The sequence below is a fragment of the Noviherbaspirillum agri genome (assembly GCF_054780595.1).
In genome coordinates this window covers 1-115343 of the sequence record NZ_BAAGWA010000001.1, presented here as the reverse complement: position 1 = coordinate 115343, position 115343 = coordinate 1, and the positions used below count along the sequence as shown (strand labels likewise).

General features: G+C 57.8%; 109 protein-coding genes and 3 tRNA genes (1 of these 112 running past the window's edge). 20 read left to right on the top strand and 92 right to left on the bottom strand.

The window, feature by feature from the left end; all coding sequences use genetic code 11:
- The 10 genes from flgK to flgB form a co-directional block, all read right to left on the bottom strand.
- Positions 1–79, bottom strand: partial view of a flagellar hook-associated protein FlgK gene (flgK, locus tag ACYVIA_RS00560; RefSeq protein ID WP_460836877.1) — the beginning only. It extends 1874 nt beyond the left edge of the window; the window shows 79 of its 1953 coding nt (coding positions 1–79); the start codon lies at positions 77–79; its stop codon lies beyond the left edge, outside the window.
- Between the two features lie 118 nt (positions 80–197).
- Positions 198–1136, bottom strand: coding sequence for a flagellar assembly peptidoglycan hydrolase FlgJ (gene flgJ, locus ACYVIA_RS00555; protein ID WP_460836876.1), 939 nt, complete (start codon positions 1134–1136; stop codon positions 198–200).
- Entirely contained in the window at positions 1136–2227 is a 1092-nt protein-coding gene (locus tag ACYVIA_RS00550; protein ID WP_460837618.1) for a flagellar basal body P-ring protein FlgI, read from the bottom strand. The genes flgJ and ACYVIA_RS00550 overlap by 1 nt, the downstream gene beginning before the upstream one ends.
- A gap of 70 nt (positions 2228–2297) precedes the next feature.
- Positions 2298–2969: a flagellar basal body L-ring protein FlgH gene (locus ACYVIA_RS00545; RefSeq protein ID WP_460836875.1), complete on the bottom strand. Its 672-nt coding sequence runs from the start codon at positions 2967–2969 to the stop codon at positions 2298–2300.
- Between the two features lie 30 nt (positions 2970–2999).
- Positions 3000–3782: a flagellar basal-body rod protein FlgG gene (flgG, locus tag ACYVIA_RS00540; RefSeq protein ID WP_460836873.1), complete on the bottom strand. Its 783-nt coding sequence runs from the start codon at positions 3780–3782 to the stop codon at positions 3000–3002.
- A gap of 69 nt (positions 3783–3851) precedes the next feature.
- Positions 3852–4595 (bottom strand): flagellar basal-body rod protein FlgF, encoded by a 744-nt coding sequence (gene flgF / locus ACYVIA_RS00535; RefSeq protein ID WP_460836871.1) that lies wholly within the window; start codon positions 4593–4595, stop codon positions 3852–3854.
- Positions 4596–4641: 46 nt separating this feature from the next.
- Positions 4642–6264: a flagellar hook protein FlgE gene (locus ACYVIA_RS00530; protein WP_460836867.1), complete on the bottom strand. Its 1623-nt coding sequence runs from the start codon at positions 6262–6264 to the stop codon at positions 4642–4644.
- Between the two features lie 26 nt (positions 6265–6290).
- Positions 6291–6968 (bottom strand): flagellar hook assembly protein FlgD, encoded by a 678-nt coding sequence (gene flgD / locus ACYVIA_RS00525; protein ID WP_460836866.1) that lies wholly within the window; start codon positions 6966–6968, stop codon positions 6291–6293.
- Between the two features lie 14 nt (positions 6969–6982).
- The gene (flgC, locus tag ACYVIA_RS00520) at positions 6983–7387 is read right to left on the bottom strand and encodes a flagellar basal body rod protein FlgC (protein WP_460836864.1); all 405 of its coding nucleotides are present in this window, start codon (positions 7385–7387) and stop codon (positions 6983–6985) included.
- Between the two features lie 2 nt (positions 7388–7389).
- Positions 7390–7809 carry a flagellar basal body rod protein FlgB gene (gene flgB / locus ACYVIA_RS00515; protein ID WP_460836861.1) on the bottom strand — a complete coding sequence of 140 codons (420 nt, stop codon included), beginning with the start codon at positions 7807–7809 and terminating at the stop codon, positions 7390–7392.
- A 187-nt stretch (positions 7810–7996) separates the two neighbouring features.
- On the opposite strand from flgB, the gene flgA reads away from it, so the two are divergent.
- From flgA to ACYVIA_RS00500, 3 genes are all read left to right on the top strand, one after another.
- On the top strand, positions 7997–8701 hold the full coding sequence (gene flgA / locus ACYVIA_RS00510) for a flagellar basal body P-ring formation chaperone FlgA (RefSeq protein WP_460836859.1): 705 nt from the start codon (positions 7997–7999) through the stop codon (positions 8699–8701).
- A gap of 125 nt (positions 8702–8826) precedes the next feature.
- Positions 8827–9132, top strand: coding sequence for a flagellar biosynthesis anti-sigma factor FlgM (gene flgM, locus ACYVIA_RS00505; RefSeq protein WP_460836858.1), 306 nt, complete (start codon positions 8827–8829; stop codon positions 9130–9132).
- A 5-nt stretch (positions 9133–9137) separates the two neighbouring features.
- On the top strand, positions 9138–9614 hold the full coding sequence (locus tag ACYVIA_RS00500; RefSeq protein WP_460836857.1) for a flagella synthesis protein FlgN: 477 nt from the start codon (positions 9138–9140) through the stop codon (positions 9612–9614).
- Between the two features lie 132 nt (positions 9615–9746).
- On the opposite strand, the gene motD is transcribed toward ACYVIA_RS00500, so the two are convergent.
- From motD to cysS, 34 genes are all read right to left on the bottom strand, one after another.
- Positions 9747–10580 carry a flagellar motor protein MotD gene (gene motD, locus ACYVIA_RS00495; RefSeq protein ID WP_460836855.1) on the bottom strand — a complete coding sequence of 278 codons (834 nt, stop codon included), beginning with the start codon at positions 10578–10580 and terminating at the stop codon, positions 9747–9749.
- Between the two features lie 37 nt (positions 10581–10617).
- Complete coding sequence (locus ACYVIA_RS00490) at positions 10618–11358, bottom strand: flagellar motor protein (protein WP_460836853.1); 741 nt, start codon at positions 11356–11358, stop codon at positions 10618–10620.
- Entirely contained in the window at positions 11340–12071 is a 732-nt protein-coding gene (locus ACYVIA_RS00485) for an RNA polymerase sigma factor FliA (RefSeq protein WP_460836852.1), read from the bottom strand. Before ACYVIA_RS00485 ends, ACYVIA_RS00490 begins: the two co-directional genes overlap by 19 nt.
- Positions 12072–12142: 71 nt before the next feature.
- Entirely contained in the window at positions 12143–12949 is an 807-nt protein-coding gene (locus ACYVIA_RS00480) for a MinD/ParA family ATP-binding protein (RefSeq protein WP_460836849.1), read from the bottom strand.
- Entirely contained in the window at positions 12942–14240 is a 1299-nt protein-coding gene (gene flhF / locus ACYVIA_RS00475) for a flagellar biosynthesis protein FlhF (protein ID WP_460836847.1), read from the bottom strand. The genes ACYVIA_RS00480 and flhF overlap by 8 nt, the downstream gene beginning before the upstream one ends.
- Complete coding sequence (flhA, locus tag ACYVIA_RS00470; protein WP_460836846.1) at positions 14237–16324, bottom strand: flagellar biosynthesis protein FlhA; 2088 nt, start codon at positions 16322–16324, stop codon at positions 14237–14239. Before flhA ends, flhF begins: the two co-directional genes overlap by 4 nt.
- The gene (flhB, locus tag ACYVIA_RS00465; RefSeq protein WP_460836844.1) at positions 16324–17523 is read right to left on the bottom strand and encodes a flagellar biosynthesis protein FlhB; all 1200 of its coding nucleotides are present in this window, start codon (positions 17521–17523) and stop codon (positions 16324–16326) included. Before flhB ends, flhA begins: the two co-directional genes overlap by 1 nt.
- Positions 17524–17709: 186 nt before the next feature.
- Positions 17710–18924, bottom strand: a complete 1215-nt coding sequence (locus tag ACYVIA_RS00460) for an EAL and HDOD domain-containing protein (RefSeq protein ID WP_460836843.1) — start codon at positions 18922–18924, stop codon at positions 17710–17712.
- A gap of 21 nt (positions 18925–18945) precedes the next feature.
- Complete coding sequence (gene cheZ / locus ACYVIA_RS00455) at positions 18946–19611, bottom strand: protein phosphatase CheZ (protein ID WP_460836841.1); 666 nt, start codon at positions 19609–19611, stop codon at positions 18946–18948.
- A gap of 1 nt (position 19612) precedes the next feature.
- Entirely contained in the window at positions 19613–20011 is a 399-nt protein-coding gene (gene cheY, locus ACYVIA_RS00450; RefSeq protein WP_460836839.1) for a chemotaxis response regulator CheY, read from the bottom strand.
- Positions 20012–20215: 204 nt separating this feature from the next.
- Positions 20216–21292, bottom strand: a complete 1077-nt coding sequence (locus ACYVIA_RS00445) for a protein-glutamate methylesterase/protein-glutamine glutaminase (protein WP_460836838.1) — start codon at positions 21290–21292, stop codon at positions 20216–20218.
- 102 nt (positions 21293–21394) lie between these two features.
- Positions 21395–22003 (bottom strand): chemoreceptor glutamine deamidase CheD, encoded by a 609-nt coding sequence (gene cheD / locus ACYVIA_RS00440; protein WP_460836836.1) that lies wholly within the window; start codon positions 22001–22003, stop codon positions 21395–21397.
- Positions 22004–22006: 3 nt separating this feature from the next.
- Entirely contained in the window at positions 22007–22894 is an 888-nt protein-coding gene (locus ACYVIA_RS00435) for a CheR family methyltransferase (protein ID WP_460836834.1), read from the bottom strand.
- Positions 22895–22933: 39 nt separating this feature from the next.
- Positions 22934–24505 carry a methyl-accepting chemotaxis protein gene (locus tag ACYVIA_RS00430; protein ID WP_460836832.1) on the bottom strand — a complete coding sequence of 524 codons (1572 nt, stop codon included), beginning with the start codon at positions 24503–24505 and terminating at the stop codon, positions 22934–22936.
- 651 nt (positions 24506–25156) lie between these two features.
- On the bottom strand, positions 25157–26875 hold the full coding sequence (locus ACYVIA_RS00425; RefSeq protein WP_460837616.1) for a methyl-accepting chemotaxis protein: 1719 nt from the start codon (positions 26873–26875) through the stop codon (positions 25157–25159).
- 129 nt (positions 26876–27004) lie between these two features.
- Positions 27005–27517 (bottom strand): chemotaxis protein CheW, encoded by a 513-nt coding sequence (locus tag ACYVIA_RS00420; protein WP_460836830.1) that lies wholly within the window; start codon positions 27515–27517, stop codon positions 27005–27007.
- A gap of 14 nt (positions 27518–27531) precedes the next feature.
- Positions 27532–29745: a chemotaxis protein CheA gene (gene cheA / locus ACYVIA_RS00415; protein ID WP_460836829.1), complete on the bottom strand. Its 2214-nt coding sequence runs from the start codon at positions 29743–29745 to the stop codon at positions 27532–27534.
- Positions 29746–29822: 77 nt separating this feature from the next.
- Entirely contained in the window at positions 29823–30188 is a 366-nt protein-coding gene (locus ACYVIA_RS00410) for a response regulator (protein ID WP_460836827.1), read from the bottom strand.
- Positions 30189–30252: 64 nt separating this feature from the next.
- Positions 30253–30798, bottom strand: a complete 546-nt coding sequence (locus ACYVIA_RS00405) for a chemotaxis protein (RefSeq protein WP_460836825.1) — start codon at positions 30796–30798, stop codon at positions 30253–30255.
- 57 nt (positions 30799–30855) lie between these two features.
- Positions 30856–31800: a flagellar motor protein MotB gene (gene motB / locus ACYVIA_RS00400; protein WP_460836823.1), complete on the bottom strand. Its 945-nt coding sequence runs from the start codon at positions 31798–31800 to the stop codon at positions 30856–30858.
- Between the two features lie 31 nt (positions 31801–31831).
- Complete coding sequence (gene motA, locus ACYVIA_RS00395; protein ID WP_460836821.1) at positions 31832–32692, bottom strand: flagellar motor stator protein MotA; 861 nt, start codon at positions 32690–32692, stop codon at positions 31832–31834.
- 198 nt (positions 32693–32890) lie between these two features.
- Positions 32891–33697 (bottom strand): class I SAM-dependent methyltransferase, encoded by an 807-nt coding sequence (locus tag ACYVIA_RS00390; protein WP_460836819.1) that lies wholly within the window; start codon positions 33695–33697, stop codon positions 32891–32893.
- Between the two features lie 29 nt (positions 33698–33726).
- Complete coding sequence (flhC, locus tag ACYVIA_RS00385; protein WP_460836818.1) at positions 33727–34293, bottom strand: flagellar transcriptional regulator FlhC; 567 nt, start codon at positions 34291–34293, stop codon at positions 33727–33729.
- A gap of 32 nt (positions 34294–34325) precedes the next feature.
- Complete coding sequence (gene flhD, locus ACYVIA_RS00380) at positions 34326–34643, bottom strand: flagellar transcriptional regulator FlhD (protein ID WP_460836816.1); 318 nt, start codon at positions 34641–34643, stop codon at positions 34326–34328.
- Between the two features lie 688 nt (positions 34644–35331).
- Positions 35332–35919: a phasin family protein gene (locus ACYVIA_RS00375; RefSeq protein WP_460836815.1), complete on the bottom strand. Its 588-nt coding sequence runs from the start codon at positions 35917–35919 to the stop codon at positions 35332–35334.
- 59 nt (positions 35920–35978) lie between these two features.
- Positions 35979–37694: an AMP-binding protein gene (locus ACYVIA_RS00370; protein ID WP_460836814.1), complete on the bottom strand. Its 1716-nt coding sequence runs from the start codon at positions 37692–37694 to the stop codon at positions 35979–35981.
- Between the two features lie 174 nt (positions 37695–37868).
- Positions 37869–39311, bottom strand: a complete 1443-nt coding sequence (locus ACYVIA_RS00365; protein ID WP_460836812.1) for a WS/DGAT/MGAT family O-acyltransferase — start codon at positions 39309–39311, stop codon at positions 37869–37871.
- Complete coding sequence (locus ACYVIA_RS00360) at positions 39311–41302, bottom strand: SDR family oxidoreductase (protein ID WP_460836810.1); 1992 nt, start codon at positions 41300–41302, stop codon at positions 39311–39313. The genes ACYVIA_RS00365 and ACYVIA_RS00360 overlap by 1 nt, the downstream gene beginning before the upstream one ends.
- Positions 41303–42453: 1151 nt before the next feature.
- Positions 42454–42547, bottom strand: a tRNA-Ser gene (locus ACYVIA_RS00355).
- Between the two features lie 99 nt (positions 42548–42646).
- Positions 42647–43897, bottom strand: a complete 1251-nt coding sequence (locus tag ACYVIA_RS00350) for an aspartate kinase (RefSeq protein WP_460836808.1) — start codon at positions 43895–43897, stop codon at positions 42647–42649.
- Between the two features lie 144 nt (positions 43898–44041).
- Complete coding sequence (gene tilS, locus ACYVIA_RS00345) at positions 44042–45421, bottom strand: tRNA lysidine(34) synthetase TilS (protein ID WP_460836806.1); 1380 nt, start codon at positions 45419–45421, stop codon at positions 44042–44044.
- 3 nt (positions 45422–45424) lie between these two features.
- On the bottom strand, positions 45425–46399 hold the full coding sequence (locus ACYVIA_RS00340; RefSeq protein WP_460836805.1) for an acetyl-CoA carboxylase carboxyltransferase subunit alpha: 975 nt from the start codon (positions 46397–46399) through the stop codon (positions 45425–45427).
- A gap of 41 nt (positions 46400–46440) precedes the next feature.
- Positions 46441–47091, bottom strand: coding sequence for a DNA-3-methyladenine glycosylase family protein (locus ACYVIA_RS00335; protein WP_460836803.1), 651 nt, complete (start codon positions 47089–47091; stop codon positions 46441–46443).
- Positions 47092–47096: 5 nt separating this feature from the next.
- A complete protein-coding gene (cysS, locus tag ACYVIA_RS00330) occupies positions 47097–48488 on the bottom strand; it encodes a cysteine--tRNA ligase (RefSeq protein WP_460836802.1) in 1392 nt (463 codons plus the stop codon).
- A gap of 239 nt (positions 48489–48727) precedes the next feature.
- Here cysS and ACYVIA_RS00325 point away from each other — a divergent pair, with 239 nt between their 5' ends.
- From ACYVIA_RS00325 to ACYVIA_RS00315, 3 genes are read left to right on the top strand one after another with little or no spacing between them, the layout of a single operon-like run.
- Entirely contained in the window at positions 48728–49306 is a 579-nt protein-coding gene (locus tag ACYVIA_RS00325; RefSeq protein ID WP_460836800.1) for a peptidylprolyl isomerase, read from the top strand.
- 22 nt (positions 49307–49328) lie between these two features.
- On the top strand, positions 49329–49817 hold the full coding sequence (locus ACYVIA_RS00320) for a peptidylprolyl isomerase (protein ID WP_460836799.1): 489 nt from the start codon (positions 49329–49331) through the stop codon (positions 49815–49817).
- Positions 49818–49841: 24 nt separating this feature from the next.
- On the top strand, positions 49842–50651 hold the full coding sequence (locus ACYVIA_RS00315) for a UDP-2,3-diacylglucosamine diphosphatase (RefSeq protein WP_460836798.1): 810 nt from the start codon (positions 49842–49844) through the stop codon (positions 50649–50651).
- A gap of 22 nt (positions 50652–50673) precedes the next feature.
- Here the strand turns inward: ACYVIA_RS00315 and ACYVIA_RS00310 are convergent, their stop codons facing one another.
- The 4 genes from ACYVIA_RS00310 to rnr form a co-directional block, all read right to left on the bottom strand.
- The gene (locus tag ACYVIA_RS00310; protein WP_460836796.1) at positions 50674–51360 is read right to left on the bottom strand and encodes a YceH family protein; all 687 of its coding nucleotides are present in this window, start codon (positions 51358–51360) and stop codon (positions 50674–50676) included.
- 10 nt (positions 51361–51370) lie between these two features.
- Positions 51371–52123: a serine O-acetyltransferase gene (cysE, locus tag ACYVIA_RS00305; RefSeq protein ID WP_460836795.1), complete on the bottom strand. Its 753-nt coding sequence runs from the start codon at positions 52121–52123 to the stop codon at positions 51371–51373.
- Between the two features lie 127 nt (positions 52124–52250).
- Entirely contained in the window at positions 52251–52991 is a 741-nt protein-coding gene (rlmB, locus tag ACYVIA_RS00300; protein WP_460836794.1) for a 23S rRNA (guanosine(2251)-2'-O)-methyltransferase RlmB, read from the bottom strand.
- A gap of 2 nt (positions 52992–52993) precedes the next feature.
- Positions 52994–55429 carry a ribonuclease R gene (gene rnr, locus ACYVIA_RS00295; protein ID WP_460836792.1) on the bottom strand — a complete coding sequence of 812 codons (2436 nt, stop codon included), beginning with the start codon at positions 55427–55429 and terminating at the stop codon, positions 52994–52996.
- Positions 55430–55576: 147 nt separating this feature from the next.
- Between rnr and ACYVIA_RS00290 the strand changes: the two genes are divergently transcribed.
- Positions 55577–55663, top strand: a tRNA-Leu gene (locus tag ACYVIA_RS00290).
- Between the two features lie 289 nt (positions 55664–55952).
- Here the strand turns inward: ACYVIA_RS00290 and ACYVIA_RS00285 are convergent.
- The 17 genes from ACYVIA_RS00285 to ndk all read right to left on the bottom strand — a co-directional run bounded on the left by ACYVIA_RS00285 (position 55953) and on the right by ndk (position 72212).
- Positions 55953–56489, bottom strand: a complete 537-nt coding sequence (locus ACYVIA_RS00285) for a phosphoribosyltransferase (RefSeq protein ID WP_460836791.1) — start codon at positions 56487–56489, stop codon at positions 55953–55955.
- A gap of 27 nt (positions 56490–56516) precedes the next feature.
- Entirely contained in the window at positions 56517–57815 is a 1299-nt protein-coding gene (locus ACYVIA_RS00280; protein ID WP_460836790.1) for an adenylosuccinate synthase, read from the bottom strand.
- A 4-nt stretch (positions 57816–57819) separates the two neighbouring features.
- On the bottom strand, positions 57820–58971 hold the full coding sequence (locus tag ACYVIA_RS00275; protein WP_460836788.1) for an ATP phosphoribosyltransferase regulatory subunit: 1152 nt from the start codon (positions 58969–58971) through the stop codon (positions 57820–57822).
- A 14-nt stretch (positions 58972–58985) separates the two neighbouring features.
- Positions 58986–59180, bottom strand: coding sequence for a DUF2065 domain-containing protein (locus ACYVIA_RS00270; RefSeq protein ID WP_460836786.1), 195 nt, complete (start codon positions 59178–59180; stop codon positions 58986–58988).
- Positions 59181–59192: 12 nt separating this feature from the next.
- A complete protein-coding gene (gene hflC / locus ACYVIA_RS00265) occupies positions 59193–60086 on the bottom strand; it encodes a protease modulator HflC (RefSeq protein WP_460836785.1) in 894 nt (297 codons plus the stop codon).
- Positions 60086–61378, bottom strand: a complete 1293-nt coding sequence (gene hflK / locus ACYVIA_RS00260; RefSeq protein ID WP_460836783.1) for an FtsH protease activity modulator HflK — start codon at positions 61376–61378, stop codon at positions 60086–60088. Before hflK ends, hflC begins: the two co-directional genes overlap by 1 nt.
- Positions 61379–61425: 47 nt before the next feature.
- On the bottom strand, positions 61426–62547 hold the full coding sequence (gene hflX, locus ACYVIA_RS00255; RefSeq protein ID WP_460836782.1) for a GTPase HflX: 1122 nt from the start codon (positions 62545–62547) through the stop codon (positions 61426–61428).
- Between the two features lie 27 nt (positions 62548–62574).
- Complete coding sequence (hfq, locus tag ACYVIA_RS00250) at positions 62575–62811, bottom strand: RNA chaperone Hfq (RefSeq protein ID WP_460836779.1); 237 nt, start codon at positions 62809–62811, stop codon at positions 62575–62577.
- A 121-nt stretch (positions 62812–62932) separates the two neighbouring features.
- The gene (der, locus tag ACYVIA_RS00245; protein WP_460836778.1) at positions 62933–64276 is read right to left on the bottom strand and encodes a ribosome biogenesis GTPase Der; all 1344 of its coding nucleotides are present in this window, start codon (positions 64274–64276) and stop codon (positions 62933–62935) included.
- 7 nt (positions 64277–64283) lie between these two features.
- Positions 64284–65432, bottom strand: a complete 1149-nt coding sequence (gene bamB / locus ACYVIA_RS00240) for an outer membrane protein assembly factor BamB (RefSeq protein ID WP_460836776.1) — start codon at positions 65430–65432, stop codon at positions 64284–64286.
- Between the two features lie 18 nt (positions 65433–65450).
- Positions 65451–66098 carry a tetratricopeptide repeat protein gene (locus ACYVIA_RS00235; protein WP_460836774.1) on the bottom strand — a complete coding sequence of 216 codons (648 nt, stop codon included), beginning with the start codon at positions 66096–66098 and terminating at the stop codon, positions 65451–65453.
- 16 nt (positions 66099–66114) lie between these two features.
- Positions 66115–67464, bottom strand: coding sequence for a histidine--tRNA ligase (gene hisS, locus ACYVIA_RS00230; RefSeq protein WP_460836772.1), 1350 nt, complete (start codon positions 67462–67464; stop codon positions 66115–66117).
- Positions 67465–67489: 25 nt separating this feature from the next.
- Positions 67490–68761 (bottom strand): flavodoxin-dependent (E)-4-hydroxy-3-methylbut-2-enyl-diphosphate synthase, encoded by a 1272-nt coding sequence (ispG, locus tag ACYVIA_RS00225; RefSeq protein ID WP_460836769.1) that lies wholly within the window; start codon positions 68759–68761, stop codon positions 67490–67492.
- Between the two features lie 5 nt (positions 68762–68766).
- Entirely contained in the window at positions 68767–69762 is a 996-nt protein-coding gene (locus tag ACYVIA_RS00220) for a helix-turn-helix domain-containing protein (protein WP_460836768.1), read from the bottom strand.
- Complete coding sequence (gene pilW, locus ACYVIA_RS00215; protein ID WP_460836766.1) at positions 69755–70555, bottom strand: type IV pilus biogenesis/stability protein PilW; 801 nt, start codon at positions 70553–70555, stop codon at positions 69755–69757. The genes ACYVIA_RS00220 and pilW overlap by 8 nt, the downstream gene beginning before the upstream one ends.
- On the bottom strand, positions 70552–71721 hold the full coding sequence (gene rlmN, locus ACYVIA_RS00210; protein ID WP_460836765.1) for a dual-specificity RNA methyltransferase RlmN: 1170 nt from the start codon (positions 71719–71721) through the stop codon (positions 70552–70554). The genes pilW and rlmN overlap by 4 nt, the downstream gene beginning before the upstream one ends.
- A gap of 65 nt (positions 71722–71786) precedes the next feature.
- The gene (ndk, locus tag ACYVIA_RS00205) at positions 71787–72212 is read right to left on the bottom strand and encodes a nucleoside-diphosphate kinase (RefSeq protein WP_460836764.1); all 426 of its coding nucleotides are present in this window, start codon (positions 72210–72212) and stop codon (positions 71787–71789) included.
- A 220-nt stretch (positions 72213–72432) separates the two neighbouring features.
- On the opposite strand from ndk, the gene ACYVIA_RS00200 reads away from it, so the two are divergent.
- Positions 72433–73125 (top strand): Bax inhibitor-1/YccA family protein, encoded by a 693-nt coding sequence (locus ACYVIA_RS00200; protein WP_460836763.1) that lies wholly within the window; start codon positions 72433–72435, stop codon positions 73123–73125.
- Positions 73126–73205: 80 nt separating this feature from the next.
- Here ACYVIA_RS00200 and rlmD read toward each other — a convergent pair whose 3' ends face one another.
- The 6 genes from rlmD to surE all read right to left on the bottom strand — a co-directional run bounded on the left by rlmD (position 73206) and on the right by surE (position 79040).
- On the bottom strand, positions 73206–74537 hold the full coding sequence (gene rlmD, locus ACYVIA_RS00195; RefSeq protein WP_460836761.1) for a 23S rRNA (uracil(1939)-C(5))-methyltransferase RlmD: 1332 nt from the start codon (positions 74535–74537) through the stop codon (positions 73206–73208).
- Positions 74538–74620: 83 nt separating this feature from the next.
- The gene (locus ACYVIA_RS00190; RefSeq protein WP_460836758.1) at positions 74621–75391 is read right to left on the bottom strand and encodes a 3'-5' exonuclease; all 771 of its coding nucleotides are present in this window, start codon (positions 75389–75391) and stop codon (positions 74621–74623) included.
- Positions 75388–76419, bottom strand: coding sequence for an RNA polymerase sigma factor RpoS (gene rpoS / locus ACYVIA_RS00185; RefSeq protein WP_460836751.1), 1032 nt, complete (start codon positions 76417–76419; stop codon positions 75388–75390). The genes ACYVIA_RS00190 and rpoS overlap by 4 nt, the downstream gene beginning before the upstream one ends.
- On the bottom strand, positions 76420–76965 hold the full coding sequence (locus tag ACYVIA_RS00180) for a peptidoglycan DD-metalloendopeptidase family protein (RefSeq protein WP_460836748.1): 546 nt from the start codon (positions 76963–76965) through the stop codon (positions 76420–76422).
- A 465-nt stretch (positions 76966–77430) separates the two neighbouring features.
- The gene (locus ACYVIA_RS00175) at positions 77431–78306 is read right to left on the bottom strand and encodes a protein-L-isoaspartate(D-aspartate) O-methyltransferase (RefSeq protein ID WP_460836743.1); all 876 of its coding nucleotides are present in this window, start codon (positions 78304–78306) and stop codon (positions 77431–77433) included.
- On the bottom strand, positions 78303–79040 hold the full coding sequence (gene surE, locus ACYVIA_RS00170; protein WP_460836739.1) for a 5'/3'-nucleotidase SurE: 738 nt from the start codon (positions 79038–79040) through the stop codon (positions 78303–78305). Before surE ends, ACYVIA_RS00175 begins: the two co-directional genes overlap by 4 nt.
- A gap of 116 nt (positions 79041–79156) precedes the next feature.
- Here surE and ACYVIA_RS00165 point away from each other — a divergent pair, with 116 nt between their 5' ends.
- The gene (locus ACYVIA_RS00165) at positions 79157–80137 is read left to right on the top strand and encodes an NADPH:quinone oxidoreductase family protein (RefSeq protein WP_460836736.1); all 981 of its coding nucleotides are present in this window, start codon (positions 79157–79159) and stop codon (positions 80135–80137) included.
- A 99-nt stretch (positions 80138–80236) separates the two neighbouring features.
- Here ACYVIA_RS00165 and ACYVIA_RS00160 read toward each other — a convergent pair whose 3' ends face one another.
- Complete coding sequence (locus ACYVIA_RS00160; protein WP_460836733.1) at positions 80237–82258, bottom strand: ATP-dependent DNA helicase; 2022 nt, start codon at positions 82256–82258, stop codon at positions 80237–80239.
- Positions 82259–82302: 44 nt separating this feature from the next.
- A complete protein-coding gene (locus ACYVIA_RS00155; RefSeq protein ID WP_460836731.1) occupies positions 82303–82503 on the bottom strand; it encodes a YdcH family protein in 201 nt (66 codons plus the stop codon).
- Positions 82504–82754: 251 nt separating this feature from the next.
- Here ACYVIA_RS00155 and ACYVIA_RS00150 point away from each other — a divergent pair, with 251 nt between their 5' ends.
- Positions 82755–83561, top strand: a complete 807-nt coding sequence (locus ACYVIA_RS00150) for a PP2C family protein-serine/threonine phosphatase (RefSeq protein ID WP_460836728.1) — start codon at positions 82755–82757, stop codon at positions 83559–83561.
- A 116-nt stretch (positions 83562–83677) separates the two neighbouring features.
- Here the strand turns inward: ACYVIA_RS00150 and ACYVIA_RS00145 are convergent, their stop codons facing one another.
- The 13 genes from ACYVIA_RS00145 to ACYVIA_RS00085 form a co-directional block, all read right to left on the bottom strand.
- Positions 83678–84349 carry a hypothetical protein gene (locus ACYVIA_RS00145; protein WP_460836725.1) on the bottom strand — a complete coding sequence of 224 codons (672 nt, stop codon included), beginning with the start codon at positions 84347–84349 and terminating at the stop codon, positions 83678–83680.
- 111 nt (positions 84350–84460) lie between these two features.
- Positions 84461–85558, bottom strand: coding sequence for a cell division protein ZapE (gene zapE, locus ACYVIA_RS00140; RefSeq protein ID WP_460836722.1), 1098 nt, complete (start codon positions 85556–85558; stop codon positions 84461–84463).
- A gap of 187 nt (positions 85559–85745) precedes the next feature.
- On the bottom strand, positions 85746–86144 hold the full coding sequence (locus ACYVIA_RS00135) for a hypothetical protein (RefSeq protein ID WP_460836717.1): 399 nt from the start codon (positions 86142–86144) through the stop codon (positions 85746–85748).
- Between the two features lie 15 nt (positions 86145–86159).
- The gene (gene lpdA / locus ACYVIA_RS00130; protein WP_460836715.1) at positions 86160–87587 is read right to left on the bottom strand and encodes a dihydrolipoyl dehydrogenase; all 1428 of its coding nucleotides are present in this window, start codon (positions 87585–87587) and stop codon (positions 86160–86162) included.
- A gap of 91 nt (positions 87588–87678) precedes the next feature.
- Positions 87679–88932, bottom strand: a complete 1254-nt coding sequence (gene odhB / locus ACYVIA_RS00125; RefSeq protein ID WP_460836712.1) for a 2-oxoglutarate dehydrogenase complex dihydrolipoyllysine-residue succinyltransferase — start codon at positions 88930–88932, stop codon at positions 87679–87681.
- Positions 88933–88992: 60 nt separating this feature from the next.
- Positions 88993–91848, bottom strand: a complete 2856-nt coding sequence (locus ACYVIA_RS00120; RefSeq protein WP_460836708.1) for a 2-oxoglutarate dehydrogenase E1 component — start codon at positions 91846–91848, stop codon at positions 88993–88995.
- Between the two features lie 223 nt (positions 91849–92071).
- A complete protein-coding gene (gene gltA / locus ACYVIA_RS00115; protein WP_460836704.1) occupies positions 92072–93385 on the bottom strand; it encodes a citrate synthase in 1314 nt (437 codons plus the stop codon).
- Positions 93386–93459: 74 nt separating this feature from the next.
- A complete protein-coding gene (locus tag ACYVIA_RS00110) occupies positions 93460–93729 on the bottom strand; it encodes an FAD assembly factor SdhE (RefSeq protein ID WP_460836699.1) in 270 nt (89 codons plus the stop codon).
- Between the two features lie 103 nt (positions 93730–93832).
- A complete protein-coding gene (locus ACYVIA_RS00105) occupies positions 93833–94543 on the bottom strand; it encodes a succinate dehydrogenase iron-sulfur subunit (RefSeq protein ID WP_460836695.1) in 711 nt (236 codons plus the stop codon).
- Between the two features lie 9 nt (positions 94544–94552).
- Positions 94553–96331 (bottom strand): succinate dehydrogenase flavoprotein subunit, encoded by a 1779-nt coding sequence (gene sdhA, locus ACYVIA_RS00100; protein ID WP_460836692.1) that lies wholly within the window; start codon positions 96329–96331, stop codon positions 94553–94555.
- A gap of 2 nt (positions 96332–96333) precedes the next feature.
- On the bottom strand, positions 96334–96702 hold the full coding sequence (gene sdhD / locus ACYVIA_RS00095) for a succinate dehydrogenase, hydrophobic membrane anchor protein (RefSeq protein WP_460836689.1): 369 nt from the start codon (positions 96700–96702) through the stop codon (positions 96334–96336).
- Between the two features lies 1 nt (position 96703).
- Positions 96704–97114 (bottom strand): succinate dehydrogenase, cytochrome b556 subunit, encoded by a 411-nt coding sequence (gene sdhC, locus ACYVIA_RS00090; protein ID WP_460836686.1) that lies wholly within the window; start codon positions 97112–97114, stop codon positions 96704–96706.
- Positions 97115–97251: 137 nt separating this feature from the next.
- Positions 97252–98043 carry a GntR family transcriptional regulator gene (locus ACYVIA_RS00085; RefSeq protein WP_460836681.1) on the bottom strand — a complete coding sequence of 264 codons (792 nt, stop codon included), beginning with the start codon at positions 98041–98043 and terminating at the stop codon, positions 97252–97254.
- Positions 98044–98335: 292 nt separating this feature from the next.
- Between ACYVIA_RS00085 and ACYVIA_RS00080 the strand changes: the two genes are divergently transcribed.
- The 6 genes from ACYVIA_RS00080 (at position 98336) to ACYVIA_RS00055 (ending at position 105596) form a co-directional block, all read left to right on the top strand.
- On the top strand, positions 98336–99325 hold the full coding sequence (locus ACYVIA_RS00080) for a malate dehydrogenase (protein WP_460836678.1): 990 nt from the start codon (positions 98336–98338) through the stop codon (positions 99323–99325).
- Positions 99326–99421: 96 nt separating this feature from the next.
- A complete protein-coding gene (locus ACYVIA_RS00075) occupies positions 99422–100393 on the top strand; it encodes an HpcH/HpaI aldolase/citrate lyase family protein (protein WP_460836676.1) in 972 nt (323 codons plus the stop codon).
- A gap of 69 nt (positions 100394–100462) precedes the next feature.
- The gene (locus ACYVIA_RS00070; RefSeq protein ID WP_460836673.1) at positions 100463–100924 is read left to right on the top strand and encodes a hypothetical protein; all 462 of its coding nucleotides are present in this window, start codon (positions 100463–100465) and stop codon (positions 100922–100924) included.
- A gap of 134 nt (positions 100925–101058) precedes the next feature.
- Positions 101059–103770 carry an aconitate hydratase AcnA gene (acnA, locus tag ACYVIA_RS00065; RefSeq protein ID WP_460836668.1) on the top strand — a complete coding sequence of 904 codons (2712 nt, stop codon included), beginning with the start codon at positions 101059–101061 and terminating at the stop codon, positions 103768–103770.
- Positions 103771–103911: 141 nt separating this feature from the next.
- Entirely contained in the window at positions 103912–104142 is a 231-nt protein-coding gene (locus ACYVIA_RS00060; protein WP_460836665.1) for a hypothetical protein, read from the top strand.
- 206 nt (positions 104143–104348) lie between these two features.
- On the top strand, positions 104349–105596 hold the full coding sequence (locus tag ACYVIA_RS00055) for a DUF2863 family protein (RefSeq protein ID WP_460836662.1): 1248 nt from the start codon (positions 104349–104351) through the stop codon (positions 105594–105596).
- A 68-nt stretch (positions 105597–105664) separates the two neighbouring features.
- Here ACYVIA_RS00055 and ACYVIA_RS00050 read toward each other — a convergent pair whose 3' ends face one another.
- Both ACYVIA_RS00050 and ACYVIA_RS00045 read right to left on the bottom strand, forming a co-directional pair.
- On the bottom strand, positions 105665–106129 hold the full coding sequence (locus ACYVIA_RS00050) for a CYTH domain-containing protein (protein ID WP_460836658.1): 465 nt from the start codon (positions 106127–106129) through the stop codon (positions 105665–105667).
- 2 nt (positions 106130–106131) lie between these two features.
- Positions 106132–107259 (bottom strand): M14 family metallopeptidase, encoded by a 1128-nt coding sequence (locus ACYVIA_RS00045; RefSeq protein ID WP_460837615.1) that lies wholly within the window; start codon positions 107257–107259, stop codon positions 106132–106134.
- A gap of 101 nt (positions 107260–107360) precedes the next feature.
- Here ACYVIA_RS00045 and ACYVIA_RS00040 point away from each other — a divergent pair, with 101 nt between their 5' ends.
- Both ACYVIA_RS00040 and ACYVIA_RS00035 read left to right on the top strand, forming a co-directional pair.
- Entirely contained in the window at positions 107361–108323 is a 963-nt protein-coding gene (locus ACYVIA_RS00040; protein WP_460836656.1) for a Bug family tripartite tricarboxylate transporter substrate binding protein, read from the top strand.
- A 64-nt stretch (positions 108324–108387) separates the two neighbouring features.
- Positions 108388–108464, top strand: a tRNA-Pro gene (locus ACYVIA_RS00035).
- 86 nt (positions 108465–108550) lie between these two features.
- On the opposite strand, the gene ACYVIA_RS00030 is transcribed toward ACYVIA_RS00035, so the two are convergent.
- The 3 genes from ACYVIA_RS00030 to ahpC form a co-directional block, all read right to left on the bottom strand.
- The gene (locus tag ACYVIA_RS00030) at positions 108551–110032 is read right to left on the bottom strand and encodes a cryptochrome/photolyase family protein (RefSeq protein WP_460837613.1); all 1482 of its coding nucleotides are present in this window, start codon (positions 110030–110032) and stop codon (positions 108551–108553) included.
- A 97-nt stretch (positions 110033–110129) separates the two neighbouring features.
- Entirely contained in the window at positions 110130–111719 is a 1590-nt protein-coding gene (gene ahpF / locus ACYVIA_RS00025; protein ID WP_460836652.1) for an alkyl hydroperoxide reductase subunit F, read from the bottom strand.
- A gap of 186 nt (positions 111720–111905) precedes the next feature.
- A complete protein-coding gene (ahpC, locus tag ACYVIA_RS00020; RefSeq protein ID WP_460836647.1) occupies positions 111906–112469 on the bottom strand; it encodes an alkyl hydroperoxide reductase subunit C in 564 nt (187 codons plus the stop codon).
- 687 nt (positions 112470–113156) lie between these two features.
- Between ahpC and ACYVIA_RS00015 the strand changes: the two genes are divergently transcribed.
- Together ACYVIA_RS00015 and ACYVIA_RS00010 are read left to right on the top strand one after the other, a co-directional pair.
- Positions 113157–113870, top strand: coding sequence for a DUF6639 family protein (locus ACYVIA_RS00015; protein ID WP_460836643.1), 714 nt, complete (start codon positions 113157–113159; stop codon positions 113868–113870).
- Between the two features lie 172 nt (positions 113871–114042).
- On the top strand, positions 114043–114465 hold the full coding sequence (locus ACYVIA_RS00010; protein ID WP_460836639.1) for a c-type cytochrome: 423 nt from the start codon (positions 114043–114045) through the stop codon (positions 114463–114465).
- A 246-nt stretch (positions 114466–114711) separates the two neighbouring features.
- Here ACYVIA_RS00010 and ACYVIA_RS00005 read toward each other — a convergent pair whose 3' ends face one another.
- The gene (locus ACYVIA_RS00005) at positions 114712–115146 is read right to left on the bottom strand and encodes a c-type cytochrome (protein WP_460836635.1); all 435 of its coding nucleotides are present in this window, start codon (positions 115144–115146) and stop codon (positions 114712–114714) included.
- Between the last annotated feature and the right edge of the window lie 197 nt (positions 115147–115343).

The following is a 115343-nucleotide window of genomic DNA, read 5'->3' as shown; positions in this document are numbered from 1 at the left end:
TGTTGTGTCCGGTCGTTGACAGCCCCGCTTGCGCGGCGGCGAGCGCACTTTGTCCGATACCGAGGATGCTTGAGCCCATGTCGTCTTCTTCTATAGGTAGATATCTAGAGGGTGCTATGTGCTATTTCACCCTACTGGTGTGAACGGCAGCGCGCCGTAAAACTTGAGGTGGCGTTACAACTTCCTGCGCAAAATTGTCAGGTAGACAATGACTGCGTAATGATCCGTGTCAGCTTGGCGGCGTAGTTCGGGTCGGTTGCGTATCCGGCCTTCTGCAATCCCTGAGCGAAACCTGTTACATCTTGCGCATTCGCTAACACATGCTGGTAGCGCGGATTATTGCGTAGCAGGTTGGCGTAATCGCGGAAGGCATCGGCATAGGAGTCATAGGCACGGAACTTTTCCATGCGCGTCTGCGGCACGCCGTTGATGTATTCGGTGGTGGCGCTTTCGACGACTTTGCCCTTCCAGCCGCCGGTGGCCTTGATGCCGAACAGGTTGTGGCTGTTGGTGCCGTCGGCACCAACAATCTCGCGGCGCCCCCAGCCCGACTCCAGCGCGGCCTGCCCAAGCATGAACTTGGCGGGAATGCCTGTAAGCCGGCTTGCCTCTTCCGCATGCGGCGCAAGGCGCTGCTGGAAGGCGGCGACATGTGCGGGTTGCGAGGCATTGCTTCTCGACGCAGCAGGCGCGGACGGTGCGTTAATCGTGGAGAGTGCCGTCGCAGCCTGCGCCGCCACACCGGCAGGCAGCCGCGATAGTGGTGGCAGCGGCAGCTCCGTGTTCTCGCCGCCCTGCTCTTCCAGCGATGGCAATGCGCCGTTCTGGGCGTTGACCACATTCGACAGCTGACGGACCAGCACGTCTGCCAGGCCGACGCCGCGCGACGCCATGGTCTGGCTCATCTGCTGGTCCAGCATCGATGTGTACATCCGGCTCTGCTGGCTGTCGAAGATGCCTTCCTGCGGCGTGGCATCGCGCATGCTCTTCAACACCATGTTCATGAACAGCGCCTCGAACTGCTTTGCAGTTTCCTTCAGCGCCTCTGGCGAATTCTGCTTCGCAGCCTGGCGCAGGTCATTGACGCCCTTGACGTCGAGCGCGAAGCTGTTCGTGCTGTCGAGCGGACTGACCATCAGATGATCTCCAGTTCCGCGCGCAGCGAGCCAGCCGCCTTCATCGCCTGCAGGATCGCGAGCAGGTCCTGCGGCGTGGCACCGATCGCATTCAATGCCTTGACCACATCAGCCAGCGAAGTGCCGCCCTTGAGCAGTAGTACCTGGCCCGGTTCCTTCTTGATATCGATCTGCGAGGTCGTGGTCACGACCGTCTGGCCGCCCGAGAACGGCGCCGGCTGGCTGATGACAGGTTCGGTATTGATCACGACGGACAGGTTGCCATGGGAGACAGCGCAGTCTTCCAGCGTTACGGTCTGGTTCATGACCACCGAGCCGGTACGTGCGTTCAGGATCACTTTCGCACTCCCCTGCGCGGGTGTGACGTGGATGCTCTCCAGCGCACCGATGAAGGCGACGCGTTCGTCGCTGCCTGCCGGCGCGCGAACGCGAATCACGCGTCCATCCTGTGCAGCGGCCGTCCCCGGCCCGAACTGCTGGTTGATCGCGGACACTACGCGGCTGGCGGTGGAAAAATCCGTGTCGTTCAATTCCAGATGCACCAGTTCGCCCTGCCCGACCGACGTCGGCACGGCGCGTTCCACGGTTGCGCCGCCGGAGATGCGCCCGACGCTCAGATGGTTGACCTGTGCCTTGCTGCCGCTGGCCGAAGCGCCGACGCCGCCTACCAGCACGTTGCCCTGCGCAATGCCATAGATCTGGCCGTCCGCGCCTTTGAGCGGCGTCATCAGCAGCGTGCCGCCACGCAGGCTCTTTGCATTGCCCATGGACGAGACGGTCACATCCAGCAGTTGTCCGGGCTGTGCAAAAGCCGGCAGCGATGCGGTGACCACCACAGCGGCCACGTTCTTCAGCTGCAGGCTGGTGCTGGGCGGCAGGTTCACGCCCATGCCCTGCAGCATGCTGACCACGCTTTGCACGGTGAATGGTGTCTGCGTGGTCTGGTCGCCGCTGCCATCGAGGCCGACGACGAGGCCGTAGCCCATCAACTGGTTCTGGCGCACGCCCTGGATGCTGGCAAGGTCCTTCAGGCGTTCGGCATGGCTTGCGCCGGCTGTCAGCAGACAGCAGGCGCCGAGCACAGCTGCCATTGCGCTGCGGAGCGTCTGCGGTTTTAAAAAGGTCAGTTTCATGGCAGGTCCGTACATGACAAGTCAGTCGTTACAGCGGCAGGACGCTCAGGAAGAAGCGTGTCAGCTGCGACATGACCTCTGCCTTGTCGATGCGGCTGTTGGTGCGGTACTCGACACGCGCATCGGCCACCTGCGTGGACGAGACGACATTGCCGTTGACGACATTGTTGGGATTGACGACGCCGGAGAAACGCACGTACTCGACGCCCTTGTCGAAGGAAATCTGCTTCTCGCCGCTGACCAGCATGTTCCCGTTGGGTAGCACATCGACCACGGTCACGGTAATGGTGCCGCTGAAGGTATTGCTGGAGCTCGCCGAGCCCTTGTCTTCAAAGGTATTTTCACCGCCGATGCCCAGCGACGCCTTCGCCGTGGTGGAGGCGGGAATGCCGAAGATGGTCGGCGCGCCGAATTCCACGCTGCCGGACTTGCTGGTCGAATTTGCCGCTGTCTTGCCGGCGCTGGTGCGCTCGCTGATGGCAATCGTGAGCGTGTCGCCGATCATGCGCGCACGGCGGTCCTCGAACATCGGGCGGTAACTCGACGCCTGGAAAATGGCGCCATTGGCCGGCGCGGCAGGTGCAGCCGCCTGCGGCCGCGTGCTGGTCGGGTGCTGGGTGATGGTGTCCGGCACGGTGGAACAGCCTGCCAGCAGCAGGACCATTGCCGCCACGCCTGTCGACACATAGTTCGTCTTCATCACATCAGCTCCCCATTCCCTTGCACGTCATTACAGTTGCGACAGTCTCTGCAGCATCTGGTCGGAGGTCGAAATCGCCTTGCTGTTGATTTCGTAAGCGCGCTGGGTCTGGATCATGTTCACCAGTTCCTCGACCACGTTGACGTTGGAGGTTTCCACATAGCGCTGCGCCAGCAGGCCGGCGCCGTTGGTACCCGGCGCATTGGTATTCGGTGTGCCCGATGCAGCGGTTTCGACGTACAGGTTCTCGCCCTTGGCTTCCAGGCCGGCCGGATTGATGAACGTGACAAGCTGCAAGGCACCGAGCTGCACCGGCGCAGTCGTGCCCGGCTGGCTCACGGTGACGGTGCCGTCGCGCGCGATGGTGAGATTGCTCGCATTGGCCGGGATGGTAATCGCTGGCTGCACCGGAAAGCCGCTGGAAGTCACCAGCTGCCCCTGACTGTCGATCTGGAAGGATCCGTCGCGCGTATACGCGGTGGTCCCATCCGGCATCATGATCTGGAAAAAGCCGTCGCCCTGGATCGCGACATCCTTGTCGTTGCCGGTCTGCTGCAGGTTGCCCTGCGTGAAAATGCGCTCGGTGGCCACCGGGCGTACGCCGGTGCCGATCTGCAGGCCGGACGGCAATTGCGTCTGCTGCGATGACTGCGCGCCGGGCTGGCGCAAGGTCTGGTACAGCAAATCCTCGAACACCGCGCGCGAACGCTTGAAGCCGGATGTGCTGACGTTGGCCAGGTTGTTGGAGATGACGTCCATCTGCGTCTGCTGCGCATCAAGACCGGTCTTGGAAATCCATAGTGAACGAATCATGCTTACTCCATCAAACCTGATTTATAGGGGTATAACTTCCACATCATTAACTGAATTTTCTGCCTGCTATCAGCCCGTCAAAGACAGAAGCTGCGCGGCTTTCGCCTCGTTGCTTTCCGCATTCTTGAGCATGTTCATCTGCATCTCGAACTGCCGCGCCAGGCCGATCATGTCCACCATCGCCTCGACCACATTGACATTGCTGCCTTCGAGGGCGCCGCCGATCAGCGTCACGTTGGCGTCGGCATCGGCTTCGCCGCCATCCTTCAGGCGGAACAGTCCGTCATCGCCGCGCACCAGGTTTTCCTCCGGTGGGTTGACCAGCTTAATCCGGCCCAGCGTTGTCGCGACGCCGGGCTTGAAACCGGTGCCGATGGCGCTGACGGTGCCGTCCTTGGCCACCGCAATCGTAACGTCGGGCGGAATCGCAATCGGGCCGCCGTCACCCATCACCTGCATGCCGCTTTGCGTCTGCAGGATGCCGTTTTCGCTCAGTTCCAGGCTGCCATTGCGGGTATAACCTTCCGTGCCATCCGGGCGCTGCACTGCAATCCAGCCGCTGCCCTGCACCGCGACGTCAAGATCGCGTCCGGTCTGCTGGATGGCGCCCGGCGCAAAATCGGAGCCGACCGTCGAATCCACCACGAAGGCACGCGTAGGCAGCATTGCACCCTGCACGGGAACGGCGCGGAAGGAATCGAGCTGCGCGCGGAATCCGGTCGTGTTGGCATTGGCCAGGTTGTGCGACGTCGTGGCCTGCCTTTCCAGGATGTGCTTTGCGCCGGTCATGGCGGTGTAGATAAGGCGATCCATTCAGTTCTCCCCGGTGCAGGCATGGCAGCCTGCACCCATTCATTGATTACCGGAGGTTGACCAGCGTCTGCAGCACCTGGTCCTGCGTCTTGATGGTCTGCGCATTGGCCTGGTAGACGCGCTGCGCGGTGATCATGTTGACGAGCTCTGCAGTCAGGTCGACGTTGGAATCCTCGACCGCCTGCGATTGCAGCACGCCCATGTTGCCGGAACCCGGAGCACCGACCTGTGCAGAGCCGGACTCGGAAGTCTCGGCCCAGACGTTATTGCCCAGCGGCTGCAGGCCATTGGGATTGGTAAAGTTGGCCAGTACCACCTGCCCCAGCGTTGCGGACTTGCCGTTGGTATAGCGGCCGGTGATGATGCCGTTGGACTCGATGTTGAAGCCGGACAAGCGGCCGGAGGTGTAGCCATCCTGCTCGATATTGACGCTGAAGGCTGCGCCACGCTGCGTGGTACCAGCGAAATCGATGTCCACAGTCAGGGGATCCTGCGCGCCGACGCTAGGAGCGATCGGAATGCTGGCAACAAACGGCATCGGCGGCGCGGGTACCGTCGTAGTCGGATCGATCGTGCCATCGGCGCTACGGAAACGCAGCGTGCCGATCGGCGTGCTGACGGCTTGCGTGCCTACTTGGGCAGCCGAAAAACCGGTCAGGTTCTGGAAATTTGTCTTGTTCGTTGCGGCGGTCGCTGCAGTCGCGGCCGCGCCGTTCAGCGTGACCGTCGTGGTGCCCGTATTGTTGATGGTCACTGCGCCCGTTGCAGGATCATGCGATGCCGTCACCCCGGTAATGGCTGCCGCGTTAATGGCATTGGCAATGTTCTGGCCCTGCACGATGGCGGTTGCCCCGGCGGTGATAGCACCGATGCTCACACCATTGATCGAGAAGGTCCCGGCCGGAATGTCGCCGATGGCCGGCACGCCCAGCGTGAAGTTTCCGGTCGGCGGCGTTGTCGGCGCGACTGGCGCCGTATAACCGATCTGCTGACCATCCGCGGCTGCATACACGGTCCATGCGCCGCCAGTCGCCGGCGGTGTTATGTCAGTCTTGACGTAGTAGGTTTGCAGGATGTGCGGATTGCCCAGCGTGTCAAACACGGTCACCGAAGTCGCGCTGTTGTAGCTGGTCGGATCATCGACATCGAACAGTCCTGTCACCGGCTTTTCCATGCGCGAATCGAGGTTGATCCGGGCCGTGACGTTTTCGGTGGCACGCGGTGCGATGTCAGCGGTATTGATCCGCAGTTCTGCCGGTGCGCCGGTGGACAGCACGCCGCGCAGGTTGGCGGTGTAGCCGGTCAGGCGCGCACCGCTGGAGTTGACGATAAATCCCTGGCCGTCCAGCTGGAACTGGCCGTTGCGCCCGTAGGTAACGGTGCCGTTGCTGCTCATGCGGAAAAAGCCGCCGCCGTTGATCGCCACATCCAGCGGATTGGCGGAGGCGGTGATGTTGCCCTGTGTGAACTGCTGCATGACGTCGGCAACCTTGGTACCGATACCGATTTGCGAGGCGCCGCCGCCCATCAGCGAGTTGGCGTAGACATCCGCGAATTGCGCCTGCGATCCCTTGAAGCCGACGGTATTCGCGTTGGCGACGTTATTGCCGATCGTCTCCAGGCTTTTGGAAGCCGCGTTCAGGCCGCTCAGTCCTTGTTGAAAACTCATGTTCTTCCCCTTGCCTTGTCGAATACTTAAAGAATCTGCCGGATATCGGCCAGTTTGACGGTGCCCACACCAGGCACATTCATCTGGATGCCCTGGGTGCCAGTTGTGACGCTGGCGACTTCGCCAAACGACAGCGGCGCAAGCTCCAATTTCTTGTCGCCACGTACTGCATTCACTTCAAATTTGTACTTGCCGTCCGGTGCGGTCTTGCCATCATCCATCTTGCCGTCCCAGCCAAGCGGTATCGTGCCCGTTTCCTGTGCACCGAGATCGATAGTGCGCACCGCCACGCCAGCGGCATTGCGAATGGTGACTTGCACGCTGTCGGCCGCCTCGCTCACATCGATGCCGAAAATCGCCTTGCTTTCCGTCAGGTGCATATCGGTTCCCGGCACCAGCACGCCGCGTCCGATCATGCTTGCGGCCTGCAGCGTCTGACTGGATTGATAGCTGCCTTGCAGCATTTCGAGCGTGGCGTTGAGCTTGTTGATGCCGGTCACCGTGGACAACTGGGCCAGCTGGCTGGTCACCTGCGCGTTGTCCAGCGGATTCAGCGGATCCTGGTTGCGCATCTGCGTGACCAGCAGCGTCATGAAGCGGTTCTGCACATCGTCCACGCTGGCATCGCCGACCTTCTTGGCGGCGGTGTTATTCATCGTCGCCAGAAGATCCGCGGAGACGCCGTTGGTTTGTACTGTTGTCATTCAATTCCTCCCGCTTACTGGCCGATGGTCAGTGTCTTGAGCAGCATGGTCTTTGCCGCATTCATGGTTTCGACGTTGGTCTGGTAGGAGCGCGAGGCGGAAATCATGTTGACCATTTCCTCGACCACGTTCACGTTCGGCATCGCAACATAGCCACTCTCGTCAGCCTGCGGATGCTTGGGGTCGTACACCATTTTGGGCGGCGACACATCCTCCACCACCTGCTGCACGCGTACGCCGCTGGCGGCTGCATTCGGCGTCGGCACGGCGGCAAACACGACGTGCTTGGCGCGGTAGGTTTCGCCGGTCGAACTGGTCGCGCTGTCGGCATTGGCGATGTTGCTCGCCACCGTGTTCAGACGCTGGCCCTGCGCGCTCATTGCCGATCCGGCGACATTGAAGATATTAAATAGCGACATGATTATTGCCCCTGGATTGCCGTCAGCAGCTTCTTGATCTGCCCGTTGATGAACGTGACGCCTGCCTCATAGCGCAGCGCGTTGTCGGTGAACTGGTTGCGCTCCACATCCATGTCCACGGTATTGCCGTCGACGTTGCCTTGCGCGGTCGTGCGGTACAGCAGCGGCGCGCCGCTGGCAGTAGTGCCTGCGTTGCCAGCGACACCGCCGAGATGTGCGGCAGAGGTCTTGACCATCGGCGTGTGACTCGGTGCACCCGCACCCATCGCCTGCTTCAGCGCACTGTTGAAGTCGACATCGCGCGCCTTGTAATTCGGCGTGTCCGCATTGGCGATGTTCGACGCGAGCGTCTGCTGGCGCTCCGCGCGCAAGCGCAGCGCCGTCTGCTGGAAACGTAACGCTTCGTCAAGTTTTCCGATCATGACTCTCTCCGGGATTCACCGGTTCCTGGCCAAAGGCGGACCGATGAGGGATTAATGTAGGCTCGATCATACGGAGGCAAAAGTCACGCCTATCGGAAGAGAAGACCATAAAACTATCCCCTGTTTATCCTTTTGATTTACACGACGGCCATTAACATGGAGCCTGCAATTAATCCCGCTGCCGCCCATGAAGATTTCCCGCCACCTGCTGTTTGCCGCACTGTGCACGCTGGGTTCTGCCACCATCGCGCAGACAGCACAGACGCCCCGGCAGGATCCGGCAGTGCTGCGCTACGCCGTGCAGCAATTCCTGAAGGTGCAGACCGCCGGCCTGCCCGGCGAGGTCAACCTGAAGGTCGGCCAGATCGATGCGCGGACCAGCCTCCCTGCCTGCCCGGCTCCGGAACCTTTTCTGCCAAACGGAAGTCGGTTGTGGGGCAAGACTACGGTCGGCGTGCGTTGCACGGCCCCCTCTCCCTGGACGATTTATGTCGCAGCCACGGTGCAGGTGGTCGCGGACTACCTTGTCACGGCGGCTCCGCTTGCCCAAGGGCAGATGGTCGGGCCGAACGATCTCGCGAAAATCAAGGGCGATCTGACAACATTGCCGGTAGGGATCATTACCGATACGTCGCAGGCGGTCGGCAGGACAATGTCCATTTCGCTGCCGGCAGGGACGCCGTTGCGCAACGATGCGCTGCGCAGCGTACAGGCGGTGCAACAGGGACAGACGGTGCGCGTGACATCGACCGGCCCGGGATTTACCGTCTCGGCAGAAGCACGGGCGCTGAACAATGCAGCCGAAGGCCAGGTGGCACAGGCAAGGACGGCTTCCGGCCAGGTCGTGAGCGGCGTGGCCCGGGCCGGCGGGATCATCGACGTGACGTATTAGTACACGCCCCACTAATTTTTCTTGTTTTCGGGACTTGCTGCTAAAGTTTGTGAGAATTGCGTCGATAAGAACTATGACAAGAGGTAAAAGACCGGCGCCAGCCGCTATCCGAGAAGGAAAATGCCGTGAAAATCGATGACTCCCTGAAAAAAGCCGCAGGCCTGAACGTTGGCGCCACGCCGACCCGCCCCGGCAAGAGTGCCGAAAAGGCCACTACCGTCGAGAAGGCTCCGGCCGGATCCGACAATGTCCACCTGTCGTCGAAATTACAGTCGCTGACCCAAATGGGCGGCAACAGCGTGTTCGATGCGAAGAAAGTGGAAGAAATCAAGGCTGCGATCGCAGAAGGCCGCTTCCATGTCGACCCTGAAAAAGTCGCCAACGGCCTGCTCGATACGGTCAATGACCTGATTCATACACGCAAGGCTTAACAGTAATGCAAAACTTCGGTAACGCCCCGGCGGACAGCCTCGGCGAAGAGCTCAAGGCAGGCAATGTCCTGCTGCAATTGCTCCAGCAGGAACAGGAACATCTGATCAACGCCGATCTCGAAGCGCTGAACAGGCTTACCGAAGAAAAGGCAAAAGTCGTCGCGCACATGACGGAACTGGCGCAGCAGCGCCACCGTGCACTCGGCGCCAGCGGGTTCGAGGGCGGAGAATCCGGCATGCAGGCATGGCTGAACAGCCGTACCTCCTCCCCGGCGACAGAAAAGAGTTGGAAAGACCTGCTGGATGTGGCCCGGCAGGCAAAGGAACTGAACCGCACCAACGGCCTGCTGATCGGCCAGCATATGGCGCGCAACCAGGCTGCACTGAACGTGCTGCAAGGCGCCCCGGACAGCGGCACGATGTACGGCCCGAACGGCCAGTCCACCGCGCAGTCGAGTAGCCGCCGGCTGGTTGTCGGTTAGATAATCGAGATTTCCATGGAAAACCGGCCGATGGCCGGTTTTTTTATGACTGCGTGCCGCTGGATGAATGCGCGCCGCAGTATTCCGTCTTCTCCCGAGGGGGCGCCCGGACGCGGCCAACAAGTAGAAGTCTTAACTTTTCCCGTCAGCCGCCACTTCGACCGGCAGCACAGGCGGAACCGCCGGCAGCGCCGGCAATGGGCCGACCGGCACTTCTGTTGTCACTTCCGGCAGGCTGGAAAGGATCATCACCGAGACCCGGCGATTGCGCAGCCGCCCTTCGGCTGTCTCGTTCGTGTCCACGGGCTGCGTCGGGCCATGTCCTACGGCGGTCAGGCGGCTTTCCGAGACGCCATTATCGATAAACAGGCGGACCACGGTCGAGGCGCGCACTGCCGATAATTCCCAGTTGGACGGAAAAAGCACATTGCGTATCGGTACGCTGTCGGTGTGGCCTTCGACCTGGATCTCGTGGTCGTCGTCCTTCAGCACCTGGGCCACTGCGGTCAACACCTGGGTACTCTGTTCGGACAGGCTGGCATTGCCAGGTGCAAACAGCACGCTGGCATTGATTTCGACATTCACGCCGCGGCTGGTCTGGGTCACACGAACCTTGCCCTGCTCCACCAGCGGCGCCATCACGGCCAGGATATCGCGCGCCACGCGCGTGAGCCTGTCCTTCTCACGGCGCAATGCTTCCGCGTTGCGCTGCGCGGCAGGCGTAATCCGCGGCACTTGTGCCAACGGCGGTACGACGGGCGGCGCCTCCAAACGGATCGGCGCGACCGGTGCCTTGCCAAAGGCATTCATCAGTGCATTGGACAGGACGCGGTATTTGCCCTCGTTGATGGAGGACAGCGCATACATGACGACGAAAAAGGCGAACAGCAGCGTGATGAAGTCGGCATAGGACACCAGCCACCGCTCATGGTTGTCTTCTTCTTCCTCGTAGCGTTTTCGGGCCATGGATGCGGTTCGGGTGAGAGCGTCGCGCTGTTGCAGCCTACGGCTTGTATGCCAGCATGCGCTCCTGGATCACGCGCGCGTTGTCGCCGTTGGCGATGCTGCAGAAAATATCGGTCAGCATCTCGCGCCGGCGCACTTCGTCGGCAACGACCGCCTTCAGCTTGTTGGAAATCGGCAGGAAGACAAGGTTGGCGAGGCCGACGCCATATACGGTCGCAACGAACGCGACAGCGATACCGCCGCCGAGTTTTGCCGGGTCGGACAAATTCTCCATCACATGGATCAGCCCGAGCACCGCACCAAGAATCCCGACCGTGGGCGCATAGCCGCCGGCCGCCTCCCAGATCTTCAGCGCCTGCCGCTCGCGACGCTCATAGGTGGTGATATCCACCTCGAGAATTTCGCGGATCTTGTAGGGGTCGATGCCGTCGACGACCAGCCGCAATCCCTTGGCCGTAAATTCTTCCTGTACCTGTTCCATGTGGCGTTCCAGGCTCAGCAAGCCTTCGCGCCGCGCAGTGGAGCTCCAGAGGGTGATGTCCTGCGACAGTGTCAGCCCCTTGTCCGCCGGCGGCAGGAAGACGTCGCGCAGCATGATCAATCCGCGCGTGAAGTTTGCCGCGCCGCTTTGCAGCAGCACCGCGCCCAGCGTGCCGACGACGACAATGACAAACGCCGCCGGCTGCACCAGCGAGCTGATGTGCCCGCCCTCCAGCGCCTGCCCGACGACGACGCCAGCCAGCGCCAGCGCCAGCCCGGCTAGGCTAGCCCAGTCCATAGTTGCTCCCTCAGTCTTGCGCGCATGCGTGCAATCGCCTGACTATGCAGCTGGCACACGCGTGATTCGGAGACGCCCATCACGGCGCCGATCTCTTTCAGGTTCATTTCCTGCTCGTAGTACAGACCCATCAGGATCTTCTCCCGCTCCGGCAAGGCCTCGATCGCCTCGATCACCGCCTGGCGGAAACCGCCGTTCATCAATGCCTGCAGCGGGTCGCTGACCAGATCGACGCAGTAGCGGTCGAGGAAATGGTCGTTTTCGTCCTTCTCGTGGAAATCCTCGTAATACACCAGCTGGTGGCCGGCGCCTTCATCGAGCATCTGCTGGTATTCCGTCAGCGAGAGTTTCAGTTCCTTCGCGATCTCCGCTTCCTTCGGTGGACGACCGAGGCGCTGCTGCACCGCGTTCATCGCCACCTCGATCTTGCGCATGTTCTGGCGCACGCTGCGCGGCAGCCAGTCGCTTCCGCGCAATTCGTCGAGCATCGCGCCGCGGATGCGCTGCACCGCATAGGTCTCGAACTGCGCGCCGTGGTTTTCCTCGTAGCGGCTGACTGCATCCAGCAAGCCGATCATGCCGGCCTGGATCAGGTCGTCCACCTCCACGCTCGGCGGCAGCTTGGCTTTCATCTGGTGCGCCAGCTTCTTCACCAGCGGCGCATGTTCTTCCAGCAGCAGGTTTTTGTCTGATTTTCCGCTAACGGTATACATATTCGAAAGAATTCCCGGAAGCCGGTATCGGCCTCCTGCGCAGAAAATCCACGTAATGCGGGCCGGCCATGCTATCCGGCCACGGCAGCCTCGGCGACGACGAAGCGCTCCGCGAGTTGCCGGAACGCGACCGACGCACCGGCCAGCGGGAAAGCATCGACCACGGCACGCCCGAGGTGCATCGCACGCTTCGTATGTTCGTCCGCAGGCACGGAGCCCACGGAATTGATCCGCACTGCGAGGTAGCGGTTGGCCACCTGCGCCATGTTCTGGTACACGACCCTGGCTTCTTTCTCCGACGCGCCCGTGACCAGCAGGTTGAACGGACGGCGTCCCAGCTTGCCGTTCAGGCGCTTGATGATCGCGTAGGCTTCCTTGATCGACGTCGGGCTGTTGGAGACCTGCACCACAATGTCACCGTCGGCGAGCGACGAGATCGGGAAGCCGTCATCCTTGTCCAGCTCCGCATCAACCACAACGATGTCGGCGCGGGTGGCCAGCACATCGAATGCATCGTGCAATCCGCGGGCCTGTTCACCAGTCATGTCGAGGCGCTGCGCATTGCGCTTGAGCGCGGCGATGGAGAAGCCCTGCGGCATCGACACCATCACGTCATCCAGCGAGCGCTCGCGACGCGCGACCTGCAGCAGCGTCGAGCCGCGCGACACATTCATGCGCGTGGATACGCCTTCCGACGCGAGGCATGCATCCAGCAAGAGCACGTCACGGCCGCCCTGCGCCATGGATGCGCCGAGGTTGACCAGCATGGCATTCTTCTCTTCGCCGGATGCGGCCGACAGGAAAGTAATCACGCGCGGCTTGGGGCCGGCGAGCATGCGGCGCAGGCCTTCGGCCTGGTCGAAGTCAAAACTAGCCAAGTGCCACCTCACGCAGTTTCTTGTCATTCATTGCATGCGCGGTATTGCCGATTACCAGCGGCAGCTCCTCGTCCTGATACTGGAACGGCGCGGTTTCACGCTTGAGTTTGAAGGCGCGGTCGATCAGGTAATGCTGGTTCGGCACATGCAGGTCTTCCGGCACGCGCTGGCCATTGGCGACATAGAACATGCGCAGCTTCTGGCGAATCACGACGTCGAGCACATTGCCCACCGTCGCCGCCTCGTCCAGCTTGGTCATGATGCAGCCGGCGAGCCCGCCGCCCATGTAGGAGCGCACCACTTCGTTGAGGGTCTCGCCGGTGGATGTGGCGGACATGCACAGCAGGCGCTTGACCTTGCTGCCGCTGCCCGACAGCATCGCGATCTGTTCCGCAACCATCTTGTCGCGCTGACCCATGCCGACAGTGTCAATCAGCACGGTATGCTTGTTCTTCAGTTCATCGAGCGCAATGCGCAGGTCGGTTTCGTCCTTCACCGAATGCACCATGACGCCGAGGATCTTGCCGTAGATGCGCAGCTGCTCATAGCCGCCGATACGATAGCCATCGGTGGTGATCAGCGCGAGCTTGCCGGCGCCGTGCCGCATCACGCAGCGCGCTGCAAGCTTCGCCGTGGTGGTTGTCTTGCCAACGCCGGTCGGGCCGACCAGCGCGTAGACGCCGCCCTGCTCCAGGATCTCGTTCTCGTTGCTGATCACGTTCAGGTTACGGGCGAGGACGGACTTGACCCAGGCCATGCCGGCTTCGGGCTTCTCGCTCTTGGGCAGGTTCTGCGTCAGGTAGCGTGCAAGGCTGGCGGAAAAACCGGCCGACAGGAGTTCGCGCATGACGGCCGCCTTTGCAGGTTCGCGCTTCTGCTGCGTGCTCCATGCAATCTCGGCCAGTTGCGACTCCAGCATGCCACGCATGGAGCGCAGTTCGGACATCACGACTTTCAGCTCCGCGGCCGCCTGCTCTTTCGGTTGCTCGATCGGCTGCTCAATCGGCGCCGCGGGAGCACGAACGGCGGCGTGCGCCGCCGGCAGGCTGGATACCTGGTCCGGTTCCGGTGCGCGCCTCGCGCCGAGCGCTGCCAGCGTCGATTCGGAGCGAACCGGCTTTTCGATCACCGGTTCGGCCAGTGCCGACATGTCCTCGGGCGCAAGGGCGAGGATCTCGACCATACCGTTGATGGTTCTGTTGGAAAGGATCACCGCATCGGGTCCGAGCGCTTCGCGCACCAGGCGCCACGCCTCACGCGACGTGTTTGCAGTGAATTTTCTTACGTTCATGCTTGGCCTCCAACTAGGCTGGTAACTCTAATCGTTTTGGAATCGGGAAGTTCTGCGTGCGACAGCACCTTCAATTGCGGCAGCGTGCGACGCAGGAAGCGTGCGAGCAAGGTACGCAGCGGCCCCGGCACCAGGAGCACCGGCGTTACACCGAGTTGCTCCTGCTTGCGCGTTGCCTGTTCAGCTTGCAATGCAATCGTGTCGGCAAGGCCGGGCTCGATGCCGGCACCATCCGGACCGCTCGCCTGCAGCGCCTGCATCAGGATGCGCTCGAGGCGGCTGTCGAGGGTAATCACCGACAGCTCGTTGGCTGACGGGAAAATCTGCTGCACGATGGCACGGCCGAGTGCTATGCGGACGAGTGCGGTGAGTTCGTTCGGATCCTGCTGCTGCGGCGCGTACTCGGAGAGCGTCTCGATGATGGTGCGCATGTCGCGGATGTGGACACCTTCGGCCAGCAGGTTCTGCAAGACCTTCTGCAGCGTCGACAACGGCAGCAGTTTCGGCACAAGGTCTTCCACCAGCTTCGGCGATTCCTTGCCGAGATGGTCGAGAAGCTGCTGCACTTCCTGGCGGCCGAGCAATTCTGCTGCATGTGTCGTGATCAGGTGATTCAGGTGCGTGGCAATCACGGTACCGGCATCGACGACGGTATAGCCCATCGCTTGCGCCTGGTCGCGCAGGCCGGCATCGATCCAGGTTGCCGGCAGGCCGAAGGCCGGATCGGTGGTGACCGTGCCGGGCAGGTTGCCGCTCACCATGCCCGGATTGATGGCGAGGAACTGGCCGACATAGGCTTCGCCGAAACCGACTTCGACGCCCTTGAGCGTGATGCGGTAGGCGGCGGGTTTCAGTTCGAGGTTGTCGCGGATGTGCACGGGCGGCGACAGGAAACCCACTTCCTGCGCAAACTTCTTGCGGATGCCCTTGATCCGGCGCAGCAATTCGCCGTTCTGCCCCTTGTCCACCAGCGGGATCAGGCGATAGCCGACTTCGAGCCCGAGCGTGTCCACCGGGACGATATCCTGCCAGGTGGCTTCTTCCACTTCCGGCGCTGCCATTGCCAGCTCCGGCTCCGGTGCCGGCGCTTGCTGCGCAATGCGGGCTCGCTTCTTGAGCATGTAGCCGCCGCCGCACAGGGCGCCGCCCAGCAGCAGGAAGGCGATATGCGGCATGCCCGGGATCAGGCCCATGCCGCCGATGATACCGCCGGTGATGTAGAGCACTTCAGGTTTGGCAAACAGCTGATTGATCAGCTGTCCGCCGATGTCATGCTCGCTGGCCACGCGCGACACGACGACGCCGGCCGCAGTGGAAATGATCAGGGAAGGAATCTGTGCAACGAGGCCGTCGCCGATGGCCAGCAGCGTGTAGTTCTTCATCGCGGCATCGAAGGCCATTTCATGCTGCACCATGCCGACGATCAGGCCGCCGAAGACGTTGATGATGGTGACAAGAATGCCGGCGATGGCATCGCCGCGCACGTATTTGCTTGCACCGTCCATCGCGCCGTAGAACTCGGCTTCCTGCGCCACTTCGGTACGGCGGCGGCGGGCTTCCTGTTCGCCGATCATGCCGGCATTCAGGTCGGCGTCGATCGCCATCTGCTTGCCGGGCATCGCATCGAGGGCGAAACGCGCACCGACTTCGGCGATACGGCCGGCACCCTTGGTCACCACGACGAAGTTGATGATGGTAAGGATGACAAACACCACGATACCGACAGCGTAGTTGCCGCCGATGAGGAAGTGGCCGAACGCCTCGATCACCTTGCCGGCCGCGTCAGGCCCGCTATGTCCCTCGGTCAGCACCACGCGGGTGGACGCAACGTTGAGCGACAGGCGCAGCATCGTCGACACCAGCAGCACGATCGGGAATGCCATGAAGTCCAGCGGCTTGACCGTATACAGGCTGGTCAACAGCACAATGATGGACAGCGCGATGTTGAAGCTGAAGAAGAGATCGAGCACAAATGCCGGCAGCGGCAACACCATCATTGCCAGCATCATGATGATGAGGATCGGCGCCGCCAGCGCCTTGGTGGATTGTCCGGATAGCCAGGATGGCAAAGTCAGACTGTTCATTACATCAACCTAGTGTTCGCGTTGTTTGCGCTGTTTGCGTTGTTGGCATCGTTCGCTTGCGCAGCAGCGTTCAAGGGATCCATTTCCGGCGGCACGTCGAGGTCTGCGGGAACAACGGGGCGCATCCCGCCATGCTTGCCGTAGGCACGCAACTGGAATACGTAGGCAAGCACTTCGGCAACCGCGGTGTACAGCGCAGACGGAATCTCATCACCCAGCTCGGTGTGACGGTACAGCGCACGCGCCAGCGGCGGCGCTTCCAGCAAGGCCACATTGTGTTCGGCGGCGAGCTCGCGGATCTTGGCAGCGACTTCGTCGGTGCCCTTGGCGACCACGGTCGGCGCACGCATCTTGCCCTCGGTGTACTTCAGCGCGACCGCATAGTGCGTCGGGTTGGTCACCACGACGTCAGCGGTCGGCACCTCGGACATCATGCGGCGGCGTGCCATTTCCCGCTGCATCTGGCGGATGCGCGCCTTGATCTGCGGGTCGCCGTCGCTTTCCTTGGATTCCTGGCGCAGCTCCTCGCGCGACATCTTCAGCTTGTTGGCGTAATGCCATAACTGGTAGGGCACATCGATCATCGCGATGACCACGAGGCCGCAGACGATGGCAATGAAGCCGGTCAGCAGCAGCCTGCCGAGATGCGCACCGCCCGCCTGCAGCGGCTCGGCGCTCAGGCCGAGCATCGCCTCGATGTCACTGGAAATGACCATCCATGCAATCGAGCCGACCAGGATCGACTTGCCAATGGCCTTGATGAGTTCTACCAGGGAGCGCATGGAGAACATGTTGCCCAGGCCGCTCAGCGGATTCAGGCGTGCGAAGTTCGGCGTGAGTGCCTTGGTGCTGAACAGCCAGCCGCCGATCAGCATCGGCGAGCCAATCGCGACCAGGATCAGGATTGCAGCCAGCGGCGCAAGGCCGATCAGCACGTCCCCCAAGGTAGGCGCGAGACGCATCAGCAGGAGATTGAAATCAAAGATCTGATCGCGTTCGAGCGAAAGGCCCGAGGCGAGCATGTGATTGAGGCGACGGATAAGTCCCTCGCCGGTGAACCAGAGGCCGAGGCCGGCGGCAAGCAGGATCGTACAGGTGGCAAGCTCCCGCGAGCGGGGAATGTCGCCCTCCTCGCGCGCTTGCTCCAGCCTCTTGGGTGACGCTGGTTCTGTTTTTTCGAGATCACTGCCTTCGGCCATTGCCGACTCCTATGTCGCCGCCACACTGCGCTCCGGATGACGCTTTGGGGGCTAATAGGAAGGATTATTCGCGAAATAACAGAATGACTATCCCGTGAATAAGTGAGGAAACCCCCCGCTATTCAGAAGTGCGAAGCGGGGGAAGTGCGGTGTGGTAGGGACGGGCGTAGTGTGGAACTGCAGGAACTACAGCTTCAGTGCCTGCGCCCAGGCAAGCGCAGACATTTGCGCTTCGTTCACCTGGTTCGCACCGATGCACAGCGATGTCGCCATCGACTCGATGTCGGGCGAGTTCAGTTCGCACGCTTCTGCCAGTGCCAGGAACGGGCCGTAGATACCTTCACGCGACAGGAGCGCCTGGGTTACCGACTCGGACAACTGGATCTTCTCCAGCACGTCTTCCATCGGCACGCCGAGCAGCTTGTCCAGCAGCGAGAACATGCCGGCAACAAACAGATTTTCTGCCTCGTTCTTCGGCAGGAAAGTATTGCCAAGAAGCTCGGCAAATCGTCCGCGAATGACCGCTGTCTGCATCAGCACCGGCGAGTAGCCGCTGGTGGTCGATGTGGCAAGCAGCAGCGCAAGCCAGCGGTACAGCGGGGAATAGCCAAGCATCGTCACTGCATGCTTGAGCGACTGGATCTCGCAGCCGAGGCCGAAGCCGGCCGAATTAATGTAGCGCAGCAGCTTGTAGGACAGCGCCGCATCGCGCTTGAGCACGCTTTCGAGCTGTCGCACGTCTGCATTCTTGCGCACCATGTCCATCAACTGCAGGATCATGGCCTGCGCGGGGTTGAGGTCATGCGAACGGTTGCCCGGGCGCGGCGTCAGGTGCAGGTTGCCGACAAAGGAATACAGGCCGAGCTGCGCACACACATCATAGGCCTGCCAGTTTTCGACATTGCGCGCGATCATGTGCACGGAAGACTGGTTCAGGCTGCGGAACAACTGCACCTGGGTCGCGAAATCCTGCGCGTTGATCGGCACCTCGATATGCGTCACATGCTGCAGCATGCCGCGATCCAGTGTCGCGAGGTTGATGCCACGCAGCGAAATGCCATAGCCTCTTGCGCGGGCAGCACGAATCACCTCGACCGTATCAGCGTCGGACAGATCGGGCTCGCGCAATGCAAACACGGTTCCCTTCGCCGGCAGCGCCGCCAGGGCGTCATGCGTAAGGGACGCGGGTGTCACTTCCAGGAAGATGACCTGGTCACCAAGCAGCGCCGGCGCATCCTCGGCAACAAGCTGTTGCGAGACGAAACTGATCAGATCGACAACATCGTCTTCCGTTGGCGCAGATCCGATCAGCGCATTCTTTTGCCAGGACAGCTCATAGCCAAGCACCCTCTCCTGTGCGTTGACCAGCGGTTCACGGACAATGAAATTCTCTTCTTGCATGAGTTGTAATCTATAAGGCCGTCAAAAGCCGAGGCTTTCAAGCAGGTCATCCACCTGTCCCTGATTGGCGACAACGTCGACATTCCCTGCCGGATTGATTTGCGGTCCGTTCAACAAGCCGGATGGCGCCTCGCGCCGCATCTCGGACGGCGCGTAGTCGAGCAACAACTGCACCAGCTGCTGTTCGAGGCCATGGGCCAGCTCGGTCACCTTCTTGATCACCTGGCCGGTGAGATCCTGGAAATCCTGGGCCATCATGATGTTCAGCAGGTGTTGCTTGGTCAGGTTTGCGCTGCCGCCCGTCTGCTCGAGATAGACCAGCGTGCGCTCGGCCATCTGCCGGTAGTGCTGCTCGGAGAAGGATCCCTGGAGAACGGATTGCCATCCCTGCGCGATATCGCTTGCACCAGACTCGATCTCTTCCTGCAACGGGGTGGCGGTTTCCGTGGCGGTCAGCACGCGCTGCGCCGCCTGTTCCGTCATCCTTGCCACGTATTCCAGGCGGTCGCGCGCATCGGGAATATCGTTGGCCGCCTTCGCAATGAGCTGGTCAAATCCGAGTCCGCGCAAGCTGTCGTGCAGCATGCGTGTCATCTGACCGACACGCGCCAGCATTTCTTCCTGTGCGAACGATCCTTCCGGCGCATTTGCATCGGCGCGCGCCGCCGTCTGCAGCGACTGGCTCACGTCAGGCACCTGTCTTTTCGAGCTTCTCGAAGATCTTGGACAGTTTTTCGTCGAGGGTTGCCGCAGTAAATGGCTTCACCACATAACCGCTTGCGCCGGCCTGTGCTGCGGCGATGATGTTTTCCTTCTTTGCTTCAGCGGTCACCATCAGGACCGGGAGCTTGGATAGGGCCGGATCGGCACGAATTGTCTGAAGCATTGTCAGACCGTCCATCACCGGCATGTTCCAGTCGGAGATAACGAAATCGAACTGTTCGCTCCGGAGTTTGGAAAGCGCCATGGCACCGTCTTCCGCTTCATCGACATTCGTGTAGCCCAATTCCTTCAGCAGATTGCGGACGATACGACGCATTGTCGAGAAATCGTCAACCACCAGGAATTTTGTATTTGGACCCGCCATGAATTACTCCATTGATTCTGCAAACCATTATCGACATCCATTCGCGCAAACGCGAATGGCGCTCTAAGTATAATCGCTTCCGCTTCCAATTATGTACTCAAAGCGTCCTTGCGCCGTGGGTGTTACAACGAAAAGCGGCGGCATTCCGAACAGTGTGAATGTTCTGACAATGCGGCATGGCGTATCTGTGCGCCACGCCGCAGGCTATACGCGCAACGCTCTGCTACTGTTTGCTGCGAGATATCCCAGCACCATGCCGGGCAATGCATTCAGCGCGCCCACTTCATGTGTTGCGCCTACTGCAATCGCCTCGCGCGGCATGCCGAACACGACGCACGACGCCTCATCCTGCGCAAAGTTATACGCACCGGCATTCTTCATTGCCAGCATGCCGGCGGCGCCGTCCTTGCCCATGCCGGTCAGGATCACGCCGACTGCGTTCTTGCCGGCGCAACGCGCGGCCGATTCGAACAACACATCCACCGAGGGACGATGCCGGTTCACCGGCGGCCCCTGATCCAGCTGGGTGACATAGTTGGCACCGCTGCGCGCAAGCTGCAGGTGTGAATGACCCGGCGCAATGAACGCATGTCCCGGCAGCACGCGCTCGCCCCCCTCCGCTTCCTTCACTGTGATCTTGCACAGGCTGTCGAGGCGTTTAGCGAAGGACCGCGTGAAGCCTTCCGGCATGTGCTGCGTGATCAGGATGCCGGGGCAGTCCGACGGCATCTGCACCAGGAAATCCTTGATGGCTTCGGTACCGCCGGTGGAAGCGCCGATGATGATGAGCTTTTCGCTACTGGTGAGCGGATTGCGAATCAGCGGCAAACCCTCTGCCGTTGTCTTTACGGCATCGGGATGCGGGATCGTGCGCGGCCTGATGCGCGCCTTTGCCGCGGCGCGGATCTTCTCGGTGATCAGTTCGGCATACTCGAGCATGCCAGTCTGGATGGAAATCTTCGGTTTGGTCACAAAGTCAACCGCGCCGAGTTCCAGTGCACGCAAGGTGATTTCCGAGCCGCGCTCCGTCAGCGACGACACCATCACGACCGGCATCGGGCGCAGGCGCATCAGCTTCTCGAGGAAGTCGAGCCCGTCCATGCGCGGCATTTCGACGTCGAGAGTCAGCACGTCGGGATTGGTCTGCTTGATCAGCTCGCGCGCCACGATCGGATCCGGCGCCACACCGACGACTTCCATGTCCGGTTGCTGCCGGATGATCTCGCTCATCACGCTGCGGATCAGGGCCGAATCGTCAACAATCAATACTTTTGTTTTCATTACACATGCATCCCATTACTGATTACATCCTGCCCGTATTCATTCTTCCATACCCACATCGGGGGCATTTCCGCTTGCGGACGGTTTCGTGTCGACGCCACGTCACGTGAACAGTTCGACATCTCCGGCCACCGGCGACGCCTGCAACCTGCTGGCGTAATCCTGCTCGCGGTTCACCAGCGTATTGTTGTTCAGCTGGCGCAGCTTCTTGACCAGCACCTTGCCGCTGCGCGGAAAGAAATACACCTTGCGCGGATAGATATCGTTCAGGTCTTCCGCCACCACACGGATGTTCTCCGCGCGCAGATAGTCGCGGACGAACTGGGCGTTGCGCTCGCCGACATTGATGGCAATGAAGCCGCGCAGCACGTTGCCGCCGCCGAACACCTTGGCCTCCAGGTTTTCGCGCCGTGCACCGGCCTTGAGCAGATCGTTGATCAGCACTTCCATTGCATAGGTGCCGTAGCGCATGGACGCCGACACCGGACTGTCGGCATCGCCGCTGTCGGGCAGCATGAAATGGTTCATGCCGCCGATACCGGAAACACGATCGCGGATACAGGCCGACACGCATGAGCCGAGCACCGTCACGATCATCATGTCCTTGCAAGTGAAGTAATACTCGCCAGGAAGTATCTTGGCGGCGTCGCAATCGAACGTCCTGTCGTAATAGACATTGGTTGCAAAATGCTCTTCGATTCCGTAGCTCATAAGTTAAATCTCGGTCTTTCGTGCATCGGCACGCGGCGCCACGGCATGACCCGGACTCAATTCGTAGACTGTCTTTCCCCTGAGCTTGAATGCATTCGAGACGTAGAGGAAATTCTCTGAATGGCCTGCAAACAGCAGCGCGTCCGGCTTCATGAGTGGCGCAAAGCGAGACAGGATTTTACCCTGCGTCGGTTTGTCAAAATAGATCATGACATTGCGGCAGAAGATGGCATCGAACGGGCCGGAGATCGGCCAGTCGTTGGACAGCAAGTTCAGTTGCTTGAACGTCACCATCTGGCGCAGCTCCGGGCGCACCCTGACCAGTCCTTCCTGTGCGCCCTTCCCTTTCAGGAAAAATCGCTTGGCGCGTTCGGGCGACATTCTCTCCAGGCGATCGATCGGATAAATGCCATTCGCTCCCGTGGCCAGCACATTGGTATCGATGTCTGTCGCAATCACATGAGACTGCGATGCGAGCGGCCCAAGTGTCTCGCACAGCGTCATTGCGATGGAGTACGGTTCCTCACCGGTCGAGCTTGCGGAGCACCACACGGTAACGGGCTCCTTCCTGCCCCGCACATGGTCCGCGAGGATCGGGAAGTGGTGCGCCTCACGGAAGAAGGACGTCAGGTTGGTGGTCAGCGCATTGGTGAACGACTCCCACTCCGCATTGTCATGCCGGCTTTCCAGCGCATCCAGGTATGACTGGAATGAGCGGATGCCGGTGGCCCGCAAGCGGCGGGCGAGACGGCTGTACACCATTTCCTGCTTGCTCTCCGCGAGCGCGATCCCCGCCCGCTGGTGAATCAACGCACGCACTCTTTCGAAGTCGCGAGACGTGAACTCGAATTCCTTCGTCGTGTCACTCTTGTTCTGTCGTACTGAATTCACCACTGAAACTTCTTTCTTGTTACGAATCGAATCTGATAATCATCTGACCGTTGCAGCCCGCGCACTGGACTTGTAGCCGATCCGGAAGCCACCCCAATGCCGGCCATTCACATAGATCGGGACCGACAGGTCGTGCATCACTTCGCCGGTGTCGCGCTTGTATGTCTGCAGCAGGAACGGTTTGGTGTTCGAGCCGCAGCGCGCACCGGTACGGTCATTGAAGATCCGCTTCGTGCGGTTGTTGACGAGGTCGGTCTCGTAGTCCCCGGTCAGCGGACGGGAGAACTTCTTGTTATGGGTCGGGAAGTAGCCGTTGTTGTCGACTGCCCCCGCATAAGCGAGCTGCGGCATGGACCCAAGGATCGGCTCCTGGATGTCCGGCAGCACACGGTCGCAAAAACCATCGAACGCTGTCGTGTGTTTTTGCGGGTTGGTATTCGGGATCGGCGTGTAGTTGCGGTCGAACAGTGCAGCTTCGCTGATCTGGCCGCTCGCGATGGCTTGCTCGAACGCCTTGCCCACTTCCCGCGCGCTCTGCTCCGCCAGCGAACGGATTGCGTCGTGCGACGTGCTTGCACCCGATTCCGCCAGCGCTTCGAACAGGCGCTCTCCGCGCTCGGACAGCGCCATGGCCGACGAAGCCGCCCGCGGCAACTCGTCCTCCGTCACCAGCATGCCATCCCGGATCCGCAGAATCGCTGCAGCAATGCGTTGCGACGTCTCGACGTGCTGGCGCGACGCCGTTGCGATCTGCTGGATCTCGTTCTCGGAAACACCTGACGATTGCTCGATGTTGCCCAGATAGCTGTGCACCCGCTCGACGTTTTGTGCCGCTTCCATCACCTTGTCGGTGAGCGCCGCCATGCCGGCAGCCGCGCGCTCGGCTTCCTCATTGATCTCGCGCACCATGGCGCCAATATCGTCCGTAGCGGACTTGGTGCGTTGCGCAAGCTGTCTCACTTCGCCCGCAACAACCGCGAAGCCGCGCCCATGCTCGCCAGCGCGGGCGGCCTCGATCGCCGCATTCAATGCCAGCAGATTGGTGCGCGCTGCGATCTCGTTGATGACTTCGGTAATGACATGGATGCGGCGCGAGCGCTCCTGCAGCTTGCTCATCATTGCGGAAGCCGCCTGCGCATCCTGGCGTGCGTTGCTGATCTGCCGCAGCCCCTGATCCACCTCGGCGCGGCCGGCAACGCTTTCGCTGCGCACGTCGGCTGCCACGGTCGACGCCCGCTCCGCATTGGCAGCCATCTTCTCGGTGGCCTGCGCAGTGTGCCTTGCCTTTTCAGCAATCTGCTCGGTCGTATGCAGGTCGCGATCGACCTTCTTCTTGATGGAGTCGACGAAGTAGGAAGTCTCCGCTGCGCCGATCATGATGTGGTCGACCTCGCCCTCGATCTGGGCCATGATCTTCTTGCTGCCCGCATCCGCATTGCGGCTGGTGGCTAGTGCGATCGCGGCAGCCACGACAGCAGCAATGGCAGCCGGCATGATTGCCAGCGTGGCGTCTATTGCCCAGCCGACCACGGCCGCCGCCAGCGTGCCGGCAGCAGCAGCCATGATCGCCAATGCAATGAATCGACCTGTTTTCCGCTTGATTGCCGTCATACGCCTCTCCGGTGTCGAGATACCTCATCACGTGCAGCAACTGCGATGTGCTGCACGCTTTGCTGCATGACTTGCGCTGCTGCGGTGCGAGGTGTCTTACCGTTATCGGCACGGTACCGGCACAACTTCAGACAGATTCCTGTTTTGCGCTCTCGCCGGCGTGGGCAGCCGGCCTCGCTGGATTCGCAAGAGACGGCCATCTGCAAGGCGGTTCGGCGCCTGCTTGCCTTACGCAGCGTGTCGTCTGCATCGGCGCGTCTCGCGATCGGCATGCTGTCAGGCGTTCTCAGGAGGTTGGGGAAAGCGATGGCGCTCTCATTGGCACCGCTGAGGATGCCAACAAGCTTGCGTGAGTTTGACCGCACGCCTTTGCTGCGACGCGCGTCCTGACGGTTCATAGATCCCTCTCCAAACTCGCGCTTTCCTGTCCCGCTCAGATGTGTTCCTTTATCCGAGCTCCGCCACTAACTAAAACCTCCAATTATCTTACCCGCAAGCAATAACTCAAGCCATCTCAGAATGAATTTGTGAATTGAATCCGACAGGCTTGCATAAACTTGATGTAAGTCAAGCCATCACTTCGATACAAAACCGTTAAGGCTACGCTGAACAAGTTCACGCGCGCCATCGCGGCACCTGTGCAGCGTAGCCTTAAAACTCGTCCCAATCGTCGTGTCCACCATGTGCCGGTTTTGTCCTTTCGGCCACGGGCCCCGATAACGAGGCGGCAACCGGCATGACGCGCTGCCGGCCGGCTGAAATCGGTTTCGCTGCCTCTGTGCGCGGCGTGACCGGGGCCTTGACGGCAGACACGGCGATACCGCTCGCCGCCCTCAGCCTGAATACGGCAACGGCATTCGCCAGCGCCGCCGCCTGGTTCTGCATGCTTTGCGCGGCAGCTGCTGCCTGTTCGACCAGCGCAGCGTTCTGCTGCGTGATGTCGTCCATCTGGGTAATCGCCTGGTTGACCTGCTCGATGCCGGCGCTCTGCTCCTGGCTGGCCGCCGAGATCTCGCTCATGATGTCGGCCACATGCTTGACCGAGGTGACGATCTCATTCATCGTCTTGCCCGCCTGATCCACCAGCTTGCTGCCTACATCGACCTTCTCGACCGAATCGTGGATCAGCGCCTTGATTTCCTTGGCCGCCGCTGCCGAACGCTGGGCCAGGTTGCGCACTTCGGCCGCCACCACCGCAAAGCCGCGCCCCTGTTCTCCGGCACGTGCCGCTTCGACTGCGGCATTCAGCGCGAGGATATTGGTCTGGAACGCGATGCCGTCGATGACGCCGATGATGTCGACAATCTTGCGCGAGCTTTCCTTGATAGATCCCATCGTGTCGACCACCTGTCCGACCACCTCGCCACCGCGCAGTGCGACGTCGGATGCCGACACCACCAGCTGGTTTGCCTGGCGCGCGTTTTCGGCGTTCTGCTTCACCGTCGAGGTCAGCTCCTCCATCGAGGATGCGGTTTCTTCCAGCGAGCTCGCCTGCGCTTCGGTGCGGGATGACAGGTCGGCATTACCCGAGGCGATTTCCCGGGAAGCGACAGTGATCGTCTCGGTACCGGCCCTCACCTGCCCTACGGTATTGGCAAGGCTTTCGTTCATGAGCTTCAGTGCAGAAAGCAGCTGGCCGGTCTCGTCTTTGGACCTAACCTCGATGTTGCTGGTCAAGTCGCCTTCGGCAACGCTGCGCGCAAAGCGGACAGCTTTCTCCAGCGGCCTGGAAATGGCACGGATCAGCCACATGCCGATCAGTGCCGCCAGCAGCACGCCGCCGGCAATGGCCACGATGGAGAGATTGCGGACAGTGACGTAAAGCTCCTGCGTCTTCTCGTACCCGTTTTTCGCGATGTCGGCCTGGATCTTGATGAGGGCATTGAAATGTCCCTGGAACACCGCATAGTGCTGGCTCATCGGCCCTTGCATGAGCTCCATCGCCATCTGCACGTTCGCCGAGCGCAGCGCCTCCACGGTCGGCTTCAGGCCTTCAGCGACGTACTTGTTGCGGCTCTCGACGGCTTTCTCCGCAATCGCCTTCTCCTCCGGCGTATGCGGCATGGCCATGAACTCGTTCCAGATGCGGGTAATTTCCGCAGCGCGGCCGTCGACTTCCTCCATCCGCTTGTTGACGACCGAAGGGTCGCCATTCATCGATTCCGCGACCACCATCCGGTTCTCTGCCATCAGCTGAAGGATCACATTCAGCCGCTCGATCGGCAGCAGGCGCTCCTCGTAGATCGACTTCAGAGAATCGTTTGCGTTGCTGAGGCTGGATATCGTGATGACCCCGCTTCCGATCAACAGCAACGACAGAAAGCTGATTACGAAGACCAGACGCGACTTGATCGTCAAGTTCTTGAACATTGTCCCTACCCTCCCGTTGGTATGAAGCCCGGCTGGTACGTTGCCGCCGGTGTCTTCATCATTCATGCAAGTGCTTCTTCTTGTGCTTCCTTTCCTTCAACCACGTGCCGCGTAAATCGACTTCTCTTCTTATGCCGCGATCTTGTCGATCAAACCCATCTCCGCACTGGACATCAGCTTGTCGATATCCACAAGGATCAGCATGCGCTGGTCAATCGTGCCCAGGCCGATGAGGTAATCGGTATTCAGTGCAGTGCCCATTTCCGGCGCGGGTTTGATCTGTTCCGGGGTCAGCGTGGTTACGTCCGACACGCTGTCGACGACCATGCCGACGACACGCCCGGCCACGTTCAGGATGATCACAACCGTGAACTGGTCATAGGTCGGCTCGCCCAGCTGGAACTTGATGCGCATGTCCACAATCGGCACGATGATGCCGCGCAGGTTGACGACGCCCTTGATGAAGTCCGGCGCATTGGCGATGCGCGTGACCGTCTCGTAGCCGCGGATTTCCTGCACTTTCAGGATGTCGATGCCGTATTCTTCCCTGCCCAGCGTAAAGGCGAGGAATTCCTTGCCGGCGATATCACGATCGGATTTCTCACCGGTGATGGCGGCGTTGATTTGTGCTGTTTGTGTCATGGCGTTTGTCCTTCTCAGGAAAAAATGGATTCATCATTATTGAGCTGTCGGCTCGACCGCAACAAGGCTGCGACGTCGATAATGAGCGACACGCCACCATCGCCGAGAATGGTGGCGCCGGAAATTCCCGCAACCTTGCGGTAGTTCGATTCGAGGTTCTTGACCACGACCTGCTGCTGGCCGACGAGGTCATCGATAAACAGCGCTGCCTTCCGACCGTCCGATTCAAGGATCACCACGATGCCTTCCGAGGGATCGGTAAAGCGCGGCTCGATGTCGAACATCTGGTACAGCGGAATGAGCGGCAAATAGTCGCCGCGCACCTTGATGACGCGGCCCTGGCCCGTGATTTCCTTCACGTCTTCCGGTGCGGGCTGCAGCGATTCCACCACATAGCCTAGCGGCAGGATGTAGATTTCTTCGCCGACCTTGATTGACATGCCGTCGAGGATGGCCAGTGTCAGCGGCAGCGAGATCGAAATGGTGGTACCGAATCCCTTGGCCGAGCGAATATCGACCACGCCGCCCATCGCGCTGATATTGCGCTTGACGACATCCATGCCAACGCCGCGTCCGGATACGTCGGTGACGATCTCGGCAGTGGAGAATCCCGGCGCGAAAATCAGTTGCCACACGTCTGCGTCAGGCATGTTGTCGGTGACAGCCAGGCCCTGTGACTTCGCCTTGGCAAGGATCTTTTCGCGATTGAGCCCGCCGCCATCGTCTGTGACCTCGATCACGATATTGCCGCCCTGATGCGCGGCAGACAGCGACAGCTTGCCGACTTCGCTCTTGCCCGCTGCCTTGCGCACCTCCGGCATTTCGATGCCGTGGTCGATACTGTTGCGCACCAGATGAGTCAGCGGATCGACGATTCGTTCGATCAGGCCTTTATCCAGTTCCGTGGCAGCGCCGTGGGTCACGAATTCAATGCGCTTGCCTAGCTTGCCGGCGAGGTCGCGCACCATGCGCGGGAAGCGCGAGAACACGTAGTCCATCGGCATCATGCGGATCGACATCACCGCTTCCTGCAAATCGCGCGTATTGCGTGTCAGCTGGCTGACGCTGTTCAACAGGCGCTCGTGCAGCATCGGGTCGAGCGTGCTGGTCCGCTGCTCGATCATTGCCTGCGTGATGACCAGTTCACCGACGAGGTTGATGAGCTGGTCGACTTTCTCAATGCCGACACGGATCGATGTCGTCTCGGCGTTGTGCGCCACCTTTTCGGCTTCACGCCGGGCTGCCGCCTTTTTCTCGGAAGCCGGCGCGTTCGACTCATCGTGTACTGACGTTGCTGCAGGTGCAACCGGCTGCGCAGGAACTGGACTGGCCTCTGCGTCCTTTGCTGCCTCCTTCGCTGCGCGCATTGCCGGAGTCTCGAAGTTGTCGAAGAAGCCGTATCCCTGCGCCGCTTCCTGCGCCGACTTCTCGGCAGCAGCCTTTTCTGCTTCGGTCTGGCCCGTCGGTTCGAAGCCCTCGAAGAAGCCATAGCCCTGCGCATGCTCCTGCGCGGCTTTCGCTTCCGCAGCGCTCATTGCGCGCGGCGCGGCTTGCTCGGTAATCTTCAGGTCCTTGGTGTCGACGATGAACGAGCAGATGGCAACGATGTCGTCCACGTTGGTATCGCCGGCGAGATCGAATGCAACGCGGCCGTCATCCAGCGGTGTCTTGGCGATCTGCCCCAGCAGACCGAGTTCGGCCATCAGGGCCTCGACGTCACGCTCTGGCAGTTTTGGCAATTCGATATGAAACCGGTGCGCACCTCCAGCGGCGGCAGTTGCAGGATCCTGCGCTGGCGGATTGACTTCCAGTGATGCGACAGGAGCCGGCGTCGGCGTTGCGCCGTTTGACAGCGCTTCAAGCATCATGCGGGCATTGCTCACCGCATCCTGGTCGACCGGCGTATTCAGGCGATGACCGTCAAGCTGCATCTTGAGCACGTCCTTGGCAGCCAGGAAGGCATCGACATGCTCCGACGACAAGGACATTTCGCCCTTGCGGATCTTGTCGAGCAAGGACTCGAGCACATGGGTCACCTCGGTCAGGTCGGTCAGGCCGAAAGTGCCCGCGCCGCCCTTGATGGAATGTGCAGCGCGGAAGATCGCGTTGAGATCCTCCGGGTCGGGCGAGGATACGTCGATCGCGAGGAGCAGCTTTTCCATCTCGGCGAGGAGTTCTTCGGTCTCGTCAAAGAACACCTGGAAGAACTGGCTCATGTCAATGGTCATTATCGGTCTCCGTCATCTACGCTTTACTTGGTTCTTCAGATATCGCAGCCGCTGCGAGGTGCCGGCTGCGGTCCGCATCAGCCAATGACTTTTCGCACCACTTCCGTCAAGCGTTGCGGATCGAACGGCTTTACCAGCCAGCCATTGGCGCCGGCAGCACGTCCCTTCGATTTCATTTCGTCGCTCGATTCGGTGGTCAGCATCAGGATCGGCACCTTCTGATAGGTGGGCAAGCCACGCAGGGAGCGGATCAGCGTCAGCCCGTCCATGCGCGGCATGTTCTGGTCGGTCAGCACAAGATCGAATATCTGTGTCTTCGCCTTTTCCAGGCCGTCCTGTCCGTCCACCGCCTCAGTCACCTGATAGCCGGCCGCCCGCAAGCTGAACACCACCATCTGGCGCAGCGATCCGGAATCGTCTACTGCCAATATCGTTTTTGCCATCTCTGTCACTCCTGCTAGTCTCTTGTTTGCGGCCGGGCCGCGCTTGCCTGTTGTCCGGTACCCGTTAAAACAGCTCGATGTCGCCGCTTTCCATGTGCGTCTGACAGACGGCTTTCCATAATGCGTTTTCGAGCCTGGCGCTTTGCTCTTCCAGCACCGTGTTGATGCTGTTAAGCGTCTCCACAATTTCTTCCGCACTGCCTTCAGGTATGCCTGAACTGCCGGAGCCCACGCCGTCGAGCACCTCGCGCAGGCCGGTGACCCGCTTGACGGTGCGACCGATCAGCTGGTTGGTCATATCCTGAAACTGCAGTCCGGTGACAGCCGCGTTGACGTGCTGTCCGATCTCGGCCTGCTTGGCCCTCAGCTTTTCTGCAATCTCCGGGGACGGCGCTGCACCGGCAAGCAGCAGATCGATTTCCTGCTGCTGCGCCGTGACAGCTTCGTGAATTGCCATGAAACTTGCACCCAGCTTTTCAATGGCCTCGCCGAGCAGAATGCTGGTCTGCATCAGGTCGGTCTCCACTTCGGTCAGGTGCTGGGTTCCGTGGCCCGACAAATTGGATAGCAGGTCCTTCACCTGAGATCCCAGCAGTTTTTCTCTTGTCATGAAAATTCCCTGTCCTGCACGACGATTCGCACCAACCGCGAACCACGAGTACCGCTATCAGTTTGCACCGGCACTGATCAACTCCGGAGTAGCTTGTGCACCGTCCGTGACTTCAATCGTGCCGCCATCCCTGGAAGCGTTTTCTTCCGCTTTCTTGTTCATCACGATGATGCTGATCCGCCTGTTGATCGGATTGAACGGATCGCTCTTGTCGAACAAGACAGCCGATGACAATCCAACCACGCGCAGAACCTTTGCTTCCCCCATGCCGCCGGCAATCAGTGCGCGCCGCGATGCATTCGCGCGGTCAGCAGACAGCTCCCAGTTGCTGTAGCCTTTTTCGCCGCTTGCATAAGGTGTGGCATCGGTGTGACCCGACAGGCTGATCCGGTTCGGCACGTCATTCAATGCCTGTCCGATTTCAAACAGGATTTCACGGGTATAGGGCTGCAGCTCCGCGCTGGCGAGGGCGAACATGGGGCGGTTCTTTTCGTCGACGATCTGGATGCGCAAGCCTTCCGATGTGATATCGAGCAGGAGCTGGCTTTTGAACTGCTTCAGCAATGGCCGGGAATCGATCGCCGCCTCGATGCGCGCCTTCAGCGCACGCAGCCGAGCGCGCTCGGCACGCTCCAGCTCCGCTTCGGCTTGCCGCAAGTTACCTGGTGCGAGCGTGTAGGTCTTGCTGTTGTCCGGATCGTCAGTGCGCCGGACCTGGCCTTCCTTGCGGGTAAGGTCCTTGCCGCCGCCCTTGACCAGGCTGGAACTGTCGCCGGCGCCGCTGCCGCCGGACATTGCAACCTTGAGGGGTGTATTGAAGTAATCGGAGATACCTTGCAGGTCGCCCTTGGAGGTGGAGCCAAGCAGCCACATCAGGAGGAAGAACGCCATCATCGCGGTGACGAAGTCGGCATACGCGATTTTCCATGCGCCGCCATGGTGGCCGCCGCCACCCTTCTTGACTCGCTTTACGATAATGGGACGTAGCCCTTCGTCGGCCATGTTGCTCTTCCGCTCTTAAATGACTGGACGATTACTTCGACTTGGATGCCTTGATGTGCTCTTCCAGTTCGCTGAACGACGGACGCTCCGTGGAGAACAGTACCTTGCGGCCGAATTCGACAGCGAGTGCAGGGGCATAGCCGTTCAGGCTCGCCAGCAACGTCACCTTCACGCACTGGAACATCTTTGAGGATTCATGCAGCTTCTGCTCCAGCAGGCTGGAGAGCGGTCCGACGAAACCGTATGCGAGCAGAATGCCAAGGAAAGTACCGACCAGCGCGTGCGCGATCAGGATGCCAAGCTCCGCCGGCGGCAGGCCGACCGAACCCATGGTGTGCACCACGCCCATCACCGCAGCCACGATGCCGAAGGCCGGCATGGCATCGCCTACCTTGGCAATGCAGTGGACCGGGATCTCGCCTTCCGCATGATGCGTATCGATCTCGTTGTCCATCAGGTTTTCGATCTGGAACGCGTCCATGTTCCCCGACACCATCAGGCGCAGGTAGTCCGTCATGAATTCGATAATGTGGTGGTCGGCGAGGATGCCCGGGTACTTGGCGAAAATGGGGCTTTCGTTCGGACTGTCGATGTCGCCTTCGATCGACATCAGGCCTTCCTTGCGGACCTTGGTCAGGATCTCGAACAGCAAGGTCATCAGCTCCATGTACAAGGCCTTGGTGTAGCGTGAGCCCTTGAACAGGGACGGCAAGGCCTTCAGCGTGGCCTTGATCGCCTTGCCATTGTTGCCGACGAAGAAAGCACCCACTGCGGCGCCGCCGATCATCAACAGCTCCAGCGGCTGGAACAGGGACGCAAGATGCCCGCCGGCCAATGCAAATCCGCCAAAGACAGAAGCGACGACGATGATATATCCAGCAATGACTAGCAAGACAGCAGCTCCGGTATAAAAATTATTGCTCGTGGTCAACCATTGTGCCAATTCGCCGCGCGGATCACAACCTGTATGTTTTACGCAGCTGAGCGAGCTCCTGGCCAGTACATGCCCATCAAGAGAGATAACGACGCTGATGCAGAAAACTTGAACAGAGAGACAGCACGCGGCGAATGAGGCATGCAATGCAATAGTTCACAGTGTCCATCCATAAAGAAAAGGACCTTCCACCTCTGGCTGTATCGCGATCTGCGGCTCGGCTCCCGGGATGACAAATTCATAACTGAGCAACAGCGTACCGGGCCGCATCTCCGCCCTCGCCTTCTCCCATAGCGCAGGCATCGCCGCCGGCGAGAGGTAGGCGAAGATGACGTCGTAGTCGGCGAAATCCAGCCGGCGATAATCCCCGCGAAGAAAGGTGGCACCACCGCATGAATGCTGTCCCGTGCGGGCGCGCAGCAAACTCACGAGCCAAGGCAGCGGCGCAACCTCGATGCCGGCAAAGATGCCGTCCGGGCGCTTTGCCGACAGATCCAGCACCAGGCCGCCAAGTCCGCTGCCGACATCCATGAAGCGCACGGGCCGGCCGGAAGGCAGCAGTTTCGCAACGGCGTCCCATGTGGCGCGGTTGGATGGATAGAACGGCACCTGTGTGCGAAACGTCGTCCAGTACAACACCAGCAAGGCGATAAACGTCAGCAGGAAGATCCAGGACGGCAGGCCCACTGCGAGCAGCAAGATCAGCGCGACGGGAAACAGGAAATGGATGGGAATCCACCACGCAGCCATCCTGCGCAAGCTCGCCAGGAGCGCAGCGATGCCTCCCTGCAGGAGCGCAGCGACAGCGACCGTCAGCTGCCACTCTGTCAACACGGACAAGCCAGTCGCAATCAGCCAGACCAGTGCAAACGAAAGCAACTGGATCAGCAATGCCTCAACGGCGGGAATGCGGAGGGAGGAATGATGCGGAGAGGCGCCCGCGCCAGGGCGAGCGCTTTTCATGGAAGAGCGGCCTGCTGCTGATGAAGGGATCAGGCCGGGCTGGACACAGGAAGCGACGCGACAGCCGTTTCCTCTTTCAGCTTCTTCGTCTTGCCTGCGCGCGAAGGCATATGGCACAGGCCGCAGATGTAGTCATCATGCAGGTCCAGCCGATGCACGACGAAATCGCCACCGCATTTGCTGCAGCACGCGGTTTCCAGCATCTTGCTTTCGAAGAAACGCACCAGCGTCCAGGCACGGGTCAGGGACAGGACCGGCTCGCCGCTCGGATCAGGCTCGACCTGTTCCAGATACAGCTTGTAGGCCTTCATGACCGCTTCAATACCCGAAATCTGGGCATGCTCGACCAGATATTTGTGGATATTGATGAAAAGGGACGAATGGATGTTCGGCTGCCAGGTGATGAACCAGTCCGTTGAAAACGGCAGCATGCCTTTCGGCGGCGACACACCCTTGAGTTCCTTATACAGCTTCAGCAGGCGTTCGCGGGACAGGCTTGTTTCCGATTCCAGCAACTGCAGGCGCGCACCAAGGTTGATGAGCTCGATGGCAAGCTGGATTTCCTGTGCTTCCGTGACCACGCTTTTCTTGGACATCTTTAACTCCGTCTTGTCCCGAACCAACCTGCTTAGGAGATTTCCTCGATCGACTGGCCCGCCATCAGAATGGCAGCATGCGAATGCGCCAGTTCGCGGTCCTTGCTATGGCCGGTCAACATACCGAGGATCGCACCATCATCAAAGCGGAAGCGCGCAAGCATCATGTTGGTGCTGGCGAGCTTCAAAATCTGTGCATTATTGAGGCCATCAAGGAGATCGGCGATTTCATTGCTGATCCCGAGGCGAAAGATTGCGGTGGCCTTGTCGGAACGAATCATCTGCTGCGCAAGCATCAAGTAGCTCAAGTTAGCATCACGAATTTCAGCCAATATGTCCTTCGTGTTCATGGTTCATCCCCTTGTCTCGTAGAAACTGTTGCCTACAGGCATCTCAGTGAGACCGATTCTGACCTCGAAACAACTTGAGGAAAATAGGATATGAACTGTATTTTCCGACAGACATAGCGCAACAAGGCCTGTAGGAATCCGTCCTACAAAGCCTGAATACATTTCTTCCCGCGCCTCCCACATTGCGCGAAAGTGGCTTGGGGCTTGGACCCGCAGTCAATTCCGCTGACTGGCCATTTTCCCTTTGCCGTGGGATTTCTCTAAAAATCTTGTTTTTGTTTTATGCGTTTTTGTTTGCAAAAAGTGTTTGCAATAAATGGCTTTCGCCGGGTTATCCAACACATTTCGTCATACGGCTGAGTTGTATAACGGCCGCATCGCTCGAAACTTTAGGGTTGACCATCAAAATTTCTTCAATTTTTTCAGGGCGAACCACAGCTGTTTTGGTTAACGGCAGCGAAATTGCAGGATTTAGGGTTGAGACAAAAAATTTTTATTAGTTTTCTGGTCGTGGCCTGTCGCTTGCAGGCAGGACTGGTGAGAGTGTGTTGAGACTTGCCAAATTGATAACCTACGCCTCTGCGACGTCCCTTCAGGCCCGGAGCGCAATCTCACCACTCGACACACCAGCGTCGATGACAATGCTGCACCAATTGCAACGCGCTCCGGACCGCGGCTCAGGAGAAACTCAAGCGGCGCTTGATGCCGTGACGGCTTCAGGATGAGCAGGTGCGATCGGTATTGTTTTCTTCGCACGCGGCTTCTTCGGTACCGCTACCGGAATCGCAACACTTGTGGCGCTCTTCCGGCTCGCTTTCGGCAACGACTTCTTCACGCCGGTTTTCTCCACGGTCACCGCCCTCTTCCTGGAAGACGCCTCCCTTCCCAAGAGCGCATTGACGGATTTGTTCAGCTCCTCGATCTGCCTGGTCAGCGCATGGATATCGTTCTGCGATGGGAAACCCAAGCCCTTCAGTGAGCGCGACACGCGATCTTCAAAGGCAGAACCCAGCTTTTCCCAAGAATCGGCAGCCTGCTTGCCGAGGTTGTCTGCCAGCCGCGCGACTGAAAGCGCGACGCCTGAGAATTTCTCCCCCGCCATATGCTGGGTGCGGTGCTGCACTTCGGCGCCGTCCTTCACCAGCTTCGCAAATGCGTCGCCGCCTTCGCGCTGCGCCCTGACCAGCGCGCCTAGCCCAGCCTGCCATATCTGCTGCGCCGAGTTGCGAACGGTGCTAGCCAACTGAGCATCACTTGCGTCTGCCACTGCTTTCATTCTTTTAACCATGTTTATGCTTACCTCCATCAGTTGATTCACATTGAAAATGCCTGGCATCAGGCGGCGGGTGCTGCAGATGTGTCGGACTGGTTTGCGGCGCCGGCGTGTTCTTCTTCTTCCTTCACCACGCGCCGCAGAATCTTGCCGATATTGGATTTGGGAAGCGCCTGATCGCGGAATACAACGTACTTCGGCACCTTGTATGCCGTCAGGTTCTGCTTGCAGTGCTCGAGCAGCGCGTCGGCCGTCAACGTCGGGTCCTTGCACACAACGACGATCTTCACCGCCTGGTCCGAGTGCTCGTCGGCGATGCCGATGGCCGCAGCTTCCAGTACGCCGGGATGCATCACGACCACGTCCTCCACCTCATTGGGAAATACCTTGAAGCCGGACACGACGATCACATCCTTCTTGCGGTCGACCAACTTGACGTAGCCGCGCTCGTCCATGCATCCCATGTCCCCGGTGCGCAGCCAGCCGCCACGTTCAAATACATGGGCGGTCTCGTCCGGCCGGTTCCAGTAACCCTTCATCACCTGCGGTCCACGGATGCAGATCTCGCCAAGTGCGCCGATAGCCAGTTCATTGCCATCGTCATCCAGGATCGCCACCTCTGTGGAGGGGACCGGCAGGCCGATCATGCCAGTGTACTCATCGATATCCAGTGGATTGGCGCAAACAATCGGCGAGGTCTCGGTCAGGCCGTAGCCCTCGATAATCGGTACACCGAATATCTCGTGCCAGCGTTTTGCCACGGCACGCTGCACTGCCATACCGCCTGCGACCACCACCTTCACATCCGAGGCATCGACCTCCTCGATGCCCGGCGCATTCAGCAATGCATTGAACAGCGTGTTCACGCCGATAAGTGCACTGAACTTCGTGTGCTTGAGCTCCTTGATGAAAGCAGGGATGTCGCGCGGATTGGTGATCAGCACGTTGTTGGCGCCGAGCTTGAAGTAAGTCAGCATCGCCGTCAGCGCAAATACATGATAGAGCGGCAGCGGAATGATGCTGGTCTCCTCCCCGGGAATAAGCACCCCCTTCACCCATGCCTCGGTTTGCAGCAGGTTCGCGACCATGTTGCCGTGCGTGAGAATTGCTCCCTTCGGCACACCGGTCGTTCCTCCTGTGTACTGCAGGAAGGCCGTGTCTTCGCGCTGCAGCGGAATGTCCTCCAACACCATGTCCGCGCCATGCTTGACCACGTCATGGAAAGAGATCGCGCCGTCGATATGCCACTCCGGCACCATGTGCTTGACATGCTTGACGACGAAATTCGCAATCTGTGCTTTCGGGAAGTGCAGCAGATCGCCAAGCCGCGTCGTGATCACATGGCGCACCGAACTGTTCGGCAACACCTCCTGCACCGTATGCGCAAAATTGTCCAGTACGACAATTGCGACTGCGCCGGAGTCCACAAGCTGGTGCTGCAACTCGCGCGCGGTGTAGAGCGGATTGGTATTGACCACGATGCAACCGGCCCGCAATGCGCCGAACAGTGCCACCGGGTATTGCAGCAGGTTGGGCATCATGATCGCAATGCGATCGCCCTTGGCCAGCCCCAGAACCTTTTGCAGATAGGCTGCGAAAGCATGCGACAGCTCATCCAGTTGCCTGTACGTGACAGATGCACCCAGGTTGGTAAACGCCGGCAGATCCTTAAATTGCCTGCACGTCTGCTCTAGGACTGCCTTCAGCGAAGAGAACTGTTCCAGATCGACTTCCGCAGGCACATTCGATGGATAACTCTGAAGCCATGGTTTCTGCATGATGGACCTCGCTGTATGAACTAATGCATGTAGTGGCATGTAGTGCAGCCCTGTACAGCGTTCGGGCCGCCGCTCGAGAAAGACGATGCGCCGAGGGGGGCATGTCAGTTTTGCGATACGTCAGAACATGCCCTCAATCGACGTAGGCGATCACACCTAAATGAAACCTGCTTTTCACCCCACAGCGACGGCATCGCCGGTATCGACTTGAGGCAACTCGCCAGGCCATGGCATGAGCAGTGATTGCAACAGCAAGGTTTCAAATTCATTGCGGAAGCGCTGCACGATCACACCCGGATCAGGCACGCGCTTCACATCGCTGACGATGCCGAAATCGATCTTCCCGCCGTAGCTGAGAATGCTGATGCCCAAGCCAATGCCGCCTGATTGCGGCACCCAGAAGACCTGGCGCGTGATGCGTGCGCCGGCGATGTAACGCGGCTCCGGCGTGCCACGCACGTTGGTGATCACCGCGCTGGCATTGGCAGCGAGCGACTCCAGCACTCTTTCCTTGAGCGCTTTCGGAAGCAGCCCCATGCCTGCGAGAATGCCGAGTGCAACCAATGGCTGCTGAGAATGTTTCAGCGCTGCCATGCGCGTCTTCACTTCATACAGTCGCTCGAAGGGGTGCGCGATACCGATCGGCAAGCTCAGGAACACAAGGCCGAACCGGTTGCCAAGCTCGGTGATGGGCCCCGGCGGCCGCAGGTTCACCGGCACCAGCGCACGCACGTCACAGCCTTCTACTGCGTCGCCCTGCTCGATCAGATAGGAGCGCAAGGCTCCGGTGACACAGGCAAGCAACACGTCATTGACCGAGCAGCCCAGTGCCTCCGCCAGCGCCTTCACTTCAAACAGCGGCAGCGGCTCTGCCCACGCAGCCCGTTTCATCACCCCAAGATGTCCCTTCAAGCGCGTATGCGAGTCCGGCGTCATGCCCGCAATGAATGCCGCTTCATATGCCAGGTCCACGCCTGTCCTTCCGCATTCGATTGCCTGCTCGGGCTGCGCCAGCCACTCCCGTCCGGTATCGATGACCGCAAGCATGGAGCGCACGGCATCTCCTACTGCCTCTGTCACCGGTCCCAGCATCCTCTCCCACGCGCTGCGGTGAGTTTCCGTTCCACCGATATCTTCGACAGGAGGATGCGGTTTGTGCGGATCAATATCGGTAAGGGAACCCACGACATGGGTCAGCGCAAAACCGTCGCCATAGCAATGATGGATGCGCAGCACGAGCGTGCTGCCTCCGCTGTTGTCATCAATCAGATGGAACTGCCACATCGGCTTGCTGGGATCGAGCGGCGTGCTGATCAAATCGCTCACCACCTCTTCCAGCCCATTGCCATTCGCCAAATGCGGTATGGCGATCCTGCGCACGTGCCAGTCGAGGTTGAAATCGGGATCGTCTTCCCAATACGCACCGACGGCTTCCTCCACCACACGCTGACGAAAGCGGTGAAAGCACAGCAGGCGCGTTCTGACGACCTCGCGCAGCCGCTCCAGGTCTACCTCACGGTCCAACATCATCATGCCGCATATGATCATGAGGTTGGTCGGGCGGTCCATGCGCAACCAGGCCGTATCAACGCTCGATAGTGGTTCCCTCTCCGTCATCAGAAGTGCACTCCCCGTAGCAGGTGCTGCATTGCCTTCTGCTCGCCGGAAACAGCATGCACGTCCTTGCCATGTTCCGCGCCGGCAGCCTCCTCCGAATCAGGGAACATGCGGAACGCCGTATTCAGCACAATCTGCGCGAGATGCGGCGTCATCGTATGCATGCCCTGCCCCGCTATTCCTACTCGCGTTGCAATGCGTACCGGCTTGGTGACGATTGCCTGCACAACCAGCTCGGCCGCTTCGTCCGGCGACAGGGTCGGCACATCCCTGTAAATTTTTGTGGGTGCAATCATCGGCGTACGCACCAGCGGCATATTGATCGTCGTGAAGTGGATTCCCAAATCGGAAAATTCCGATGCAGCGCACAGCGTCCAGGCATCGAGCGCGGCTTTCGACGCCACATAGGCCGAGAAGCGCGGCGCATTGGTCAGTACGCCGATCGACGAGATGTTGATCACCTGCCCCGATTTTTGCGCGATCATTGCGGGCAACAACCCCATGGTCACGCGCAAGGCGCCGAAGTAATTTAGCTGCATGGTGCGCTGGAAATCATGGAAGCGATCGAAGCTCGCCTCCACCGCGCGACGGATGGATCGTCCTGCATTGTTCACGAGGATGTCGACCTTGCCGTGCCTGGCAATCAGCGTCTGCAGGAAGCGCTCTATGTCTTCCATGTCCGCCAGATTTACCGAGTAGGTAATGACATCAAATCCTTTTGCGTTGATCTCGCTCTTTGCTGCGGCCAGCTTCGCCTCGTCACGCCCGCAGATGATGGTGGTCGCTCCGGCTTCGGCAAGCCTGTGGGCCGTTGCGAGCCCGATTCCCGATGAACCGCCGGTGACCAGCGCGATCTTGCCTGCCACCTGGCCTTCCAGGCTGCGGTCGATAAACAGATCGGGATCCAGGTTGCGCTCCCAGTAATCCCATATCTTCGTTGCGTATTGGTCGAGATGCGGGCAAACGATTCCGCTGCCTTCCAACGCTTTCGCGGCCTGCCGGTTATCGAAACGCGTCGGATAGTTGATGAACTGCAGGATGTCGTCCGGCAGCGCCAGATCCTTCATGATGGCATCCCGCAAGCGCCGTACCGGCTTTAACGCCATCAGACCCGTGCGTATTGCGTCGGGAATGAAGCCGAACAGCGCGGCATTGATTCTCACGCTCATCGTCGGCGCATGCGCCGCGCGTGCCAAGGTGTTCAGCACGTCTCCCACTCGCATGGGCGAGGGATCAGTGAGATGGAAGCACTGGCGGTCGAGGCCGGGTTGGTGCGCGATATATGCCATCGCATTGACCACGTAATCGACCGGCACGATATTGATGCGTCCACCTTCGATGCCAATTGCCGGCATCCACGGTGGCAGGATACGGCGGATACGCTGGATCAGTTTGAAGAAATAGTATGGGCCATCGATCTTGTCCGTTTCACCGGTCTGCGAATCGCCTACCACCATGCCGGGCCGATACACGCGCCACGGCACCTCGCACTCCACGCGCACCAGTCGCTCGGAATCATGCTTGGTTGAAAAATATGGATGCGCAAGATTCTCCGCTTCGTCGAACATATCCTCGCGGAATATCCCCTCGAACAATCCCGCTGCTGCGATGGAACTGACATGGTGAAAGCAGCCCGCCCGAATCGCATTCGCACACGCAATCGCATTGTGCGTTCCACCAACATTCGTCTGGATTTGCGCCTCGGGATCGGCCCTCAAGTCGTAGATCGCAGCAAGGTGGAAAAAGTGGGAGATGTTCCGCGTCAGCATTTGCATATCTTCATCAGAGATGCCAAGCCGGGCAGAACGCACGTCACCTTCGACGGGAATGAGCCGACTTTCATCTGCGTTCCAATATGCAAACAGTGCAGGCAGCTTCTTGCGGCTTTCGCCCCGGATCAGAAAGTAGACGACGCTATCGGGTCGCGCGAGCAATCTGGCGACAAGTCTCTTGCCGATAAAGCCGGTTGCTCCTGTCACAAAATAGCGCATGCTTGCCTCCTTCAAAGGCATAGAAACATGCTGGCTCGCACGTTGTACCGATGCATTGCGCAGCAAGCCGAGTCGACTTGATTATCCTGCGCGCGAGTACCTCGCTATTGAACGAAATCAAAGGCGAATGCGGCTTGTTGAAACGCGGGCATGTCACCCGTGCCGGGCGGCTTATGCTGAGGAAAGACGGATCGCTGCTGGCAGGATACTGCTGCGCCAGACAGGCTATCGCGCTGCGCAGAACGATGTCTGCGGCAGCCAACGTACTGTGCTTGCATGCGCGCTCCTCACTCCCCAATCTAGTCCTTTTGGAAGAGCTTTCAATGCAGCCTCGAGCCTGTTATGCCCTCCGGAAGGGGCTTGGGAGATGCTCAGACGCGTCATCTGCTGCGTTGCGCCTACTTGTCGTCGTCATTACTGCCGCGTCGTCACGCCTTGCATCTGGCAGGTTCTGGGGCTCCCCGTCTAACCTTTCGGGTGTATTACAGGCGCTTGAGAAGCACGCACTGCATTCCTGTAAGCGACTGCCACACCACTATGGAAACGGGAATGCCAAACTGCGAGCAAAAGAGATACTGGATGAGCCTGTCATGCGTCCTCCCATGGAGCGCACAAGTTTGTCCAGCCACCGAGTCAGGACTTCCTCACGCGAGATTGACCTCAAGTTCCCGGAATGGGTCCTTCACGCCCCCCTCAACGCGGCACGCAGAAAAGAAAAAAGCCCCGTAAGGCAAGCCCCTCGCTTAACCTGTTGAAGGTTTTGGGATAGCCAAAGGCTGATTGAAGGGCCGCATTCGCAAGGATGCGGCCTTTTTTCATTGGTCGGGGTCGCCAAGGTGCTGCGGCGAATGCAGGGGTATAAGCGAACTGCAGGAACCTTCCGACCGGCCAAAACGATAATCTGTGCCTTGGAAATCAGCGGGGCTCGCTGAACTTTATCCGCAACAGACGCCGTGCGCCTGCTGTGAGTTCAGCGTCGACCCTTTTGAGCACCATTGGAGCCGGGCTAGGTTCAGCATCCTCTGGCGTGATTGAGTTCGACAAACAGAAAGCCCCGTAAGTCGTTGAACTTACGGGGCTATTTGCCCGGTCAATCAACCGCTTTCAACAGGTTAAGCGAGAGGCTTGCCCGTAAGGGGCTTTTCGATATCTGGCGGAGACGGAGGGATTCGAACCCTCGATACAGGTTTAAGCCCATATGCTTCCTTAGCAGGGAAGTGCCTTCGACCTCTCGGCCACGTCTCCACACTCACGACGGCATTGCAACTCCGTCCAAGTGAAGTCCCGCATGATAGCTGCTCATGCGGACTTGGTCAATGAAACAATGCAGTTTGATGGGTTTGATCAAGCTTTTTCGAGATCGAACGCCTTGTGCAGCGCACGCACAGCCAGCTCCATGTACTTCTCGTCGATCAGGACAGAGATCTTGATTTCCGAGGTGGAGATCATCTGGATGTTGATGCCTTCTTCCGACAGCGTGCGGAACATCTGCGATGCGATGCCCACATGGCTGCGCATGCCGACGCCAACCACCGATACCTTGGACACCTTGGTGTCGCCGCTGATGCTGCCTGCGCCGATATGATCCTTCACGCTCTTGTTCAGCACATCCATCGCCTTCGCATATTCTCCGCGTGCGACGGTGAAGGTGAAGTCGGTCTTGCCTTCGACGGACTGGTTCTGGATGATCATGTCGACTTCGATGTTCGCATCTGCGACCGGGCCGAGGATCTGGTAAGCGATGCCCGGCTTGTCCGGCACGCCCAGCACAGTGATTTTCGCTTCGTCGCGATTGAACGCGATGCCCGAAATGACGGCTTGTTCCATGTGTGTATCTTCCTCAAACGAAATCAGGGTACCGGAATTGGCTTCTTCTTCCAGCGGCATGAGCGGGTCGGTCAGCGACGACAAGACGCGCGTCGGCATCTTGTAGTTGCCTGCGAATTCGACCGAGCGAATCTGCAGCACTTTCGAGCCAAGCGATGCCAGCTCAAGCATTTCTTCGAACGTCACCGTCTTCAAGCGACGCGCTTCGGACACGACACGCGGGTCGGTTGTATAGACGCCGTCGACGTCGGTATAGATCAGGCACTCTTGCGCCTTCAGCGCTGCGGCCACGGCCACGGCCGATGTATCAGAACCGCCACGGCCGAGGGTCGTGATATTGCCTGCATCGTCCACGCCCTGGAAACCGGTAATGATCACGATTTTGCCCTCGGCCAGATCCTTGCGCACGCGCGCGTCATCTATCGACTGGATGCGCGCCTTGGTGAACGCGGAGTCGGTCTTGATCGGTACCTGCCAGCCTGCGTAGGAAACAGCCTTCTTGCCGATGGTCTGCAGCGCCATCGACAGCAGCGCGACCGACACCTGCTCGCCGGTCGAAGCCAGCATGTCGAGCTCACGCGGGTCAGGCTGCGGCATGATTTCCTTGGCAAGGGCGATCAGCCGGTTGGTTTCGCCGGACATGGCGGAAGGCACCACGACAATCTGGTGGCCCGCGTCATGCCATTTGGCGACGCGCTTTGCGACGTTCTTGATGCGCTCGGTGGAGCCCATCGAAGTGCCGCCGTATTTGTGGACGATTAAAGCCATAAGGGTTGGGGGAATGCGCTGAAAAAGAGAAATTTTGATTAAAATCAACCCTTTACTTTACCGTCTGCAACTCAGAATGACAAGTAGAGAAGCGAAGAAATCAGGTTAAAAATCATTGAAAGTCGTTAAAAATCCGGCGGCGGCCTATTCGCGAAAATATTCCCAGTGCAGGTTGACGGCTTGACCCGATCCGGCCGGGAATTCCCGCCAGTTCAGCCCGATACCGGCAGCAAACAATAGCCTGTTATTGACAGTGATCACAGGAAGTCTTTGACGCTCCCACGGCGGAACGTTCAAAGCCTGGTAATGATGCTTTAGGCTCTTCGTTGGACGATTTGGCGCCGGCTTGAGTTTTTCGCCACCATGGCGAAAACGCACAAGCAGCTCCTGGTTCCGCAGCCAGGCTGGATCAATGCCCTGCTCCACCAACTCAAAGTGCAGCACCCCGCCATATTCAGGCACTGCGATCTGGTTTTCGCCCTGCCAGCGGATGCCCACTGCAGAAACGTCTGCATTATCGTCGCGACGAGGCGTCATGAAAATCCGGCCGCGGTGTCGGCGAATTTCACAATCAGCATGTATCACCCGCACTTGCGCATCCTCGCGCGCTCCAAGCAGCTGCTCACGCATCTCGTCAAGCCACGCTGTGGAAGGCATGCGCACACCACGCGACGCAAGCCAATAGCGCAGGACATTGTCCATCCGGTCAGCACTGAACCGGGTCAGCAGTCGAATATCAATGCCGTCGCCATCGCGGCACGCACCGAGGTCCTGCTCCGCCAGTTCGTTCAACATGCGATGCGCCGACTGCGCATGGTGCGCCGCGCGCGCGATCCTGCGCTGAAAGCCTGGAAACGCATCGGCGACCACCGGCATCACCTTGTGGCGCAAGGCGTTGCGCACGTAACGAACGTCTGCATTCGACTCATCCACTACGTGGCGAATGCCCTCACGCGTCACGAATTGCTCCAATGCGAGCCGCGACACATCCAGCAACGGCCGGCCGACAAGCAGGTCAGGATCCTTGAGCAGCTCCGGCGCCACATTCAGCCTGTCCATACCGGACAATCCGGCCACCCCGGAACCGCGAAGCAGCTGCATGAACACCGTTTCCGCCTGGTCGTCCAAATGATGCGCCGTCAGCAAGACAGGAACGGCATGCTCACGGCACAGCGCCCCCAATGCCGCATAGCGTCCGATCCTCGCAGCCTGCTCGGTACCGTTCCTGCCGATACCATCGAGCGTAATACGGCGTGCGCCAAACCGGACCTGCAACCGCGCACATTCGCGCTCGCAATGCTTCAGCCATTCATCCGCATTCGGACTCAGGCCGTGGTGGATGTGAAATGCAAACAGCGCAATGCCATGCTTGGCCGCGTACGCGTGCGCCAGGTGCAGCAAGGCAGCGGAATCGAGGCCGCCACTATATGCAACTGCAAGCGCAGAAACAGAAACGCGCGTCCGGATCTCTCCTAACGCGCGTTCGAAGGCGTCGCCCGGCGACGCCACATGCTTTTCTGTCACAGCTTATTCCGGCGTGTTGATTTCCTTGAACTTACCGTAGCCCATCAGCTTCTCGTAGCGTGCCGCAAGCAAATCCTTGGTCTTCATGCCCTGGAACTGGCGCAGGGAATCGGCCAACGCACGCTTCAGCAGTGCTGCCATCTGCTTCGGGTCGCGATGCGCTCCACCGAGCGGCTCGTTGACGATCTTGTCGATCAGGCCCATTGCCTTCAGACGATGTGCGGTCAAGCCCAGTGCATCAGCTGCATCCGGCGCGCGCTCAGACGTCTTCCAGAGAATCGATGCACATCCTTCAGGCGAGATAACGGAATAAGTTGCGTATTGCAGCATCAGCACTGCGTCGCCAACTGCAATGGCGAGCGCACCGCCAGAGCCGCCTTCGCCAATGATGGTGGCGATCAACGGCACCTTCAGTTCAGCCATTACATACAGGTTGTGGCCGATTGCTTCCGACTGTCCACGCTCTTCGGCATCGATGCCGGGGAAAGCGCCAGGGGTGTCAACAAAGGTGAAAATCGGCAGGCCAAACTTTTCAGCCAGCTTCATCAGGCGCATCGCCTTGCGATAGCCTTCCGGCTTCGGCATACCGAAGTTGCGCATGGCGCGCTCTTTGGTATCGCGGCCCTTCTGGTGTCCGATCACCATGCATGCCTGCCCGTTGAAGCGGGCCAGGCCACCAACGATAGACAGGTCATCTGCATACGTACGATCGCCGTGCAGCTCATGGAAGTCCGTGAAAATCTCATTCACGTAATCCATCGTGTAAGGACGCTGCGGATGGCGCGCAATCTGCGAGACCTGCCACGGCGTCAGCTTTGCGTAGATGTCCTTCGTGAGCTGTTGGCTTTTCTTGGAGAGCCGCTCGATCTCTTCCGAGATATCCACTGCCGAATCATCCTGCACAAAGCGCAGTTCTTCGATTTTTCCTTCTAGTTCGGCAATTGGCTGCTCAAAACCGAGAAAAGTTGTCTTGCTCATCGTGCCTCCTTATGCAACACGAGGTGAATTGCGCGCGCGACTCAGTACACGACAGGCGCAGCATCGAGGCTGCGCCACAGATACCACGTCGCGACTGTGCGCCACGGTTCCCAGTTGGCAGCAACTTCACGTGCATCGCTGCGGGATACCGGCTCACCGGAAAAATAGTTAATGCTGATGCCTTTGAGCAAACCAAGGTCGTCCAAAGGCAATATGTTGGGCCGGAGCAGATTAAATATCAAAAACATCTCCGCTGTCCAGCGTCCGATTCCGCGTATTTGTATCAGTTCCGAGATGACCTCTTCGTCGTCCATCTCGATCCACTTGTCAGCATGTACACGTTTTGCCTTGAAATGGTCGGCCAGATCGATGAGGTATTCCGCTTTTCTTTTCGACAATCCGCACGCGGAGAGCTTCTCCGACCCGGCTTTCAGGACCTGCACTGGCGTGCATTTTGGACACACTTCGATCACTTTCTGCCACACCGAATCCGCCGCCTTGACGGAAATCTGCTGACTGATGATCGACCGCGCCAATGTTGTGAATGCCTCACTCCGGCCGGTCAAGTGCATGTCGCCAAACTGTGGAATGAGTTTGCGCATGATGCGGTCGCGCTTCATCAGCTCTTCCTTGGCATCATGCCAATATGCGGGCGCGCACGGGATCTCCGCCGCTTGTCGCATTGTTGCCATACTGCTTACGCCCTTCTCCATTCAGTAATGCCGCCTGGCTTATCTTCAAGGACGATGCCGTTTGCCAGCAACTCGGCGCGAATGCGGTCTGCGTCCGCAAAATTCTTCGCCTTCTTCGCGGCGGCACGCGCTTCGATTTGCGCAGCGATGTCCGTCTCTGCAAGCCCGCCCTGCTCTGCCGGACCGGCCTGCAGGAACTCCTGCGGCGTACGTTGCAGGAGGGCGATGGCGCCGGCAAGGGCCTTCAACTGGCGCGCCAGTTCGGCAGACTTTGTCTTGTTGACTTCATTGGCCAACTCAAAGAGAACGGCGATCGCAACAGGCGTGTTGAAGTCGTCATTCATCGCCTCCGCAAAGCGAACTGCGTGATGCTCATTTCGGTCAAGCGGCTGCGAATCAGGCGCGATATCCTTAAGCGCGGTGTACAAGCGCGTCAGCGCATGCTTGGCATCGTCAAGATGTGCATCGGAATAGTTCAGCGGACTACGGTAATGCGCGCGTAGGATGAAGAAGCGCACGATCTCCGGGTCATATTTCTTCAGCACGTCACGAATGGTGAAGAAATTGCCGAGCGATTTTGACATCTTCTCATTGTCGACGCGGATAAAGCCGTTATGCATCCAGTAGTTCACGAACGGATGCTTGTGCGCGCCTTCCGACTGCGCAATCTCGTTCTCGTGATGCGGGAACTGCAAATCCTCGCCGCCACCGTGGATGTCAAACTGCTCGCCAAGCAGTTCGCAGCTCATTGCCGAGCATTCGATATGCCATCCCGGCCGGCCCTTGCCCCACTGAGAATCCCATTTCACTTCATCGGGCTCGGTCTCCTTGGCAGCCTTCCACAATACAAAGTCAAGCGGATCGCGCTTGCCCGTGTTCAGCTCCACGCGCTCGCCGGCACGCAGGTCATCCAGCGATTTGCCCGAGAGCTTGCCGTAAGTCGGAAATTCGCGCACGGAATAATTGACGTCGCCGTCCGCCGCCTTGTACGCAAGGCCATTGCGTTCGAGCTTCCCGATCAGGTCGAGCATTTGTGGCACGAATTGCGTGGCACGAGGCTCATGATCCGGCTTCTGCACACCGAGCGCAGCAGCGTCCTCGTCCATCGCATCAATAAAGCGCTGCGTCAGTGTCGAAATCGATTCACCGTTTTCGACAGCGCGCTTGATGATCTTGTCGTCAATATCGGTAATGTTGCGCACATAGGTCACCTCTAGGCCCGATGTGCGCAGCCAGCGCTGCACCATGTCGAATACCACCATGACCCGCGCATGACCGAGATGACAATAGTCGTACACCGTCATTCCGCATACATACATGCGAACCTTTCCGGGTTGCATGGGGACAAAGGTCTGCTTCTCACGCGCGAGCGTGTTGTAGATCTTGATGGAGGTCATGGGCGGTTTTCCGTTTCGGCTAGGGACGTTGTCGGACGCTTGGGCAGCGATTCATTCTCTTCCTGCAGCGTGCGAATGACGTACTGCAACAAGGTGGCCGAAACCTTAAGTCATGCTTATTTTGATAAAATGCACGGTTTCGCGGCAGTATAACATCGGTTAAAACTGCACTCCCCGGCAAAGGGAGAAGGAAGATACACAATCACTATTTGTCTGTAAAGAGTAAAGGAGAACCAGCAATGCACAACGCACGTCGGCATTTCATCCACCTGGTAACAGCTCTTTCGCTGAGCAGCGTTTTCCTTGGTGCCCAAGCAGCAGACAGCCCACAGGTCGCGCTGAAAACCAACATGGGTGAAATCGTGCTGGAGCTCTATCCGGAGAAAGCGCCGAAGACCGTCGAGAATTTCCTGCAATACGTGAAGAGCGGCCATTACAACGGCACTATCTTCCATCGCGTCATCAACGACTTCATGATCCAGGGCGGCGGCTTCGACAAGAACATGCGTGAAAAGCCGACAAATCCGCCGATCGAGAACGAAGCGAAGAACGGGCTCAAGAACGACGCCTACACCGTTGCGATGGCGCGCACCGCTGCTCCGCACTCGGCATCCGCCCAGTTCTTCATCAACGTGAAGAACAACAGCTTCCTCGACTACCCGAGCCGCGATGGCTGGGGCTACGCAGTGTTCGGCAAGGTCGTCAAGGGCACCGAAGTCGTCGACAAGATCAAGAAAGTGGAAACCACCAACAGCGGCATGCACCAGAACGTTCCGGTCAATCCGGTCGTCATCGAATCCGCAACCATTAGCAAGTAATTCAACCTCGTTAAGGAATACCATGGCTGTCATCCTCACTACCAACCACGGCAAAATCAAACTGGAACTCGACGCCGCGAAAGCTCCGAAGACCGTCGAGAACTTCCTGTCATACGTCCACTCCGGCCACTACGATGGCACCATCTTCCATCGCGTCATCGACGGCTTCATGATCCAGGGTGGCGGCTTTGAGCCCGGCATGAAACAAAAGCCGACGAATGAGCCGATCGAGAATGAGGCAAAGAACGGCCTGAAGAACGATGCCTACACGATCGCAATGGCACGCACTTCCGCTCCGCATTCGGCCTCCGCGCAATTCTTCATCAACGTGAAGAACAACAGCTTCCTCGACTATCCGGGCCAAGATGGCTGGGGCTATTGCGTATTCGGCAAGGTTGTTGAAGGTGCCGACGTGGTCGACAAGATCAAGTCCGTGAAGACGACCCGCACCGGCATGTTTGCCGATGTGCCGGTTGATAACGTCGTCATCGAAAAAGCCGAAGAAGTTTAAGCGTCGATTCGTCCGAAACAACGCATGTCAGTGCCCAATACGATGTCACCTGGCGCCAGCAACGAAGCGCAATCGAAACCGGTTGCGCTTTTTGTTTCGGATGTTCATTTGCAGACCTCGCTCCCCCGGACCACGCAGGCCTTTCTCACTTTTCTGCGCGAACAGGCGACATCTGCCCGACAGCTTTACCTGCTGGGTGATATGTTCGAATACTGGGCCGGGGATGACGACGTTGCCACGCCCTACAACAGGCAAATAGCCGAGGCTATCCGCGAAGTGAGCAACAGCGGTGTCTCGGTTTTCTGGATAGGCGGCAATCGGGATTTCCTGCTGGGAGAAGCATTCGCAGAAGCCGCCGGAATGACGCTGCTGCCTGACCCGTTTGTCGCCACGATTGCGAATCGACGCATCGTCCTGACGCATGGGGATGAACAATGCACGGACGACCACGGATACATGGCGTTTCGCGCACAGGTGCGCCAGCCGGAATGGCAACGGCAGTTCCTCGCCATGCCTCTGGATCAACGCAAGGCAGTCATCGAGGGAATGCGCACAGGCAGTCGTGAGGCCCAACGCAACAAGTCATACGAAATAATGGATGTCAATGCTGCAGCAATCGCGGCGCTTTATGCGGCCACAGGTACGTCCATCATGATTCACGGCCATACGCACCGCCCTGCAATGCATCACTATCAGGAGTCCGGCGTGGACCGTGTGCGTCACGTGCTCCCGGACTGGGATTGCGATACTGAGCAGCCTCGCGGCGGCTGGCTTGCCATGTACGAGAATGGCTCGTTCAAGCGTTTCGCCTACGACTGCACTGCAGCACAGTAAGCTTAGTAATAGAGGAATGAATTCAGTCGAACTGCTTCTTGAAGCTTTCGAATTGCTCCGTCAGACGATCGACCTCACTCCGCAAACGCGCCACCTCTTCCTCTAACTGGGCAATGCGGTCGTGGCGAGGCACATCCACTCCGCCAGAGAAACTTGCCGCCACCTCCTGACGTTCAAGCACCTCATCACCGGAAAGCAGGTGTGCATAGCGCGCCTCCTTCGTTCCCGGAGCTCGCGCCAGGCGCGCCACCAGCGGAGGATATTTATCGATCAGAAATTGCAGCCCTGCCTCCACATCGGCGACGGCAGAAAACTCATGCAAGCGCCCGCTGCGCGCCCGGATTTCGCCAGCAGTCTGGATACCGCGCAGCATCAGTATCGTCAGTACCGCAAGCTTGTCCTGCTCCAGCGTCCATTTCATCCGCATGCGATGTTCGTACTTGACGACACGAGCACCGGCTTGGCGCACCTCGGAAACCAGCTTTTTCTGAATCAGGCGCTGCAGCACATCCTGCACCGTGTCCTCCGAGATCGACATCACCGGGTCGCGACTGGAAAGCTGGTTGCAGCCGTTTGTCAATGCATTGAGAGACAAAGGATAGTTGTCCGGCGTGAGCGCCTCCTTCTCCGAGAGGACGCCCAGAATGCGGACCTCGAATGCATCAAGAACGTCCGTTCCGCTGCTAGCCACATCATTTTGCTCGGTCATCCCCGTTTCCTCATTCAACAAGCTTGTTCAACTGCTCGGCGTCGAACTTGTCCTTTTGCGGCAAGACCTCGCAACCGACACCCGCAGAGTTGAGCGCTGAGAGAATTTTCTGCATCTGCTGCTCCTGCAGAACGGCGTGATCGATCAGCTTGTGCAAGGCGGTCGACATCGGGTCATCCTCTGCATTAGGCGTAATGCCGTAGGCGGCAAATACGCGCGCGGCCGCTTCCGCACGCTGCTTGCCGGCGTCCTTCTGGACGATATGCGCTGGGTTACCGACGGCCGTCGCGCCCGGAGGCACCTCCTTGACCACCACGGCATTGGAGCCAACCTTGGCGCCCTCACCCACGGTAAAGCCGCCCAGCACCTTGGCACCAGCGCCAATGATTGCACCACGTCCAAGCGTCGGATGACGTTTTGCCCCCTTGCTCAGCGAAGTTCCGCCCAACGTCACCCCTTGATAAATCGTGCAGTCATCTCCGACTTCTGCGGTTTCACCGATTACGACACCAAAACCATGGTCAATGAAAACGCGCCGGCCGATCGTTGCGCCCGGATGGATCTCGATTCCTGTCAACACACGTGCAATGTGGGAGATGAAGCGTCCAAGCCACTTCCAGCCGCGAACCCAGCACCAGTGCGCCCAGCGGTGCATCACGATGGCATGCAGGCCGGGATAACAGGTCAGCACCTCCCAGGCGGTACGCGCGGCTGGGTCACGTTCTATGATGCTGGCGATGTCTTCGCGAAGGCGGCTAAACATAGGAAGGCGGATTGGTTGCGTGAAGATGCAATGTTAACGCGTTGCAGAGAGCTTTGCCTATTCCAGCAAAGCAATTCTTCGGCGTGCACAGGACGGGGATGTGCGCAGCAGGCCATCCCCAAAGAATTCAGCGGACGACCATCCTCTGCCGGCGCGCTTCGTAGAGGCAAACACCGGATGCCACGGACACGTTGAGGCTTTCCACAGCACCTTGCATGGGGATGCTGACCAGCAGATCGCAGTTTTCGCGCGTCAGGCGGCGCATGCCTTCGCCTTCGGAACCCATCACAAGTGCGACTGGCCCTGAAAAATCGGCCTCATACAGGCCTTTTTCGGCATCATCCGAGGTTCCGATTAGCCAAATATCGCGCTCCTTGAGTTCACGCATCGTACGGGCAAGATTGGTAACCGTAATGTAGGGCACGGTGTCCGCAGCACCGCTTGCGACTTTGGCAGCAGTGGCATTCAACCCGACTGCACGGTCTTTCGGTGCGATCACTGCATGCGCACCAGCACCGTCGGCCACACGGAGGCATGCGCCCAGGTTATGCGGATCGGTAACGCCATCGAGGATCAGTAGCAAGGGAGGCCCCTCAATCCCATCAAGGAGCTCGTCGAGATTGCGTGCCAAGGACAACTCGCCGGCCTTGGCCACCACTCCCTGATGCCGGCGCGTGCCGACCATACCGTCCAGGCGCTGGTCGTCAGCATGGATGATGCGCACCTTGGCCGCTTCCGCAGCACGCAGCAACTCCTGCATGCGCCGGTCGTGCCGGGTCGCGTCGACATAGATTTCCTCGATCGAGGACGCGTCGTGGCGCAAGCGGGCCGTCACGGCATGGAAGCCGAAAATCATTTTACTTTTCATGTTTATCTTTTCTTCTTGGCCGGTTTCCCATGCGCCTTGTTTGCGCGCGCGGCCTTGGGTGCCTTGGAGGCTGACTTTGTACGTTGTGCTTTTACGGTCTTGACCGATTCAGGCTTTTTCGGCGCAGCCTTTCGCTTCGCCTTTGGCTTTTTCTCGTAGGACTGCTCTGCCTCTGCACGACGCGCTTCGTTCTTCAGTGCAGTCCTTATGTCGGCCTGATGCACCAGACGGAGGTCGATCTTGCGTGCGTCAAGATCCACGCGACTGACCTGCACAGTCACACGGTCGGTCAATTGATACCGGATCCCGGTGCGCTCGCCGCGCAGCTCGTGGCGAATCTCGTCATACTGAAAGTAATCCGCACCCAGATCCGTCACATGGACCAGCCCCTCAATGAACAGCGTATCAAGCTGCACAAAAATGCCAAACGGCGCAACGCCAGAAATCGTGCCAATGAATTCCTCACCCAGCTTGTCGCGGATGAAATAGCACTTGAGCCATGCCTCCACATCGCGCGACGCTTCGTCCGCGCGCCGCTCGTTGGCAGAACAATGGATGCCAAGCGACTCCCAGATCGCCAGTTCGCCTTCCTTCTTTTTCTTGCCGGCCTCCCTGTCTTGCGCCGCCATCTTGCGGGCCGCAGGCGACAGCATCGTATTGAGCGAACTGGTGTCGATCCCGCTCGGCACGTAGCGCTTCCCCTGCAAGATCGCCTTGATTGCGCGATGCGTCAGGAGATCAGGATAACGCCGGATCGGGCTTGTAAAGTGAGCATATGCCTCGTACGCCAGCCCGAAGTGGCCAATATTGTCGGGACTGTACACAGCCTGCTGCATCGATCTCAGCAGCATGGTTTGTAACAGCACGGCATCCGGTCGCATCTTGATCTTCGGGATCAGTTCCGCATAGTCGGAAGCAGCAGGTTTGTCGCCTCCACCGAGATGCAAGCCCATCTGCTTCAGGAAGGTACGTACTTGCGTCAGCTTTTCCTTTGAGGGTGGCGCGTGGACACGGTAAACGCCGGGATGATCATGGCGAGCTAGCAGGTCGGCAGCACAGACATTGGCAGCCAACATGCATTCCTCGATCAGCCGATGCGCATCGTTGCGAGTACGAGGAAGGATCTGTTCGATCTTGCCTGCGGCGTTGCAGACGATATAGGTCTCGGTGGTCTCGAAATCGATCGCGCCACGCTCCTGCCGTGCATGCAGCAACGCCTGGAATACTTCATACAGGTTGAGCAGATGCGGAACGAGCGCCTGCCGTTTTGCCGCTTCCGTTCCCTTGGTGTTCGCCAAAATCGCGGCGACTTCCGTATAGGTGAGCCGCGCCGCAGAATGCATCACGGCTGGATAAAATTGATACGCCTTGATCTCACCCTTGGCCGTAATCACGACGTCGCACACCAGCGTAAGCCGGTCGACATCGGGGTTCAACGAACAGAGGCCGTTGGACAGCTTTTCAGGCAGCATCGGGATGACCCGCCGCGGGAAATACACTGACGTGCTCCGCTCCAGGGCATCCTTGTCCAGCGCATCACCAGGCTTCACATAGTGACTGACGTCGGCAATGGCGACGATCAAACGATATCCCTTGCTGCGTCCGATCTTGACCGGTTCGCAATACACGGCGTCGTCGAAGTCGCGCGCATCTTCACCGTCGATCGTCACTAGCGGGATATCCCGCAGATCGACGCGTTCAACCAAGTCGATATCACGCACTTCATTCGGTATCTTTGCTGCGAGTTTCTTTGCCGCTTCCGAGAACTCATGTGGCACGCCATACTTGCGCACTGCTATTTCGATTTCCATCCCCGGATCATCGATATCGCCCAGCAATTCGACGATCTTGCCGACCGGCTGCGTATACCGCGATGGCTGCTCGATCAACTCAACGCTCACGACCTGCCCTGTCTTCGCCTTACCCGGCGAACCGTGCAGCAAAATATCCTGGCCGATGCGCTTGTCTTCCGGCGCAACGATCCAGACGCCGTTTTCATTTAGAAGACGCCCTATGACATGGGTATTGGCGCGCTCAATGACTTCGACGATAGTGCCTTCCGGCCGGCCACGACGGTCGGTACCAACGATACGAACCTGCACGCGGTCTCCGTGAAGGACCTTTTGCATTTCCTTCTCAGGGAGAAATATGTCGTCGCTGCCATCATCCGGAGTCAGAAAGCCGTAACCCTCGCGGTGACCGCTGACCCGGCCTTCAATAAAGTTGGAATGATGAGTGAGCTGATAATGGCCGTTCCGATTCGGCTTGATCTGACCGTCGCGTTCCATCGCATTGAGGCGGCGCGTGAGGCCGTCCATTTCTTCGGGTTTGACATCGAGTGCCGCAGCGAGGGACAGCACATCCTGTGGTTCAGCCGCGGTGCGCAGAATGCCGAGAATTTCCTCCCGGCTGGGAATTTGGTATGGGTATTGGCTCAAAAGGTACTTCAATTCATTATTATCAATACAAGGGGCTAGTGTAACGGACTACAGGGCATTTACCTAACTGCCGACTTTGCCGAAGTTTAGTTGCAGCAGTGAATTGACATCTCCAGATTTTCCGATATAATTTCGGTCTTTCGCATCGCCCAGATGGCGGAATTGGTAGACGCACTAGGTTCAGGTCCTAGCGGTGGCAACACTGTGGAGGTTCGAGTCCTCTTCTGGGCACCAAGTTTAAGAAAGGTCCGCGTATGCGGACCTTTTTCTTTTTCAGCGGCAAACAGCCAATTCCCCCTGTTGCCTCGTGTTTTAAGTTAGTCTCCACGTACTCTGCGGTGCACGAATGCAAATTCGGCAGCTTTCGGCACACTCTGATAAGCGTCGGACCTCAATCACCTTAAACGAACCTCCCAAAAAGAAAACCCGTCAGCGCGCCGACGGGTCTTTTCTCTTCCTTGCACACCAATCAAACCACCGCTTACGCAGACTTTTTGAGCATGAAAAAGAAAGCAAGTTCTGCTTAGGCTGTCTCGCCCTTCTTCAACCAAGCCGCTAGTTGATGAGGACGCAAACTATCGTATTCTTCAAATGGTTGATGAATCCAGGGATTGTTCGCCAGGTACTGAAGGAAATAGTCCGGCTTAACTGACGAACAGGCCTTACACCAAATCACTGCGGAGCGGACTTCGGTCACGGCCGGGAAATTTTCCTTGAGATGCCGCTGTACGTTTTCGAGGGTTACTCCGGAGTCCACCAAATCGTCCAGAAGCAATACTTTTCCGGACAGGTTTCCTTTCGTCATCGTGATGTGCTTCGCAATATCGAGTTTTCCCTGTACGGTACCCGACTCTTCTCGATAGGAACTGGTCGACAGGATCGCCAGCGGAACATCAAAGACACGTGAAAAAACATCTCCCGGACGCAAACCACCGCGTGCAAGACACAGAACCTGATCGAACTCCCAGCCTGATTCATAAATCATGCGTGCAAGCTCGAGCACTGCGCGGTTATAGTCGTCCCACGAGACCCACAAATCCTTTTCGGTTGAAACACCCATTTTGCTTTCCACCACTATTCCTCTTGTTTATACAAACGGATGGCGCAAAACGATGGTCTCTTCGCGGTCGGGACCGGTCGAGACCATATCGATCGGGACGCCGACCAACTCCTCGATGCGTTTGATGTAAGCGCGTGCATTGGCAGGCAATGCATCCATGGATTTCGCGCCGACGGTCGATTCCGACCAGCCCGGCATTTGCTCATAGATCGGCTCGCAACGGGCAGCATCTTCAGCCCCAACGGGGAAAATGTCCACGACCTTCCCATCAATCTTGTAACCCGTGCATAGCTGCAGGGATTCGAGGCCATCAAGCACATCCAGCTTGGTGAGGCACATGCCGGATACCCCATTGATCTGCACCGAGCGACGCAGCAAGGCGGCGTCAAACCAACCGCAGCGACGGGCACGGCCAGTCACCGTGCCAAATTCATGTCCGACGCTTGCCAGATGCTTGCCAATACCTTGATCGGTCGGCAATTCCGACGGGAACGGGCCAGAACCGACGCGCGTGGTGTATGCCTTCGTGATCCCGAGAATGTAATGAAGCATGTTGGGTCCGACACCCGAGCCCGCAGCCGCGTTTCCCGCCACGCAGTTGCTCGACGTGACGAAGGGATAAGTGCCGTGATCAACGTCGAGAAGGCTGCCTTGCGCCCCCTCGAACAGCAGGCTGCCGCCCGCTTTGTAAGCCGCATACAATGAACTTGAAACATCCGCAACCATCGGTGCGATGCGCGGGACGGTGGTCAAAGCATCGTCCAGGGTTTTCTGATAGTCAACAGGCTGTGCCTTGAGATACTGTGTCAGCACAAAGTTGTGATAATCGAGGTTCTCGCGCAATTTCTCAGCAAAGCGCTTTTCGTTCAGCAGATCTGCCACGCGAATCGCCCGACGCGCGACCTTGTCCTCATAGGTAGGACCAATTCCCTTGCCCGTAGTACCAATCTTCGCAGCCCCACGTGCTGCTTCACGAGCTGCATCAAGTGCAGTGTGATAAGGGAGAATGATCGGACAAGCCTCAGAGACCTTCAGGCGCGATACAACTTCAACGCCAATTGCCTGCAACTTGTCGATCTCACGCAACAGGTCAGGAACAGACAGCACGACGCCATTGCCAATGTAGCATGCAACGCCGGCACGCATAATACCGGAGGGAATCAGTTGCAGCGCAGTCTTTTGACCGCCGATCACTAATGTGTGTCCGGCGTTATGCCCCCCTTGGAAGCGAACGACGCCTTGCGCATGATCGGTCAGCCAGTCGACGATTTTCCCTTTTCCCTCATCGCCCCATTGGGTGCCGATGACAACGACATTCTTTGCCATACTTTTAACCTAGCTTTTTAAGAATCCAGTTTCCGTTTTCACATACGACTGCACGATCGCAGTCGAATTCATCCTGATCATTTTCATGCCCCGGCAAGGCCTGGATGACGACCTCGCCCGCACTCCGTAATTCAGCAATCTTTTGACGCAGCGCCAGCTCTGTTCCCCAAGGCGCCCGAATCGCACTTTTGCGTTCCGCGCCACGCATCAGGCGCGCCAGTTCACGCAAATCCATCGAGAAGCCCGTGGCGGGGCGGGCGCGCCCGAAGGCTTCTCCGACGTGGTCGTACCGCCCGCCACGTGCGACCGCATTTGGCAGCCCCGGAACATATGCAGCAAACATGACACCGCTGTGATAGTGGTAGCCACGCAAATCGGCCAGATCCACCGTAACACTTGCCGCGCCCGCCTGCTTGATGAGGAACTCCAGCTCATCTAACGCCCGGGTAATTCCGGAAACTTGAGGAAGCACCTGCCGCGCACGGGTTATGATCGCAGCATCGCCGTAGAGATTGGGTAGTGCAAGCAAGGCATCTCTGGTTATCGGCGCAAACTCGCGCGTCATAGCCCGAAGGCCGGGGACATCCTTGGACTCGAGCAATGAGAACAGCTCTGCCTCGCGATTTCTTGCCGCGATATCGTCGGCAATAATTGCGCGCAGCACGCCAACATGGCATAAATCCAGCCTTACCTTAGAGATACCAGCCAAGGTGAGTGACGCCAGCGCGAGCTCCTGGATCTCCGCATCTGCCTCGAGCCCGGCGTGCCCATAGATTTCCGCACCGATCTGAAGCGGTTCGCGTGTTGCATGCATCCCGGAAGGGCGCGTATGGAGCACACTACCGGCATAACACAAACGCGTGACGGAAGAGCGGTTAAGAAGATGGGCGTCGATACGCGCGACCTGCGTCGTCATGTCAGCACGTACCCCCATTGTCCGTCCCGACAACTGGTCGACCAGCTTGAATATGCGGAGACCCATGTCCTGTCCCGCACCTGTCAACAACGATTCGAGATACTCCAGCATCGGTGGCATGACGAGTTCATAGCCGTACAGACGGAAGTTATCGAGCATCGCGCGCCGCAATTCTTCAATCTTGCGCGCTTCGGAGGGCAAGACGTCAGCGATGTTTTCGGGAAGAAGCCAATTTGGCATGAGAGAAAAACTGCTTAAGAATAAAAACGAACCAAGCCTAACACCATCAGGCCGCACAAGGCAGCGACCAGACCCGTAAAGCGGATCTGGCCGTCAGAGAGCCGAGTTATGTAATTAAAGGTGTCGCGCCATTGCCTGGGAAAAAGAAATGGAATGACGCCTTCAAGTAGCAGCATCGATCCAAGGGCAACGGCCAGCGAGCATTCCATATTGTGCCCGCTTCATTTTTTCGATGTTGTTGCCACCCCCGGGCCGGTGCTCTTGAAATACTTAAAGAACTCGGAATTTGGATCAATTACCATCAAGTCATTTCGGTTCTTGAAGCTGGCTCGATAGGCTTCGAGGCTGCGATAAAACTTGAAGAATTCCGGATTCTGGCCAAATGCCTGTGAATAAATCTGTGTCGCCTTCGCATCTCCATCACCGCGGATCGCCTCGGCATCTCTATATGCCTCAGCAAGAATCACGATGCGCTGGCGGTCAGCATCAGCACGGATTTTCTCGGACTCTGCGGCACCTGTCGAGCGCAATTCGTTAGCAACACGAACGCGTTCTGCCTTCATCCTTTCATAGACGGAATTATTAATCTGTTCGACGTAATCGACTCGCTTCAGCCGCACATCAATGATTTCAACGCCGATCTGCTTGGCTTCCTCCGCCACCTTCTTGTGGATCGCATTCATTACCTTGCTGCGCTCACCGGAGATGACTTCTCTTACTGTGCGCTTGGTGATTTCCTCGTTAAGCGCCGCCTTGATCATTTGTGACATCCGATCCTGCGCACGCTTCTCATCGCCGGTAAAACTGACGAAGTACAAACGCGGCTCGCGAATGCGCCACTTGACATAAGCGTCAACAAGAATGTTCTTCTTCTCTGCTGTAATGAAGCGGTCGGCTTCCGGTGTATCAAGCGTCAGGATACGCTTATCCATGAAAACAACATTCTGGAATGGCGGTGGCAGCTTGAAATGCAGACCGGGCTCACTGATGACCTTCTTGACTTCACCAAGAGCGAAAACGATGGCGTACTGACGCTGATCGACTACAAAAAGCGTAGACAACAAGATTGTGAGGACAATCAGTCCTGCGATCGCGGTAGAGACAAGGCGGTTCATTATCTAACCTCCCGCTCACGCGAATCACGGCCTTCACGGCTGCGCGAATCCCGCTGTCGCTGTGTTTCCATCGATTGCAAAGACTCAGTTGGAGGAACCGTGTTTGTGTCCGATTGGTTGATCGAGAGATTGGACTTGTTACCAGCAGTCTCATTCGCCGTTTGTGAAATCAGCTTATCGAGAGGGAGATAGAGCAGATTGCTGCCACTCTTGCTGTCCACCATGACCTTGGCTGTGCTAGAGAATACTTGCTGCATTGTCTCCAGGTACATACGATCGCGCGTAACGGCCGGCGCCTTCTGATATTCCACAAGCACTTGCTTGAAGCGCGCAGCATCACCCTGAGCATTTGCGACTACACGTGATCGATAGCCCTCCGCCTCCTGCAATAACCGTGATGCGGCACCACGCGCACGCGGAATAACATCATTCGCATATGCCTGACCTTCATTTTTCTGGCGCTCACGATCCTGGCCTGCCTTGACCGCGTCGTCGAATGCCGCCTGCACCTGCTCGGGAGGCTGCACGCCCTGCATCGTCACATTAGCGATCTGTACGCCAGACTTGTAGCGATCGGTAATCTCCTGCATTAACTGGCCGACGTCAAAGGCCACCTTTTCCCGACCTTCATACAGCACATAATCCATCTTGCTTCGACCAACCACCTCGCGTATGGCAGTTTCCGCCACCTGACGGACCAACTCATCCTTGTCGCGATTATTAAAGATCCATTCGGATGCGTTTTTCAACGTGTACTGAACTGCAAACTGGATATCGATAATGTTTTCATCTTCCGTCAGCATTAGCGATTCCTTGGGCTGCTTATTCTTGACGTTCGAGCGATAACCGATCTCTACCGTACGAACCTGCGAGACGTTCTCAATTTCGTGCGATTGAATCGGATAGGGCCAGCGCCAGTTAAAACCGGCAGGCGTCATGTGGCTATACTTGCCAAAAGTCAAGACCACCCCAGTCTGACCTTCCTGGACAATAAAAAAACCACTCACCAGCCAGAGGAAGAAGACAATGACCGCAATCAGGCCCATGCCGATTCCGGCGCCTTTGGCGTCCGGTGTAAACCCGCCGCCTCCGCCATCCCCTTTATTGCCAAATAGTCGATTCAGGCGCTGATTAAATTCGCGCCAGAGCTGGTCGAGATCCGGCGGGCCATCATTTGGCCGCTTACCGTCCTGATTTTGATTTTGGCCGTCGTCCTGGGAACCACCGCGTCCCCAACGTGGATCATTCAAGGAAAACTTCAGGCCGAGCTTTTTGAGTAGAGGAACAGGCATTCTCTCGTTATCCGGCGTATGTTGATGGGTTGCAATGCAAATTATTATTAAGTTCGTGCATCGTGACCCTCCCGAACCGGTAGACGATCAAGACGCGCCACTGCATCCGCTTTTGCGAATTCAGCTATGGCCTCGCGTAGCAAATCCAGGCCGGCCCCTGTTTGGGCGCTAATAAAAACACGGCGGATTTTATCATACTCATCACGTTCCAATGCAGGCTCCATGCCAGCCGCATCGATCTTGTTCCAGACCAGAATCTGAGGAACGTGATCGGCTTCAATCTCTTTCAACACTGAGTTGACCTGTTCGATCTGCTCCATGCGAACAGGGCTCGCAGCATCGACAACATGCAAGAGCAGGTCTGCATGAACTGTCTCTTCTAAAGTGGCACGGAAAGCGGCTACAAGCTGATGGGGCAACTCGCGAATGAAACCGACTGTATCCGAAATAACGACACTTCCCGCCTGCCCGAGATAGATGCGGCGAGAAGTGGTATCGAGCGTTGCAAACAGTTGGTCGGCCGCGTATGCCTGCGCCTTTGTCAGGGCATTAAATAGTGTCGATTTCCCCGCGTTGGTGTAACCAACCAGCGATACGGAAAAAGTATTGTTTCGATTACGAGCGCGCCGCTGCGTCTCACGTTGCCGATGCAGCTTATCGAGTCGGGAGCGCAACGCCTTGACACGGTCGCCTAACAACCGCCGGTCAGTTTCCAGCTGCGTTTCACCCGGTCCGCGCAAACCGATGCCACCTTTCTGCCGCTCCAAGTGCGTCCATCCACGAATCAAACGCGTTGACAGGTGCTGCAACTGGGCTAGCTCCACCTGTACCTTGCCTTCGTGGCTGTGGGCGCGCTGTGCGAAGATATCAAGGATCAAACTGGTACGATCAATGACGCGAATCTTCAAATGCCGCTCAAGATTACGCTGCTGGGCCGGTGAGAGCGCATGGTTAAAAATAACGAGATCAAGCTGCTCGCGAGCTATCGCATCAGCAATCTCGTCAGCTTTGCCGGAGCCGACGAATAACGCAGCATCCGGACTGGAGCGTTTCCCGATGATTGTTACAACAGGCTCAGCCCCTGCCGATGTGGACAGCAGGGACAATTCTTCCAAGCTTGCGGCAAAGTCACCCTTGCCGAAATCAACGCCGACTAATGCAGCGCGCATAGAGAGGGAGGACGGAGCAACGATAGCTTATTCCGTATCGGACTCAAGATTGATATTCACGGCACGAGCCGGCACCACCGTCGAGATGGCATGCTTGTAAACCATTTGGGTTACCGTATTTCGCAACAGGACGACATACTGATCAAATGACTCAATGTGGCCTTGAAGTTTGATGCCGTTGACGAGGTATATAGAAACGGGTACGTGTTCTTTACGTAAGGCGTTGAGGAACGGGTCTTGTAACAATTGCCCTTTATTGCTCATGGCGGCTCCATTGTGTAATTGTGATTAGGAGTTGGAGGCAACCTGATTCTTTTTCAAGTGCCCCTCAAAGACGGTAAGTTACGACTGTAATCGATTTTTGCGTTCCGTGCCAAGCGAAAGACTACTTTTCACCTTTGGCAAAAGGATTCTTGCTCGAGCGCAGTTCGATACGTAATGGAGTGCCCACTAACGAAAAAGTTTCGCGGAAGTGCTTCTCGAGGTAGCGCTTGTAATTGTCATCAATCGCTTCGAGCGCGTTTCCATGAATAACGACGATTGGCGGATTCTGCCCTCCTTGGTGCGCATATCGGAGCTTGGGACGAACTGTTCCCTTGCGCCGTGGCTGCTGGTGCTCCACCGCCTCGATCAAGGCCCGTGTCAATCTCGGTGTCGACAGCTTGGCCATTGCTGCGGCGTATGCTGCGTCAATGGATTTCATTAGCGGGCCGATTCCGGCACCCTTCAGCGCAGAAATGAAATGAAATTTTGCAAAGAACAGGAAACTCAGTTTGCGCTCGATGTCCATCTTGATCTCGTCGCGCCTGTCAGAGTTGAGGCCATCCCACTTGTTGACCCCTACGACCAATGCCCTGCCGGACTCAAGGACAAAACCTGCAATGTGGGCATCTTGTTCTGAGATATCCTGTTGTGCATCAAGCAGAAGCAGGACAACATTCGCTTCAGAAATCGACTGCAGTGTCTTAACAACAGAAAACTTTTCGATTGCCTCAAAGACCTTACCGCGACGGCGAATACCAGCGGTGTCGATCAGCGTATATTTCTTCCCATCGCGCTCGAAGGGGATCTCGATGGAGTCACGGGTCGTGCCCGGCATATCGAATGCAATCACGCGATCTTCGCCAAGCAACGTATTAACCAGTGTCGACTTGCCGACGTTCGGACGGCCCACAATAGCAATCTTGATGCCCTTGTCACTTGCTTCGGGCACATCCTCTTCCGCGGGACGCTGCGCAAAGGCCGCATCGAGCGCCTCGTTCACGAGATCGAGAACACCGTCGCCATGCGCAGCCGAAATGACATAAGGATCACCCATGCCGAGCTCGTAAAAATCCGCCGTCACCGACGTGTACTTCATGCCCTCGGCTTTATTCACCACAAGCATTACCGACCGGCCGGACTTGCGCAAGAAGTCAGTGATCGTCTTGTCATGCGGAGTGAGCCCTTGCCGCCCGTCGACAATAAAGATGACCACATCTGCCTCGGCCACTGCCTGCTTGGTTTGCTTCGCCATCTCATACATGATCCCCTCTTTCGCGACCGGCTCGAATCCGCCGGTATCAATCACAAGAAAGGGTCGCTCGCCAATACGGCCTTCACCATAATGGCGATCACGAGTCAAACCTGGAAGGTCGGCGACCAATGCATCGCGCGACCGGGTGAGCCGGTTGAACAATGTTGACTTGCCGACGTTTGGTCGGCCTACTAATGCAATAACCGGCTTCATTCAATTCTTACTCGGTTGCCAATGCAACCAACGTTCCTGCTTGAGTTTGAAAGACTGCCGATTTACCGGCAACTAGAGGAATTGCAGCAATGACCCGGGCGCCACCGATATTCGTGCGCGCGACGAATGCGCCGTCCTCGCGAGAAAGGAAGTGGACGTAGCCCTGTCCGTCGCCGACAGCCACGGCGCGGCCGACCTGCACAGGCGCAGACAACTGCCGGTACGCGAGCTTGTTATTGCGCCACACCCCGGAGCCGCTATCTCGTGTGAAGGCCGTCACACTCCCGCGGTCATCTGCGACATACAGCAGACGCTCATCCACGCCTACGCCCACTTCGCTGGAAAGCTCCTTCGCCCAGCGAGGTGCACCACTCGCGGCGTCGAAGCACGCAACGCGTCCCTGATATGCGACAGCACAGACATCGCCGCCGGTAACCACCGGGGTGCCAGACAGATCCGCGATACGTTCCAGTTCGGTGGTACCCCGTGGATCGCCTACAGCCATTTCCCAGCGTGCACCGCCGTTTGTCAACGCCAATGCGAGCAGCCTCCCACCGGGAAGCGCAACATAAGCGGTCGGCCCGGCGATTGCGATTCCGGGTGCAGTTCTCAAAGTCAATGGCGGCGAGCTGCGCTGTGCAACCCAGCGCCGTACGCCGGACTCAGCGTCATACGCGGCAATGCGGTTATCGACGCTCCGCACTATGACCAAGCCTTGGCCAACCGCTGGCGCCGACAAGATTTCGCTCGAAGCCTGCGCCTTCCAGCGTAACTTGCCGTCGCCGTCAAACGCCATCAATACACCCTCTTCCGCGGCAACGGCAATCGTATATCCGTCACTGCCGACCCCCGCGGTCAAACGCGCGCCAGAGTCGATGCGCCAGATGGTACGTCCGCTTGCGGCATCAATGCGCGTCAAGGTCCCATCAGCCGCGGCACCGAAAACACTGCCGATTGCAACTGCGGGAGAAAACGCGAAACCTCCTGCACGGCCGATCGAGGTCGACCACAGGCTGCGTACGGCCAATGTCGGCTTGAACTCTTCCAGCGCTGCTGGCGGATTACGCAGTTGCTTGCTAGCAAACGGATTCAATGAAGAACAACCGGCCAAGGCGGCAAGGGCTGCTGTACACGTCACCATGACGGCTTTACGCATTTTTACCTCTCGTGCAATTTAAGCCGCGGCGTTTGCAGACGCGCCACCGATCGCGTCCAACTTCAACTGAATCAGCTGGCGCGCAGGATTTTTCTCATCGGTTTTATCGAGGGCGAGCTTGTAGGCTGCTCGGGCGTCTTCAATTTTGGATTGAGCCACAAGAATATCGCCTTTACGATCCGCAACGGCGCCCAAGAACTGTTCAGGGAAGTTGCCTGCAAGTAGCTTCAGCCCTTCGTCATATGCCTTCTCATCGAGGAGAATCCCTGCCAAACGAATCCTGGCGATTGCCTTGTATTCGTCACTGCCGTTTTCAATCACCCATTGCAGTTGCGACTTTGCCGCTTTCATATCGCTTGCATCAAATGCACTCTTGGCTGCAGCAAGCGCCCCCATCTGAGCATACGCAGTGCGACCGAATTTTTCGGCCATGTCGGCAGCGGCGCGCTGGACTTGCGCATTGTCCTTAGATGCAACCGCCTTCTGCAGCGATTCATAAAGCTGTGCGGCCTGTGTTGACTGCTTGCGCTGGTAGTAAGTCCAGCCAGACCAGGCGGCATAGGCTGCCAATGCAATGATCAGGAGCCAGGTGACAAGATTTCCGTACTGATTCCACCACGCCTTGAGCGTGGCCAGTTGTTCTTGTTCTTCGAGATCGTATGCCATGATGTTCTTCTAATGTTTAATGGTGATGATGGTGATGCGTCGGATCACTGCAATCGTCGCCGCAAGTGATCTGGTCAATGAGGTAATCCGAAACACTTTCGAAAGCGACCGTCGTCTGGTTGTCTTCCATGCTTTCTCCTCGCATGGTCTTCACTGTTGCAACGCCTTTGGCGACCTCGTCTTCGCCAATGATGACAGCGTACCCCGCACCGCTTGCGTCCGCCCTTTTCATCTGCGATTTAAAACTGGCTCCTCCGCTGGAAGACACGCAATTCAGTACAACGTCCAATCCAGCATCACGCAATCGTTCTGCGACAACGAACGCCTGCAGTTGTGCCACTTCACCCTGGTGCACCACATAAACGTCACACTGATGCGGTTCGAACGTATCACCGTTCGCCTTCATCAGTTCGAGCAAACGCTCGACGCCGATTGCAAACCCGCAGGCAGGCGTCGGCTTGCCACCGAACATTTCGATCAGGGGATCATAACGTCCACCGCCACAAACCGTACCTTGCGAGCCGAGCTGATCGGTCACCCATTCAAAGACCGTTCGGTTGTAATAATCCATGCCGCGGACGAGGCGTGGATTGATGGTGAACGGAATGCTGTTATGCCGGAGGATCTTTTGCACACCTTCAAAGTGAGCACGAGACTCCTCTCCCAGATAATCAAGGAGCTTCGGCGCCGCATTAACCATCTCCTGCATCGCAGGATTCTTGGTGTCGAGAATGCGCAATGGATTCGAATACAGACGCCGCTGGGCATCCGCGTCAAGCACATCCTTGTGTTGCTCAAAATAGGCTACAAGATCCGCTCGATGGCGGTTGCGCTCGTCTGCATTGCCGATGGAATTCAATTCAAGCCGGATATCCTGCAGACCGAGGTCATCCCACAGGCGCTGGCACAGCATGATCAGTTCAGCATCAATATCCGGACCCGTGAAGCCCAGTGCTTCTGCACCGACCTGATGGAATTGGCGGTAGCGGCCGCGTTGCGGCTTTTCATGGCGGAACATGGGCCCGGCATACCAGAGTCGTTTCGGACCATCGTAAGTGAGGTTGTGTTCCAACGCTGCACGCACGACGCCAGCAGTGCTTTCAGGACGTAGCGTCAATTGATCGCCATTCATAGAATCGACGAAAGAATACATTTCCTTTTCGACGATATCCGTGACTGCACCCAAGCCTCTGGAAAACAAGGCCGTCGGTTCAACGATGGGCGTACGGATCTGCTGAAAACCGTAGCTTTTCAATACCGATTGCACGGTATTCTCAAACAACTCCCATAGCGGCGCGTCCGCCGGCAGGATGTCGTTCATCCCCTTAACACCGACGATTTTCTCTACCTTTTTGTTCTCTGACATTCTTTTTGCTTAATGCACGATCAGCTTAAGTGCCAACCGATACTTGTCCATAACGAGTTTTAACGTAGTCCAGCACAATAGCCTGGAATTCTTCGGCAATCCGGTCGCCGCGCAAGGTAACCCTCTTTTCACCATCGACAAAGACCGGAGCCGCCGGCGATTCCCCGGTTCCCGGAAGGCTGATGCCGATGTTCGCATGCTTGGATTCACCCGGACCGTTCACAATGCAGCCCATGACGGCGACATTCATGCTTTCCACCCCGGGATACTGCTTCTTCCAGATTGGCATCTGTTCACGCAGATACGTCTGAATCTGGTCAGCCAGCTCCTGAAACACCGTCGAGGTGGTGCGCCCACATCCCGGACAGGCAATCACCATGGGCGCAAACTTGCGCAACCCCATAGTCTGCAAAATTTCCTGGGCAACGACGACCTCTTTCGTCCGGTCCCCTCCGGGTTCAGGAGTCAAGGAGACGCGGATCGTGTCGCCTATCCCTTCCTGCAACAGCACGGAGAGTGCAGCTGTCGAGGCAACGATTCCTTTGCTGCCCATCCCGGCCTCCGTGAGCCCCAAATGCAATGGATAGTCGCAGCGACGAGCAAGCTCACGGTACACGGCAATTAGGTCCTGAACACCCGAAACCTTGGCCGACAATATGATTTTGTCGCCCGCAAGACCAATCTCTTCAGCCTGTTGTGCGCTTTCTATGGCAGACGTCACCAATGCCTCATACATGACCGCTTGCGCGTCCCACGGCTCTGCCCTGCGTGCATTCTCGTCCATTATCCGAGCCAGCAAAGCCTGATCAAGGCTTCCCCAGTTAACGCCAATACGGACCGCTTTGTCATACTTGCATGCAATCTCGATCATCTGCGCAAACTGGACATCGCGTTTAGCCCCCTGTCCCACGTTGCCCGGGTTAATGCGATATTTGGACAACGCCTTCGCGCAGTCGGGAAAGTCCTGGAGTAATTTGTGTCCGTTATAGTGGAAGTCCCCTACCAGCGGCACATCCACTTCCATCTTGTCCAGCTGTTCACGGATGGCAATGACAGCGGCTGCAGCCTCCGCATTATTGACGGTGATCCGGACAAGCTCGGAACCCGCGCGCGCCAACTCCTTTATCTGGATTGCTGTGGCGATTGCATCCGCAGTATCGGTGTTCGTCATGGACTGGACAACGACCGGCGCAACGCCGCCAACGGCAATTACCCGGTTGCCATAGCGGATTGTCACGCTTCGCCTGTTGCGACGCGCGAGAGGTCCGGATGGGATTGGAGCATTCACTGAGGTCATACTATCTACTTCAAATTGACGCGCGCAACATTACTTCTCGTACCAGGCTTAAGCTCAAGCGGCACTCCTCGCAGAGTTGCATCGACACCGGCGGCATTTCCGATTACCAGAGAAAACGGCTCGGTCACCTGAACGGCTTCAGATTCACCCGCCTTCATAATGCGTGAGATGAGAACCGAGTTATTTCCTGTGCGACGAACCTCCACCCAGGAGTCCTCACGCGCAATCAAATGCAAAGTGTTATTGCCGGTTGCGGCAGCAGCAGAGGAACTGGCATTGCTTGCGGCGGGCGGAGATGCAGTCACGCTGGAAGTAGCTTGTGACGACTGAGTAGCCGGGGCGGCATTTATGCCAGAAGCTGGTGCCGCGTTGACATCAGAACCAACGTTGCCTGGCGCACCACTATCCGGAGCAGGCGCCACAGCCGGCTCTTCGCCTTGGGCGCTCGGCACTTGCTGCTCACCATTACCTATTGCAGGCATGTCGCCCTGTCCTTGCTGTACTGGCGACGTAGATGACTTTGGCACTTCCGTAACGCTGTTGCCACTCTGGCGGCTCGCCCAGATCGCAACGCCAATCAGGAGGATCAGCAGCATTCCGATAAGCCACTTTGATGACAAAGCCGGACGATCCGCCATGGAAGGAAGGCGGGCATCCGAAAAGGGCGTTGAAAGCGTCTTTCGCGGCATGATTGATTCGCTGAACGCACCAGATGCACCATCTAGCGTAGCCAGCAGCGGCGTTGCATCCACTTTCAGCAACTTCGCATATGCCCTGATAAATCCGCGCACGATAGGCATACCCGGCAACGCAGCATAATCATCGCGTTCAATTGCGGCGATTTGCCGCGGCGCAAGATTTAGCTGGCTTGCGACCTGCTCGACTGTCCACCCACGCTCATTCCGGTATGCGGCCAGCCGCGCCCCTGCCGACGGAGGCACCTGCGATGCGTCCGAACCGCCATCCGGAGCCGTTTGACCATTGATTTCAGGATCACTCATCGAATGCTCCACGCTGGTACGCGGCATATTCATCCGAACCACCGTGCCTGCGCCGCAACTGCGTCACCAGGCTGTTTTCGGCTGCGCGGTCGCCAAGCTTGCGCTCAACCCTAATTGCGAGCCACAAAACCTCTGCCGTCATGACGTCCGTCTTCATTACGCGCCCGATGTAGAAACGTGCACGTTCGTAATCGGCACGATCATAATGAATTCTGGCGAGGCTGATGTTGGTGGATATATTGCCCGGCTCGTACTGAAAAGCCTGAGTGAAATAACGCTCAGCCGCCGCACTGTTTTTCAATTTGAGGCTGCAGATACCGGCGTTGTTCAGCGCCTTTGCCGGCGACTGATAAGCGCGGCTCTTCAAGGCTGCATCAAAGTATGCTATTGACTGCTTTTCCCTGCCCGTCTGGCACAAGAACCAGCCGTAGTTATTGCTGAAATCCGGGTTGTTCGGTGCAAGACGAATCGCTTGCAAGAAGTCCTCTTCAGCCTTGCGGCTCTCACCCATCTCCATGTAAATCAGCGCACGCATGCTATATGCGTCTGCAAAGTTCGGATCGGCCTGCAGTGCGAGTTTGATCTCATCGAGCGCCACTGCCATTTGACGCTGCTCGTAATAGCTCACAGCGAGCTGCAGACGAATACGCGCCCGCTTCTGACTCTCGGTCTGATCAGCCGCGGTCGAAAGACTATTCTGCGAATCGCCTACCGGCGTTGTCCCACATCCTGAAAGCAAAAAAGCCGACGCAATGAGACAAGTCAACAACGAAAAGTACGGTTTTCTTATCACTTGGGCACCTCCACAATGCGACCGAATTCTTTGCCGAATTTCTTCTGATACTCCGCCATTTTCTGCATTCGTTCCTGCACTCGCGTACGGTCTTGCACCTCGCCGGCAAGCTGGCCGCAAGCTGCATCGATATCGTCGCCACGCGTCTTCCGAATGGTCGTAACGATGCCAGCGTCCATCAGTACTTGCGCGAAGGCCTTTATGCGGGCGTTATTGGAGCGCTTTAACCCCGATTCGGGGAACGGGTTAAATGGAATCAGGTTGAATTTGCATGGAACGGGAGCATCGCCGTTCTGCACGACTGCCACTAGTTCGCGCGCATGCACATCGGAGTCATTTACACCATCAAGCATGCAATACTCAAACGTAATGAAGTCTCTAGGCGCATATGCAAGATAGCGTCGGCATGCCTTCATCAACTCGGACAGCGGGTATTTTTTATTCAGTGGGACAAGGCTGTCACGTAACGCATCATTGGAAGCGTGAAGCGAGACGGCCAACGCCACCGGACATTCCCGTGAGAGCTTATCAACCATCGGAACCACACCGCTCGTTGAGACCGTTACGCGTCGGCGAGACAATCCGTAAGCATTATCATCAAGCATCAACCTGAGTGCTGTTACGGTTGGCTCGAAATTCAGCAGCGGTTCGCCCATGCCCATCATGACCACGTTCGTGATCTGGCGCTCGCCCTTTGGCCCTGACTCAATTCCCTTCGTACGGCGCAACTCGAATTCAGCCATCCAGAGCTGCCCGATGATTTCGCCGACCGAGAGGTTGCGACTGAAGCCCTGCTTCCCTGTCGAACAGAATCGGCAATTGACTGCACAGCCTGCCTGCGTGGAGATACACAAGGTGCCGCGATTTTCTTCAGGGATGAACACCGTTTCGACTGCATTACCCTGACCGACATCAAGCAGCCATTTGCGGGTGCCGTCGGCAGAGGTGTGATCACTGATGATCGCCGGTGCAGCAATGATCGCGCGCGACTTGAGCTTTTCGCGCAGCGACTTTGCCAAATCCGTCATGGAGTCGAAGTCGCTGGCACCAAACTGATGAATCCAGCGCTGCAACTGCTTTGCGCGAAACGGTTTCTCACCCAACTCGCCGCAGTAGGCAACGAGTTGCGCAGGATCGAGATCCAGCAAATTGGTGAGAGCCGTCATAGGAGTATTTCACTTTGTTGCTCGCCTTGGAGGAATCAACATCATCGCGGCGAGCAGTATTGCAATTAGCGGGAATAAACGTTGAGCGCCGGGAAGAAATAAGCGATTTCAACCTTGGCGGTGTCCGTACCGTCGGAGCCATGTACTGCATTTGCATCGATGGAATCAGCAAAGTCAGCACGGATAGTACCCTTGTCCGCCTTCTTCGGGTCGGTTGCGCCCATCAGTTCACGGTTCTTGGCAATCGCGTTCTCACCTTCCAGCACTTGGATCATGACCGGGCCGGATACCATGAAATCAACCAGATCCTTGAAGAAGGGGCGCTCACGATGAACAGCGTAAAAGCCTTCGGCTTCGGCGCGCGACAACTGCGCCATGCGGGCAGCGACGATTTTCAGGCCGGCGTCCTCAAAACGGGAATAAATCTGACCGATCACGTTTTTCGCGACTGCGTCGGGCTTGATGATCGACAGTGTGCGTTCGATTGCCATCTGTAAAAACTCCAATAAAAAGAAGGGGTTAAGATTAATTACCGAGAAATCAACTAACCTTCTATTCTAGCATGAAAGGCCTTTCCCGAGGGATCGGGCAATGACATCAATCGACGCGCCCCACGTCTACAGTCTATATATCGTCCGGTAACTTCACTCCGGAACCGAGCATGCTATGCTCTTGTCACTTATTCCTGTATTAAACGACATCGGAGGCAATATGGAGCAAAACCTGCAACGAATTTACGGCGCGTCCAGCGAAGCCCTCGTAGTTCGTCATCGCGTACTGCGCAATACTTACTGGCTGCTCGCCATTTCCATGATCCCCACGGTGCTCGGTGCATGGCTTGGCGTACAACTCAATTTTTCCTTCTTTTCAGGCAGCCCGCTTATCGGGTTCATGGCATTCCTGGCGATTGCATTCGGATTTTTCTACGCAATCGAAAAGACAAAAAACTCAGGTCTCGGCGTCGCAGTCCTGCTTGGCTTTACCTTCTTCATGGGCTTGATGCTGTCACGTCTCATTGGGCACATCCTCGGGTTTTCCAACGGCGCTTCTTTGATCATGACTGCGTTTGGGGGCACTGCGACGATTTTCGCGGCAATGGCAACCATCGCAACCGTATCGAAGCGCGATTTTTCCGGTATGGGCAAATGGCTGTTTGCCGGGGTACTGGTGATCCTCGTAGCAGCGCTGGCAAACGTTTTCCTCCAATTGCCAGCACTCTATCTCGCAATCTCAGCGCTGGCTATCGCGATCTTTTCTGCCTACATTCTCTACGACGTTCAGCAGATCATTAACGGCGGTGAAACCAACTACATCACTGCAACGCTCGCGATTTATCTCGACGTGTATAACATCTTCAGCAATCTGCTGGCGCTGCTAGGAGTTTTCGGTGGAGAGCGGGATTAAGCTCTCACACGAAAAACAAAAAGCCGACCTGTAGCAAGGTCGGCTTTTTTTGGTTCTTCACGGATTTCCGGGAATCGTTACTATTCGAGGTCAAATACAGCCATCGACTCGACATGTGCCGTGTGCGGGAACATGTTCACCACACCGCTTTGTTTCAAGGCATAGCCACCTTGGTGAACAAGATAACCGGCGTCACGCACCAGCGTAGATGGATTGCAGGAAACATAAACGATACGCTTGGGTTTCATTGCCGGATCAAGGCCTGCAATAGCTTGGCAAACTGCAATTGCACCTTCGCGCGGCGGATCAATGAGGATGCGGTCGAACTTGCCAAGCGCAACGAAATCCTCCGTTGTCGCTTCGAACAAGTTGCGGCAATAGAACGTCATTTTCTCAGCCAGCCCGTTGGAGCGCGCATTTTCCATGGCGCGCTCCGTCAGCGCAGTGCTCCCTTCGATGCCAACCACTGCCCGCACTTGCGTAGCGATGGGTAGCGTGAAATTCCCGAGTCCGCAGAACAAATCTGCCACACGCTCATCGGGTCGCGCATCCAACAGACTCAGCGCACGTGCGACCAGAACGCGATTGATATGGTGGTTAACCTGAGTGAAATCAGTGGGTTTGAAGGGCATCTTTACCCCGAACTCCGGCAATGCGTAATGCAATTGCACATCTGTCGGATAGAACGGATAAACGGTGTCTGGCCCTTTGGGTTGCAACCACCATTGGATGCGATGCACATCCGCAAACACCTTCAGCTTGTCCTCATCATCAACAGTCAGAGGCGCCATGATGCGCAGAACCAGCGCAGTCACATCCTCGCCTACAGCCAGCTCGATCTGCGGCATCTGTTCGAAAATGCTCAATGACTCCACCAGCTTCCGTAACGGCACGAGCATGGCTGAGACATGGGGTGGCAGAATCTCGCAAGTCTTCATGTCTGCGATATACGATGATTTCCTCTCGTGGAAACCAACCAGTATGCCGCCCTTCTTCTGGACGTTGCGCACCGACAGCCGTGCCCGATAGCGATAGCCCCAGGTCGGCCCGAAAATCGGCCGCATCACTGTTTCGGCGCGCACTTTACCAAGGTGCCAAAGGTTATCCTCAAGCACGCGCTGCTTCATTGCGACCTGCGCAGACGGTTCGAGGTGCTGCATCGCACACCCACCGCATACGCCGAAATACTCGCACCGCGGCTTTACCCGTAGCGAGGATTCGCGGTGCAACTCAGTCATCGTCGCAGCTTCCCACTTCGGTTTTTTCCGGAACGACTGATAGCTGACGCGCTCACCCGGCAATGCACCCTCGACAAAAATCACCTTGCCGGGCGTACCGTCCTCGTTGTGCAAATGACCAACACCCCGACCTTCCATGTCGAGGGATTCAATAACGATCGTATTGTGCTGCATAAGAAATCTTGTTGAATTACCGAGCGTTCAACTCCCGAAAAACGGGAAGTAGAGCTCGAGGTGGGCTGAAAAACGCGCTCAGACTACCATGCGGCAAGGTATTCCTGCCAGTGCGATCCGTCCAGCCTTGCCAGGGACGAGCGTACCAGGGAAACTTCTTCTTCGTAGGCAGCCTTCGTCATGGCGCCGCGCATAAGCTGAAAACGGCAATAAACGAGGTAAGTGTTGACGACGTCCGTTTCGCAGTAGTCACGAATTTCGTTCAAATGGCCTTCCTGGTACAAGGTCCAGACCTGCGATCCATCTACGCCCAGCTTGCCGGGAAATCCGCACAACTTTGCGAGATCATCCAATGGCGCATTTGCCCTTCCGGTATACAGCGCAAGCAGATCCATCAGGTCGAGGTGGCGCGTGTGGTACCGGCTCAGGTAGTTGTTCCATTTGAAGTCGCGGTCTTCGTCGCCCATTTCCCAGTAACGGGACGCCGTTACGCCATTGATCATTGCCCGGTAGTGCAGCACTGGCAGGTCGAAGCCACCGCCATTCCATGACACCAGCTGCGGAGTGTACTTGTCAATGATTCGGAAAAAGTCATTGATGAGCTTCGATTCGTGATCCTCTAGACTGCCCAGCGAACGGACACGAAATCCTTCGTTGTCGCGGAATACGCAGGAGATTGCGGCGATACGATGCAGATGATGCTGGAGAAAATCCGAGCCGCTCTTTTCGCGCCGAGCTGCAAATGCCGCTGCCGCGACTTCGGAATCAGTCATTACGGAATCATAGCCATTCAGGACGCGCAGTCCTGCCACATCGGGAATCGTCTCGATGTCGAATACCAGTACGGGGATCACAGTAATGCGTCCTTGCCGACGCCTTTGGCAGTCAATGCACGCTTGAGTTTGACCAATGCCTCTTGCTGAATCTGGCGCACGCGTTCGCGCGTAACACTCATCTCCGCCGCCAATTCCTCCAGCGTGGCCGGATCATCGTTGTCCAGGCCAAAGCGGCGAACAATGACCACACGCTGCTTGTCCGGAAGTTTCTTCAGCCAATCGCGCACCAGTATCGTCATTTCATGGTGTTCCGCGCGCGAATCCGGGCCATCCTCGACATCTCCGGGCAGCATGTCCATCAGGCTGGCCTGCGGATCATTATCAAGCGGGGCATCCAGCGACGTTGCGTGTTCCGAAAGGGCAAGGATATCTTGTACATCCTCAACCGGTCTGTCGACAAGGTGGGCGATGTCTTCGGCGGTTGCATCCTTACCGTCGTGGTGCTGCGCTTCCAGATGATATTTAGCACGAAGGATTTGATTCAGCTCACGCACCATGTGCACGGGCAATCGCACCGTGCGCGCCTGGTTCATGATTGCGCGCTCAATGCTCTGGCGAATCCACCATGTCGCATAGGTCGAGAAGCGAAAACCGCGCTCCGGCTCGAACTTGTCGATCGCACGCATGAGGCCGAGGTTGCCTTCCTCGATCAAGTCCAGCAACACAACGCCACGATTGATGTAATGCTTTGCAATCGACACAACCAGGCGCAGGTTATGCTCGATCATCTTCTGGCGCGCCTCGAAATTCCCTTGCTTTGCCAGCGTTGCATAGTGAATTTCTTCTTCAACCTTCAGCAACGGGCGCGCACCGATCTGGTTCAGGTAATGCTGTGTCGTATCGGTCGACAATTCTGCGGCAAGTACCGTCTTCAGCTCATCTACCGGATCCGCCCCAGATACCACTGATCCGTTACCACGCTCGGCATTGTCGACGTCATCCACCAACCCATCGCCAGCGTCATCGGCGCCACTGAGCGGAATATCCTCGGTCAGGTCGTCCGAAGGTGTTTCATCATCGATTGGATCGTGGGGCGTACGATTCATTTAACGGTTTGGCAGAAATTTTGATGGATCGACTGGCTTTCCTTGGTGGCGAATCTCGAAATGCAGTTTTACCTCATCCGTATCGGAGTTTCCCATCTCCGCAATTTTTTGTCCCTTGCTGACACTTTGATCTTCTTTCACGAAGATGGTTTTGTTATGCGCGTAGGCGGACAACAAATTATTGGAATGTTTGACAATAACCAGATTGCCATACCCACGGATGCCGCTTCCAGCATACAGGACTTTTCCTGCTCCTGCCGCCAGCACCGGCTGCCCCATCTTGCCGGCAATATCGATACCTCTCTTGCCTTCGCTAAATGCGGAAATTACTTTGCCTTCGGCCGGCCACATCCAGGAGATGCCGTCCTCGTCCGGGGCCGTCGCCGTAGGCGCTTCCGGCGCCTTTTCGACAGCCTTGGGCTGATCATGTTTCGGCAATGCATTCGATGTCGCAGCCGCCCCGCCGTTTGGATCGGTTTTTTGCAATTCTGCCAGTGTGCCTGCCGAATAGGGGCGCTTGTCTCCGCGTGGTCCGGATTTGTTCAATACATTGCCGGCAGCGGGCGCACCGGGTGACAACGGCCTCACTTCAACGCCCGAAGAAGTAGCGATGCTTCCGGTCTGCGCAGCTCCCTCCGGCGGCAGGACGCGCAGTGCCTGGTCAACCTTGATGTCGTTTGCGTTGGCGAGGTTATTCCAGACGACGAGATCGCGATAGTTCTGGCCGAAATCGAGAGCAATCTGCAGAAGCGTATCGCCCTTCCTGACTATGTAATATCCGCGCGCATCCGCCTGCTTGGGAGCAGCAGCGGAAGCTGCACTGCGCGCCGCTTCGGCGGACTTCGCACCGGCCGTGCGGTCCACAACTGGCGCCGCTTGGCGCGGAGTCACAGTACATGCAGCGAACATGGCAGGCAGAACCGCCAGAAATACCAAGCGTACTTTTCTCATTCTCATACTATTAATCGTTTTGGCGGCTCTAACCGGAACTCATTCCAGCCCGGAGTCCCCTTAGATCACCCCGGGTCGCAGCGGTACGAAATGACAATCTTCCAAAGTGGTATTCGTCCACTCGAATTTGCTTACGCGCTCAATGAGCTGCAGGACCTGATGGCGAGCCCCGACCGGAGCCACCAGTCTTCCGCCGATACTCATTTGATCAAGCAAGGCCTGCGGGACTTCGAGTCCGGCCGCGGCCAGAATAATACCGTCGAACGGCGCCACCTGAGGAAGGCCAAGCATACCATCTCCGTATTGCAGACGGATATTCGCAATACGCAGCGGGCGCAAATTCGCCTTCGCCAGTTCATGCAATGGCTTGATTCGCTCGATTGAATACACCTCCTTGGCCACCAGGGACAGAACAGCAGCCTGATAGCCACAACCCGTGCCGATCTCCAGCACCTTGTTCAATGCGCCGCCATTGGCATTGGCGCGCATAACTTCAATCATTCGCGCGACGATATAAGGCTGGGAGATGGTCTGATGGTGCCCGATGGGCAGGGAAGCATCGATATAGGCCTGGCTCGACAAACCGGACTCGACGAACATATGGCGCGGCACAGCTTCCAGGGCGGCCAGTACCTTCACGTCTTTAACTCCCTGCTTCGCGACACGTGCCACCATTGCGGAGCGGACGGCGTCGGAAACAAGCGGCATGGGACGCGATGAAGTCGAAGTTGTTTGCGAAGACGATTGCGCCATCGCCTGCCTGTGCCTGGAGTCGTGCGTAGATGGCAATCGTGCCCCGCTTTGTGCAGCATTTTGCGTTGCCGTTTGAGGTGTGGCGATCTTGCCGGGGGAGACAACATTAGACGTCGTCTTCCTGCCGGAGCTTTCAACCACGGACGACAACGGTAATGGAAAACGCTTGTCGCCGCCGCTCATGCGAAGCCCTTCTTCAGCAACTCCAGTTGTGCTGTGTGAGTCAGATCAACCTGAAGGGGGGTGATCGAGACAAACCCGTCTGCAACGGCATGGAAATCCGTTCCCTCGCCAGCGTCCCTTGCCTTGCCGGCAGGCCCTATCCAGAAAATCTCGCGTCCGTGCGGGTCCAGTGACTTGATCACCGCCTCGGATTCATGGCGCTTGCCCAAGCGGGTCGCCTTCACGCCCTTGATCTGATCATAAGGAAGGTTTGGAATATTTACATTCAGCAAATACGGCTTGGCCAACATTTGGAAGCCGCGCTCGACGAAGTCCCGAGCAATGCGCGCGGCGGCGTCAACGTGCACCCAACCTTTTTCGACCTGCGAGAACGCGATGGCGGGAATACCGAACAAGAACCCTTCGGTCGCGGCCGCGACAGTGCCGGAATACAGCGTGTCGTCGCCCATATTCTGCCCTTGGTTGATTCCTGACACGATCAGGTCGGGCTTGAAGGCGATTCCGCCCGTCAGTGCAACGTGCACACAGTCCGAAGGCGTACCATTGACAAAATAGAAACCATTATCGGCACGATAAACAGAAAGCGGTCGATCCAGCGTCAGGGAATTTGAACTGCCGGAGCGGTTGCTGTCTGGCGCCACTACAACAATGTCGGCAATTGGTCTTAATGCTTCGGCCAAGGCAATGATGCCTGGAGCAAGGTAACCATCATCGTTACTAACGAGAATTTTCATGGAGGAATTTTAACCGAAGCGATATTGCCGTCCTGCGAAGATATTGACATTCTGCGGCATCTGCCTAGAATAAAACGACCGTTCTTTTTTATAAACCACACACCGAAGGAGACACCATGAAAGCTATCCTCTGCAAATCCTGGGGATTACCCGATACGCTGGTTGTAGAGGAGTTGCCTGACGTTGTACCCGGCCCCGGTGAAGTAGCGATCGACGCACAAGCGGCAGGCGTCAACTTTCCTGATGTCCTGATCATTCAAAACAAGTACCAGTTCAAACCCGAACTCCCCTTCACTCCCGGCAGCGAACTTGCGGGCGTGATCCGCTCAGTCGGTGAAGGCGTTACACAGTTCAAGCCGGGTGACAAGGTTCTGGCATTTGTCAGCCAAGGCGCGTTTGCTCAGCAAATCGCCGTACCGGCAAAGATGCTGATGCCAATGCCACCCGGCCTCGACTTCGATACTGCCGCTGCAGTGACTCTCACCTATGGAACCTCGCATCACGCCGTCGCCGACCGAGCCCAGCTGAAAGCCGGCGAGACCATGCTGGTCCTCGGCGCCGCTGGCGGGGTTGGACTGGCGGCGATCGAGATCGGCAAGGCGCTCGGCGCACGGGTCATTGCCGCAGCATCCTCCGATGAGAAACTGGCTGTGTGCAAACAGCATGGTGCAGATGTGACGATCAACTACAGCACGCAAGACCTGCGTGAAGCCATCAAGGAGGCAACCGCAGGCAAAGGCCCTGATGTCATTTACGATCCTGTCGGCGGCATTTATGCAGAGCCGGCATTCCGCTCCATTGCATGGCGTGGCCGCTACCTGGTAATCGGTTTTGCGAATGGCGAGATTCCGAAGCTGCCACTTAATCTGCCTTTGCTAAAAGGAGCTTCGATTGTCGGTGTATTCTGGGGCGAGTTCGCCAAGCGGGAGCCCAAGGCTAATCTGGCGGCCATGCGTGAGCTGATGACCTGGATGGCAGAAGGCAAGATCAAGCCGCATATCTCCGGCCGCTATGCCCTGGCCGACACGCCACGCGCGTTGAATGACATGGCGGCACGCAAAGTGACGGGCAAAGTCGTTATCCAACCGCAGAAATAGAAATAACCAAACTGCCACCCATCTCAGCACTGCTCAACGCTCTCCTGCAGTCGCCCTGCAGGAGAGGCGCGCAAAATCGTAACAACATCCTGCCAGACGCTACATAGCATTACCCGCATCGATCTCCGCATCCTTGAAGAAGGCCACTGCCACCGCAGCTTCACGGGTTCTCTTGAAGGGCGGCAGGCTTTGCCATATTCGCCGCCCATAGGGTTTGGAGATCAGTCGCGGATCACATATCATCAGCACGCCTCGATCCTCTTCATCCCGAATCAACCGGCCAGCGCCCTGCTTCAGATTGATGATCGCCTCCGGCAGCTGGTGATGCACGAAGCCGTTCAACCCCTTCTTCTCAAGCGCCTCGATGCGCGCAGCGAGCACCGGGTCGTCTGGGGGCGAAAAGGGCAGCTTGTCGATGATGACCAGAGAGAGCGCTTCTCCCCGCACATCGACGCCTTCCCAAAAGCTCTGGCTTCCGATGAGGACCGCATTTCCCGCTGCACGAAAACGGTCAAGCAATTCAGTCCGGCCGGCCTCGCCCTGCACCATCAACGGAAACGGCAATTTCCGCTTCTCGAACTCCTCGCGCAGTCTTTCGGCGGCACGATTCACGGCTCGCAATGTAGTACACAAAAAGAAGGCGCGCCCACCGGACGCCTCGATCATCGGCAATGCCGCATTGATCACTGCATCCGTGAAGTTGACGGCATTGGGCTGCGGGAGGTTGTCCGGCACATACAGCAGGCCCTGCTTGCCATAATCGAAGGGGCTGGGCCAGGACTGCGCAGGCTCGTTCCACAGCCCCATCTGCGAGGTGTAATGGTTAAAGTCATTCTTCACTGCGAGCGTGGCGGACGTGAAGATCCACGCCCGCGGCGAACCCTCGCGCTGCTTGCTGAATATCGGCGCAATAGACAAAGGTGTCTGGTGCAGCTGCAGTGATGAGGTAAATGCCTCGACCCACAGAACCCGCTCCTGTCCGGGCCCCACCTTCTCGGGGTCCGCTGACTGCGCACTATCCCACGCTGAGAGCTTATCTGCCAGTTCGATTGCCCGTGTACGGCATTGCTCGATTGTTTCTGCTCGCTCAGCCTGCTTCTCGAGCACCGCAATCATTGCGTGCAGTTCATCCTGCAGCCTCTCCAGCGTCGGAAAAAATGCACTGGAGGGGGCAATCTGGCTGACCGAAAGGCGGACGATATCTTGTGGAAAAGCGAGGCGTAGATCCCGAGCTGCGCGTTCGACTGGAGCGACGAGCTTGGCCCAGTCTGCGCCGTCCCGTGCATGTGCCAACCCTTCCGCCAGCACATCCCGGCAAAGCTCCAGTACCTGCGACGTCGATACCGTTTCTCCGAAGAAGAGCGTCGCTGTTTCAGGCAGTTGATGCGCCTCGTCGAAGATGACCGTGTTCGCGGAAGGAAGCAACTCGGCGACACCCGTATCCTTCAAGGCAACGTCGGCGAAAAACAGATGGTGGTTCACCACGACGACGTCCGCCTGCTGTGCCTCCTTGCGTGCCTTCATGACGAAGCAGTCCTGATAATACTGGCACTCCGATCCAAGGCAGGTATCGCGCGTCGATGTAACGAGATTCCACACCGGCGCCGATTCCGGCACCTTGGATAGCTCCGCCTTGTCCCCGGTATTGGTGGTCTTGATGAAGCGAGATATCTCGCGCAGGTAGCCGACATCATCGCGCGAAGTCAATCGCCCGTTCTGCAACGTGCGTTCGAGATGGAAGTGGCAAACGTAGTTCGCACGCCCCTTCAAAAGCGCTACCGAGACCGGCGCCCGCAATGCTTTGCGGACGGTAGGTATGTCACGCAGATACAGCTGGTCCTGCAGGTTTTTCGTACCGGTCGAAAGGATGACTTTGCCCCCCCAAAGCAGCGCCGGTACGAGATAAGCGAATGTCTTTCCTGTGCCGGTCCCCGCTTCGGCAATGATGGTCTGCTGGTTCGAAATCGCCGATGCAATAGCCTTCGCCATTTCGGTCTGTGATTGTCGAGGCCGAAAGCCGCTGACTGCCTGGCTAAGCGGTCCTTCTGCATCAAATAGCTGCTCGATATCGGCGTCGCGGTTAATCTGTGGGCCCGAAGGTGATACGGTGTTGTCTGTCAAAGCGGTTGGCGATTAGGGGAGATGGAATCCCCATGATCTAAAAATTAGGCGGGAGTATCCGGGACCAGTTGCATCTTCAACAAGATTATATGATCCTTGAGCTGCAGCTTGCGCTTCTTCAAGCGCCGCAAGTGGAGTTCATCATACAGCGCATCGCGGGTAAGGAGCTCAATCACGGCGTCGAGGTCGCGATGTTCAACTTCCAGCTCGATTATTCTGCGCTGAATATCTTCGGTGGGGATCATAATTGGTTAAATCAAGGCTATAGGCTATATTCTAAGAGCGAAACATAAGCACGTATAGCGGGGGCGCCGATTCAATCACGTCCTTCCGATAGAATGCAATCTTGAAGTGCATGTGCAACGCGCCGTGTTTCAAGGCGAATCGGTGATTCCATTTCTTCAGCTTAGAAATGTAACAAAGGTCTACAACGAGAATCGCTTCGTGTTATGCGTGCAATAATTTTGCCCCACATCAGGTTAACCGATCCCAACCTATGACCCATTACAGGATAGATGCCGGCACAGGCCAACATATTGGCGACCGGAAGGAACAGCAAGACCGCGTAGCGCTCTTTGCTGCACCAAGAGCCCTGGGCTATGTAATGGCAGTCGTCGCTGACGGTATGGGCGGACTGAGCGGCGGTGCACTTGCAGCTGAACAGGTGATCCGTACCGCAAAGCAGGCGTTCGATTTGTTTTCACCTCAGACCGAAGACGTCGAGAAAATGTTGGTGGCAATTGCTCGCGATGCGCACACCATCATTAAACTGACTGCGATTTCCTCTGAAAAGAAACCGCATAGCACACTCGTCATTCTCGTGATCACACCAGACAGGCGCGCTGTCTGGGCACATGTTGGCGATTCGCGCTTATATCGCTTTGATGGGCCAAACTTTGCAGAACGAACAATCGACCACTCGTATGTCGAAATGCTCGTCAAGGAAGGCAAGCTTTCCCGTGAAGAGGCGCAGCATCACCATCTCTCGAACGTGCTCGTCAGTGCGCTCGGCTCGCACGATAACGAACCCCAGGTCAGCTTGCGCCGCTATGACGGACTCAAGATCGGTGATTCGTTCTTGCTCTGCTCGGATGGGCTTTGGCACTATTTCACCGAAGCCGAACTAGGCGTTGCCATCGCAATGAACACGCCACGCCATGCATCGGAGTTCCTGATCAACAAGGCTCGCGAGCGTGCTGTGGACGGTACGGGCGATAACTGCACCCTGGCGATCGTGAAGCTCGTCGAGCCCCCACAGGAAACCAAGGATTACACTGCGACCAAGATGAAGCGCGCGGTGTGAGAGACGAGGCAAGAAAGCCGAGCTGAAAACCGCTTTATGTCGGCCGACCTGCGCTCCAGACAAGCGACCAATGGCGCGGGCAGGTAATGATGAATTCTGCAGAGGTGAAAACAGATTTATTGCCCGCCAGGCTGAGTTGCCTGCTTGGCACGCTGCTCCGCCTCCTTTTTTGCTTTCCGTTCGGCGACTTTTCTTTGTCGTTCCTGCGCCGCCTTCACCTTCTTTTCGTAATCTGCTACTTTCTCCGCACGCCTCTTCTCGCCAGCCAGTTCCTCCTGTTGTAAGCGCTGCATCTTCGCCTCGTGTTCTGCAACACGGTCAGGGAAAATTGCCGGCGCACTCCGTTCAGTGATGCGTTTCTCGTGTTGAGGAACACCCTTCGATTCCGCAGGTTTTTCCCGCAATGCACGTTCCCGCTCCAGGCGGTCGGCTTCGGCTTGTTCCTGTCGCTCCGCTAGGGCTTTATCCCGTTCTTGGGCACGATCCTGTCGCTTGAATGCATTGGCCTCAAGCTCGACCTTGCGCAGTTTCGCAAGTGCCTGGCGTCGACGCTCTTTCGCTTGTTCCACGCATGAGGTAGCAAAGAACTTGGGATGACATGCCTGTTCTTCGGCTGAGAAACGTGCCTCGACTGCGTCACGTTCCCGCCCGACGTCTGCCAACGCTGCATCAGCGCCCTCCACCATTTTGATCGAACCAGCGGGATAGCGCTCAACGATAGCAGTTGATGCATCTTTCGAAATACCTTCCGGCGACACCTGTTGCGAGATTGCCGGGCTTGAATGCAATGCCGTTAGGCATGCCACAAGGAGCGCGCAGCGGGGCACAAACGCGAGATTCGTGTTCTGTTCAGTTCGACGTGTGGCAGTCATTGGGGAAAATGGGAAGGAGTTGTCGGATCAGGCAATGGATTCTGCGACATCGCGCCTTTCGCTTTGCATGTACTCCGAGGACTGCATTTCGATAATGCGCGATACCGTCCGGTGAAATTCATTTGAGAGCACACCCTCGGTGTACAACTTTTCCGGCTCGACTTCTGCCGACATCAAGAGCTTGACTTTGTGATCATACAGAACGTCGACAAGCCAGGTAAAGCGGCGCGCCTCGGATGACATGGACGCCGACATGCACGGGACGCCAGAGAGGATAACCGTGTGAAAACGGCTCGAAATCTCGAGATAGTCATTTTGCGAACGCGGCCCGCCGCACAAGGTCGCAAAGTCGAACCAAACGACGCCGCCTGCACGGCGTAACGCCCGGATTTCCCGCGACTCGATATGGATATGCGGATCCTCGTCCGCTGTTTCGGCAACGCTTGCAAACGCATTGCGCAACGCCTGATCTGCCCCCGCCCCAAGTGGCGTATGGTAAGCCTCCACCTGTTCAAGCGCTCTCTTACGGTAATCCAGTCCGGCGTCGACATTCATGACATCGAGCTTTTCCTTCAACAGCGCGATGGCTGGCAGGATGCGGTCCCGATGCAAGCCGTCCGGATAGAGCGTGTCGGGCGCGTAGTTCGACGTCATGATGAACGAGACACCGTTGTCGAACAAAGCTTTGAGCAGGTTGTACAGGATCATCGCGTCGGCGATATCCGACACATGGAATTCATCGAAGCAGATCAGGCGATATTTTTTTGCGATTCGCCGTGCGACCTCGTCAAGTGGGTCGGCAACGCCCTTCAACTCGTCGAGCTGGCGATGGACACCGCGCATGAACTCGTGAAAGTGCAGGCGTGTTTTGCGAACGACAGGAACAACGGAATAGAAGCTGTCCATCAAGAATGACTTCCCACGCCCGACACCTCCCCACATGTACACACCGCGAGGAACCTCCGGGCGATTGATCAGCTTCTTGAGCTTGCTGGAACGTCTTGCCTTGTACGCACGCCAGTCTTCATACGCCTGTTGCAACCGTTCGACAGCACGAAGCTGGGCCTCATCGGATTTGTATCCGCGCTGCGCCAGCGCATGCTCATAGAACTCCTGTACGTTCATATCGTATCTTCAACCGTTGCTACTAATGCAATCATTGATGGGCTATGGCCGTTTTAGAGAAGGCATAAAAACGGGCGAGTCATGCTCGCCCGAAGTATGCTGAACCACAACTCCAAGGACAATTGCTTGAGATTATGCCTTGTTTAAAGGGTGGATTCGTCGCGTTAGAGGTCTTTCTGCCGCCCGCTCACTGGGGATTCAGATCAACTGTCACCCGTGATGGATAGGTGCCGCCCCCAAGACTGATTGGAAAGCTCAAGCCGACACCGACTCCGACATTACCTCCGCCTCCGCCCACGCCGAGGCCGACGCTGGAGCCAAACGGACTTGATGGCCGGAAAACCATTTCGGAGGTGCGATAGCCCTCTTTCTGGCAAACCACCCGCAAGTCGCCACTCGCACCGCCGATATTGACCGATCCCGGTGTTATCACATTCCAGCTGCCAGCATTAGTACTGACCGCACAATTGGCGCCAGTGACAGCTTGGCCGCGGGAGGTCGTTTCGATCGAAATGTTGCCGCCACTCGACCCAGTCGTTGCACATGCAGCAAGCGCAAGTGAAAGCAACAAGATCAAGTGGCGCATGACGACTCCAGGGAGTTAGAAGTTGAGCGAGCGCTTGTCGACCGCAAGCGCAGCTTCCTTGGTCGCTTCCGACAAGGACGGATGTGCATGGCAAATCCGTGCGATGTCCTCTGCAGACGCGCGGAATTCCATAGCGACGACTGCCTCCGAAATCAGCTCGGATGCCATCGGACCGACGATATGCACGCCGAGGATTTCATCGCTCTTGGCGTCGGCCAGGAACTTCACCATGCCCGACGTATCGCCAAGCGCGCGCGCACGACCGTTTGCCATAAAGGGGAATGTGCCGACCTTGTATGCGATGCCTTCGGCCTTCAACTGCTGCTCGGTCTTGCCAACCCAGGCAATTTCCGGGGATGTATATATGACCCACGGAATTGTGTTGAAGTTCACATGCCCATGCTGGCCTGCAATACGCTCTGCAACGGCAACGCCTTCTTCCTCTGCCTTGTGGGCGAGCATCGGACCGCGGACCACGTCGCCCACCGCCCAGACGTTCGGCAGGTTGGTCTTGCAGTCGCCATCAACCACGACAAAGCCGCGCTCGTCGGTCTTGAGACCCACGGCTTCGGCGTTCAGGCCGATCGTGTTCGGGACCCGGCCGATGGAGACGATCAGCTTGTCAAACACGGCCTTCTGCGCATTGCCCTTGTCATCAGTGTATTCAACCGTGACATCCTTCTTGCCCGGAGTGATCGCACCGATCTTCACGCCGAGGCTGATCGCGAGGCCCTGCTTGACGAACAGCTTGTGCGCTTCTTTCGCGATCTGTTCGTCAACAGCGCCGAGGAAGGCAGGCAATGCTTCGAGCACGGTGACGTCTGCACCGAGGCGACGCCACACGCTGCCCATTTCCAGACCAATGACACCTGCACCGATCACCCCCAGCTTCTTCGGCACGGCGTCAATCGCGAGTGCACCGGTGTTGGACAGGATCAGTTTTTCGTCGAATGCCGCGTTCGGCAATGCACGCGGGTTGGAGCCGGTCGCGACAACGATGTGTTTGCCGGTGATCACTTCTTCCGTTGCGCCGGCAACCTTGATTTCGTAACCCTCTGCACCAGCCTTCACGAACGAACCGCGGCCATGGAAGAACGTTACTTTGTTCTTCTTGAACAGGTACAGGATGCCATCGTTATTCTGCTTGACGATGGTGTTCTTACGGGCCAACATCTGGCCGACATTCATGCCGAGGCCTTTGACCTCAATGCCGTGATCGGCAAAAGCGTGGCCAGCATGCTCGTAATGTTCGGAGGACTGCAGGAGCGCCTTGGACGGAATGCAGCCGACGTTGGTACATGTACCACCCGGTGCCGGACCGTTCTTTTCATTCTTCCATTCGTCGATACAGGCCGTGTTGAAGCCGAGTTGTGCAGCGCGGATCGCTGCGATATAGCCACCGGGGCCGCCGCCGATGACAACCACATCAAAATTTTTCGCCATTTTCGTAACCTATCTTTTCCGCAGAATAGACAACGCTCACGGAGCGGGATTCCTCCGTACTCCGTGAGCGCCTGACTTCAGATCATTTCTCTTACAGGTCCAGCAACAGGCGCGCCGGATCTTCCAGCGCTTCCTTCATCGCGACCAGGCCAAGGACGGCTTCGCGGCCGTCAATGATGCGGTGGTCATAGGACATCGCCAGATAGTTCATCGGGCGAATCACGATCTGGCCGTTTTCGACGACGGCGCGGTCCTTGGTCGCATGGACGCCGAGAATGGCGGATTGCGGCGGGTTGATGATCGGGGTGGACAGCATGGAGCCGAACACGCCACCGTTGGAAATGGAGAAGGTGCCGCCGGTCAGTTCTTCCAGCGTCAGCTTGCCGTCCTTCGCCTTCACGCCAAATTCGGCGATCTTCTTCTCGATCTCGGCGATCGTCATCTGGTCAACGTCGCGCAGGATAGGCACAACCAGACCACGCGGCGAGCCGACAGCGATACCGATGTCGAAGTAGCCGTGGTAGACGATGTCATTGCCGTCTACGGAAGCATTCAGGATCGGGTACTTCTTCAGTGCAGCAACGGCAGCCTTGACGAAGAAGGACATGAAGCCGAGCTTGACGCCGTGTTCCTTCTCGAACTTGTCCTTGTACTTGTTGCGCAGTTCCATGACCGGCAGCATGTTCACTTCATTGAACGTGGTGAGGATGGCGTTCGTCGATTGCGATTGCACCAAGCGTTCTGCGATACGCGCACGCAGGCGGCTCATCGGCACGCGCTCTTCCGGACGGTTCGCCAGGTTCACGCTGACCGGTGCAGCCACTTGCTGAAGCGCGGGCTTCGGTGCGGCGGCGGCAGGTGCCGGAGCGGCCGGCTTGGTCTGCAGTGCGTTGATGACGTCGCCCTTGGTCACGCGGCCATCCTTGCCGGTGCCAGCCACCTGGCCGGCCGACATGTTGTTATCTGCAAGCATCTTTGCGGCGGCGGGCATCGCGATGCCGGCGGCAGCACTGGATGCTGCCGGTGCAGGCGCAGCGGCGGCCGGAGCCGGTGCAGCAGCGGGTGCCGGAGTTGCAGCCGGTGCGGCAACGGCACCTGCGGTTGCTTCGGTGTCCAGCTTGGCGATCACTTCGCCAGCGACGACGGTGCTGCCGTCGCCCTTGATGACTTCGACAATCACGCCAGCGTCAGGTGCCGGCAGTTCGAGCACGACCTTGTCAGTCTCGATGTCGATCAGGTTTTCGTCACGGGCGACTGCTTCGCCCACTTTCTTGTGCCACTGCAGCAGGGTTGCTTCTGCGACGGATTCCGACAGTTGCGGAACTTTGACTTCGATAATTGCCATGTAACTCTCCGTTTCGGGTTGTTCGTGCGGCGCGCCAGCTTCTAGCGCGCCGTCGGGTCTTTATTTGGTCAGGACGAAGCCCTTGAGCTTCGAGAACGCGGTCTCGATCAATGCCTTCTGCTGCGCATAGTGCTTGTCGTAGTAACCGACGGCAGGCGATGCGCTGGCCGGACGGCCTGCATAGGCCAGCTTCTGGCCATCTTCGAGGTTCTCGAAGATGTTGTGCTGGATCTGGAACCACGGTCCCTGGTTCTGCGGCTCGTCCTGCGCCCACACCAGCTCGGTGAAGTTCGGGAACTTCTTGAGCTCGGCGGCAAATGCCTTGTGCGGGAACGGATACAGCTGCTCGATACGGATAATCGCGACGTCGGAAGCGCCACGCTCCTTGCGTGCATTGACCAGGTCGTAATACACCTTGCCTGAGCAGGCCAGTACGCGTTTGACCTTCTTCGGATCGATCTTCTCGTCCACCTCACCGATGACGGTCTGGAACGAACCCTTGACCAGTTCGGACAGCGGCGAACCTGCATCTTTGTTACGCAGCAGCGACTTCGGCGTTGCGATCACCAGCGGCTTGCGGAACAGGCGGATCATCTGGCGGCGCAGCAGGTGGAAAATCTGCGCGGCAGTGGTCGGCTGTACCACCTGCATGTTGTTGTCTGCACACAGCTGCAGGTAACGCTCTAGACGCGCGGACGAGTGCTCAGGTCCTTGGCCCTCATAACCGTGCGGCAGCATCATCACGAGGCCGGATGCACGACCCCACTTCACTTCACCGGAGCTGATGAACTGGTCGATCACGACCTGCGCACCGTTGGCAAAGTCACCGAACTGCGCTTCCCATATCGTCAACGTGTTCGGCTCAGCGGTGGAATAGCCGTATTCGAAGCCGAGGACAGCTTCTTCCGACAACACGGAGTCAATCACAGTAAACGGTGCCTGGCTCTCGGACACGTTTTGCAGCGGGATGTAGGTGCCGGCGTCCCAACGCTCGCGCTTCTGGTCGTGCAGGACGGCATGACGATGCACGAAGGTGCCGCGGCCGGCGTCCTGTCCGGTCAGGCGAACGGTATAGCCGGAGGAAACCAGCGAGGCGTACGCGAGGTGTTCGCCCATGCCCCAGTCGAGGTTCATTTCGCCACGGCCCATTGCTGCGCGGTCAGCCAGTACTTTCTCGACCAGCGGATGCACCTTGAAGCCTTCCGGCACCGTGGTAATGCGCTCTGCAAGGCGCTTCAACTCGGCGAGCGGGACTGCCGTATCGGCGGCATCGGTCCACTTGCGGTTGAGGAACGGCATCCAGTCGACCGCATACTTGCTCTTGAAATTGGAGATGACCGGGTCAACCGTATGCTTGCCGGCATCCATCGCGTCGCGATAAGCCTTGACCATTGCGTCGCCGGTGTCGGCGGTAATGGTTCCCTGCGTTGCCAGCTTGTCAGCGTACAGTTTGCGGGTGCCAGGGTGCTGGCCGATCTTCTTGTACATCAGCGGCTGCGTCAGCGCCGGCGTATCCTGCTCGTTGTGGCCCAGTTTGCGGAAGCAGACGATATCGACAACCACATCCTTCTTGAACTCCATGCGGAAATCGATAGCAATCTGCGTTGCGAGGACAACCGCTTCCGGATCGTCGCCGTTTACGTGCAGCACCGGTGCTTCGATCATCTTCACGACGTCGGAGCAATACAGCGTTGAGCGCGTGTCGCGTGGGTCGGAGGTGGTAAAGCCGATCTGGTTGTTGATCACAATATGAACCGTGCCGCCCGTGCCGTAGCCGCGGGTCTGCGCAAGGTTCAGGGTTTCCATCACAACGCCCTGCCCTGCGAATGCCGCATCACCATGCACCAGGATCGGCAGCACTTGCGAGCCATCCTTGTCGCCACGGCGCTCCATGCGCGCCTTGGCGGAACCTTCAACGACCGGGTTGACGATCTCGAGATGCGACGGGTTGAATGCCAGGGACAGATGAATCGGGCCGGCAGCGGTAGAAATATCCGAAGAGAAGCCTTGGTGGTACTTTACGTCACCAGCGGGCAGATCGTCTGCATGGCGGCCTTCAAACTCTGCAAACAGATCCTGCGGCATCTTGCCAAGGGTATTGACCAGCACATTCAAACGACCACGGTGAGCCATCCCGATAACGATTTCCTGCACGCCTTTTTGGCCTGCACGCTGGATCGCTTCGTCGAGCGAGGCGATGAAGCTCTCGCCACCTTCCAGCGAGAAGCGCTTCTGACCGACATAACGAGTATGCAAATAGCGTTCAAGGCCTTCTGCTGCGGTCAGACGCTCGAGGACGTGTTTTTTCTTGTCGGCAGAGAAATTTGGAGTCGATCGGACCGATTCAAGACGCTCTTGCATCCAGCGCTTTTGTGCCGGATCGCTCATGTACATGAATTCGACACCGATCGAACGGCAATAGGTGTCGCGCAGCGATTGGAGCAAGTCACGCAGCGAAGCGGTTTCCGGGCCGAAATACGTGTTGCTGATGTTGAACACGGTGTCCATGTCGGCATCGGTGAAACCGTAGAAACTTGGCTCTAACTCGGGAATGATCGGACGTTCCTGGCGCTGCAGCGGGTCGAGATTGGCCCAGCGGTTACCGAGGAAGCGATATGCAGCGATTAACTGTGTTGCTGCGACACGCTTACGGCCCATCTCAGCGTCGGCAGATGCGGTGACTGTGCGAATCGGGCCATGCTTGGCACGTTCGGCGAACGAAGCAATGACTGGTGCGTGAGCGACGTCGGGTTTGTTCGTGCCGTCGACGGCGGGAACGTTCTGCATCGCGTCGAAATACGCGCGCCAGTTATCGGGAACAGATCCGGGATTGTTGAGATACGCCTCGTACAATTCTTCTACGTACGGTGCGTTGCCTCCAAACAGATACGAGTTGGAGAAGTACTGCTGCATCATCTTGCTCACCTTTCTTCGCGTTTCGCGAGATTAGCGGGTTGATTAAACCTTCCGCGACACGGCCTGACCGGTTAGCGGATCGCACATCAAGTTGTGGGGAAGGGCTACGTGACGACCTGAAGTGTTACCAAGTTTTTTGGAATTGGAAGCATAGCATATTTATGTTGGTCAAAAAAAAGCGAGCCACTGGGGCTCGCTTTTTTTTTGCTGCAAATTACTACAATTAACCACGCTTGCCCATCGGCGGCACATCGCGTCGGGGCGAGCCGACGAACAGCTGGCGCGGACGACCGATTTTTTGTTCCGGGTCGGAAATCATCTCATTCCACTGCGCGATCCAGCCGACGGTACGTGCCATCGCAAAGATACCAGTGAACAAGGAAACCGGGATGCCAAGTGCGCGCTGCACAATGCCCGAGTAGAAGTCGACGTTCGGATAGAGCTTGCGCTGGACGAAGTAGTCGTCTTCGAGCGCGATCTTTTCCAGTGCCATTGCCAGCTTGAACAGCGGGTCGTCGTGCAGGCCCAGCTCGTTCAACACTTCGTGGCAGGTTTCACGCATCAGCTTGGCGCGCGGGTCGTAATTCTTGTACACGCGGTGACCGAAGCCCATCAGCTTGACGTTCGAATTCTTGTCCTTAACCTTGGCGATGAACTCGCCAATACGCTCGACACCGCCTTCACGCTGGATGTCTTCCAGCATGTTCAGTGCAGCCTCGTTGGCGCCGCCGTGTGCCGGACCCCACAGGCAGGCGATACCAGCAGCGATACAGGCGAACGGGTTCGCACCGGAAGAACCTGCCAGACGGACGGTTGAGGTGGAGGCGTTCTGCTCGTGGTCTGCGTGCAGGATCAGGATGCGGTCGAGCGCACGAACCAGCACGTCATTGACCTTGTACTCCGCGCATGGCGTGGAGAACATCATGCGCATGAAGTTGGCACTGTAGGACAGGTCGTTGCGCGGATACACGAACGGTTGGCCGACGGAATACTTGTACGACATTGCGACCAAGGTCGGCAGCTTCGCAATCAGGCGGATTGCCGAGACTTCGCGGTGATGCGGATCGTTGATGTCGAGGGAGTCATGGTAGAACGACGAGAGTGCACCCACGGTACCGACCAGCACGGACATCGGATGCGCATCGCGACGGAAGCCACGGAAGAAGAACTGCATCTGCTCGTGAACCATCGTGTGGTTGGTCACGGTGCTGACGAACTTTTCCTTTTGTGCAGCATTCGGCAGTTCGCCGTTCAGCAGCAGGTAGCAGGTTTCCAGGAAGTCGCAGTTAACCGCGAGCTGCTCGATCGGATAGCCGCGATACAGCAACTCACCCTTGTCTCCGTCGATGTAGGTGATCGAGGAATTGCAGGCTGCGGTTGACATGAATCCCGGGTCGTAGGTGAACTTGCCGGTTGCGCCGTACAGCTTGCGGATATCGATGACGTCAGGGCCAATCGAACCTTTGTAAATCGGAAGGTCCAGCGACGGGGAACCGTCGGAGAACGATAGTGTTGCCTTGGTTTCAGAGTTGGTCATGTCTCTTCCTTCTAGTAAGGAGGGGTGAGTCGATTGGAAAAAAAACCGAAAAACAAAAACCTGTTACGCCCGCCTCAAGCGGCACGCATTCTCGCCAGCAAAGCATGAACATGCGGCAAATCGACATCGCCAACAGGTTCCTTGCGTGCCAGAAGCAAGTCCATCAATTCGTTGTCCGCCAAATCCATCAAACGCGAAAAAGCATCGACCTCTTCGTCGGTCAGACTGGTTTCGTGCGCATCGAGAAAACGCGTCACGATCAAATCGTTTTCGAGCAAACCACGGCGGGCACGCCAACGCAAACGCGCACGTTTTACCGGATCAGCCTGGTGGGTGGTGGACATAATTCCTCATTCACTCTATTTCATGTGCCCACAAGAACAATCGCTCTGGAAGGCACAGGAAATAAGGCGGAAGCCGTAGAAGCCTCCGCCTCTTGGAAGTCACTTACACCGTGCGACGCACCATGAGTTCCTTGATCTTTCCGATTGCCTTGGTCGGGTTCAATCCCTTCGGGCAGACATCGACGCAATTCATGATGGTATGGCAACGGAACAGGCGATACGGATCTTCCAGGTTGTCCAGACGCTCGTTCGTTGCCTGATCGCGACTGTCAGCGATGAAGCGGTATGCCTGCAACAGGCCTGCCGGACCGACGAACTTGTCCGGATTCCACCAGAACGACGGGCACGAGGTCGAACAGCAAGCGCACAGGATACACTCATACAGACCATCGAGTTCTTCGCGTTCTGCCGGCGACTGCAGGCGCTCTTTCTCCGGCGGAATAGTGTCATTGATCAGGTACGGCTTGATCGAATGATACTGCTTGAAGAACTGCGTCATGTCCACGATCAGGTCGCGGATGACCGGCAGACCGGGCAGCGGACGCAGAACGATCGGTTCCGTCAGTTCGTTGAGGTTGGTGGTGCATGCCAGACCATTCTTGCCATTGATGTTCATGGCGTCAGAGCCGCAAACACCTTCACGGCAGGAACGGCGCAACGCCAGCGAATCGTCCACGTCGGCCTTGATGCGCTGCAATGCATCCAGCAGCATCTTGTCGGTGTCCTGCAGGGTCACCGTCAGATCCTGCATGTACGGCTTCTCATCCTTGTCCGGATCGTAGCGATAGATTTGAAATTTAAGGGTACGTGCCATGTTCCTACCTTAGAAAGTACGTGCTTTTGGCTTGAAGGTTTCAACGGTCAGCGGCTGGGTATTGACCGGCTTGTAATCGAGGCGGTTGCCTTCCGAGAACCACAGCGTATGCTTCATCCAGTTTTCGTCGTCGCGCTTCTCGTAATCGCGGTGCGCATGGGCACCACGCGACTCTTTGCGAGCAGCGGCGGATACGATGGTGGCTTTGGCGGTCTCGATCAGGTTGTCCAGCTCCAGCGCTTCGACGCGCGCGGTGTTGAAGACCTTCGACTTGTCCTTGAACGCCACGTGCTTGCGACGCTCGTCCAGCTCCATGATTTTCTTCAGACCGGTTTGCAGCAGCTCGTCCGTACGGAAGACGCCGCAATACTGCTGCATCGTCGAACGGATCGCATTCGCCACATCCTGCACACGCTCGGAACCGGTGCTGGTTTCCAGGCGTGCCAGACGGGACAGTGCCGGCTCGGCAGCATCAGCCGGCAACGGCTTGTGGTTCTTCTGCTTCAGGTTCTGTGCAACGATGTGGTTACCGGCAGCGCGGCCGAACACAACGAGGTCGAGCAGCGAGTTGGTGCCGAGGCGGTTCGCGCCGTGCACCGAAACGCAGGCGCATTCGCCAATGGCATACATGCCGTTGACGACTTCCTTCATGCTGCCATTCTTTGGTGCAACAACTTGGCCGTTGATGTTGGTCGGGATACCGCCCATCTGGTAGTGAATGGTCGGAACAACCGGGATCGGCTCCTTGGTCGCATCAACGTTGGCGAACTTGTGGCCGATTTCCAGAATCGACGGCAGGCGCTTCTTAATGGTATCCGCACCGATATGGCGCAGATCCAGCAGCACGTGATCCTTGTTAGGACCGCAGCCGCGACCTTCCTTGATTTCCTGGTCCATCGAGCGGGACACGAAGTCACGCGGCGCCAGGTCCTTCAGCGTCGGCGCATAACGCTCCATGAAGCGCTCGCCATTGGCGTTGATCAGGATACCGCCCTCGCCGCGCACACCTTCGGTAATCAACACGCCCGCACCGGACACGCCGGTCGGGTGGAATTGCCAGAACTCCATATCCTGCAGCGGGAGGCCTGCGCGTGCAGCCATACCCATGCCGTCACCGGTATTGATGAAGGCGTTGGTCGACGCAGCGAAAATACGCCCTGCACCGCCGGTGGCGAACAGCGTGGTCTTCGCTTCGAGGATCATCACGTCGCCGGTTTCCATTTCGAGCGCAACCACGCCGAGGACGTCGCCATCCTGATCGCGGATCAGGTCAATTGCCATCCACTCGACGAAGAAGTGCGTCTTCGCACGGACGTTACGCTGGTACAGCGTATGCAGCAAGGCGTGACCGGTACGGTCTGCCGCTGCGCATGCGCGCTGGACAGGCTTTTCGCCGAAGTTCGCGGTGTGACCGCCGAACGGGCGCTGATAAATCGTGCCGTCCGGGTTACGGTCGAACGGCATGCCGAAGTGCTCGAGCTCGTAGACAACCTTCGGTGCTTCACGACACATGAATTCAATGGCATCCTGGTCACCGAGATAGTCCGAACCCTTGACGGTGTCGAACATGTGCCAGTACCAGTTATCTTCCGACATATTGCCCAGCGAAGCACCGATACCGCCCTGCGCCGCAACGGTGTGCGAACGGGTCGGGAACACCTTGGACAGAACTGCGACGTTCAAGCCGGCTTCAGCCAGCTGCAACGATGCACGCATGCCGGAACCACCGGCGCCAACGATCACCGCATCAAAGCGGCGGACAGGAATGGATTGTTTGACTGCTACCACGATTACGCTCTCCAGATAATCTGCGCCGCCCAACCGGCACAACCGATCAGCCACAGGAGTGTGGCAACTTGAAATACGAGGCGAAGACCAACCGACTTGGTGACGTAGTCCATCCAGACGTCACGCATGCCGACCCAGGCGTGATAGAACAGCGACAGGAACGTAACGAAAGTAGCGATCTTGAACCATTGCTGAGCAAACATGCCAGCCCAAGCTTCATAGCTCGCCATATTGCCGGTCAAGAATGCGAGCAGCAGGATGATGGTGTAGAGCGCCATGACGATGGCCGTCACACGCTGCGCGAGCCAGTCACGCAGGCCATAGTGTGCGCCGACGACGAGGCGCTTCGGTCCGATGTTGTTGTTTGCCATTTTAGAAAACTCCAAACAATTTCAGTGCAACCAGTGCCGCCAGGGACAAGCTGACAGCGAACACGCCGACCGCCGATTTGCGGCCACTGTCCTTGTCAACGCCGATGTGCAGGTCCATGAACAGGTGGCGAATACCAGCACAGAAGTGATGCAGATATGCCCAGGAGAGACCCAGGACGATCAGCTTGACCAGCAGACTCGAAGTGAACCCCTTGAGGTATTCGAAGGAAATTTCGGAGGTCAGGCTCTTATCGAGCAGGAAGAGAATGAAGGGCAACAGCAGGAACATCAGGATGCCGCTGATGCGATGCAGGATCGATACGATACCGGCTAGCGGAAGCCGATAGTGAACGGTGTCCGCAAACGTCATCACATTAAATTGCCGCCGATTTTTTTTCACGGCTTCAGACATAACAATACCTCCCAGGCTTAAGAATCCCGTAATTTTCGCCGATTTTATGCGGCATACCAACACCCACCACCGCCGGGAGCACTTTCTTTGTTTGTCAAGCGGGGCTATCCCCAATTGCCAAACTCACACCAGCCGCTTCAACTCAGGTCGTTCTGATAATGATGGCGATCGGTCAGATAAAGTCCGCGCCGCACTTCCACCGGCTTGTCGCCATAGGTGTACGACACACGCTCCACGTTTAGCAGCGGCGTGCTTACAGCAACATGTAACAGTTCGGCAGTACCTTCGTCGGCACTGACCGCACGAATCTTTTCCGTTGCACGGATCATTCGTGTACCAAATTCCGTTTCAAACAATCCATACATGGGCCCCTTGTATTCCATCAGGCGCTCCGCAGTCAGCCCTTTGAAGATCACACCCGGCAGCCACAACTCCTCGACGATCGTCGGCGTGCCATCGAAGGATTGCACCCGCTTGATGTAGATGACGGAATCGCCGGATTTGATATCAAGAAGCCGCGCAACCTCAGCAGGCGCACGCAGGCGCTTAACCTCAAGGATTTTGTTATCGGCGTAGTGAGGCTCACCGGCGTCAGGCATCAATCGCAGGAATCGATACTGCGCACGCGCCTCATGGTGAGTGGCAACAAAGGTACCCTTTCCTTGGCGGCGCACCACGAGGTTCTCGGCAGCAAGCTCATCAATCGCTTTTCGCACCGTTCCCTGGCTGACCTTGAAGCGATTGGCCAACTCGACTTCGCTGGGAATGAGCTCGCCGGGCTTCCACTCGCCTGACTGCAGGCTCTGAGTAATGAGCGCCTTGATTTGCTGATAAAGGGGACTGAATGTAGGAGAACTTCCAGAGGCAGAAACCCCCGTCCCTGCACTAGGCACACCATTGACGATCAGATTGGACGGGGTGGAGCTCATAACCTAGGATTTCACCATAAAACCCCGGTTGCCGTCTAGCAAAAACTGCTAACTAATATGTCTTATATAAGATATATGATAGTCATTGACAGACCTGCCATGCCACCCTACACTCGCTGACAATTTTGGCAGGATGCAAGCCTCGCAGCCACCCGCTTCCGCCGAAGCAAAATCCGGTGCAAACCGCGTGCGGACTGTGACCGCGCATGCTTTCGACGGTATTATTACAGGCTTACTGATTTTTTCGTAATGTTTCTCGTCACCGTTTTCATTCCCACTTTGGAGATTCATCATGGCTAAAGCCCCAATGCGCGTTGCCGTCACCGGCGCCGCCGGCCAAATCGGCTACTCCCTGCTGTTCCGCATCGCCAATGGCGACATGCTGGGCAAAGATCAGCCTGTCATCCTGCAGCTGCTCGAAATCCCGGATGAGAAAGCCCAGAAGGCACTCAAGGGCGTCATGATGGAAATCGACGACTGCGCATTCCCGCTGCTGGCAGGCATGACCGCCCACAGCGACCCGATGACCGCATTCAAGGATGCTGACGTTGCCCTGCTGGTTGGCGCACGTCCGCGCGGCCCGGGCATGGAGCGCAAGGATTTGCTGGAAGCCAACGCACAGATCTTCACGGTACAAGGCAAGGCTCTCGACGCGGTCGCATCGCGCAACGTCAAGGTTCTGGTTGTCGGCAACCCGGCCAACACCAACGCCTACATCGCCATGAAATCGGCTCCGAACCTGCCGGCCAAGAACTTCACCGCCATGCTGCGTCTGGATCACAACCGCGCGCTGTCGCAAATCGCCCAGAAGACCGGCAAGCCGGTTTCCTCGATCGAGAAGCTGTGCGTGTGGGGCAACCACTCCCCGACCATGTACGCTGACTACCGCTTCGCGACCATCGACGGCAAGTCGGTCAAGGAAATGATCAATGACGATGTCTGGAACAAGGACACGTTCCTCCCGACCGTCGGCAAGCGCGGCGCAGCGATCATCGAAGCACGCGGCCTCTCTTCCGCCGCATCGGCAGCCAATGCAGCAATCGACCACGTCCGTGACTGGGTGCTCGGCACCAACGGCAAGTGGACCACGATGGGCATTCCGTCCGACGGTTCCTACGGCATTCCGAAGGACACCATGTTCGGCTTCCCGGTCACGACCGAGAATGGCGAATACAAGATCGTTCAGGGTCTGGACATTGATGCATTCTCGCAAGAGCGTATCAACCTGACGCTGAAGGAACTGATGGAAGAGCGTGAAGGCGTCAAGCATCTGGTAGGCTAAGTCTTCCCCAAGCCATGAGGCAAGTGCCGAACCGTCTCGTACGGTTTCGCCACTTGCCTTTCTGTTTTTTGGAACCCACCTGAAGCGAGGCTGCCTATGCACCCGTCCGCGGTCTTATTCCAGGGCAAACACCAACCGGTATCAATTCCCGTTTGCGATCACTACGCCGGCTCCGAAAAGCTGATGCGAAAGTCGATTGCACTGCAGCAAGAACTTGGTCCGGTGTTCGACATCACGTTCGATTGCGAAGACGGTGCCAGCGCCGGGAATGAAGAGGCGCATGCGAAGCTGGTGGCGGCGCTGATCAATAGCGACAACAACCGTTTCAACCGCATTGGCGCACGTGTCCATGACTTGACCCACCCCTGCTTTGAGCAGGATATCTCCCTCATCTGCGAAGGGGCGGCCAGTCGCCTCGCTTATCTCGTTGTCCCCAAGGTTGATGGCGTCGCAGACGTGAAGCGTGCCGTCGACATCATCAATACCCACGCAACTCGGCACAACCGCGTGAACCTGCCGGTACATGTACTGATCGAATCCCATGGGGCGCTTGCAGAAGCGCATGCCATTGCCGCGCTGCCCCAGGTTGAATGTTTGTCGTTCGGCGTGATGGATTTCGTGTCCGCGCACTATGGCGCCATACCCGGCAGCGCGATGCGTTCTCCCGGACAGTTCAACCATCCTCTGGTGCGGCGTGCAAAATTGGAAATTGCGGCAGCATGCCACGCACATGGAAAGGTTCCTTCCCATAACGTGACGACAGAGATCAAGGATTTAAGCGTCGTTGCCGCCGATGCAAGCTGCGCGGCACTAGAATTTGGTTATACGAGAATGTGGAGCATCCATCCGGACCAGATCAAACCGATACTGAAAGCGCTTTCGCCGGACATTGCAGAAGTCAACGACGCAACACATATCCTGCTTTCGGCACAAGCTAACCAGTGGGGTCCGATACAATACAAAGGCACGTTGCATGACCGCGCCAGCTACCGCTATTACTGGACAATCTTGCAACGCGCACGCGCGAGCGGCATGACATTGCCGGACTCGTCGGAAAGCCTGTTTTAATTAATAACATGTGACGCTCCCATAAAACCAATTACACGGCGCGTGCTCTAGAGAGGAGAAAGCTTCAACATGAAGAACCTGACATCACTCATTCTTTTCAGCGTCGGATTTACATGCGGCGCCACGTCGGCCATAGCCGCGACCGCACCTGCGAAAGAGGACGCCACAAAAGCGGCCGTGCATAAAGCATCTGCCACACCCAAGAAAGCCCGTACTGCAAAGAGCGACGAGCCGGATGTGGTCGGCCTGTTACCAACGGCATACGATTGCGAACTCGGCAACAAACTGACGATCTACACCGATGCCAATAATGACCAGCAGATCGCTCTGCAGTGGAACAAGCGCATGCACCGCATGACGCGCGTTAGTACCACAACCGGCGCACAGCGCTTCGAGAATACCCAGAATGGTCTGGTCTGGATTGGTATTCCGGCCAAAGGCATGCTGCTCGACTCCAAGAAAGGCAGGCAACTTGCCAATGAATGCAAGAGCCCGGAACAGCAGGCGCAAAAGGTAGCGGAGAACGGCTGACACAGACTTTCTTCAGATAAATCTGGGACGCCCCCATGTGCTTTGTGCATGGACGGCGTCCCGCTCGTACGGTTCTAAGCCCCGGTTCCAAGCTCCATTCACCAAGCCCCGTAACAATAATTTAAGGAGTGGCTATGTCCCGCAATACACTGAACACGCTCACGGAATTCAAAATCTCGGGTTCCCGCAAGGGAAAGTTCTACTCGCTTCCGGCGCTGGAAAAGCAGCTTGGCGTGAGTATTTCGCGCCTGCCGGTATCGATCCGCATCGTGCTGGAATCGGTACTGCGCAACTGTGACGGCAAGAAAGTGACGGAAGAGCATGTCCGGCAACTCGCAAACTGGAGTGCGAACGCGGCTCGCGTCGATGAAATCCCGTTTGTAGTTGCGCGTGTCGTATTGCAGGACTTTACCGGCGTCCCCCTCCTCGCAGACCTGGCTGCAATGCGCGGGGTCGCGTCCAAGATGGGAAAGAAGCCGAAGAACATTGAACCGCTGGTGCCGGTTGACCTGGTCGTCGACCATTCGGTGCAGATCGACCATTTCCGCGACAAGAACGCGCTGGATCTGAACATGAAACTGGAATTCCAGCGCAACAACGAGCGCTACCAGTTCATGAAATGGGGCATGCAGGCTTTCGATACCTTCGGCGTCGTGCCGCCGGGCTTCGGCATCGTGCATCAGGTAAACCTCGAGTACCTGGCGCGCGGCGTACACAACAAGGATGGCGTGTACTACCCCGACACGCTGGTCGGCACCGACTCCCATACCACCATGATCAACGGCATCGGCGTCGTTGGCTGGGGAGTAGGCGGCATCGAGGCCGAGGCTGGCATGCTTGGTCAGCCGGTCTACTTCCTGACGCCCGACGTAGTCGGTGTGAACCTGAAAGGCGTGTTGCGCGAAGGCGTGACCGCCACCGACCTGGTGCTGACAATCACCGAACTGCTGCGCAAGCACAAGGTCGTCGGCAAGTTCGTCGAATTTTTTGGCGAAGGCACCGAATCCCTGTCGACCACCGACCGCGCCACCATTGCCAATATGGCGCCGGAATACGGCGCGACAATGGGTTTCTTCCCGGTGGACGACGCCACCATTGAATACTTCCAGGGAACCGGCCGCACCAAGGAGGAAATCGACGCCTTCGCAGCCTACTTCAAGGCGCAGGGATTGTTCGGCATTCCAAAGGCAGGCGAAATCGATTACTCCAGTGTTGTCGAGTTGGATCTTGGCACAGTTGCACCATCGCTCGCAGGCCCGAAACGCCCGCAGGACCGCATCGAGATCGGCAAGGTCAAATCGACCTTCTCCGAACTCTTCTCCAAACCTGTTACGGAAAACGGCTTCAACAAGAAAGCCGAAGATCTCGACGCTACGTACGAGACGTCGAACGCGATCAAGATCAAGAACGGCGACGTGCTGATTGCCGCGATTACGTCCTGCACCAATACGTCCAACCCGAGCGTACTGCTGGCTGCCGGCCTGCTGGCGAAGAAGGCGGTCGAAGCGGGCCTCACGGTCGCACCGCACATCAAGACCTCGCTCGCGCCTGGGTCACGTGTCGTGACCAAGTACCTGGAAGCCGCCGGCCTGCTGCCCTACCTCGAGCAGCTCGGATTTGGCGTGGCTGCTTACGGCTGCACTACCTGTATCGGCAATGCGGGCGACCTGACGCCGGAAATCAATGAAGCGATCGTCAAGAACGACATCGTTGCGTCCGCTGTGCTGTCGGGCAACCGTAACTTTGAAGCGCGCATTCATCCGAACATCCGCTCCAACTTCCTGGCCTCGCCGCCGCTGGTCGTCGCGTATGCGATCGCAGGCAACGTGACCAAGGACCTGATGACCGAACCCGTCGGCAAGGGCAAGGGCGGTCGCGACATCTACATCGGCGATATCTGGCCGTCTTCGGCGGAAATTGCCAAGCTGATGAAATTTGCGATGAACGTCAAGGTCTTCAAGGAAAACTACGCCGAGGTGCAGAGCGCTCCGGGCCAGCTGTGGGAAAAGATCAAGGGCGTGGCATCCGGCGATGTGTACAACTGGCCGAAATCGACCTACATCGCCGAGCCGCCGTTCTTCGAGGAATTCGGCATGCAACCGAAGGCGGCGGCAGGTGGCATCACTGGAGCCCGCGCACTGGGCGTGTTCGGCGATTCGATCACGACCGACCACATCTCCCCTGCCGGTTCGATCAAGGAATCGAGCCCGGCTGGCAAATGGCTGCTGGAAAACGGCGTGATGAAAGCCGACTTCAACTCCTACGGCTCGCGCCGCGGCAATCATGAAGTGATGATGCGCGGCACTTTTGCCAACGTGCGCATCAAGAACCTGATGATCCCGCCGAAGGAAGACGGTTCCCGCATCGAAGGCGGCTTGACGATCCACCAGCCGAGCGGCAAACAAATGTCGATTTACGACGCGGCAATGCAGTACATCAAGGACGGCGTGCCGACGATGATCTTTGCCGGGGAGGAGTATGGGACCGGTTCATCTCGCGACTGGGCGGCAAAGGGTACGCAACTGCTGGGCGTGAAGGCAGTCGTCGCCCGCTCCTTCGAGCGCATCCATCGCTCCAACCTGGTCGGCATGGGTGTGCTGCCGCTACAGTTCCTTGGAGAAGACAGCGTGCAGTCGATTGGCATCACGGGCAACGAAACCTTCGACCTGCAAGGCATCGAGGGCGACATCAAGCCGCAGCAACGAGTGAAGCTGGTAATCACACGTACCGATGGCAGCAAGCAGGATGTGAACCTGCTGTTGCGCATCGATACGCCGATCGAGGTGGACTACTACAAGCACGGCGGCATCCTGCCGTTCGTGCTGCGCCAGCTTTTGGCGGCATAACTGCCTGCAACTCCCCGGCTCGCGTTGCAGGAGTGCGGGTCGGGGACCGGGTTTGCAAGGCAGGCGTAAGAAACCGCCTGTAGCCTTCGGAAAAAAGCCGAACATACGGCGTTTTTCGATACCTATCTTTGGAGACATATCATGTGGAAAATTTTCGTAGGATTTATCGCTTTTGCGCTTCTCGCCCTGTTCGTCATCATGAAAGGCGGCGACAAGGTTGACATGGCGGGCGAAGCGGGAGGCCATAATCCCACGGAGGCTTCCGCGCCTGCCCACGGCGCCGCTTCCGAACCGGAAGCGCCTGCAGCAGCACCGGCTGCTCCTGCAGCTCCGGCAGCACCTGCAACTGCTGCACCGGAAGCATCGAAGTAATTCCTGTTCCCCCGCAAAGCCGCATGGACTCGCCATGCGGCTTTTTTGTTTTTTGGGCATATACTGCTATGCGGGTTCGGCATCGGTTACCCGGCCTCGTAAGGTCAAGATGCTTCGCCATCAACGCCGACCGGCTCTCCCGCCTTTTGGTGGCTGCCTGTTGAATCATCTACAATACGGTTCCTTCGCTCCAGTCCTGATTCGTCATGCGCCGTTTGTCCAAAAGCTCGTCCAACAAATTGTCTACCGACAGCCAACGCATGGTTTCCCTCGCACAAGGCTTGGCACAGGCCGCCAGCCGTGTGGAGGAACGCACCTGGGAACATTCGCTGGATAGTCTCATCCTCAAAGCACTCAAGAGCGGGCATCAGGAGACCATCGATGCTGCGCTGGAGCATCTGTTCAGGACTGACCTGAACGCGTACGACGCGCTGATGGAGTCGGTGGAGGCTGGCAGCGAGTCTTGCGTGATCGAGCATGATGGCGTCCAGTATCAGGCGTTGCTCATTGCCGCGCCGATCCTTGCATGGACGCGTTTTTCGATTGCCTCCGGCGCGATTGCCGAGGACATGCGCACGACCCTGACAGCGCATCTGCACGGGCACCTGCTGGCGCCGGACACGTATCTTTCGATGGCACCAACCCTGTTTGCGATCGACCAGTTGCCACGGACCCATGCGGAAACCTATACGCTGACACAACGCATGGCGCAAGCTGCCATCAAAGGTGCGCCATTACGTACGCTGAGCAATGCGCCGGAAACCGCGCCCTTCCTCGCCGACACGCGTTACCTGCTCGCTGCTGTTGCCGCGCCGGTCGGTACCCCGTTGTTTACCTGGCAGGCGACAGCAAACACCGCCGATCGCGCACGAGCGCTGGCGCAATGGCGCGCCCAAGCGATGCCGAACATCGCGTCGCTCCTGCCCGGTTGCGGTGTCGAATTGCTGATGCCCGAAGCCTACTACGTCGCCTGCCGCGAGGCAGACAAGCATATCCGTCCCGCATCAATCCGTGCGGCAGTCCATTTCCTTACCCATACCCTCGGCGTGGAAGCCAGCGGGCTGCGCGCCATCATTGGCGGCTTCAGCGAAGATACAGTGGAAGGCCGTGTCGATGAATACCGCATCGGCTTCACCTTGCGCCAAAACCCGGAAGTGATCTACGGCGTCGTCTGGCCGCTCTACGGCAGGGAGGATGAGGAGGAGCCTGTCTCGACGAGCTTCGAAGCACTCACCACACCGGAAGTGCTCGACACTGAAATGCGCACGCCGCTGGAAGAGATCGTCGCGCTGCTGCGCGCCTGCGGCATCACGCATATCAAACGCCATACGGAAACGTTTCCGATGGAATTTTGTGATGATTGCGGCGCCCCGCTCTATCCCGATCCGGATGCGGAACTCGTGCACGCAGAGATGCCGGAAGACGCCCCGGCGGGGACAGGACATTTCCACTGACATTCGCCGGCCATCGTTCGCGTTGTAGTCGTATTGATATGGGCGCGTAGTCGCTTAACGCGCCAGCGTCACCACTTCGTGTAGGGAAGACGCAGCAGGTTGGCGTTGAAATAGCGTGCGTCGTGCGTGACCTCGTCACCGATCCATTCTGGTCTGGCAAATGCCTGCTGCTCCGATTTCAGCTCGACCTCGGCCACGACGAGACCTGCATTCTCGCCGAGGAATTCGTCAACCTCCCACACCAAGCCCTCAAAGGGAATGCGGTATCGGTATTTTTCGATGATCGGGCGTTCGCACAGCTTGTCGAGGAAAACCTGCGCATCCTGCATGGGAACGGGATACTCCCATTCCGAACGCGTCATGCCGCTGGTTCGCCCCTTGATTGTCAGCATGGCGGTGTTCCCCTCGATGCGCACGCGTACGATTCGCTCCGGAGCGGAAGAAAGATAACCCTGCCGAAGCAGCACGCCCTGCCCCAGCGCCTTCCAGTCCTGGTTGCGAACGAGGAACTTCCTTTCGATTTCCACACCCATGTTCAACCTCTTGTCAGCGTGTGCAGGATGGGCTGCAGTATTGCCCTCCCCAGTTCCACGCTGCGTGCGCCATCCCAACCGACGAGAGGATCCGGCAAGTCTGCGTTGTCCTTGAAGGGCATTTCCAGTGTCAGGGACAGGCAGCCGAACGTGTGGCCGATATATTTTGATGCGAGCTGCAACATCTCCTCGCGATATTTCGTCGGCTCGTAGCCGTGCGCTGTTTGAAAATCGGGGCTGGCCTGCTTGAATGCATCGATGAACGCCGCCTGCTCCGCCTGCTGCGCTGCCGTGAAACCTTCCAGCATCTCGCAGCCGGCGACAAAAACGTACGGGAGCGTTTCGTCGCCATGCACGTCAAGAAACAGGTCACAGCCGATGCCATGCATCCTGTTCTTCACGGCATAGACTTCCGGGCTGCGCTCCAGCGAAGGCGACATCCATTCCCTGTTGAGGTTCGCGCCCGCGGCATTGGTGCGCAGATTGCCGCGTACGGCGCCGTCCGGATTCATGTTCGGCACCACATAGAACACTGCCTGTTGCAACACCCGCCGCGCAATCGGATTGCTGTGATCAAGGAGTGCGTCGAGCATGCCCTCGACAAACCATTCCGACATTGTTTCACCGGGATGCTGACGCGCGATCACCCACACTTTCTTCGCCGCCGCCGGATCGCCGATCACCGCGAGATTGATGTCGCGTCCGTCCACGCTGCTACCGATGTCACCCACGCGTGCCAGGGAAGAATTCTCGATGCGACCAAGCAGCTCCAGATGACGCTCCCATGAATAGGGCTCGAAGTAGGCGTAGTACACGCTGTCGCGCTCGGGCACATGGGTAACGGTCAATACCTGCCCGTCATACGTGGTCGGGACACGGAACCAGTGCTTCCTGTCATAGCTGGCAACGGCATGGTAGTTTTCCCAGCCATCTGCAAACGCGGCCTGCCCGGCGTTAAGGAAGCGCATCACGCACTTCTCGCCACGCGCTCCCTGCACGCGGAAATAAAACCACTGCAAGACGTCCGCATGCGAATCCTTGCGAAGCTTGAGTTCGATGCTTGTAGCGCTGCCGGCGCTGACAACTTCAATTGAACCGGCATCGAATTGATGGCTGATCTTGATCGGCATAGTCACATTGCCATCCAGTGATAACCATCACGGGCGGCTTTTCAATGTTGTTAAGTCAGGTGCTATTCTGCGGGTTTTATGCATTCCCCGCAAAGTCGACAATGACATTTCCCAAAGTACTGCTGCTGTCCCTGCTCTGCCTCATCGCGCCGTTCACCCATGCCGACACCTGGCCCTCGCGACCCATCCGGTTTGTCGTCGCCGCACCGGGCGGCTCCTCGCTGGACATCATCGCACGGACTATCAGCGACAAGCTGAAGGACAAACTCGGCCAGCCCATCGTCATCGACAACATCCCTGGTGCATCCGGCACCATTGCCACAGGCACCGTCGCCAGGGCCGTACCGGACGGCCATACGCTGCTGATCTCCTTCAATGGTCCGCTTGCCTTTACACAGTTCCTCACCAGGCTTCCCTATGACCCGCAAAAAGACCTGACGCCGGTCATTCAGACCAGCTCCCAGCCCAATGTGCTGGCGGTGCATGCCGGTTTACCGGTCAGGAATGTCGCAGAGTTGCTCGCGCATGCGAAAAAGAATCCCGGCAAGCTGAACTACGCATCGGTCGGAAACGGTTCGTCTTCCCACCTGACGATGGAGTTGTTCAAGAGCATGGCGGGGATCCATGCCGTACACATTCCCTACAACGGCGCACCGCCCGCAGCACTGTCCGTCGCGACCGGCGACACCGACATGCTGTTTGCCGTGCCGTCGGTCGTCATGCCGCATGTCAAAAACGGAAAAATGAAAGCGCTCGCCGTCAGCAGCGCGACACGCTTTTCCCTGATGCCGGACCTCCCGACGGTCGCCGAGTCCGGCGTGCCGAAATTTGAATCACAGACCTGGAACGGTGTACTTGTGCCGGCGGGTACACCGCCGGACATCGTCCAACAACTGAACCGCGATATCGATGCGATCCTGCATATGCCGGACGTAAAAGCGCGCCTGAACACTGCCGGACTCGAGCCGGCCGGCGGTTCACCGGAAGCCTTCAAGACACTGATTGCCGGGGAAGCCAGAAAATGGGCCAAGATCATCAAAAAAACCGGCGCGACACTGGACTAAGCGAGTTTTCCGATCGCCGTGCATGGCAGAAAGCAATTTCGCTCTGCTATAATAGCCAGCTCGTCGGGGTGTAGCGCAGCCTGGTAGCGCACTTGCATGGGGTGCAAGGGGTCGCGAGTTCGAATCCCGCCACCCCGACCACGAAAATCAAAGGGTTACAGATTTCAGTCTGTAACCCTTTTTGTTTTCTAGCGTCCATTCCTTGGTCGTGTCCTAAAAACAGAACACTAGATCTCCAGCAAGTCCTGCGTCGTCGGCCGCTGCCGGACGACTGCATAACGCTGCAGCGTGCGCTGCCGTGCCGCATCGTGCTGCACGACTGGAAGCGGATAATCGCGCCCCAGCGTCACGCCCGCCAGACGCAACTCTTCCTGCGTTGCCAGCCAGGGAGCATGGATTTTCCTGTTAGACAGCCCTTCCAGCTGCGGCAGGTAGCGGCGAATGAACTTGCCGTCCGCGTCGAATTTTTCCGACTGTGTGACAGGATTGAAGATGCGGAAATAAGGCTGCGCGTCGCAGCCCGACGAGGCGGCCCACTGCCAGCCGCCATTGTTGGCGGCCAGATCGTAGTCATTCAGCTTTTCCGCGAAATAACGCTCGCCGCATCGCCAGTCGATGCCGAGGTCCTTGATCAGGAAACACGCAGTCACCATGCGCAAGCGGTTGTGCATGTAGCCGGTCCGGTTCAGTTGCGCCATGGCGGCGTCTACCAGCGGATAGCCGGTTCGGCCCTCGCACCAGGCGGTAAACAACGCCTCTGACTCCGGGCCGGATTCCCAGTCGATGCGGTCGTATTCGCGCTTGAACGCGGCCACTGCGACGTGCGGATACGCGTGCAGGATCATGAAGTAAAAGTCGCGCCAGATCAGTTCCGACAGCCAGACATCGGCGCCGCGGCACGCCCCGGCGCGGGTGAAATCGCGCGCGAGGCGCACCAGTTGCCGGATTGAGACGGTGCCAAAGCGCAAGTGCACCGACAGATAGGACGGCCCCTTGACCGCCGGGTAGTCGCGCGTCCTGTCATAGGAGGCGATGCGCGTCAGGAAGTCGTCGAGCAGCACCGCTGCGCCGCTCATGCCCGCGGGCAGGCGCAGTTCTCCGAGATCGGTCTTTTCGAAACCGAGCTCGGCAAGCGAAGGAATGCCCGCCGTCGATCCTTTCGCGAGGCGCGCGCAAAGCGACTCGACTGGATACGAAGCGGTGAGGTTTTCTTCATCCTGTGCCAGTGTTTTGAGCCAGGCGTTCTTGTAGGGCGTGAAGACGGAAAACGGTTTGCCCGCTTGGGAAAGCACCTCGTTTTTCTCGAAGACGACCTGGTCCTTGAAGTCCAGGAAGTCCCGGCCATCCGCCTGCAGTTGTTGCGCAACCCGGGTGTCGCGCTCGATTGCCTGCGGCTCGTAGTCGCGATTGGCAAAGACTGCATCCACGCCCAGTTGAGCCGCCAGGCGCGGGATTTCGTCTGTGGCGCATGCGTGCCGCACGATCAATGCTCCGCCCAGCCGGCGCAGCTCCGCGTCCAGTTCCGTCACGCTGGCGTGAATGAATTCCACGCGCCGGTCCCGGCGCGGCAGGCTGTCGAGAATGTCCGTATCGAAAACAAAGACGCAAAACACTTCATTGCTTTGAACAAGCGCCTGGTGCAGCGCGGCGTGGTCAAAGGTGCGCAAGTCGCGACGGAACCAGACCAGTGATTTGCGGTAGCGGGCCATGGGCTGCATTACCTTGTCATTATGCGTATTCAGGGAATAGATAAATCAAAGCCACCGGCAAAGCGGTGGCTTTTGTGGTGCATGAAACCAATGCCGGTCAGGCTACGGCAAGCGTAACTTGCTCCTCCGGTGCCGACGTGCGGATCAGGTGATCGAATGCGGACAGCGCTGCCTTCGATCCTTCGCCCATGGCGATGACGATCTGCTTGTACGGCACGGTCGTTGCGTCGCCGGCGGCGAACACGCCGGGGACCGAGGTCTCGCCGCGTGCATTGATTTCGATCTCGCCACGGTTGGATAGAGCCACTGTGCCTTTGAGCCAATCGGTGTTCGGCAGCAAACCGATCTGCACGAAGATGCCTTCGAGCTCGACCAGATGCGACTGGCCGTTTGCACGGCTAGTGTAGCGCAGGCCGTTGACCTTGTTGCCATCGCCGGTCACTTCGGTAGTTTGCGCTTGCGTAATCACCGTCACATTCGGCAGGCTGAACAGCTTGCGCTGCAGCACCGCATCGGCACGCAGCTTGCTGTCGAACTCGAGCAGCGTCACATGCGCAACAATGCCCGCGAGGTCGATTGCCGCTTCCACGCCGGAGTTGCCGCCTCCGATCACCGCCACGCGCTTGCCCTTGAACAGCGGGCCGTCGCAGTGCGGGCAGTAGGCCACGCCGCGGTTGCGGTATTCCTTCTCGCCCGGCACGTTCATTTCGCGCCAGCGCGCGCCGGTGGCAAGGATCACGCTCTTTGCCTTCAGGCTCGCGCCGCTGGCGAGCTGCACTTCGATGGTGTCGCCCGGGATCAGCTTTGACGCGCGTTGCAGGTTCATCACATCCACGTCGTATTCCTTGACGTGCTGTTCCATCGCGACGGCGAGCTTCGGCCCTTCGGTCTCCTTCACCGAGATGAAGTTTTCGATTGCCAGCGTGTCGAGCACCTGGCCGCCGAAGCGCTCGGCCACCACGCCGGTGCGGATGCCCTTGCGTGCTGCGTAGATTGCCGCTGCCGAACCTGCAGGCCCGCCGCCGACCACCAGCACGTCGAACACGTCTTTTTTCGCGAGCTTGGCTGCTTCGCGCTCGGCTGCGCCGGTGTCGATCTTGGCGAGGATCTCTTCGAGACCCATGCGGCCCTGGCCGAATACTTGGCCGTTGAGATACACGGTCGGCACCGCCATGACCTGGCGCTCCTTCACTTCGTCCTGGAACAGCGCGCCGTCGATCATTACATGGCGGATGTTCGGGTTGAGCACGGCCATCAGGTTCAGCGCCTGCACCACGTCCGGGCAGTTCTGGCAGGACAGCGAGATGTAGGTTTCAAAGCGGAATTCGCCTTCCAGACCACGAATCTGCTCGATCACGTCTGCATCGACTTTCGGCGGGTGTCCGCCTGCCTGCAGCAGCGCCAGCACCAGCGAGGTGAACTCGTGGCCCATCGGGATGCCGGCAAAGCGAATACCCATGTCCGAGCCCTTGCGGGTGATCGCAAACGACGGCGTGCGTTCTCCTTGTGCGTCGGCGCCGCGCTTCTCGGTCAGCGTGATGAGCGCGGAAAGATTGGCGATGTCGTTCAGCAGTGACGACATTTCATGGGATGCCTCGCTGCTGTCCAGCGATGCAGTGATCTCGATCGGTTGGGAGACCTTTTCGAGGTATGCCTTCAATTGGGTTTTGAGGTTGTTGTCCAGCATGACGATTTCCCTTATGAGGATGGATTGCAATGTTCAAGAGTGTGCAGTGCCACTTCCGGATCAGACAAGGCTGCCGGTCAAGAAAATAATGATCGGGGAGTGGTGCTGCCTCCGGGCGCGCGCATGACTTCCGCTGTGCCCGGGAAGCTGGCGCGCCTGCTGTTGCCTGGCGCGCCGAACAATGATTTAGATCTTGCCGACGAGGTCCAGCGACGGAGCCAGGGTCTTCTCACCCGGGGTCCACTTGGCCGGGCAAACTTCACCCGGGTGCGATGCGACGTACTGGGCTGCCTGCACTTTGCGCAGCAGTTCCTTGGCGTCGCGGCCGATGCCGTTGTCATGAATTTCGCACAGCTTGATCTGACCTTCCGGATTGATCACGAAGGTGCCGCGCAGCGCCAAGCCTTCTTCTTCAATCATCACGTCGAAGTTGCGGGTGATGACACCGGTCGGGTCGCCGATCAGCGGATAGCGGATCTTCTTGATCGTGTCCGAGGTATCGTGCCATGCCTTGTGCGTGAAGTGGGTATCGGTCGACACGCCGTAGACTTCCACGCCCATCGACTTGAAGGTGTCATAGTTGTCGGCCAGGTCGCCCAGCTCGGTCGGGCAAACGAAGGTAAAGTCAGCCGGGTAGAAGCACACCACCGACCACTTGCCCTTCAGGTCGTTTTCTGTGACTTCGACGAACTTGCCATTATGGAAAGCGGTTGCCTTGAACGGTTTCACTTGGGTATTAATCAGGGACATGTTTTTCCTCTCTTGGTTGAACAAATTGACTGCACAGGCTGCATATTAGACATGAACGAACGATTTGTAAAACCAATATATTTAATCAGCGCAATAGGTTATTTTTATTGAGATTTGATAGCCGCGCGACGGGACATGGCTGCGGAAAAGTCGTCACCTTCAGGAGAAAATGGGCTTCTACTCGCAGGCTTGCGGCCGTCGGTTACCCAGTACACGAGGAAGTGCCTTTGGTCGTCCGCCACAGCGTGAAGTCCGGACTGCCGCATTATGGAACTACGCGACTCAGCCAGCCAGGCAATGGCCACCCGCCGGCCTTGCTTCGCCCTTGGACACCAGTACGCCAACGTAAAGTTCATTACTTGCCTTGCCGATGCGAAGAGCGAAAAAAAAGCCTGATGTGCGTGCTCGAGAGATGCTCCAGCGTAGGGATAGCCGGCCGCGTATATCGATCGCATCCTGCGCCGGATCGCAGATCAGCGTCGTCTAAAAAGGCTTGAAGACGACATCATCATGCTACGAATCTTTTGCGGCTTTCTGCCCGGCGTCACCTCCGAACCGATATTCAAACGCCCTCTTGAGCGAAGACATCGCATGAAGATACCGAAGGTATAGCTTGTTAAGAAACGGCGAAAAAATATTTCAGTCGGTGAACCACGGAATTCGCATCCAATGGAAACCAGGCGTTTGATGGCAGCAATTGACCTGCGCCACTTTTCCTCCTTTGCCTTTGTGGTGGGCATGCTCCTTGGTGCCAGCGCCGCTTCTGCGATGACGCAAGGAGCCGAACTCCATGCATGTGCGCTTCCTCATGTCAAAGTGAAGTCTCGCCTCAAGGAAGACGCAATGGCTGCCTGCGAAGGCGCGGACCGTGCCATCCAGTTGCTGGAAAACCTCGGGTTGGCAATTCCGCCGGACATCACGATCGAGATCGTCGACGACATGCCCGATGCCGTCAATCCGTCAGCACTTGGCGCTTATATCAAGGAGGAGCGGCGCATTCTTGTTCTCAAGTACGCTGTGCTCGAGAAACGGCGCGAGTGGTACTGCCTCCCCGTTGATCGCGAGGTCTACCGCGGCATAGTCTCCCACGAAGTCACGCACGCCGTTTCAGCGCATAACTTCCGCATCGAGGAGCCATCGATCCTTGCCGAGGAGTACATCGCTTATGTGACGCTGCTGTCGACAATGGCGCGCGCCCAGCGCAGGCAAATCCTCAACCTGTATCCGGACGATGCCACAGGCAACGATGCAGGACTGCATGACGTGCTGGTCTATATGATCGACCCCGTCCGTTTCGGGGTGACTGCCTATCGGCATTTTATTCACCAGAAGAATGGCCGCGAGTTCGTTGAAGCGATCCTCGACGGAAAAGCGATGGCGGATGTCGGAGACGGCTTTTAGCTTAGACGCACTGCGCAAGAGAAAACAGCATGCCGGTTTTCAGATGGGACGCAGCCACTCTTCATCGCGCATGGCCCAATGTCTCACTTGATCGCGCTCAAATTAAGCACAGCGCTGCATGCGATAGTGTGAAACAGTTGGTTTCTCAACCTTCCAGCCTCAGGGTGGCCCTATGTCGACATACTTGCATGCCACGATCGTCTTGGCTTTCGCTGCTACCAGCATCTCCGCCACAGCACAGGACAAGTCCGGAAAGCCGGACGCCGGACAGATAGAGTTTCGGACCAGCTGCGCAAGCTGTCACGGCGCCCAAGGCAAAGGTGACGGCCCGATCGCTACCCAGCTGAAAACACCGCCGACCGACCTGACGGTACTGGCAAAGAAAAATGGCGGCGTTTTCCCTTTTGCCAGAGCCTATGAGGTGATCGAAGGCGCCGACGTCGCCGCGCACGGAACGCGCGAAATGCCGGTATGGGGATGGGAATACAAGGTCCAGGCAAGCGAGTATTCGCATGCCATCACGAGCAGCCGGGAAGACGTACAACGGCGCATTCTCACTTTGATCGAATACCTGAACCGGCTGCAGCAAAAATAGTGCCCCGCACGCCGTTCTGACTGCAGCTTCGCCGCGCACATTGTTAGCAACTGCCTGGCTTTGGGACGATGCATGCTTGCCGGGTAAGATCTGACGTCGAAGCGAGAAAAACCTCTTCCAATCGAGCTCGTGCAAGCCCGGCGAAAAGCCCCCGGCCGCGCTCGACAGGGGTCAAACGAATAATCAACGCTTCTGAACGACCATAATGCGGCTCTACCGCACCGGCACAGATAAGGTCACTCGGCCTCAGCGCGCCTGAATGCGGCTGATGTAATCGATCAGCGCCAGGATTCGTGCACGTACCAGTACAGCGGGGTCATAACTGCCTCGCGCTTCCTTGTAGTACTGGGCGTCTTCGATCCGGAATTCCCTTCCCCAGACCGGCATCTCCCGCGTGCCATGGGCCGGAATATTGGCGCCCTCGATGACTTCAAACATGCGAGCCACCGGCACGACGCCCTGATTCTTCCTCGCCAGCACGGTCAGGTCGGACGGACGCGTGCGCAGCTGTCCCGCCATCGGTCCATCGCCCTTGCCGCCTGCGCCATGACAGACGGCGCATTTCGTCTCGTACTCCTGCTTTCCGACATCTGCCTTCTGTGGCTGTTGGGCAAAGGCAAGGCCACTCCAAAGCACCACGCCAGTAACCGATAGACACACCTTGGTCGTATTCATCATCATTTTTCTCCAGGAGCTGATGAGGACGTACCGCGAACGGGACCGATTACCTACTCGAACCACGATTAATCTTAGAGCCTGTTTGAAAACTAGATTTCCTCGAATAGACGCTTGAGCAGCAGGCTACCCATGGCGACGTAAATCATTTCGGTGGAGACGTCGATGCGGCGCTCATGGTCACGTACCAGGCGACGCCATTG

Coding starts and splice junctions, on each gene's coding strand:
- ACYVIA_RS00005 (WP_460836635.1), bottom strand. CDS start 115,146: ATGATGATGAATACGACCAAGGTGTGTCTATCGGTTACTGGCGTGGTG.
- ACYVIA_RS00085 (WP_460836681.1), bottom strand. CDS start 98,043: ATGAGCTCCACCCCGTCCAATCTGATCGTCAATGGTGTGCCTAGTGCA.
- ACYVIA_RS00490 (WP_460836853.1), bottom strand. CDS start 11,358: ATGGACTGGGCTAGCCTAGCCGGGCTGGCGCTGGCGCTGGCTGGCGTC.
- zapE (WP_460836722.1), bottom strand. CDS start 85,558: ATGAACGTACAGGAGTTCTATGAGCATGCGCTGGCGCAGCGCGGATAC.
- ACYVIA_RS00165 (WP_460836736.1), top strand. CDS start 79,157: ATGAAAGCTATCCTCTGCAAATCCTGGGGATTACCCGATACGCTGGTT.
- ACYVIA_RS00270 (WP_460836786.1), bottom strand. CDS start 59,180: ATGGAATGCTCGCTGGCCGTTGCCCTTGGATCGATGCTGCTACTTGAA.
- surE (WP_460836739.1), bottom strand. CDS start 79,040: ATGAAAATTCTCGTTAGTAACGATGATGGTTACCTTGCTCCAGGCATC.
- ACYVIA_RS00460 (WP_460836843.1), bottom strand. CDS start 18,924: ATGCAAGAAGAGAATTTCATTGTCCGTGAACCGCTGGTCAACGCACAG.
- ACYVIA_RS00080 (WP_460836678.1), top strand. CDS start 98,336: ATGGCTAAAGCCCCAATGCGCGTTGCCGTCACCGGCGCCGCCGGCCAA.
- ACYVIA_RS00070 (WP_460836673.1), top strand. CDS start 100,463: ATGAAGAACCTGACATCACTCATTCTTTTCAGCGTCGGATTTACATGC.
- ACYVIA_RS00365 (WP_460836812.1), bottom strand. CDS start 39,311: ATGACGGAGAGGGAACCACTATCGAGCGTTGATACGGCCTGGTTGCGC.
- ACYVIA_RS00150 (WP_460836728.1), top strand. CDS start 82,755: ATGACCCATTACAGGATAGATGCCGGCACAGGCCAACATATTGGCGAC.
- ACYVIA_RS00425 (WP_460837616.1), bottom strand. CDS start 26,875: ATGTTCAAGAACTTGACGATCAAGTCGCGTCTGGTCTTCGTAATCAGC.
- hfq (WP_460836779.1), bottom strand. CDS start 62,811: ATGAGCAATAAAGGGCAATTGTTACAAGACCCGTTCCTCAACGCCTTA.
- cheY (WP_460836839.1), bottom strand. CDS start 20,011: ATGGCGGGTCCAAATACAAAATTCCTGGTGGTTGACGATTTCTCGACA.
- rpoS (WP_460836751.1), bottom strand. CDS start 76,419: ATGAATCGTACGCCCCACGATCCAATCGATGATGAAACACCTTCGGAC.
- ahpC (WP_460836647.1), bottom strand. CDS start 112,469: ATGTCCCTGATTAATACCCAAGTGAAACCGTTCAAGGCAACCGCTTTC.
- bamB (WP_460836776.1), bottom strand. CDS start 65,432: ATGCGTAAAGCCGTCATGGTGACGTGTACAGCAGCCCTTGCCGCCTTG.
- ndk (WP_460836764.1), bottom strand. CDS start 72,212: ATGGCAATCGAACGCACACTGTCGATCATCAAGCCCGACGCAGTCGCG.
- flgA (WP_460836859.1), top strand. CDS start 7,997: ATGAAGATTTCCCGCCACCTGCTGTTTGCCGCACTGTGCACGCTGGGT.
- rlmN (WP_460836765.1), bottom strand. CDS start 71,721: ATGACGGCTCTCACCAATTTGCTGGATCTCGATCCTGCGCAACTCGTT.
- ACYVIA_RS00075 (WP_460836676.1), top strand. CDS start 99,422: ATGCACCCGTCCGCGGTCTTATTCCAGGGCAAACACCAACCGGTATCA.
- ACYVIA_RS00235 (WP_460836774.1), bottom strand. CDS start 66,098: ATGGCATACGATCTCGAAGAACAAGAACAACTGGCCACGCTCAAGGCG.
- ACYVIA_RS00545 (WP_460836875.1), bottom strand. CDS start 2,969: ATGAAGACGAACTATGTGTCGACAGGCGTGGCGGCAATGGTCCTGCTG.
- hflK (WP_460836783.1), bottom strand. CDS start 61,378: ATGCCTGTTCCTCTACTCAAAAAGCTCGGCCTGAAGTTTTCCTTGAAT.
- ACYVIA_RS00410 (WP_460836827.1), bottom strand. CDS start 30,188: ATGGCAAAAACGATATTGGCAGTAGACGATTCCGGATCGCTGCGCCAG.
- cysE (WP_460836795.1), bottom strand. CDS start 52,123: ATGTTTAGCCGCCTTCGCGAAGACATCGCCAGCATCATAGAACGTGAC.
- hisS (WP_460836772.1), bottom strand. CDS start 67,464: ATGTCAGAGAACAAAAAGGTAGAGAAAATCGTCGGTGTTAAGGGGATG.
- flgG (WP_460836873.1), bottom strand. CDS start 3,782: ATGATTCGTTCACTATGGATTTCCAAGACCGGTCTTGATGCGCAGCAG.
- ACYVIA_RS00325 (WP_460836800.1), top strand. CDS start 48,728: ATGCACAACGCACGTCGGCATTTCATCCACCTGGTAACAGCTCTTTCG.
- der (WP_460836778.1), bottom strand. CDS start 64,276: ATGAAGCCGGTTATTGCATTAGTAGGCCGACCAAACGTCGGCAAGTCA.
- flhF (WP_460836847.1), bottom strand. CDS start 14,240: ATGAACGTAAGAAAATTCACTGCAAACACGTCGCGTGAGGCGTGGCGC.
- ACYVIA_RS00530 (WP_460836867.1), bottom strand. CDS start 6,264: ATGAGTTTTCAACAAGGACTGAGCGGCCTGAACGCGGCTTCCAAAAGC.
- ACYVIA_RS00315 (WP_460836798.1), top strand. CDS start 49,842: ATGTCAGTGCCCAATACGATGTCACCTGGCGCCAGCAACGAAGCGCAA.
- odhB (WP_460836712.1), bottom strand. CDS start 88,932: ATGGCAATTATCGAAGTCAAAGTTCCGCAACTGTCGGAATCCGTCGCA.
- ACYVIA_RS00445 (WP_460836838.1), bottom strand. CDS start 21,292: ATGAAAACAAAAGTATTGATTGTTGACGATTCGGCCCTGATCCGCAGC.
- ACYVIA_RS00055 (WP_460836662.1), top strand. CDS start 104,349: ATGCGCCGTTTGTCCAAAAGCTCGTCCAACAAATTGTCTACCGACAGC.
- ACYVIA_RS00060 (WP_460836665.1), top strand. CDS start 103,912: ATGTGGAAAATTTTCGTAGGATTTATCGCTTTTGCGCTTCTCGCCCTG.
- flhD (WP_460836816.1), bottom strand. CDS start 34,643: ATGAACACGAAGGACATATTGGCTGAAATTCGTGATGCTAACTTGAGC.
- ACYVIA_RS00375 (WP_460836815.1), bottom strand. CDS start 35,919: ATGAAAGCAGTGGCAGACGCAAGTGATGCTCAGTTGGCTAGCACCGTT.
- ACYVIA_RS00015 (WP_460836643.1), top strand. CDS start 113,157: ATGGCAGCAATTGACCTGCGCCACTTTTCCTCCTTTGCCTTTGTGGTG.
- ACYVIA_RS00285 (WP_460836791.1), bottom strand. CDS start 56,489: ATGGGTGTTTCAACCGAAAAGGATTTGTGGGTCTCGTGGGACGACTAT.
- sdhC (WP_460836686.1), bottom strand. CDS start 97,114: ATGTCTGAAGCCGTGAAAAAAAATCGGCGGCAATTTAATGTGATGACG.
- ACYVIA_RS00340 (WP_460836805.1), bottom strand. CDS start 46,399: ATGAGCAAGACAACTTTTCTCGGTTTTGAGCAGCCAATTGCCGAACTA.
- hflC (WP_460836785.1), bottom strand. CDS start 60,086: ATGAACCGCCTTGTCTCTACCGCGATCGCAGGACTGATTGTCCTCACA.
- ACYVIA_RS00175 (WP_460836743.1), bottom strand. CDS start 78,306: ATGAGCGGCGGCGACAAGCGTTTTCCATTACCGTTGTCGTCCGTGGTT.
- hflX (WP_460836782.1), bottom strand. CDS start 62,547: ATGCGCGCTGCATTAGTCGGCGTTGATTTCGGCAAGGGTGACTTTGCC.
- ACYVIA_RS00500 (WP_460836857.1), top strand. CDS start 9,138: ATGCAAAACTTCGGTAACGCCCCGGCGGACAGCCTCGGCGAAGAGCTC.
- flgC (WP_460836864.1), bottom strand. CDS start 7,387: ATGTCGCTATTTAATATCTTCAATGTCGCCGGATCGGCAATGAGCGCG.
- ACYVIA_RS00420 (WP_460836830.1), bottom strand. CDS start 27,517: ATGACACAAACAGCACAAATCAACGCCGCCATCACCGGTGAGAAATCC.
- cheA (WP_460836829.1), bottom strand. CDS start 29,745: ATGACCATTGACATGAGCCAGTTCTTCCAGGTGTTCTTTGACGAGACC.
- flgD (WP_460836866.1), bottom strand. CDS start 6,968: ATGACAACAGTACAAACCAACGGCGTCTCCGCGGATCTTCTGGCGACG.
- ACYVIA_RS00350 (WP_460836808.1), bottom strand. CDS start 43,897: ATGGCTTTAATCGTCCACAAATACGGCGGCACTTCGATGGGCTCCACC.
- ACYVIA_RS00105 (WP_460836695.1), bottom strand. CDS start 94,543: ATGGCACGTACCCTTAAATTTCAAATCTATCGCTACGATCCGGACAAG.
- ACYVIA_RS00010 (WP_460836639.1), top strand. CDS start 114,043: ATGTCGACATACTTGCATGCCACGATCGTCTTGGCTTTCGCTGCTACC.
- ACYVIA_RS00320 (WP_460836799.1), top strand. CDS start 49,329: ATGGCTGTCATCCTCACTACCAACCACGGCAAAATCAAACTGGAACTC.
- flhB (WP_460836844.1), bottom strand. CDS start 17,523: ATGGCCGAAGGCAGTGATCTCGAAAAAACAGAACCAGCGTCACCCAAG.
- flgB (WP_460836861.1), bottom strand. CDS start 7,809: ATGATCGGAAAACTTGACGAAGCGTTACGTTTCCAGCAGACGGCGCTG.
- flgF (WP_460836871.1), bottom strand. CDS start 4,595: ATGGATCGCCTTATCTACACCGCCATGACCGGCGCAAAGCACATCCTG.
- ACYVIA_RS00045 (WP_460837615.1), bottom strand. CDS start 107,259: ATGCCGATCAAGATCAGCCATCAATTCGATGCCGGTTCAATTGAAGTT.
- ACYVIA_RS00310 (WP_460836796.1), bottom strand. CDS start 51,360: ATGACCGAGCAAAATGATGTGGCTAGCAGCGGAACGGACGTTCTTGAT.
- ACYVIA_RS00155 (WP_460836731.1), bottom strand. CDS start 82,503: ATGATCCCCACCGAAGATATTCAGCGCAGAATAATCGAGCTGGAAGTT.
- ACYVIA_RS00110 (WP_460836699.1), bottom strand. CDS start 93,729: ATGTCCACCACCCACCAGGCTGATCCGGTAAAACGTGCGCGTTTGCGT.
- ahpF (WP_460836652.1), bottom strand. CDS start 111,719: ATGCTGGACAACAACCTCAAAACCCAATTGAAGGCATACCTCGAAAAG.
- ACYVIA_RS00275 (WP_460836788.1), bottom strand. CDS start 58,971: ATGCCAAATTGGCTTCTTCCCGAAAACATCGCTGACGTCTTGCCCTCC.
- gltA (WP_460836704.1), bottom strand. CDS start 93,385: ATGACCAACTCTGAAACCAAGGCAACACTATCGTTCTCCGACGGTTCC.
- ACYVIA_RS00430 (WP_460836832.1), bottom strand. CDS start 24,505: ATGACGGCAATCAAGCGGAAAACAGGTCGATTCATTGCATTGGCGATC.
- ACYVIA_RS00280 (WP_460836790.1), bottom strand. CDS start 57,815: ATGGCAAAGAATGTCGTTGTCATCGGCACCCAATGGGGCGATGAGGGA.
- motD (WP_460836855.1), bottom strand. CDS start 10,580: ATGGCCCGAAAACGCTACGAGGAAGAAGAAGACAACCATGAGCGGTGG.
- rlmD (WP_460836761.1), bottom strand. CDS start 74,537: ATGCAGCACAATACGATCGTTATTGAATCCCTCGACATGGAAGGTCGG.
- flgJ (WP_460836876.1), bottom strand. CDS start 1,136: ATGGTCAGTCCGCTCGACAGCACGAACAGCTTCGCGCTCGACGTCAAG.
- ACYVIA_RS00120 (WP_460836708.1), bottom strand. CDS start 91,848: ATGATGCAGCAGTACTTCTCCAACTCGTATCTGTTTGGAGGCAACGCA.
- ACYVIA_RS00550 (WP_460837618.1), bottom strand. CDS start 2,227: ATGGCAGCTGTGCTCGGCGCCTGCTGTCTGCTGACAGCCGGCGCAAGC.
- ACYVIA_RS00370 (WP_460836814.1), bottom strand. CDS start 37,694: ATGCAGAAACCATGGCTTCAGAGTTATCCATCGAATGTGCCTGCGGAA.
- ACYVIA_RS00030 (WP_460837613.1), bottom strand. CDS start 110,032: ATGGCCCGCTACCGCAAATCACTGGTCTGGTTCCGTCGCGACTTGCGC.
- ACYVIA_RS00485 (WP_460836852.1), bottom strand. CDS start 12,071: ATGTATACCGTTAGCGGAAAATCAGACAAAAACCTGCTGCTGGAAGAA.
- sdhD (WP_460836689.1), bottom strand. CDS start 96,702: ATGGCAAACAACAACATCGGACCGAAGCGCCTCGTCGTCGGCGCACAC.
- ACYVIA_RS00220 (WP_460836768.1), bottom strand. CDS start 69,762: ATGAGTGATCCTGAAATCAATGGTCAAACGGCTCCGGATGGCGGTTCG.
- ACYVIA_RS00360 (WP_460836810.1), bottom strand. CDS start 41,302: ATGCGCTATTTTGTGACAGGAGCAACCGGCTTTATCGGCAAGAGACTT.
- acnA (WP_460836668.1), top strand. CDS start 101,059: ATGTCCCGCAATACACTGAACACGCTCACGGAATTCAAAATCTCGGGT.
- lpdA (WP_460836715.1), bottom strand. CDS start 87,587: ATGGCGAAAAATTTTGATGTGGTTGTCATCGGCGGCGGCCCCGGTGGC.
- ACYVIA_RS00050 (WP_460836658.1), bottom strand. CDS start 106,129: ATGGGTGTGGAAATCGAAAGGAAGTTCCTCGTTCGCAACCAGGACTGG.
- flhA (WP_460836846.1), bottom strand. CDS start 16,324: ATGAACAGTCTGACTTTGCCATCCTGGCTATCCGGACAATCCACCAAG.
- flhC (WP_460836818.1), bottom strand. CDS start 34,293: ATGTCCAAGAAAAGCGTGGTCACGGAAGCACAGGAAATCCAGCTTGCC.
- rlmB (WP_460836794.1), bottom strand. CDS start 52,991: ATGAAAAGTAAAATGATTTTCGGCTTCCATGCCGTGACGGCCCGCTTG.
- ACYVIA_RS00335 (WP_460836803.1), bottom strand. CDS start 47,091: ATGGCAACAATGCGACAAGCGGCGGAGATCCCGTGCGCGCCCGCATAT.
- cysS (WP_460836802.1), bottom strand. CDS start 48,488: ATGACCTCCATCAAGATCTACAACACGCTCGCGCGTGAGAAGCAGACC.
- ACYVIA_RS00200 (WP_460836763.1), top strand. CDS start 72,433: ATGGAGCAAAACCTGCAACGAATTTACGGCGCGTCCAGCGAAGCCCTC.
- motB (WP_460836823.1), bottom strand. CDS start 31,800: ATGGCCGACGAAGGGCTACGTCCCATTATCGTAAAGCGAGTCAAGAAG.
- ACYVIA_RS00040 (WP_460836656.1), top strand. CDS start 107,361: ATGACATTTCCCAAAGTACTGCTGCTGTCCCTGCTCTGCCTCATCGCG.
- cheD (WP_460836836.1), bottom strand. CDS start 22,003: ATGAGCTACGGAATCGAAGAGCATTTTGCAACCAATGTCTATTACGAC.
- ACYVIA_RS00405 (WP_460836825.1), bottom strand. CDS start 30,798: ATGACAAGAGAAAAACTGCTGGGATCTCAGGTGAAGGACCTGCTATCC.
- ispG (WP_460836769.1), bottom strand. CDS start 68,761: ATGACCTCAGTGAATGCTCCAATCCCATCCGGACCTCTCGCGCGTCGC.
- ACYVIA_RS00135 (WP_460836717.1), bottom strand. CDS start 86,144: ATGCGCCACTTGATCTTGTTGCTTTCACTTGCGCTTGCTGCATGTGCA.
- ACYVIA_RS00390 (WP_460836819.1), bottom strand. CDS start 33,697: ATGAAAAGCGCTCGCCCTGGCGCGGGCGCCTCTCCGCATCATTCCTCC.